Source organism: Mesorhizobium sp. dw_380 (genome assembly GCF_018588885.1).
Taxonomy (GTDB): Bacteria; Pseudomonadota; Alphaproteobacteria; order Rhizobiales; family Rhizobiaceae; genus Mesorhizobium.
This window is the reverse complement of sequence record NZ_JAFFIW010000002.1, coordinates 1-113,309: the sequence shown is the minus strand read 5'-3', so window position 1 is coordinate 113,309 and position 113,309 is coordinate 1. Positions and strand designations below refer to the sequence as shown.

The 113,309-nt window shown below is 63.9% G+C and carries 104 protein-coding genes, 2 other RNA genes and 1 pseudogene (1 of these 107 running past the window's edge); 67 read left to right on the top strand and 40 right to left on the bottom strand.

Going from position 1 to position 113,309, the window contains the following annotated elements:
• Positions 1-144 carry the 3' end of a beta-ketoacyl-ACP synthase III gene (locus JT360_RS02210; protein WP_214469849.1) on the top strand. It extends 978 nt beyond the left edge of the window, so 144 of the gene's 1,122 nt are visible here — the last part of the coding sequence; the start codon falls outside the window, past its left edge; it ends in the stop codon at positions 142-144.
• A 4-nt stretch (positions 145-148) separates the two neighbouring features.
• Here JT360_RS02210 and JT360_RS02205 read toward each other — a convergent pair whose 3' ends face one another.
• From JT360_RS02205 to JT360_RS02195, 3 genes are all read right to left on the bottom strand, one after another.
• Complete coding sequence (locus JT360_RS02205; RefSeq protein WP_214470104.1) at positions 149-715, bottom strand: methyltransferase family protein; 567 nt, start codon at positions 713-715, stop codon at positions 149-151.
• A gap of 106 nt (positions 716-821) precedes the next feature.
• Entirely contained in the window at positions 822-1,238 is a 417-nt protein-coding gene (locus JT360_RS02200; RefSeq protein ID WP_214470103.1) for a VOC family protein, read from the bottom strand.
• A 56-nt stretch (positions 1,239-1,294) separates the two neighbouring features.
• On the bottom strand, positions 1,295-1,657 hold the full coding sequence (locus JT360_RS02195; protein ID WP_250888570.1) for a hypothetical protein: 363 nt from the start codon (positions 1,655-1,657) through the stop codon (positions 1,295-1,297).
• A 126-nt stretch (positions 1,658-1,783) separates the two neighbouring features.
• Here JT360_RS02195 and JT360_RS02190 point away from each other — a divergent pair, with 126 nt between their 5' ends.
• Both JT360_RS02190 and JT360_RS02185 read left to right on the top strand, forming a co-directional pair.
• Positions 1,784-2,425 (top strand): TetR/AcrR family transcriptional regulator, encoded by a 642-nt coding sequence (locus JT360_RS02190; RefSeq protein ID WP_214469848.1) that lies wholly within the window; start codon positions 1,784-1,786, stop codon positions 2,423-2,425.
• Between the two features lie 4 nt (positions 2,426-2,429).
• A complete protein-coding gene (locus JT360_RS02185; protein WP_214469847.1) occupies positions 2,430-3,047 on the top strand; it encodes an MOSC domain-containing protein in 618 nt (205 codons plus the stop codon).
• A gap of 49 nt (positions 3,048-3,096) precedes the next feature.
• On the opposite strand, the gene JT360_RS02180 is transcribed toward JT360_RS02185, so the two are convergent.
• The 4 genes from JT360_RS02180 to tsaA all read right to left on the bottom strand — a co-directional run bounded on the left by JT360_RS02180 (position 3,097) and on the right by tsaA (position 6,013).
• Positions 3,097-3,939, bottom strand: a complete 843-nt coding sequence (locus JT360_RS02180) for an SDR family oxidoreductase (protein ID WP_214469846.1) — start codon at positions 3,937-3,939, stop codon at positions 3,097-3,099.
• Between the two features lie 132 nt (positions 3,940-4,071).
• Positions 4,072-5,034 (bottom strand): D-amino acid aminotransferase, encoded by a 963-nt coding sequence (locus JT360_RS02175; protein WP_214469845.1) that lies wholly within the window; start codon positions 5,032-5,034, stop codon positions 4,072-4,074.
• Positions 5,035-5,162: 128 nt separating this feature from the next.
• Positions 5,163-5,477 (bottom strand): DUF2293 domain-containing protein, encoded by a 315-nt coding sequence (locus JT360_RS02170; RefSeq protein WP_214469844.1) that lies wholly within the window; start codon positions 5,475-5,477, stop codon positions 5,163-5,165.
• Positions 5,474-6,013 (bottom strand): tRNA (N6-threonylcarbamoyladenosine(37)-N6)-methyltransferase TrmO, encoded by a 540-nt coding sequence (gene tsaA, locus JT360_RS02165; protein ID WP_214469843.1) that lies wholly within the window; start codon positions 6,011-6,013, stop codon positions 5,474-5,476. Before tsaA ends, JT360_RS02170 begins: the two co-directional genes overlap by 4 nt.
• Before the next feature lie 197 nt (positions 6,014-6,210).
• On the opposite strand from tsaA, the gene JT360_RS02160 reads away from it, so the two are divergent.
• Positions 6,211-7,233, top strand: coding sequence for an ArsR/SmtB family transcription factor (locus JT360_RS02160; protein WP_214469842.1), 1,023 nt, complete (start codon positions 6,211-6,213; stop codon positions 7,231-7,233).
• Positions 7,233-8,150 carry a methylenetetrahydrofolate reductase [NAD(P)H] gene (gene metF / locus JT360_RS02155; protein WP_214469841.1) on the top strand — a complete coding sequence of 306 codons (918 nt, stop codon included), beginning with the start codon at positions 7,233-7,235 and terminating at the stop codon, positions 8,148-8,150. The genes JT360_RS02160 and metF overlap by 1 nt, the downstream gene beginning before the upstream one ends.
• 384 nt (positions 8,151-8,534) lie before the next feature.
• Here metF and JT360_RS02150 read toward each other — a convergent pair whose 3' ends face one another.
• Positions 8,535-9,539 carry a DMT family transporter gene (locus JT360_RS02150; protein WP_250888569.1) on the bottom strand — a complete coding sequence of 335 codons (1,005 nt, stop codon included), beginning with the start codon at positions 9,537-9,539 and terminating at the stop codon, positions 8,535-8,537.
• Between the two features lie 216 nt (positions 9,540-9,755).
• Between JT360_RS02150 and JT360_RS02145 the strand changes: the two genes are divergently transcribed.
• The gene (locus JT360_RS02145; RefSeq protein ID WP_214469840.1) at positions 9,756-10,976 is read left to right on the top strand and encodes an alanine racemase; all 1,221 of its coding nucleotides are present in this window, start codon (positions 9,756-9,758) and stop codon (positions 10,974-10,976) included.
• On the opposite strand, the gene JT360_RS02140 is transcribed toward JT360_RS02145, so the two are convergent.
• Positions 10,973-11,704 (bottom strand): SDR family oxidoreductase, encoded by a 732-nt coding sequence (locus JT360_RS02140; RefSeq protein ID WP_214469839.1) that lies wholly within the window; start codon positions 11,702-11,704, stop codon positions 10,973-10,975. The genes JT360_RS02145 and JT360_RS02140 overlap by 4 nt on opposite strands.
• Positions 11,705-11,831: 127 nt before the next feature.
• Here JT360_RS02140 and JT360_RS02135 point away from each other — a divergent pair, with 127 nt between their 5' ends.
• The gene (locus tag JT360_RS02135; protein ID WP_214469838.1) at positions 11,832-12,737 is read left to right on the top strand and encodes a LysR family transcriptional regulator; all 906 of its coding nucleotides are present in this window, start codon (positions 11,832-11,834) and stop codon (positions 12,735-12,737) included.
• Positions 12,738-12,850: 113 nt separating this feature from the next.
• Here the strand turns inward: JT360_RS02135 and JT360_RS02130 are convergent, their stop codons facing one another.
• Positions 12,851-14,032 carry a lytic murein transglycosylase gene (locus JT360_RS02130; protein WP_214469837.1) on the bottom strand — a complete coding sequence of 394 codons (1,182 nt, stop codon included), beginning with the start codon at positions 14,030-14,032 and terminating at the stop codon, positions 12,851-12,853.
• Positions 14,033-14,452: 420 nt separating this feature from the next.
• On the bottom strand, positions 14,453-15,253 hold the full coding sequence (locus tag JT360_RS02125; protein WP_214469836.1) for a glycoside hydrolase family 25 protein: 801 nt from the start codon (positions 15,251-15,253) through the stop codon (positions 14,453-14,455).
• 279 nt (positions 15,254-15,532) lie between these two features.
• Here JT360_RS02125 and JT360_RS02120 point away from each other — a divergent pair, with 279 nt between their 5' ends.
• Positions 15,533-16,912: a serine hydrolase domain-containing protein gene (locus JT360_RS02120; protein WP_214469835.1), complete on the top strand. Its 1,380-nt coding sequence runs from the start codon at positions 15,533-15,535 to the stop codon at positions 16,910-16,912.
• A gap of 58 nt (positions 16,913-16,970) precedes the next feature.
• Here JT360_RS02120 and JT360_RS02115 read toward each other — a convergent pair whose 3' ends face one another.
• The 3 genes from JT360_RS02115 to JT360_RS02105 form a co-directional block, all read right to left on the bottom strand.
• On the bottom strand, positions 16,971-17,693 hold the full coding sequence (locus JT360_RS02115) for a class I SAM-dependent methyltransferase (RefSeq protein ID WP_214469834.1): 723 nt from the start codon (positions 17,691-17,693) through the stop codon (positions 16,971-16,973).
• The gene (locus tag JT360_RS02110) at positions 17,690-18,988 is read right to left on the bottom strand and encodes a BtaA family protein (RefSeq protein ID WP_214469833.1); all 1,299 of its coding nucleotides are present in this window, start codon (positions 18,986-18,988) and stop codon (positions 17,690-17,692) included. The genes JT360_RS02115 and JT360_RS02110 overlap by 4 nt, the downstream gene beginning before the upstream one ends.
• Before the next feature lie 158 nt (positions 18,989-19,146).
• Complete coding sequence (locus JT360_RS02105; RefSeq protein WP_214469832.1) at positions 19,147-23,019, bottom strand: hydantoinase B/oxoprolinase family protein; 3,873 nt, start codon at positions 23,017-23,019, stop codon at positions 19,147-19,149.
• A gap of 181 nt (positions 23,020-23,200) precedes the next feature.
• Here JT360_RS02105 and JT360_RS02100 point away from each other — a divergent pair, with 181 nt between their 5' ends.
• The 6 genes from JT360_RS02100 (at position 23,201) to JT360_RS02075 (ending at position 26,907) form a co-directional block, all read left to right on the top strand.
• The gene (locus tag JT360_RS02100) at positions 23,201-23,413 is read left to right on the top strand and encodes a hypothetical protein (protein WP_214469831.1); all 213 of its coding nucleotides are present in this window, start codon (positions 23,201-23,203) and stop codon (positions 23,411-23,413) included.
• Between the two features lie 162 nt (positions 23,414-23,575).
• Entirely contained in the window at positions 23,576-24,295 is a 720-nt protein-coding gene (locus JT360_RS02095) for a J domain-containing protein (protein ID WP_214469830.1), read from the top strand.
• Positions 24,292-25,047: a peptidoglycan recognition protein family protein gene (locus JT360_RS02090; RefSeq protein ID WP_214469829.1), complete on the top strand. Its 756-nt coding sequence runs from the start codon at positions 24,292-24,294 to the stop codon at positions 25,045-25,047. The genes JT360_RS02095 and JT360_RS02090 overlap by 4 nt, the downstream gene beginning before the upstream one ends.
• A gap of 212 nt (positions 25,048-25,259) precedes the next feature.
• A complete protein-coding gene (locus tag JT360_RS02085) occupies positions 25,260-25,979 on the top strand; it encodes a lytic transglycosylase domain-containing protein (RefSeq protein ID WP_214469828.1) in 720 nt (239 codons plus the stop codon).
• Between the two features lie 65 nt (positions 25,980-26,044).
• Positions 26,045-26,454, top strand: an RNA gene (gene rnpB / locus JT360_RS02080) — RNase P RNA component class A.
• A 168-nt stretch (positions 26,455-26,622) separates the two neighbouring features.
• Complete coding sequence (locus JT360_RS02075; protein WP_250888568.1) at positions 26,623-26,907, top strand: type II toxin-antitoxin system ParD family antitoxin; 285 nt, start codon at positions 26,623-26,625, stop codon at positions 26,905-26,907.
• A gap of 36 nt (positions 26,908-26,943) precedes the next feature.
• On the opposite strand, the gene JT360_RS02070 is transcribed toward JT360_RS02075, so the two are convergent.
• A complete protein-coding gene (locus JT360_RS02070; RefSeq protein WP_214469827.1) occupies positions 26,944-28,059 on the bottom strand; it encodes a cystathionine gamma-lyase in 1,116 nt (371 codons plus the stop codon).
• A gap of 410 nt (positions 28,060-28,469) precedes the next feature.
• On the opposite strand from JT360_RS02070, the gene mraZ reads away from it, so the two are divergent.
• The 21 genes from mraZ to JT360_RS01965 all read left to right on the top strand — a co-directional run bounded on the left by mraZ (position 28,470) and on the right by JT360_RS01965 (position 54,854).
• The gene (gene mraZ / locus JT360_RS02065; protein ID WP_214469826.1) at positions 28,470-28,928 is read left to right on the top strand and encodes a division/cell wall cluster transcriptional repressor MraZ; all 459 of its coding nucleotides are present in this window, start codon (positions 28,470-28,472) and stop codon (positions 28,926-28,928) included.
• A complete protein-coding gene (gene rsmH, locus JT360_RS02060; RefSeq protein ID WP_214469825.1) occupies positions 28,925-29,941 on the top strand; it encodes a 16S rRNA (cytosine(1402)-N(4))-methyltransferase RsmH in 1,017 nt (338 codons plus the stop codon). Before mraZ ends, rsmH begins: the two co-directional genes overlap by 4 nt.
• 4 nt (positions 29,942-29,945) lie before the next feature.
• Positions 29,946-30,341: a cell division protein FtsL gene (ftsL, locus tag JT360_RS02055; protein WP_214469824.1), complete on the top strand. Its 396-nt coding sequence runs from the start codon at positions 29,946-29,948 to the stop codon at positions 30,339-30,341.
• Positions 30,338-32,047: a peptidoglycan D,D-transpeptidase FtsI family protein gene (locus JT360_RS02050; RefSeq protein WP_214469823.1), complete on the top strand. Its 1,710-nt coding sequence runs from the start codon at positions 30,338-30,340 to the stop codon at positions 32,045-32,047. The genes ftsL and JT360_RS02050 overlap by 4 nt, the downstream gene beginning before the upstream one ends.
• A 54-nt stretch (positions 32,048-32,101) precedes the next feature.
• A complete protein-coding gene (locus JT360_RS02045; RefSeq protein WP_214469822.1) occupies positions 32,102-33,556 on the top strand; it encodes a UDP-N-acetylmuramoyl-L-alanyl-D-glutamate--2,6-diaminopimelate ligase in 1,455 nt (484 codons plus the stop codon).
• A complete protein-coding gene (locus tag JT360_RS02040; protein ID WP_214469821.1) occupies positions 33,553-35,028 on the top strand; it encodes a UDP-N-acetylmuramoylalanyl-D-glutamyl-2,6-diaminopimelate--D-alanyl-D-alanine ligase in 1,476 nt (491 codons plus the stop codon). Before JT360_RS02045 ends, JT360_RS02040 begins: the two co-directional genes overlap by 4 nt.
• Before the next feature lie 22 nt (positions 35,029-35,050).
• Positions 35,051-36,133 carry a phospho-N-acetylmuramoyl-pentapeptide-transferase gene (gene mraY, locus JT360_RS02035; protein WP_214469820.1) on the top strand — a complete coding sequence of 361 codons (1,083 nt, stop codon included), beginning with the start codon at positions 35,051-35,053 and terminating at the stop codon, positions 36,131-36,133.
• 8 nt (positions 36,134-36,141) lie between these two features.
• On the top strand, positions 36,142-37,542 hold the full coding sequence (gene murD, locus JT360_RS02030) for a UDP-N-acetylmuramoyl-L-alanine--D-glutamate ligase (protein ID WP_214469819.1): 1,401 nt from the start codon (positions 36,142-36,144) through the stop codon (positions 37,540-37,542).
• Positions 37,542-38,693, top strand: a complete 1,152-nt coding sequence (gene ftsW, locus JT360_RS02025) for a putative lipid II flippase FtsW (protein ID WP_214469818.1) — start codon at positions 37,542-37,544, stop codon at positions 38,691-38,693. Before murD ends, ftsW begins: the two co-directional genes overlap by 1 nt.
• A gap of 1 nt (position 38,694) precedes the next feature.
• Entirely contained in the window at positions 38,695-39,822 is a 1,128-nt protein-coding gene (murG, locus tag JT360_RS02020) for an undecaprenyldiphospho-muramoylpentapeptide beta-N-acetylglucosaminyltransferase (RefSeq protein WP_214469817.1), read from the top strand.
• Positions 39,819-41,219 carry a UDP-N-acetylmuramate--L-alanine ligase gene (gene murC, locus JT360_RS02015; RefSeq protein ID WP_214469816.1) on the top strand — a complete coding sequence of 467 codons (1,401 nt, stop codon included), beginning with the start codon at positions 39,819-39,821 and terminating at the stop codon, positions 41,217-41,219. Before murG ends, murC begins: the two co-directional genes overlap by 4 nt.
• Positions 41,216-42,181, top strand: coding sequence for a UDP-N-acetylmuramate dehydrogenase (murB, locus tag JT360_RS02010; protein WP_214469815.1), 966 nt, complete (start codon positions 41,216-41,218; stop codon positions 42,179-42,181). Before murC ends, murB begins: the two co-directional genes overlap by 4 nt.
• 444 nt (positions 42,182-42,625) lie before the next feature.
• Positions 42,626-43,552 (top strand): D-alanine--D-alanine ligase, encoded by a 927-nt coding sequence (locus JT360_RS02005; protein WP_214469814.1) that lies wholly within the window; start codon positions 42,626-42,628, stop codon positions 43,550-43,552.
• Positions 43,540-44,481, top strand: a complete 942-nt coding sequence (locus JT360_RS02000) for a cell division protein FtsQ/DivIB (protein WP_214469813.1) — start codon at positions 43,540-43,542, stop codon at positions 44,479-44,481. The genes JT360_RS02005 and JT360_RS02000 overlap by 13 nt, the downstream gene beginning before the upstream one ends.
• On the top strand, positions 44,478-45,785 hold the full coding sequence (ftsA, locus tag JT360_RS01995) for a cell division protein FtsA (RefSeq protein WP_214469812.1): 1,308 nt from the start codon (positions 44,478-44,480) through the stop codon (positions 45,783-45,785). The genes JT360_RS02000 and ftsA overlap by 4 nt, the downstream gene beginning before the upstream one ends.
• A 66-nt stretch (positions 45,786-45,851) precedes the next feature.
• On the top strand, positions 45,852-47,534 hold the full coding sequence (gene ftsZ, locus JT360_RS01990; RefSeq protein WP_214469811.1) for a cell division protein FtsZ: 1,683 nt from the start codon (positions 45,852-45,854) through the stop codon (positions 47,532-47,534).
• A 279-nt stretch (positions 47,535-47,813) separates the two neighbouring features.
• Complete coding sequence (gene lpxC / locus JT360_RS01985) at positions 47,814-48,764, top strand: UDP-3-O-acyl-N-acetylglucosamine deacetylase (RefSeq protein WP_214469810.1); 951 nt, start codon at positions 47,814-47,816, stop codon at positions 48,762-48,764.
• Between the two features lie 263 nt (positions 48,765-49,027).
• A complete protein-coding gene (locus tag JT360_RS01980) occupies positions 49,028-49,897 on the top strand; it encodes an outer membrane protein assembly factor BamD (RefSeq protein WP_214469809.1) in 870 nt (289 codons plus the stop codon).
• A gap of 216 nt (positions 49,898-50,113) precedes the next feature.
• Positions 50,114-51,787, top strand: coding sequence for a DNA repair protein RecN (recN, locus tag JT360_RS01975; RefSeq protein ID WP_214469808.1), 1,674 nt, complete (start codon positions 50,114-50,116; stop codon positions 51,785-51,787).
• Positions 51,788-51,960: 173 nt separating this feature from the next.
• Positions 51,961-54,165 (top strand): NAD-dependent DNA ligase LigA, encoded by a 2,205-nt coding sequence (ligA, locus tag JT360_RS01970; RefSeq protein WP_214469807.1) that lies wholly within the window; start codon positions 51,961-51,963, stop codon positions 54,163-54,165.
• Positions 54,165-54,854: a DUF2461 domain-containing protein gene (locus JT360_RS01965; RefSeq protein ID WP_214470102.1), complete on the top strand. Its 690-nt coding sequence runs from the start codon at positions 54,165-54,167 to the stop codon at positions 54,852-54,854. The genes ligA and JT360_RS01965 overlap by 1 nt, the downstream gene beginning before the upstream one ends.
• Positions 54,855-54,988: 134 nt before the next feature.
• Here JT360_RS01965 and JT360_RS01960 read toward each other — a convergent pair whose 3' ends face one another.
• Positions 54,989-55,747 carry an SDR family NAD(P)-dependent oxidoreductase gene (locus tag JT360_RS01960; protein WP_214469806.1) on the bottom strand — a complete coding sequence of 253 codons (759 nt, stop codon included), beginning with the start codon at positions 55,745-55,747 and terminating at the stop codon, positions 54,989-54,991.
• A 122-nt stretch (positions 55,748-55,869) separates the two neighbouring features.
• Between JT360_RS01960 and JT360_RS01955 the strand changes: the two genes are divergently transcribed.
• Together JT360_RS01955 and JT360_RS01950 are read left to right on the top strand one after the other, a co-directional pair.
• Positions 55,870-56,598, top strand: a complete 729-nt coding sequence (locus JT360_RS01955) for an AzlC family ABC transporter permease (protein WP_214469805.1) — start codon at positions 55,870-55,872, stop codon at positions 56,596-56,598.
• Positions 56,595-56,891, top strand: coding sequence for an AzlD family protein (locus JT360_RS01950; RefSeq protein ID WP_214469804.1), 297 nt, complete (start codon positions 56,595-56,597; stop codon positions 56,889-56,891). Before JT360_RS01955 ends, JT360_RS01950 begins: the two co-directional genes overlap by 4 nt.
• Positions 56,892-57,115: 224 nt before the next feature.
• Here JT360_RS01950 and JT360_RS01945 read toward each other — a convergent pair whose 3' ends face one another.
• The 3 genes from JT360_RS01945 to JT360_RS01935 form a co-directional block, all read right to left on the bottom strand.
• The gene (locus JT360_RS01945; RefSeq protein ID WP_214469803.1) at positions 57,116-58,960 is read right to left on the bottom strand and encodes an aminopeptidase P family protein; all 1,845 of its coding nucleotides are present in this window, start codon (positions 58,958-58,960) and stop codon (positions 57,116-57,118) included.
• Positions 58,961-59,099: 139 nt separating this feature from the next.
• Entirely contained in the window at positions 59,100-59,972 is an 873-nt protein-coding gene (locus JT360_RS01940; RefSeq protein ID WP_214469802.1) for a 50S ribosomal protein L11 methyltransferase, read from the bottom strand.
• Positions 59,973-60,039: 67 nt separating this feature from the next.
• Complete coding sequence (locus tag JT360_RS01935) at positions 60,040-60,618, bottom strand: SCO family protein (protein WP_214469801.1); 579 nt, start codon at positions 60,616-60,618, stop codon at positions 60,040-60,042.
• A 189-nt stretch (positions 60,619-60,807) separates the two neighbouring features.
• Here JT360_RS01935 and JT360_RS01930 point away from each other — a divergent pair, with 189 nt between their 5' ends.
• From JT360_RS01930 to JT360_RS01920, 3 genes are all read left to right on the top strand, one after another.
• Positions 60,808-61,326, top strand: coding sequence for a CreA family protein (locus tag JT360_RS01930; protein ID WP_214469800.1), 519 nt, complete (start codon positions 60,808-60,810; stop codon positions 61,324-61,326).
• 82 nt (positions 61,327-61,408) lie between these two features.
• A complete protein-coding gene (locus JT360_RS01925; protein WP_214469799.1) occupies positions 61,409-62,050 on the top strand; it encodes a transferase hexapeptide repeat family protein in 642 nt (213 codons plus the stop codon).
• 269 nt (positions 62,051-62,319) lie between these two features.
• On the top strand, positions 62,320-62,745 hold the full coding sequence (locus JT360_RS01920; protein ID WP_214469798.1) for a low affinity iron permease family protein: 426 nt from the start codon (positions 62,320-62,322) through the stop codon (positions 62,743-62,745).
• Positions 62,746-62,748: 3 nt separating this feature from the next.
• Here JT360_RS01920 and JT360_RS01915 read toward each other — a convergent pair whose 3' ends face one another.
• On the bottom strand, positions 62,749-63,615 hold the full coding sequence (locus JT360_RS01915; RefSeq protein WP_214469797.1) for an SDR family NAD(P)-dependent oxidoreductase: 867 nt from the start codon (positions 63,613-63,615) through the stop codon (positions 62,749-62,751).
• A 272-nt stretch (positions 63,616-63,887) separates the two neighbouring features.
• On the opposite strand from JT360_RS01915, the gene JT360_RS01910 reads away from it, so the two are divergent.
• Complete coding sequence (locus tag JT360_RS01910) at positions 63,888-64,169, top strand: hypothetical protein (protein WP_214469796.1); 282 nt, start codon at positions 63,888-63,890, stop codon at positions 64,167-64,169.
• 60 nt (positions 64,170-64,229) lie between these two features.
• On the opposite strand, the gene JT360_RS01905 is transcribed toward JT360_RS01910, so the two are convergent.
• Complete coding sequence (locus tag JT360_RS01905; protein WP_214469795.1) at positions 64,230-64,805, bottom strand: TMEM175 family protein; 576 nt, start codon at positions 64,803-64,805, stop codon at positions 64,230-64,232.
• A gap of 241 nt (positions 64,806-65,046) precedes the next feature.
• Here JT360_RS01905 and JT360_RS01900 point away from each other — a divergent pair, with 241 nt between their 5' ends.
• On the top strand, positions 65,047-65,430 hold the full coding sequence (locus JT360_RS01900; protein ID WP_214469794.1) for an SH3 domain-containing protein: 384 nt from the start codon (positions 65,047-65,049) through the stop codon (positions 65,428-65,430).
• Positions 65,431-65,606: 176 nt separating this feature from the next.
• Positions 65,607-66,815 carry an MFS transporter gene (locus tag JT360_RS01895; protein ID WP_214469793.1) on the top strand — a complete coding sequence of 403 codons (1,209 nt, stop codon included), beginning with the start codon at positions 65,607-65,609 and terminating at the stop codon, positions 66,813-66,815.
• A gap of 26 nt (positions 66,816-66,841) precedes the next feature.
• Here the strand turns inward: JT360_RS01895 and JT360_RS01890 are convergent, their stop codons facing one another.
• Both JT360_RS01890 and JT360_RS01885 read right to left on the bottom strand, forming a co-directional pair.
• Positions 66,842-68,314: an MATE family efflux transporter gene (locus JT360_RS01890; RefSeq protein WP_214470101.1), complete on the bottom strand. Its 1,473-nt coding sequence runs from the start codon at positions 68,312-68,314 to the stop codon at positions 66,842-66,844.
• A gap of 166 nt (positions 68,315-68,480) precedes the next feature.
• Complete coding sequence (locus tag JT360_RS01885) at positions 68,481-69,947, bottom strand: esterase-like activity of phytase family protein (protein ID WP_214469792.1); 1,467 nt, start codon at positions 69,945-69,947, stop codon at positions 68,481-68,483.
• Positions 69,948-70,250: 303 nt separating this feature from the next.
• On the opposite strand from JT360_RS01885, the gene JT360_RS01880 reads away from it, so the two are divergent.
• The 4 genes from JT360_RS01880 (at position 70,251) to JT360_RS01865 (ending at position 75,443) form a co-directional block, all read left to right on the top strand.
• Positions 70,251-72,662 carry a GcvT family protein gene (locus JT360_RS01880; RefSeq protein ID WP_214469791.1) on the top strand — a complete coding sequence of 804 codons (2,412 nt, stop codon included), beginning with the start codon at positions 70,251-70,253 and terminating at the stop codon, positions 72,660-72,662.
• A 12-nt stretch (positions 72,663-72,674) separates the two neighbouring features.
• Positions 72,675-74,228, top strand: a complete 1,554-nt coding sequence (locus tag JT360_RS01875; RefSeq protein ID WP_214469790.1) for a trimethylamine methyltransferase family protein — start codon at positions 72,675-72,677, stop codon at positions 74,226-74,228.
• Between the two features lie 90 nt (positions 74,229-74,318).
• Entirely contained in the window at positions 74,319-75,074 is a 756-nt protein-coding gene (locus tag JT360_RS01870; RefSeq protein WP_214469789.1) for a bestrophin-like domain, read from the top strand.
• A 54-nt stretch (positions 75,075-75,128) separates the two neighbouring features.
• A complete protein-coding gene (locus tag JT360_RS01865; protein ID WP_214469788.1) occupies positions 75,129-75,443 on the top strand; it encodes a ferritin family protein in 315 nt (104 codons plus the stop codon).
• 18 nt (positions 75,444-75,461) lie between these two features.
• Here the strand turns inward: JT360_RS01865 and JT360_RS01860 are convergent, their stop codons facing one another.
• Positions 75,462-76,487, bottom strand: coding sequence for a LacI family DNA-binding transcriptional regulator (locus JT360_RS01860; protein WP_214469787.1), 1,026 nt, complete (start codon positions 76,485-76,487; stop codon positions 75,462-75,464).
• A 296-nt stretch (positions 76,488-76,783) separates the two neighbouring features.
• Here JT360_RS01860 and JT360_RS01855 point away from each other — a divergent pair, with 296 nt between their 5' ends.
• The 5 genes from JT360_RS01855 (at position 76,784) to JT360_RS01835 (ending at position 81,765) form a co-directional block, all read left to right on the top strand.
• Complete coding sequence (locus tag JT360_RS01855; RefSeq protein WP_214469786.1) at positions 76,784-77,815, top strand: Gfo/Idh/MocA family protein; 1,032 nt, start codon at positions 76,784-76,786, stop codon at positions 77,813-77,815.
• A complete protein-coding gene (locus tag JT360_RS01850; RefSeq protein ID WP_214469785.1) occupies positions 77,815-78,720 on the top strand; it encodes a sugar phosphate isomerase/epimerase family protein in 906 nt (301 codons plus the stop codon). Before JT360_RS01855 ends, JT360_RS01850 begins: the two co-directional genes overlap by 1 nt.
• 111 nt (positions 78,721-78,831) lie before the next feature.
• Positions 78,832-79,839, top strand: a complete 1,008-nt coding sequence (locus JT360_RS01845; RefSeq protein ID WP_214469784.1) for a substrate-binding domain-containing protein — start codon at positions 78,832-78,834, stop codon at positions 79,837-79,839.
• 82 nt (positions 79,840-79,921) lie between these two features.
• The gene (locus tag JT360_RS01840; RefSeq protein WP_214469783.1) at positions 79,922-80,719 is read left to right on the top strand and encodes an ATP-binding cassette domain-containing protein; all 798 of its coding nucleotides are present in this window, start codon (positions 79,922-79,924) and stop codon (positions 80,717-80,719) included.
• Positions 80,716-81,765, top strand: coding sequence for an ABC transporter permease (locus JT360_RS01835; protein WP_214469782.1), 1,050 nt, complete (start codon positions 80,716-80,718; stop codon positions 81,763-81,765). The genes JT360_RS01840 and JT360_RS01835 overlap by 4 nt, the downstream gene beginning before the upstream one ends.
• 9 nt (positions 81,766-81,774) lie before the next feature.
• On the opposite strand, the gene JT360_RS01830 is transcribed toward JT360_RS01835, so the two are convergent.
• The gene (locus JT360_RS01830) at positions 81,775-84,447 is read right to left on the bottom strand and encodes an ATP-dependent helicase (RefSeq protein WP_214469781.1); all 2,673 of its coding nucleotides are present in this window, start codon (positions 84,445-84,447) and stop codon (positions 81,775-81,777) included.
• A 257-nt stretch (positions 84,448-84,704) separates the two neighbouring features.
• Between JT360_RS01830 and JT360_RS01825 the strand changes: the two genes are divergently transcribed.
• Positions 84,705-87,020 carry a glucose/quinate/shikimate family membrane-bound PQQ-dependent dehydrogenase gene (locus JT360_RS01825; protein ID WP_284731524.1) on the top strand — a complete coding sequence of 772 codons (2,316 nt, stop codon included), beginning with the start codon at positions 84,705-84,707 and terminating at the stop codon, positions 87,018-87,020.
• A 306-nt stretch (positions 87,021-87,326) separates the two neighbouring features.
• Here the strand turns inward: JT360_RS01825 and JT360_RS01820 are convergent, their stop codons facing one another.
• Together JT360_RS01820 and JT360_RS01815 are read right to left on the bottom strand one after the other, a co-directional pair.
• Positions 87,327-87,764, bottom strand: coding sequence for a hypothetical protein (locus tag JT360_RS01820; RefSeq protein ID WP_214469779.1), 438 nt, complete (start codon positions 87,762-87,764; stop codon positions 87,327-87,329).
• Positions 87,765-87,768: 4 nt separating this feature from the next.
• Positions 87,769-88,035 (bottom strand): hypothetical protein, encoded by a 267-nt coding sequence (locus JT360_RS01815; RefSeq protein ID WP_214470115.1) that lies wholly within the window; start codon positions 88,033-88,035, stop codon positions 87,769-87,771.
• A gap of 166 nt (positions 88,036-88,201) precedes the next feature.
• On the opposite strand from JT360_RS01815, the gene JT360_RS01810 reads away from it, so the two are divergent.
• Positions 88,202-89,050 (top strand): dienelactone hydrolase family protein, encoded by an 849-nt coding sequence (locus JT360_RS01810; protein ID WP_214470100.1) that lies wholly within the window; start codon positions 88,202-88,204, stop codon positions 89,048-89,050.
• Between the two features lie 11 nt (positions 89,051-89,061).
• On the opposite strand, the gene JT360_RS01805 is transcribed toward JT360_RS01810, so the two are convergent.
• The gene (locus tag JT360_RS01805) at positions 89,062-89,964 is read right to left on the bottom strand and encodes an EamA family transporter (protein WP_214469778.1); all 903 of its coding nucleotides are present in this window, start codon (positions 89,962-89,964) and stop codon (positions 89,062-89,064) included.
• Between the two features lie 90 nt (positions 89,965-90,054).
• Between JT360_RS01805 and JT360_RS01800 the strand changes: the two genes are divergently transcribed.
• Positions 90,055-90,534, top strand: coding sequence for an Lrp/AsnC family transcriptional regulator (locus JT360_RS01800; protein WP_214469777.1), 480 nt, complete (start codon positions 90,055-90,057; stop codon positions 90,532-90,534).
• Positions 90,535-90,797: 263 nt separating this feature from the next.
• Here the strand turns inward: JT360_RS01800 and JT360_RS01795 are convergent, their stop codons facing one another.
• Positions 90,798-90,995 (bottom strand): hypothetical protein, encoded by a 198-nt coding sequence (locus JT360_RS01795; protein ID WP_015317249.1) that lies wholly within the window; start codon positions 90,993-90,995, stop codon positions 90,798-90,800.
• Positions 90,996-91,243: 248 nt separating this feature from the next.
• Positions 91,244-91,723, bottom strand: a complete 480-nt coding sequence (locus tag JT360_RS01790) for a thioesterase family protein (RefSeq protein WP_214469776.1) — start codon at positions 91,721-91,723, stop codon at positions 91,244-91,246.
• Positions 91,724-91,825: 102 nt separating this feature from the next.
• On the opposite strand from JT360_RS01790, the gene JT360_RS01785 reads away from it, so the two are divergent.
• From JT360_RS01785 to JT360_RS01775, 3 genes are all read left to right on the top strand, one after another.
• Positions 91,826-93,241: an FAD-binding oxidoreductase gene (locus tag JT360_RS01785; protein ID WP_214469775.1), complete on the top strand. Its 1,416-nt coding sequence runs from the start codon at positions 91,826-91,828 to the stop codon at positions 93,239-93,241.
• 826 nt (positions 93,242-94,067) lie between these two features.
• Positions 94,068-94,589 carry a hypothetical protein gene (locus tag JT360_RS01780; RefSeq protein ID WP_214469774.1) on the top strand — a complete coding sequence of 174 codons (522 nt, stop codon included), beginning with the start codon at positions 94,068-94,070 and terminating at the stop codon, positions 94,587-94,589.
• A gap of 271 nt (positions 94,590-94,860) precedes the next feature.
• A complete protein-coding gene (locus tag JT360_RS01775; RefSeq protein WP_352126982.1) occupies positions 94,861-95,298 on the top strand; it encodes a YybH family protein in 438 nt (145 codons plus the stop codon).
• A 190-nt stretch (positions 95,299-95,488) separates the two neighbouring features.
• On the opposite strand, the pseudogene JT360_RS01770 reads toward JT360_RS01775, so the two are convergent.
• Positions 95,489-96,474: pseudogene (locus JT360_RS01770) on the bottom strand (Dyp-type peroxidase).
• Between the two features lie 132 nt (positions 96,475-96,606).
• Here JT360_RS01770 and JT360_RS01765 point away from each other — a divergent pair.
• Positions 96,607-100,581 carry an AsmA family protein gene (locus JT360_RS01765; protein WP_214469773.1) on the top strand — a complete coding sequence of 1,325 codons (3,975 nt, stop codon included), beginning with the start codon at positions 96,607-96,609 and terminating at the stop codon, positions 100,579-100,581.
• A 93-nt stretch (positions 100,582-100,674) separates the two neighbouring features.
• On the opposite strand, the gene JT360_RS01760 is transcribed toward JT360_RS01765, so the two are convergent.
• From JT360_RS01760 to JT360_RS01750, 3 genes are all read right to left on the bottom strand, one after another.
• Positions 100,675-101,562: a sigma-70 family RNA polymerase sigma factor gene (locus tag JT360_RS01760; protein WP_214469772.1), complete on the bottom strand. Its 888-nt coding sequence runs from the start codon at positions 101,560-101,562 to the stop codon at positions 100,675-100,677.
• A gap of 21 nt (positions 101,563-101,583) precedes the next feature.
• A complete protein-coding gene (locus tag JT360_RS01755) occupies positions 101,584-101,889 on the bottom strand; it encodes a hypothetical protein (RefSeq protein WP_214469771.1) in 306 nt (101 codons plus the stop codon).
• A gap of 114 nt (positions 101,890-102,003) precedes the next feature.
• Positions 102,004-102,435, bottom strand: coding sequence for a MarR family winged helix-turn-helix transcriptional regulator (locus JT360_RS01750; RefSeq protein ID WP_214469770.1), 432 nt, complete (start codon positions 102,433-102,435; stop codon positions 102,004-102,006).
• 156 nt (positions 102,436-102,591) lie between these two features.
• Between JT360_RS01750 and JT360_RS01745 the strand changes: the two genes are divergently transcribed.
• On the top strand, positions 102,592-104,394 hold the full coding sequence (locus JT360_RS01745) for a chloride channel protein (protein WP_214469769.1): 1,803 nt from the start codon (positions 102,592-102,594) through the stop codon (positions 104,392-104,394).
• On the opposite strand, the gene JT360_RS01740 is transcribed toward JT360_RS01745, so the two are convergent.
• From JT360_RS01740 to JT360_RS01725, 4 genes are all read right to left on the bottom strand, one after another.
• Complete coding sequence (locus tag JT360_RS01740; RefSeq protein WP_214469768.1) at positions 104,391-104,615, bottom strand: ribbon-helix-helix domain-containing protein; 225 nt, start codon at positions 104,613-104,615, stop codon at positions 104,391-104,393. The genes JT360_RS01745 and JT360_RS01740 overlap by 4 nt on opposite strands.
• A 10-nt stretch (positions 104,616-104,625) precedes the next feature.
• Positions 104,626-104,823: a DUF4169 family protein gene (locus tag JT360_RS01735; protein ID WP_214469767.1), complete on the bottom strand. Its 198-nt coding sequence runs from the start codon at positions 104,821-104,823 to the stop codon at positions 104,626-104,628.
• A 16-nt stretch (positions 104,824-104,839) separates the two neighbouring features.
• Positions 104,840-105,379: an SspB family protein gene (locus JT360_RS01730; RefSeq protein WP_214469766.1), complete on the bottom strand. Its 540-nt coding sequence runs from the start codon at positions 105,377-105,379 to the stop codon at positions 104,840-104,842.
• 143 nt (positions 105,380-105,522) lie between these two features.
• Positions 105,523-106,212 (bottom strand): TetR/AcrR family transcriptional regulator, encoded by a 690-nt coding sequence (locus JT360_RS01725; RefSeq protein ID WP_214469765.1) that lies wholly within the window; start codon positions 106,210-106,212, stop codon positions 105,523-105,525.
• 190 nt (positions 106,213-106,402) lie between these two features.
• On the opposite strand from JT360_RS01725, the gene JT360_RS01720 reads away from it, so the two are divergent.
• Positions 106,403-107,608, top strand: coding sequence for a multidrug effflux MFS transporter (locus JT360_RS01720; RefSeq protein ID WP_214469764.1), 1,206 nt, complete (start codon positions 106,403-106,405; stop codon positions 107,606-107,608).
• A gap of 210 nt (positions 107,609-107,818) precedes the next feature.
• Here JT360_RS01720 and ssrA read toward each other — a convergent pair.
• Positions 107,819-108,179: a transfer-messenger RNA gene (gene ssrA, locus JT360_RS01715) on the bottom strand.
• A gap of 166 nt (positions 108,180-108,345) precedes the next feature.
• On the opposite strand from ssrA, the gene JT360_RS01710 reads away from it, so the two are divergent.
• Positions 108,346-108,657, top strand: coding sequence for a DUF2853 family protein (locus tag JT360_RS01710; RefSeq protein ID WP_214469763.1), 312 nt, complete (start codon positions 108,346-108,348; stop codon positions 108,655-108,657).
• A 353-nt stretch (positions 108,658-109,010) separates the two neighbouring features.
• Entirely contained in the window at positions 109,011-109,805 is a 795-nt protein-coding gene (locus JT360_RS01705; protein WP_214470098.1) for a thymidylate synthase, read from the top strand.
• 10 nt (positions 109,806-109,815) lie between these two features.
• Here the strand turns inward: JT360_RS01705 and JT360_RS01700 are convergent, their stop codons facing one another.
• Positions 109,816-110,025 (bottom strand): TOBE domain-containing protein, encoded by a 210-nt coding sequence (locus JT360_RS01700; protein ID WP_214469762.1) that lies wholly within the window; start codon positions 110,023-110,025, stop codon positions 109,816-109,818.
• Positions 110,026-110,182: 157 nt separating this feature from the next.
• Between JT360_RS01700 and modA the strand changes: the two genes are divergently transcribed.
• The 4 genes from modA to JT360_RS01680 all read left to right on the top strand — a co-directional run bounded on the left by modA (position 110,183) and on the right by JT360_RS01680 (position 113,268).
• The gene (modA, locus tag JT360_RS01695) at positions 110,183-110,977 is read left to right on the top strand and encodes a molybdate ABC transporter substrate-binding protein (RefSeq protein WP_214469761.1); all 795 of its coding nucleotides are present in this window, start codon (positions 110,183-110,185) and stop codon (positions 110,975-110,977) included.
• Positions 110,978-111,002: 25 nt separating this feature from the next.
• Positions 111,003-111,707, top strand: a complete 705-nt coding sequence (modB, locus tag JT360_RS01690) for a molybdate ABC transporter permease subunit (RefSeq protein WP_214469760.1) — start codon at positions 111,003-111,005, stop codon at positions 111,705-111,707.
• Positions 111,704-112,816, top strand: a complete 1,113-nt coding sequence (gene modC, locus JT360_RS01685) for a molybdenum ABC transporter ATP-binding protein (RefSeq protein WP_214469759.1) — start codon at positions 111,704-111,706, stop codon at positions 112,814-112,816. The genes modB and modC overlap by 4 nt, the downstream gene beginning before the upstream one ends.
• Positions 112,817-112,926: 110 nt before the next feature.
• Entirely contained in the window at positions 112,927-113,268 is a 342-nt protein-coding gene (locus JT360_RS01680; protein ID WP_214469758.1) for a winged helix-turn-helix domain-containing protein, read from the top strand.
• The last annotated feature ends 41 nt before the right edge of the window (positions 113,269-113,309 follow it).

The following is a 113,309-nucleotide window of genomic DNA, read 5'->3' as shown; positions in this document are numbered from 1 at the left end:
GAGCGGCTGGGCAATACGGCTGGTGCCGGCGCCATCGTCGCGCTGTCGGAGAACCATGCCGACATGAAACCCGGTGATTTCGGCCTGATCTGTGCGTTTGGCGCGGGGTATTCGATAGGCGGCGCGCTGATCAGGATGCTGTGAGACGTCAGGCTGGCGCGAAGGGCACCAGCATCGGCACTCGCCTGGCGTAATCGTCATAGGCGGTGCCGAGTTCGCTGCGCAGGAAACGTTCCTCGAGCTTTGCCTTCATGACGATGCCGATGGTGAGCAGGACCGCGCCGACGACGCCCCAGACGGTGCCTTTCGCCGCCATCGTAGCCAGGATTCCCAAGAGCAGCCATGTGTAGATCGGGTGCCGAACGAGGCCATAAGGGCCGGTGTCGACGACGCGGTGTTCGGCCTTGGCGGTGACCGTTCCCGACCACAGCCGGCCAAGATGCAGCCGCGCCCACCATGAGAAGGCGAGGCCGATAGCGATCAGCGAGACGCAGATCCAGACCACGGTAAGGTCGGGAAACCACAGGCGAAAGCGGCCGACATAGTTATGCGCCGGAATGAACAGCAGGATGGTGCCGGGCACCAGCACCGCACGGTAGGGTGCCTCCGCCTGAAAGCCGGCGCGCTTCCGTGCCGGGTCGGCCCAGAACGCCGCCGCGCCCCACGACACCGCCCAGATCAGCCAAAGCAGCACGATTGCCGTACCGGGGCGCATCACGAACCTCTGCCAACTTCGTCTGGGCGATACCATGAAGCCGGCTCGGCGCGGCAGCAATGCGGCGCCGGTTCGATTTTCCGGTAAGAAGATCGTGATCCTCGCCTCATTCACTTGGACAGCTGAACATCCACTGCACGCCAAAGGCGTCGACCAGCATGCCGAAGAAGGTTCCCCAATATTGCCTTGCCAGGGGCACGGTGATCCGGCCGCCCGCCGCCATGCGGACGAAAAGCTCATGCATGGTGGCCAGGTCGTCGAATTCCAGCATCATGGCGGAGCCTTTCATCGGCTCCGCATCGTCATTGTCGGAGGCATGGAACAGCACGCCTGGACCGTCGAAGCGCGCATGCAGGATTTTTCCGCGCATGGCTTCGGTTCGCACCGGCATGTTGTTGTCGCCCCAGCGCAGCAGGATCGTTCCCCTGCCAAGGCCGCACTGTTCGTAAAAGGCCAATGCCGGCTCGCAGCTGGTGGTGAAGAACAGCGAAGGGGAGAGCCGCTTCCTACCGCTCCTCGCCAGGTCAGTGCGCGGCGGCGGTGGCAGCGGCGATGAGCGCGTCGCCGGTATATTGGCTGTCACCAATGCCCCAGCCGCCGTCGGGCGCGTTGACGATGTTGATCCAGGTGTTCTCGGCCTTCCGGCACGCAGAGTTCGGCGACAATCCGGGCTGCAGTGGTGATGAAGGCCTTGCGGGATTCGACCGAACCAAGCCCGATATTGGGCAGTTTCAACTCCACCATAACGACGGGCCGGTTGGTGCCGCCGGCATAGATGTTGCGCGGCGGCAGGACATGGACCGTGCCGCCGACGATTGCCGTGAAGAACGAGTTGCCGGTGGCGCCGGAGGCTTCGATGAGGGCGGCGCTGAGGCGCGGCAGGATTTCGCGCTCGCCGGCCGGAGTCAGTACGCCTTCCGGGGCGGTCACGGTGATTGGCATTTCGGCTCTCCTTGGTCCTCGGGATCGCATGGCCCAGCCGGAAGATTGTCGTCCGGCTTGCCATGTTTCGTATCAATTGTTACGTTATGCGAAACGAGGAAGTCAACAGGTTTCGTATCGATCACTATGGAAGATTTGGAAAAGCCGCGCGGCGGCCGGCCGCGTGCATTCGATCCCGACCGGGCGCTGGACGCGGCAATGCATCTGTTCTGGGAACATGGCTATGAGGCGACGTCGCTCGCCATGCTGCGCGAGGCGATGGGGCTGACGCCGCCGCAGATCTACAATGCCTTCACCGACAAGGAGACTTTGTTCCGCAAGGCGCTGACGCGCTACCATGAGACGGAGATCGGCTTTGCGCTGGAGGCGCTGAGTGCGCCGGTGTCGACGCGGGAGGCGGTCCGGCGGTTGCTGCTCGGGGCGGCGGAGGCGTATTCCAGGCCCGGCAAGCCGGGTGGATGCCTTTTCGTCAGCGGCGCCCTGGCTGCCTCGCCGCAGGCGCAAGCCATTGCGGATGAACTCAAGGCCTACCGCAAGGCGAGTGAGGCGGCGATCGCGGAGCGGCTGGCCAAGGGGAGAGCGGTGGGCGACCTGCCGGAAGGCCTCTCCGTCGAAGGCCTGGCCAAATATATTGCAGGCGTCATGAACGGCATGTCGATCCAGGCGCGGGATGGCGCATCGGTCGAAGAGTTGCGCATTTTGGCCCAAACCGCTCTTGCGGCCTTGCCGGCCGAGGGGCAAAACCAGGACGCGTCATCCAAGGACTGAAGCCATGCTGGATCTCTTCCCCGAGGCCGAGAAGCCAGTCGACATCATCCCGGCAAAGAAGCTTTCCGCCCGCGCCGCAGCACTCTATGTCGCGCCGGCGGATCACTTCCAGACGCGTCCGGTGGAGGAATTGCGGCTCGGCTTCGACGGCATTTCAGGCGATTTCCATGCCGGATCGACGCGCCGCTCTGGCGGCCACGAACCCTGGTATCCGCGCGGCACCGAAATGCGCAACGAACGGCAGCTGTCGATCGTTGCAGTGGATGAGCTGGCCGTCGTCGCCGAACGGATGGGCCTTGCCGAGATCAAGCCGGAATGGATCGGCGCCAATCTGGTGATCGAAGGCGTGCCGCATCTGTCGATGCTGCCGGCCGGCACGCTGCTGTTCTTCAAGGGCGGCGTCACTCTCAAGGTCGACGCACAGAATGGACCGTGCCGCATTGCCGGGCGGTCGATCGCCGAACATGCCGGGATGGCCGATATCGAAGCCGGCGCGCTGTTGTTCCCGAAAGTGGCGAAACGCCTGCGTGGCGTGGTCGCCTGGGTGGAAAAGCCGGGAACGATCAAAGCCGGCGAAGAGATCTCGGCGCGGGTGCCGGAGCAGTGGATCTACCCCGCCTAAGTCAGGAACGGTGTGGCTGCGCCGCCTTGGCCGCGCAGCCGGACCTTGTCTAGGCAGCCTTGCGGTTCTTCTTCGCGCCTTGCGCCATGACGGAAACGTGGTCCCACTTCTCCCAGGTAGCGATCCGGTTGGCGTATTCCTGGCGGATCATCGGCAGGCCGCCATCGCCGAAGAACACACGCAGCGGCGGCTCGGCGGCGTCGACGACGGCCAGCATGGCCGGCCCGGTCGCCTCGGGATCACCGGCCACGGCGCGGCCGCGGCGCTCGGCCATGGCGGCGCGAGCGGGGGTATAGGCATCCATCGGCTTCGACACCTTGGCCGACGGACCAGCCCAGTCGGTGGAGAAACCGCCCGGCTCGACCAGCGTGACATGGATGCCGAATTCCGCGACTTCGAGGCTGAACGACTGGCTGAAGGCTTCCAGCGCCCATTTCGACGCGTGATAGAGGCCGAGCAAGGCAAAGGCGTTGACGCCGCCGATCGACGAGATCTGGATGATGTGGCCGGACCGCTGCGCCCGCATGATCGGCAGTGCGGCCTGCGTGACCCAGAGCGCGCCGAACACATTGGTTTCGATCTGGTCGCGGGCTTCCTGCTCGCTGACTTCCTCGATGGCGCCGAAATGGCCGTAGCCGGCATTGTTGATGACGACGTCCAGCCGGCCAAAGCGCTTATGTGCCTCGGCGACAGCGGCATCGACGGCTTTCTTGTCGGTGACGTCGAGCTTTATCGCGGCGATGCTGTCGCCATACTTCTCGACCAGATCGGCGAGCGTGCCGGTGTCGCGGGCGGTCGCGGCAACGCGGTCGCCACGCGCCAAGGCGGCCTCGGCCCAGACACGGCCAAAGCCTTTCGACGATCCGGTGATGAACCAAACCTTGTTTGTCATGATGTAGAATCCTTGCCCCTGCGGGCGCAATTTTCGGATGAAAGCGGAGGCTTCTCCGCTTTCGGGCATATACGGCCTGTCACGTGATTTTCCAGAGGCGAGGAGAATTTTTTTGAACAGGACGCCCTTTGATCAGGGGTAGGTCACCACGCTCGACCACGCCGGGTCGTCGTGCTTTTGCCAATAGAGTGTCATCAGTCGGCTGGTGATCGGCCCGACCTTGCCGTCGGCGATCGCCGCGCCATCAATCTCGGTCACCGGCATGATGCCACCGGCGGTCGAGGTGATGAAGACCTCGTCTGCCGCCTTGAGCGCGGCGACGCTGACATCGATCGCCGTCGCGGTGAGCCCTTCCTCGCCACAGAGATCGAAAACGGTGCGCCTTGTGATGCCGGGCAGGACGCCGATGGCCGGGGTCGACAGTTTGCCACCCTTGACGCAGAAGACGTTAAAGCCGGGGCCCTCGGCGACATTGCCGTTGAAGTCGAGAATGAGCGCGGTCTCGGCGCCACGGTCATAGGCGTCGTAGAGGCCGCGCACCAGGTCGAGCCAGTGGTAGTTCTTGATCGCCGGGTCGATCGAGGCCGGCGGAATGCGCACCTTGTCGCTGATCGCCACGCGCAGGCCGCGCCGCAACTGCTCGGGATTGGCGACCGAGCCGAACGGCACCGCGAAGGCCATGAAACGGTTGATGGCCTGGCGCGGATCGCGGCTGAAGGCCGGCGAGGTGCCGCGCGTGCACAGCATTTCGACATAGGCGGCACGATGGCCCGACAGCGCGACGCAATTGTGCAGGATCTCGGCCACGCCATCCCTGTCGAAGGGGATCGTCATGCGCAGCTTTTCCAGCCCGCCGAAGAAGCGGTCGAGATGCAAATCGAGGCGGAAGAAGCGGCCGTTCCAGACATGCACCGTGTCATAGGTGGCGTCGGAATGCAGGAACCCCCAGTCCAGGACCGACACCTTGGCTTGCGACATCGGCAGGTACTGGCCGTCGAGGAAAGCGACGCCCTCGGGATAGGAATGCGGGTCGACATGGCGGTCGCTGACCGTCGGCAGCGGCTTTGAATCCTGTTTGGCCGTCGTCTGGTCCATCGGGGCCTCCTCTCGCGCAACGCGGACCGGCAGGCTATCGGCGCCGAGGAGAAGGCATAGAGCCACCCGCCCGGCGCTGTTTGTCCTTCAGGACGATCCGGCCGCGCTGACGCGGCAATAGCGGCGTCTCATTCCTCTTCGTCGTCGGTGTCGAGCAGCCGTGTCGCGCGCCAGCGGGTGAGCACGATGTTGGTCTGCTCGATGACGAAGAAGCGCGCCGAGTCGCGGTCATAGCCCTCGGCGAGCAGTTTTTCGTAGTCGGTGTGCGTATGACGGATGTGGGCAATGATCGCCAGCCACACCGCGATCGTCGGCGGCAAGGTCTTCATATGCACCGAGCCGGCTTCTGTGCGGATCTTTTCCATGTCGGCATAGGGCGCCAGCGGCAGAAGTGCTGTCAGCGCCTTGGCGATGGCGCGGCGGCGGCCGGTCGGCGCCGTCATTGCCGGATCCGATTGGGCCCCTCGCGCCCCTCGACGGTCGCTTCGGCTATGGCGTCGGTCGAGGCGAAGTAAGGCTTGATGTCGATGACCGGCGTGCCGTCGAGCACGTCGATGGCATCGAGATCGATACGTCCTGTGCCGATGTCGAGCGCGACGAGCCTGGCGACATGCAGGCCGACCGGATTGGGCCGGGCAGGGGAGCGCAGGCCGAATACGCCTTTTGCGTCAGCGGCATGGCGGGGTTTCTGCACAATCAGATTCCGCGGCGCATGATGCAGCCAGGACAGGATGACGACGTGGCTGGCGCGCTCCAGGCCTTGCAAGCCGCGGCGGTAGGGCGCATCGATGATCAGCACCGCCGGCTGTCCCGTCTCGCGGGCAGCGCGCATATTCTTCGGGCAAGACTCCCGCGTCGTCCATGGCGAGGCGATGCGGCCGATGAAGACGACGCCGGCGTCCGGCGGCATCATTGCCGGATCGTTTTCCAGCCTCTGCTCGCCTTCGCGTGCCTCGAACATCTCACGAGGTACCGTCATTCTGCCCTTCTCTGTGTCGGTGCATGTCATTGTCCCAAAACCGCTACACGTTTTTGAGCGCCATGCACCGGGAAATCATGCATGCGGCATTTTCTTGTCCGGAAGCGACATAGCGCTTGCAAGGCTTCGAAAATCGACATAAACATATGTTTATATCTTTTTCAAAGTGAATTGCGCTGAAAAAAGAGAATACGCTGATGCATGTCTCGCTCGATACCATGGTTGATACGCTGAAGGCGGCGGCCGAATCCAGCCGCCTGCGCATATTGGCGCTGTTGTCGCGCGGCGACCTCACCGTTTCGGATCTTACCGAAATTCTCGGCCAGTCGCAGCCGCGGGTCTCGCGGCACCTGAAGCTGCTGCTCGAGGCCGGGCTGATCGGCCGCTACCAGGAAGGGTCATGGGCCTTTTTCCGCCTGTCGGATGCCGATTCGGCGCGCGATTTCGTCATGGGTCTGGTTTCCAGCATTCGCGGTGCCGATCCGCAGGTCGAGCGCGACCTCGAGCGGCTGGCGTCGGTCAAACGCAAGCGGCAGGACCGCGCGGCAGAGTATTTTTCCGTCAATGCGGCGAGCTGGGACCATATCCGTTCGCTGCATGTGCCGGACCGCGCGGTCGAGGCCGCGATGCTGAAGCTGGTCGGCAAGCGGCCATTCCAGTCGATGCTTGATCTGGGCACCGGCACCGGACGGCTCCTGGAGATCTTCTCACCGCTCTACCGGCGCGGCGTCGGCATCGACATGTCGCGCGAGATGCTGACCGTGGCGCGCGCCAATCTCGACAGGGCCGGCGTTTCGAATGCGCAGGTGCGGCAGGGCGATATCTTTTCGCCGCCGGTCGAGCGCGATGCGTTCGATCTCGTGACCATCCACCAGGTGCTGCACTATCTCGACGATCCGGCTCGCGCCATCCACGAAGCGGCGCGGCTTTTGCGCCCGGCAGGCCGGCTGGTCATCGTCGATTTTGCCCCGCACACGCTGGAATTCCTGCGTGACGAGCATGCGCATATGCGGCTCGGCTTTTCCGACCGGCAGATCGGCGAGTGGTTTGCCGAGGCCGGCCTTGACCTCGAGGATGCCCAGGAGTTCGAACCGCGCGGCGGCAACGAGGCCAGGCTCACGGTCAAACTCTGGCTTGGCCGCGACCGGCGCCTGCTGATCGCCGATCCTGCCAATGACAGCCAGCAGACCAAAGTGAACTCGATAGGGGAAATCGCCTGATGAACCAGTTCCGCTTTTCCCGCCGCCCCGACATTGGCGACAAGGTCAGGGTTTCCTTCGAATTCTTCCCGCCCAAAAACGACGAGATGGAGGCGAGGCTGTGGGACACTGTCACGCGGCTCGAGCCATTGAAGCCGAAATTCGTCTCGGTGACCTATGGCGCCGGCGGCTCGACGCGTGAGCGCACGGCGCGCACCGTCGGCCGCATCCTGAAGGAGACCAGCCTGACGCCGGCGGCGCACATGACCTGCGTCGATGCTGCCCGCCATCAGGTCGATGCCGTGATCCAGGAATTCGCCGAGTTGGGCGTGAAGCGCTTCGTCGCCCTGCGCGGCGATCCGGCCGCCGGAGTGGGAACCGCCTACCGTCCGCATGCGGACGGCTACGCCAACGGCGCCGAACTGGTTGGCGCGATGAGGGATGCCGGCGACTTCGACATTTCGGTTTCGGCCTATCCCGAGAAGCATCCGGAAAGCCCCGATTTCGCCACCGATATCGACATGCTGAAGCGCAAGGTCGACAATGGCGCGACACGGGCGATCACCCAGTTCTTCTTCGACAACGATCTCTACGAGCGCTATGTCGAGCGCGCGCGCCGCGCCGGCATCTACATCCCGATCGTTCCCGGCATCCTGCCGGTACATAACTTCACCCAGGTCGCCAATTTCTCGGCGCGCTGCGGCGCGCTGGTGCCGGCATGGCTGGCCGAGCGTTTCGAGGGCCTGCAGAACGATCCGCAGACGCATGCGCTGGTGGCGTCGGCGGTGGCCGCCGAGCAGGTTCTCGACCTGGTCGAACGCGGGGTGGGCGACTTTCACTTCTACACCATGAACCGGGCCGATCTGGTTTTCGCCGTCTGCCACATGATCGGCATCCGCTCGCATGAAGCGGAGGCGGCCGGTTCTGCTGCTGCGTAAGCCTCAGTCAGACAAGCAAAAGGCCGGGTAAAAACCCGGCCTTTCGAATTGGTTTGGACTATTTGGTGCTGGTCTCCCCCGGCTTGGCGGGTTCAGGGAAGGACGCCCATAATGAGGGCGCCGATGAAAGCAAACGCAGCACAAATCATCAATGCGTTGATTGGCCTCGTAAGTCCCATGACATAGCCTCCTCTTAAAGAGCTATGACCGAGAGTCTAGGTTCATTTGTGCCACAGGCAAGCGGAAAATGTGCTGCATTGCGACGTGATTGTGGGATTTGCGACCTCGGTGTTGCCGTTAACCGTTGAAACTCCTCGCCAAAACCCGCTTCGGACCTGTGAATAAAATATGGCGGCAACGTGTCGTCGGCGTGTCATGGCAGCGCTACCGCGACGCGAAAGTCGAATTCGACTTTCCCGTCGATGCGGAATTCAGTGAAGTGGTTGAAGCGCGCTTTGCGCACGCGGCGCTCCAACGCCGGGCAAGCAGCCGCCCGTCGATGGTGATCAATCCAAGTGCGATCAGCACCACACCGCCGATCTCGAACAGTTCGAGCCGTTCGCCAAGGAACAGAAAACCGAGCAGCATGGCGCTGGCCGGGACGATCAGCGTGACCAGCGAGGCATTGGTGGCGCCGGCCGAGGCGACGAGATTGAAATAGAGGATGTAGGCAAAGGCGGTGGACAGCAGCGCCAGCGCAAAGACGGCTGCCCATACCGGCGGCGAGGCTGAGAACAGGCCGGCCGGGCCATAGGTGAAAAGCACGATCGGGACCATGATGATGGTCGAGGCGGTCAACTGTCCAGTGGCGAGAACCGCCGAGGGCACGCCCTTGAAACGGCGGGCCACCATCAGCGCCACGCCATAGGATAGCGAAGCGCCGATCAGCGCGAATTTGGCCCAGACCGGCCCGCCAAGCCCGGCAAGCAGGCCGGGGCCGATCATCACCGCCGTGCCGGCAACGCCGAGGGCTACGCCGGCCAGTTTGTTCCAGGAGAGCTTTTCGTCCGATGTCAGCGCGTTGGCGAGGATCAGCGTCCAGAACGGTGTGGTGGCGTTCAGCACCGAAGCGACGCCGGCGCCAAGCTCGGTCTGGCCTGCGAAGATCAGCGAAAACGGCACGACGTTGTTGGTGAAGGCCAGCACGAAGAACAGGCCGGCGTGGGGCAGGGCAAGGCGGAGGGAGGGGCCGCGCAGGCCGAGATAGAGCTGCAGAGCGATTGCCGCGATGGCGACGCGAAACAGCACCAGCACCAGCGGGTGAAGCTCCGCCACGGCAATGCGGGCGAAGAAGAACGAGCCGCCCCAGATCGCGCCGAGCAGCAGAAGCTGTCCCCAGTCGGTGAGCGTCATCGGTCCGCGCGGTATTGATGTCGCTGATATTGCCATGCGGATCGTCCCCCCGATGACGGCCGAAATGGCGGCCAGACTGACAGTCGTCAGGCAGAAGCCATATCGGGTTCGCTGGCAAGGGCCACCCGAAACCTGATCGATGGCCTCCCGACAAAGGCTATTGCCGTTCCGTCAGGTGCACGAGACACAGAATTGTTTTCAACAGCCGCTAGCTTGGATTAATTGTGCGCAGGCCAGGTCGAGGATTCGTCAATGCAGCGATTCGAGAATGCGCACGAGGCGGCTCTGGCGCTTCGCCCGGACGATCCGGTCTATTGCTTCCGCCCGCAGGTGCTGAAGGCCGATGCCAGGCAGTTCATGGGCATGTTCCCCGGCAAGACCGCCTATGCGGTCAAGACCAATGGCGAGCAGATCGTGCTGAAGACACTGGTCGAGGCCGGCGTCACCGCCTTCGACGTTGCTTCGCCGGGCGAATTCGCTGCCGTGCGCGCCGTGTCGCCCGATGCCGAGATGCTCTACATGCACCCGGTCAAGGCGCAATCGGACATCAAGCTGGCGCTGGAGAAATACGGCATCCGCGTCATCTCGCTCGACCATGAGGACGAGATCACCAAGCTGACGCGCGTGGTGCGGGCGCTCGATATCGATCCGGGTGCGATCAGCGTGTTCGTGCGCATCCAGACGAAAGGATCGGCCGCCTACGAACTGTCGAAGAAGTTCGGCGCCGGGCCGGCCTATGCCGTCGAACTCGCCGAGCGGCTGAACCGCACCGGCTACAAGGTCGGGCTTTGCTTCCATGTCGGCAGCCAGATCGAGGATCCCGACACCTATGAGCGGGCGCTGGCCTCGGCCGACTGGGTGCGCAACCGGCTGACCTTCGATATTGCCGGGCTCGACGTCGGCGGCGGCTTTCCGGCCGAATACGGCCATGATCCCAACCGCAAGCAGATCGAGATGCCGTCGCTCGGCCAGATCATGTCGCGGCTTTCCGGCGACCTGAAAGAGTACCAGTTCGACCAGATCCCATTGGTGGCCGAGCCGGGCAGGGTGATCGTGGCGCGCTGCCTGTCGCTGATCGTGCGGGTGCTGCTGCGCAAGGGCAAGCGGCTCTACATCAATGACGGCATCTGGGCGTCGCTGTCGGATTCCTGGACCGGCAAGATCACGCTGCCGGCGCGCTTCATTCCGGATCCCGCGATCCGCTCGCGCAATGGCGAGGAAAAGAACATCGTGCCGTTCAAGGTCTGCGGGGCGACCTGCGATTCCGTCGACATCCTGTCCAGGCCGTTCTGGCTGCCGGAAACGGTCGACACCGGCGACTGGATCGAGATCGGCCATATCGGCGCCTATTCGCTGTCGCTGAGAACCCGCTTCAACGGCTTCTATCCCGATACCTTCGTCGAGGTGGCGACGCCCTTCGACGAGGGCGATGCGCCGCAGGGGTTTGCCAGTTTGGAGACGATGGCGGATTAGGCCACCCCGCCGCCGGCCTGGATATTCCCGCCGGTCAGCCAGCGCGCTTCGTCGCTGGCCAGGAAGACCGCGACATCGGCGACGTCGCGCGGCGCACCGATCCTGCCGAACGGCGACATGTCGGCTGCCACGGTCCGATCCCGCTCGGGAAGCAGGTCCGTGTCGGTGAAGCCCGGCGACAGCGCATTCACTGTGATGCCGCGCGGCCCGAGTTCGCGCGACAGCACGCGGACGAATTGTTCGACGGCGCCCTTGCTGCCGAGATAGAGCGCCGTCTGCGTGAAGAACATCTTCGTGCCGCCGGTGGAGACCGCGATGATGCGGCCGCCATCGCGCACGCGGCGTGCTGCTTCCTGAAGCGTGAAGAAGGTGCCCTTGGCATTGGTGCCGAAGACATGATCGAAATCAGCTTCGGTTGCTTCGGTCAGCGGTTTGATGACGGCGACGCCGACATTGGCGACGACGATGTCGATTGCGCCCAGCTCACTCTCGGCCTCGTCAAACAGGCGGCGGATATCCAAAACGCTGGACATGTCGGCCCGGACGGCGATCGCCTTTCCTCCCTTGCCGGCGATGGCTGCGACCACCTCATCAGCGGCTTTCTGGTTGCCGACATAGTTGACGACGACGGCCGCGCCCTTGGCCGCGAGCCCTTCGGCGATGGCCCGGCCGATGCCGCGCGAACTGCCGGTGACGAGTGCGGTTTTGCCTTGCAAGGACCTGGACATGAAAAGTCTCCTTCAACCATTTCGGACCGGCGTCGATTTGACCGGACCGATGGTCAAGAAATAGCGACATGCAACTGATCAGATAATGGCCTATTATCTGATTGGCTTGTTAACTCAGAGATACACAATGCGTGGGTCCGAATTCACCGAGCTCAAGGCGTTCGCGGCAATCGTGGAGGAGCGTAGTTTCGTCCGCGCCGCCGCTCGGCTGCGCGTGTCGCCGCCGGCGCTCAGCCAGTCGATCCGGCAATTGGAGGCCCGCATCGGCGTCAGGTTGCTGAACCGCACGACGCGAAGTGTCTCACCCACCGCTGCCGGTGATGCGCTGTTTGCGCGCCTTGCGGTTGCTTTCGATGAACTGGAGGGCGCTGTGGCCGACGTTCATGCCGCGCGTGACCGGCCGGCGGGTTCGCTGCGCATCAACGTGCCGCGCGTCGCCGCGATGCGGTTCATCGCGCCGATCCTTGGCGACTTCCAGCGCGCCTATCCCGATATCGCGCTGACCGTCATCGTCGACGACACGTTGGCCGACATTGTCGGGGGACGGTTCGATGCCGGAATCCGGCTGGGCGAACGGCTGGAGAAGGACATGGTGGCGGTGAAACTGAGCGAGGATTTGCAGATGGCCGCGGTGGCCGCTCTCGCCTATCTAGAAAACCGGGCCATACCTCGTCATCCGCAAGAGTTGCACCAGCACCAATGCATCAAATTCCAGTGGCCCGGCGGCGGCAACCTCTATCGATGGGAGTTCGCGCGCGGCAAACGGGCCCTGGAAATCGCCGTCGAGGGCAGCCTGACCGTCAATGACACCGAACTGATGCTCCATGCGGCGCTGGATGGAGCGGGCATCGCTTACATGTTCGACTATCAGGTTCGACCCTGGATCGAGAGGGGCAAGCTGGTCCGTTTTCTGGAATCCTGGTCACCCAGCTTTCCCGGCTTCTATCTATACCACCCAAGCACGCGGCACGTGCCGCCAGCCTTGCGGGCGTTCATCGATTTCGTGCGGGCGAGGGGGATGAGGGAGTTGTGAGTAGTGAGTAGTGAGTAGTGAATAGTGAATATTGAATATTGAATATTGAATAGTGAATAGTGAATAGTGAATAGTAGAGGAACTTCCCTACTCCCTACTCCCTACTCCCTCCTTCACAACTTCCCCAACAGCTCCGGTGTCGGCCAGCCATCCACCGGCAGGCCGAGCCGCATCTGTTCCTTGCGGATCGCTTCGCGGGTGTTGGTTCCCAGGATGCCGTCGACCGTGCCGACATCATAGCCCCTGGCCTCGAGCTTGGTCTGCAGCGCCTTCAATTGTTCGTTGTCGAGGCCTGGTTCGGGATTGCGCGGATCAAGCGGCGGCGCGCCGGCTAGCCGTGCGGCAAGGTTGGCCGCTGTCAGCGCATAGGTGAAGGACTGGTTCCATTCGAGATAGACATCGAAATTGTCGTAGGTGAGGAATGCCGGCCCCTTGCGGCCCATGGGCAGCGCGAGGCCGGCCTTGAGGCCCTTGTCGACCAGCGGCGAGCCGTCGGGATTGGTGACGCCCCACTGCGCCCACTGCGTCAGCGGCAATTTGTTGGTGCGCCCGGTCTGGTCCCAGGGCATCTCGTCGGGCACGCGGACTTCCTGGATCCAGGGCTCGTCGCGCTTCCAGCCGCGCGACAGCACCTTGTTGGCCGTCGTCATGATGACGTCGGGCACGCTGTTGCGGAGGTCGATCTTGCCGTCGCCGTCGCCATCGACACCGCGGGCAAGATAATCCGAAGGCAGGATCTGTGTCTGGCCGATTTCTCCGGCCCAGGCGCCCTTGATGTCGGCCGGCAGTACGCCGTGGTCGATCAGCTCCAGAAGCGGCACGAGCTGCTGGCGGAAGAGCTGCGGGCGGCGGCAATCGTGGGAAAGCGTCACCAGCGCGCTCAGCGTGTGGAAATCGCCCTGCACGGCGCCGAAGTCGGTTTCCAGTGCCCAGAAGGCGGTGATGACAGGCGCCTGGACGCCGAACTGCTGGTCGGCGCGGGCAAAGACGTCGGCGTATTTCTTCAGGTTTGCCGCACCCTGCTTAAGCCGGTAGGCCGAGATCATGCGGTTGGAGAATTCGATGAAGGTCTGGGTGAAAACGCCTTGAGCGCGGTCGCGCGCCAGTGCCCTCTCGTCAAAAGCGGCATCCTCCAGCGCGTCGAGGCCGACGGCACCGACGCCGGCCGCCTTGGCTTCCGCCGCAACGCTCTGCTTCCAGGTCTCGAAGTCGCCGCCGCATTCCTGCGCCACCGCCGGCAAGGCCGTGGCGCACAGGGTCAGCGCAGCCGCGAGGACTTTGGAACGCAGTCGCATCAGCTTCCTTTCGACATTCGGATCCAGGCGACCTGGCGCATTCATCCGGGCGCGCGTCGCCTGGGAATACCGGCGGTTGCACTCTTTTTGCCGCCGGCTTTGTCGAAAAGCAGGCGGCAGCCCCGGTGTCAACGGTTCTTCTGCAGCAGCCATTTATTCCCTGCGGCTCCGCTGCCGTTGAACCGGTGTCAACGGGTGTTCTGCAGGAGCAACTCGGTCCAGGGCTTCGCTGCCGTTGAACCGGTGTCAACGGGTGTTCTGCAGGAGCAACTCGGTCCAGGGCTTCGCCGCCGTTGAAACGGTTTCAACGGGTGTTCTGCAAGAGCAACTCGGTCCAGGGCTTCGCCGCCGTTGAAACGGTTTCAACGGGTGTTCTGCAAGAGCAACTCGGTCCAGGCTTCGCTGCCGTTGAAACTGATATCAACGGGTGTTCTGCCGCAGCCACTTATTCCAGGCAGTCTCGCTGCCGTTGAAGACGTTGATGTCGGACTTGCCCGTCATGCCGGGGACGATGCCGGTTCCGGTGTACTGCCAGAACGCGAAGGGATGGCTGCCATACTTTTCGCGGGGGTGGCCGGCAACGGAACGCAGCCAGTAGGGGTAGCCGCGGAAGGTCGACAGCTCGTTGTCGTCGAAGAAGTCGACCGAGGTGTAGATGATCGGCTTCTTGCCATAATGCCGCTCGACGATCTCGAGGAAAATGGTCATCTCCGCGCGCACCGTGGCGGCGTCCGGCCGCAGCCTGCAGGTCGGCGAATTCGGGTTCCACTCCATGTCGAGTACCGGCGGCATCGCCGAGCGGTCGACGGGAACATTCTGGATGAACCAGCGCGCCTGCTGGGCGGCGGGGGTACAGAAATAGAAGAAATGATAGGCGGCGCGCGGAACGCCAGCGGCTTTCGTGCGTGCCCAATGCTCGCTGAAATAGTCATCGAAGCGATCGCCGCCCTCTGTGGCTTTGATGAAGGCGAAGGAAATGCCGCTCGCCTTGGCCGCCGGCCAGTCGACCGAGGTCTGGTACTTGGACACGTCGGTGCCGTGAACGGCATAGTTCCATGGCGCGCCGCTGTCCCATTCATGCGGCTTGGAATCGCCGAAGCGCGGCGCGCGCACAGCCACCATCGGACTGCTGGAGGCCGACGGCGACAGCGGCGACAGATCGTCCACGGTCGAGCAGGCGCCAAGCAGCGTCAGCATGAAAAGAGCCGCAAGACGGCGCATCACAACTCCCGAGCCGGAATCAGCCGGTCGCTGATGGGTCTGTGCACCGATGGCCGGAATGGCCCCCTCCGAGCGTCGCCCCACAGCATCGCCCAGTATCCTCACTTTCGTCCATGTCGTTGTCGCAAAATCGCTGCGCACCTTGGACGACATGCATCCCTGTGATCGCCGATCATAGTTGATAATCCGTTGATGGCGCTCGACAAGAGCTACGATTTTGCCGAAGCAATGGCGGCAAATCGATGACATAAGGGCGGGCGAGAGCCCGGGAGGCAACACATGCGGATCGGTGTCAAGATCGTCAAATGGCTGCTTGGCCTGGCCGTTCTGGCAGTCGCCGCCCTGTTTGCCTGGCTCTATGTCGCGCCGCCCGAATTGATCCGCGTTGGCTCGGGCTATTCGGCCAAGATCGTCTGTTCCAATGTCTTCATCGCCGGGCGCGACCCCTATGAAGTGCTTGCGGTCGACGTGCAGGCTCCCGGACACCCGCTGCTGCGGCTGATGCGTATTTCGGTCGACAAGAACCGGGGAACGGTGTCTGCGGGCCTGCTCGGTTTCCTCGGCAAGAGCGTCGCCGTCGCCCGCGACGGGCTGGGTTGCGCTTCGGTGCCCGACGGCGATGTCGGCAAGGCGCGGCGCACGACGGTCCATGCGCAACCCGCTGCGACCAGTCAGGATACGCTGTGGCCCGAAGGCGAACGGGTGGATGCATCGCAGGATCCGGTGGTTGCAAAGCTGCTGGACGATGCGGCGCTGATCGGCTCCGGCATGCGCGCGATCGTCGTGGTCAAGAACGGTCGCATCGTCGCCGAACGCTACGGCGACGGTTTTTCGGCCAAGACGCCGCTGCTCGGCTGGTCGATGACCAAGACGGTGAACGCCGCCATCGTCGGCACGCTGATCAAGGACGGCAAGATGGCGGCCGACAACAAAGGCCTGTTCGCGCCGTGGAAGAAGGACGACCGCGCCGCGATCAGCCTTGCCGACATGATGTCGATGTCGAGCGGGCTGGAGTTCAACGAGTATTATGGCGACGTCGCCGACGTCACGCGCATGCTCTATCTCGAGCCAGACATGGCGGGCTTTGCCCAGTCAAAGCCGCTGACCGGTGAAGCCGGCAAGGTGTTTTCCTATTCGAGCGGGACGGCGGTGATGCTGTCGCGTCTGTGGCAGGACGCGATCGGCGACAAGGCCAAGGCGCTGACATGGCCGCGCACGGCGCTGTTCGAGCCGCTCGGCATGCACAGCGCCGTGCTCGAAACCGACGAACAGGGCACTTTTGTCGGCTCGTCCTATCTCTACGCCACCGCGCATGACTGGGCCCGCTTCGGCCAGTTCCTGCTGCAAGGCGGCGTCTGGAACGGCAACCAGATCCTGCCGGCCGGCTTCGTCGACTGGATGCGGGAGCCGGCATCCGCCTCGAAAGTCTACGGCATGGGCCAAGTGTGGATCGAGGCACCGGGCGACGAAGAAAAGCCAGGCGCCGGCGTCGCCGCCGGCCTGCCCAAGGACACCTACTGGATGGAAGGGCATGATGGGCAGACCGTCGCCGTCATTCCGTCCGAGCAATTGGTGATTGTGCGGCTGGGACTGACCCCGGCCAAGCTCGGTTATCGGCCGCAGACGATGGTGGGGGCGCTGGTGAAGGCGTTGCATTAGCTCCCTTTACCCTCCCCTTGATGGGGAGGGTCGGCGCGTAGCGCCGGGGTGGGGTGCCTTAGCGCTTCACCCCCACCCGCGCCTTCGGCGCGACCTCCCCCATCAAGGGGGAGGTGAGGTTGAGCGGCCCGATCACCGCCAGCCACGCATAACCGCGATAAAGCGTGCGGCAACGGAAGGTTGCGCCGGTTCTCCGAGATTCGGATTCCAGAACCTCGCGCAACGTTTCACGCGGCGCGACGTGAAATTTTCTGAGCCAGCCGCGCAGCAAGGTCCGGAACCAGCCCGGCAGGCCCTCCTGCTGGCCGAAATCGACGACATGCAGCGAACCGCCGGGGGCCAAGGCCGCCAGGGCAGCCGACACCGTCTTCTCCCAGCCGGGGATCATCGACAGCGAGTAGGACACGAAGATGCGGTCGAACCGTTCGATGCCGTAAAGGGCGGCGGCATCGAAATCGGTGGCGTCGCCTCTTGCCAGCACAACACGGCTGGACAGGCCTTCGCGGCCGATCGCCGTGCCTGCCGTCTCTAGCATCTCGGCCGAGATGTCGAGCCCGAAGAAGCGGGCGTCGGGGTAGTGGCGGGCGGCGAGGATGATGTTGCGTCCGGTGCCGCAGCCAAGTTCAAGCACGCTGCCGCCTGCCGGCACATCGAGATCTGATATCAGCCGGTCGCGGCCGAGCAGATAGTATTTGCGCGTCAGATCGTAGATGTGGCGCTGCCAGCGGTAGACGCCGTCCATCAGTTCGGCATGGCTGGCCGGCAGTTCGGTCGTGCTCATGCCGCGCGCTTCACATAGAGGTGGAAGCCGCCATAGATGGCGGAACGGTCGCGGGCCGAGAAGTCGCGCGACGCTTCGGTTTGATAGTCCCATTGGTCGAGCAGCGAGGTCGAGACGCGGCCCGGGAGCAGGCTGGGTTCCGCGGCGGTGCGGAAGATGACGCGGGAGCCGGCGGAGGCCGTGCGGGTGATTTCCGACCACAGCGCATTGAGCTGGTCGTCGGTCATCCAGTCCTGCGCGTCGAGCAGGACGAAACGGTCGACGCTGCCGGCATCCTTGCCGGCCAGGAACTCGATCAGATTGGCGTGGTGGATGGCGACTCGGTCGATATTGCCGCGGATGGTGTCGTAGTTCTGCTTTTCCAGATAGGCGGGCAGGGCGGCCTCGCCGGGTTCGGGATAGCGGCGGGCAAAGGCTTGCCAGGCGAAATAATTGTTCTGCAATGGAAAATCGCAGGCGAGCTTTTCCAGCCGGGCCTTCAGCACGCTGGCCATGGTGCCGTCGCCGGAGGTGATCAGGGAATCATACTGCGCCGGCGGAATGCCGAGACCGAACAGCGAGGCCTTGCGCGAGGTCGCCCATTTCAGAAGCTTCTTGTCGAAGGCGGGGGCCAGTTCCTCATCGAAGAAGCGGCGCTGTTCGCCGATGTCGCGGGCCTGCATAATGCCGGCGGGATCGACGCCGAAGAATTTCGCCGTGCGGTGGCCCATGGCGATGAACAGGCCGAGCAGGCCGGTCTGGTAGAAATTGCGGTCGAAAACACCGATGCGCCTGACACCGCGCCAATTGCGGCGCTCCCAATAGTGGCGACTGACCGGATCGAGATGCGGTGCGATGAACCGGTCATAGGCTTGCGAATTGTGGCTGGTGTCGGCTGCGCCGAAGAAGCGGAACAGGTCGCCTTGCGAGGGCAGGCGGCGCACCGCTTCCAGCTTCATGCGGTTCAGCGCGATGTGGGCGGCGTTGAGATCGACCGCGTCGATCCGGGCCGGAGAGCGGGTCAGGTAAGCCAGGATGTTGCAGCCGCCTGAGGCGATTGTGACGATGCGGTGGCCGGCGCCGAGCTGCATGGCGTCCATGTCGACATCGGGGTCTTCCCAGATCTGCGGATAGACGAGGCCGGAAAACAGGAAGGCGAACAGCCGCTCGGAGATGCCGGCTTTCGAAAGCGCGCGGTTCTGGTAGACGGCCTTTCCAACTTCCTTGCCGCGGCGAAAAACCAGATCTGCGGAGACGTCCGTCATGGCAAGGTGATTCCCCATTTGCTTTGCGGCAAGCGGGTAACCCAGGGTCATGACAGGCCGGTGACAGTCGGAAGCATCGATAATTCTACTGCGGCGGCCATCTGACGCGGCTTTCTGCGCTTCCGGTGCTCACGGACTTAATGTCCGCTCCGCTCCGGTACTCGAAAGCCACGTCACCTGACTCGCCGCAGCGAATTCTCGAAGCCTCCTCAGGCGCGGCCAAACCCGCCCGGCGTCGGCGTCGTCAGGATGACGGCTTCGCCGGCGTCGAGAACGGTCTGGTCGCAGGCTTTCAGCACGTCGATGACGCCATCCTTGCGGCGAACCTTGGTGGAGCCGACCTCGCCGTCGCCGCCGCCGTCGAGACCTTGCGGCGGGCGGTTGCGGTGCGAGGACAGGATCGCGCACTCCATCTTTTCCAGGAAGCGGATAGTGCGTTTGGTGCCGTCGCCGGCATTCCATTTGCCCTTGCCGCCGGATCCCTGGCGGATGTGGAAATCCTCGAGCACCACCGGGAAGCGCAGTTCCAGCACTTCCGGATCGGTGAGGCGCGAATTGGTCATGTGGGTATGGACGCCTGAGGTGCCGGCAAAGCCGCGGCCGGAATTCATCCGCCCGGCCGGCGAGCCGGAACAGATCGTCTCGTAGTACTGATACTTCTTGTTGCCGAAGGTCAGGTTGTTCATCGTTCCCTGCGCATTGGCCATGCCGCCCATGGCACCGAACAGCGCATTGGTGACGTGCTGCGAGGTCTCGACATTGCCGGCGACGACGGCGGCAGGGTAGGCCGGCTTCAGCATACAGCCATCAGGGATGACGATGTTGATCGGGCGCAGGCATCCGGCATTCATCGGGATCATGTCCTCGACCATGACCCGGAAGGCGTAGAGGACCGCGGCACGGGCAACGGGCTCCGGTGCGTTGAAATTGTTCTTCATGACAGGCGACGTGCCGGTGAAGTCGACCGTCGCTTCGCGCTTCTGTCGGTCGACCGATATCTTCACCTTGATGACCTGGCCGGTATCGGTCGGATATTCATAGGCCGATGTGTCCGGCAGCCGCTCCAGCACGCGCCGCACGCTTTCGGCGGCATTGTCCTGGACGTGGCCCATATAGGCCTCGACGACATCGAGGCCGAAATGCGCGACCATCTTGCGCAACTCGGCGACGCCTTTCTCGTTGGCGGCTATCTGTGCCTTGAGGTCGGCGATGTTCTGATGCGGATTGCGGGCGGGGTAACGGTGGTCTGTTAGCAGCGTCTCAAGCTCCTTCTCGCGGAAGCGGCCACGGTCGACGATACGGAAATTGTCGAACAGCACGCCTTCCTCGTCGACGGTGGTGGCGAGCGGCGTCATCGAGCCGGGCGCGGTGCCGCCGATATCGGCGTGATGGCCGCGCGAGGCAACGTAGAACAGGATTTCCTCCCCCCTCGAGGGGGAGGTGCCGCCGAAGGCGGCGGAGGGGGTCGCCAAGGCAGTGCTCGACGTTCTTGCGGTGCCTTCTGAGAGGACCCCACCCGGCCGCTGCGCGGCCACCCTCCCCTCAAGGGGGAGGGAAAACACCGGCGTCACCACGGTGATATCTGGCAGATGCGTGCCGCCATTGTAAGGGGCGTTCAAGGCAAAGACGTCGCCGGGGTGGATGTCGCCTGAGTTCAGCCGGATGATGGTTTCGACCGAGCGGTCCATGGAGCCCAGATGCACCGGCATGTGCGGCGCGTTGGCGACCAGCGCCCCGGTGTGGTCGAAGACGGCACAGGAAAAATCCAGCCTTTCCTTGATGTTGACGGAGTAGGCGGTGTTCTGCAGCGTCACGCCCATCTGCTCGGCAATGGACATGAAAAGGTTGTTGAAGACCTCCAGCATCACGGGATCGGCTTCGGTGCCAAGGGCGGCGGCGCGCGCTTTCCTTTCCGTGCGGCGGATCCCGACGTGATTGAGGCTGGTGATTTCGGCACGCCAGCCCGGTTCGACGACGATGGTCTGGTTCGGCTCGATGATCAGGGCAGGGCCAGCCACCAGATGGGACGGGCGCAGGTCTTCGCGACGGTAGACACCGGCCTCATGCCACTGGCCTTCCGTGTAGATACGCCGGGTTTGTGAGGCGCCTGATTTGACGCTCGCAGGTCCGGCAGGCGCGTAGGCTTCGGCGCTGTTCTCGCTGATTTCGGTGCCTTCGACGCCGACCGTCTCGACGATCATCGGCTTGTCGTCATAGACGAAACCGAACTGCGCCTTGTGGGCGATCTCGAAATCGCGCTTTGCCTGGAAAATCGAGTCGGTTTCGAAATTGACCGGCAGGGTCGTGTCGGTGCCGTCATAGCGAATGTGCAGCACGGGCCTGGCGGCAACCGCATCCTCGGCGATGCCTTGCGCCGCAAGCTCGGCGATGACGGCTTTTCTCAAGCTGGCAATGAGGCTGCCGATCTCCGTTCGGGACTCTTCGGCAAGCGGCTTGAGCAATGCCTGCTGGCGCGACGCAAAGACCGAGGCCAGGCCGATGCCATAGGCCGAAAGCAGCCCGGAGAAGGGGTGGATCAGCACAGCTTCCATACCGAGCGCGTCGGCGACCAGGCATGCGTGCTGGCCGCCGGCGCCGCCGAAGCAATTCAAGAGATATTCGGTGACATCGTAGCCGCGTTGCACTGAAATCTTCTTGATGGCGTTGGCCATGTTTTCGACGGCGATGGTGACGAAGCCCTCTGCAACCGCTTCCGGCGAGCGACCGTCGCCGATTTCGGCGGCCAGTGCCGCGAATTTTGCACGCACGGTCTCGACATCGAGCGGCTGGTCCTGGCCAGACCCAAAAATCGCCGGGAAGAAATCGGGCTGCAGCTTGCCAAGCATGACGTTGGCGTCGGTGACGGCCAGCGGGCCGCCGCGCCGGTAGGCGGCGGGACCGGGATTGGCGCCGGCGGAGTCCGGGCCGGCGCGAAAACGGCCGGCCTCGTAATGCAGGATCGAACCGCCGCCGGCGGCGACGGTGTGGATGCGCATCATCGGGGCGCGGACCCGCACGCCGGCGACTTCGGTGTCGAAGGCCCGCTCATACTCGCCATCATAATGGGCGACGTCGGTCGAGGTGCCGCCCATGTCGAAGCCGATGACTTTCTCGAAACCGGCGAGCTTCGCCGTCTCGACCATGCCGACGACGCCGCCAGCGGGCCCCGACAGCAGCGCATCCTTGCCCTGGAACATGTCGGCGGCGGTGAGCCCGCCTGAGGACATCATGAACATGAGGTGGGGGCTTTCCCTCCCCCTCGAGGGGAGGGTGGCGGCAAAGCCGCCGGGTGGGGTCGGATCGACCGGTCTCGACGTTCTGGCGGTGCCTTCTGAGATGACCCCCTCTGACCGCTTCGCGGCCATCTCCCCCTCAAGGGGGGAGAGGACGCCGAGCTCCTGCCCAACCCTTTGCACATAGCGCGACAGGATCGGCGACAGATAGGCGTCGACCACGGTGGTGTCGCCGCGGCCGACCAGCTTGATCAGCGGCGAGACCTCGTGGCTGACCGAAACCTGGCTGAAGCCCAGCTTGCGGCAGACCTTCGCCACCGCCTTTTCATGATCGGGATATTTCCAGGCATGCATGAAGACGATTGCCACGGCGTCGATGCCGTCGGCTTTCGCCTGCTCGATCGCCGGCCGGCAAGCGGCAATGTCGAGCAACCTTTCGACACAGCCATCGGCAAGCACACGCTCGTCGACCTCGATGACGCGCTCATAGAGCTGTTCGGGAAGGATGATCTCCTTGGCGAAAATATCGGGCCGCGCCTGGTAGGCGATCCTGAGCGCATCGCGGAAACCCTTGGTGATAAGCAAAAGCACGCGGTCGCCCTTGCGCTCCAGCAGCGCGTTGGTGGCGACCGTGGTGCCCATCTTGATGTCGCCGATCAGACCGGAAGGGATCGCGGCGCCGGCTTCAAGGCCGAGAAGGTCTCGAATGCCCTGGATGGCGGCATCGGCATAGGCCTCGGGGTTTTCCGAAAGGAGCTTGCGCGGATGCAGCTCGCCCTGCGGGTCACGGCCGATGACATCGGTGAAGGTGCCGCCGCGATCGATCCAGAAATCCCATTTCGCGGTCATGGCGGCTGTCTCCGGTATTTTTTCGTTTCCAGATCCGTTGTTAATGCGCCAAGGCACCGGCAGCAACGCATCCCGTTGATGTTACATGCGGAAACGCAACGTTACGAAACTCATGGCCGCGTGATGCATTTCCCCTGCGACCGTTCACCGCAATGTGAGCGTGTGTTGAAGGAGAGATGTCATGAAAAAGCTCATTCTGGCTTCCGTGTCCGCCCTTGCCCTGCTGGGCGTCGCGGCCTGCAGCAATAACGGCACGGGCACGGACAACACCACCACGCAGAGCACAAATCCGCCGCCCGCTGAGCAGCCGATGAAGCCTGCGGCCCCGACCAACAATTCGACCAAGCCGGCCGAGCCGGCTCCGGCAACGCCTCCTGCTGCGCCCGCGAAGTAGTTTGAAGCAGTAAGTGCCTTGGGAGGAAAGGGCCGGCGTCTCGCCGGCCTTTTCTTTTGATCCATGTCGTTCTTCCAATCCGAGGTCACTTTTGGGCGACATGCATGGACAGCGGCCGTTATTGGCTTGATAGCGGGGACCGGTTCGCTTTAAGAAGCGGCCATGTCGATTTGGGACCGCCTCGGCGACTTCATCACACGGGTATCGTCTTCAACGACGTCGGGCGTTGCCGACGTAGTCGAGGCTGTGCGTACGGTGTTCTCCGGTGATGCCGATTTACGCCGCCGCGTAGCCTTCTCGGTGGCGATGATCGCGCTGTCGGCCAAGATGGCCAAGGCCGACGGCATCGTCACCCAGGATGAGGTGCGCGCCTTCCAGGAAATATTCGAAGTGCCGTCGAAGCAGACGCGCAATGTGGCGCGGCTGTTCGATCTCGCCCAGAAGGATGTGGCCGGGTTCGAGACCTATGCCGAGCGAATGGCGCAGCTGTGCGGCTCCGGGCATTCCAACTGCGTGATGCTGGAAGACATACTCGACGGTCTGTTCCACATCGCCAAGGCTGACGGGCTGGTGCATGAGCGCGAGGGCATTTTCCTGCATCGTATTGCCGAGATTTTCCGCATCGACGAGACGCATTACCAAAGCATCCTGGCACGGCACGTGAATCTCGGGGCCGGTGACCCCTATCTCGTGCTCGGTATCGAGCGCGGCAAGCCGTTCGAGGAAGTCAGGAAGCGTTACCGAAAGCTGGTTTCCGACAACCATCCCGACCGGCTGATCGCGCGCGGCCTGCCACAGGAATTCATCAAGATCGCGACGACCAGGGTCGCGGCGATCAATGCCGCCTATGAGATGATCGAGCGGGGCCTGCGGCACGCATGAGCGGCTTCCTGCCCGACGAGTCGAGCGCCGAGGTCAGGGTATCGCCGAATTTCGGGCCAAGGCGCGACACGCTGAAACCCGACATGATCGTGCTGCACTATACCGGCATGGCCACAGCAGCCGGGGCGGAGGCTTGGCTGTGCGATCCAGCGAGCGAAGTCTCATCGCACTATCTCGTGCATGAGAATGGCCATATCGTGCAGATGGTCAGGGAAAGCGACCGCGCCTGGCACGCCGGCAAAAGTTCCTGGTTCGGACGCACCGACATCAACTCCTGCTCGATCGGCATCGAGGTCGTCAATCCAGGGCATTCGTTGGGCTATACCGGGTTTCCCCGGCGCCAGATCGATGCGGTGATCGGCCTCTGCAAAGGGATTGCCCAACGACATGCGATCCCCGCCAAGCGGGTGCTGGCGCATTCGGACGTGGCACCGGGGCGCAAGATCGATCCAGGCGAAAAGTTCCCGTGGGCAAAGCTGTTCGAGGCCGGCGTCGGTCATCTCGTGCCGGCCGCTCCCGTCAGGCGCGGAGGCGCGCTGAAGCCGGGCGACGGCGGTGCCGATGTCGAGGCGCTGCAGTCGATGCTGTCGCTCTATGGCTATGGTGTCGAGATATCGGGCATTTTCGACCATCAGACGCGGATTGTCGTCGAGGCCTTCCAACGGCATTTCCGGCCGCGCCTTATCGATGGGCTGGCCGACGGCTCGACGATGCGAACGCTGCAAAGATTGCTTGCCGCCGCGAGCCGGTGACCTCAGGTCAAGGCACTGCCCAAGTAATCTTCTTGCATTGTCAGGTTACAAACTGTCACTCAAAGTGACTTGCCCCGCCTTCATTGACGCCAATTCGGCCTTCAAAGGGCAATTCGTACAGTTTGTCGGATCTTCAACCCCCCGAATGTTCCGACATTAATCAAGCAGTACCGCGCGAAAATCTTCGCGCGGTCCCAACAGAACAGGATCACATGCAGAAATTGACCGTTGTAACGGCAGCTCTTGCTGCCGGCGTAATGACTTTTGCCTTCAGTGCGGCTGACGCCGCGCCGTTCAGCCCACGGGCCGATCAGGGGTTCGTCACGGTAACCGCCAAGAGCAAGGCCATTTCGACCAAAAGCAGCAGGAGTGTGAAGGCGACGGCGAAGCAGGCTTCCGCGAAGGTGGAAAAGGCAAGCTGGACCAAGGCGAAGAAATCCGCTGGCAAAAGGCAGGCGAAGCGCGGCCGCAAAACCATCGACATGGGGACAACGGCATCGATCGGTCTCGGGAATGTTGCCGCGTCGACGACTACGGTGGCAAGCGACGGCCAATATTCAGCGATCGTCGCCCGCTATGCGGCGAGTTACGGCGTCCCGGCTTCACTGGCTCATGCGGTCATCAAGATCGAGAGCAATTATCGGCCGAACATGGTCGGCGGCGCCGGCGAGATCGGCCTGATGCAGATCAAGCCGGCGACGGCACGGATGATGGGCTACAATGGCTCGGCCAAGGGCCTGTTCGATCCCGACACCAACATCAAATACGGCATGAAGTATCTTGCCATGGCACGAGATCTCGGCGGCGGCACCACCTGCGGCACGATCCTGAAGTACAATGCCGGCCATGGCGCGACGCGGATGAACCCGGTGTCGGCTGCCTATTGCAGCAAGGTCAAGGTGCAGATGGCGGCGGTCGGGGCGCCTGCGTGAGAAGAGCTGCCCGCAACCGGCTTTTTCGATTGCGTTTTCTCGGCTGAACCCCTTTATACGCCTTGCCAGCTGGCTGGGCGGCCGCACTCGCAAACGCCGAAAGGTCGCGAGTGAGGAAAGTCCGGGCTCCATGGAGACACGGTGCCGGTTAATGACCGGCGGGGGCGACCCCAGGGAAAGTGCCACAGAAAGCAAACCGCCACGATCCGGCTTGCCGGATTCGGGGCAAGGGTGAAAGGGTGGGGTAAGAGCCCACCGCGCGACTGGCAACAGGAGCGGCACGGTAAACCCCACCGGGAGCAAGACCGAATAGGGGCGGTGCGAGGGGAAACCCTCGAGGGCTGTTTCCGGCTCACCGCCCGGGTAGGTTGCGTGAGGCGCATGGCAACATGCGCCCAAGATGAATGGCCGCCACGTTCTCGTCCCGCAAGGGGCGAGGGCCATACAGAACCCGGCTTACAGGCCAGCTGGCAGTTTTCCGCGATAGAAAGATCCTTTGAGATCAGCAGGTTGCGCCCTCGGGCGCGCCTGCCGATTCAAGCATTGTCCGGCCGTCCGCCGGTCAAGCCGGGAACTGGCCGCGGCTTGAAGATGGTGCGATTAAATCGTACCTTTGGTTCGAGAACCACGTCGGGAGCCTATCATGGGACAAGTCGACAAACGCAGCATCACACTGTCGCCGGAACTGGCGCAAGCGGTGGACGATGTGGTTGCCGCCGGCGAATATGCCTCTGCTAGCGAGGTCATCCGCGACGCGCTCAGGCAATGGAAGGACCGCCGCGACCTGCTCGGCTATACCGTCGAGGAATTGCGGAAGCTGGTACAGGAGGGGATCGACAGCGGGCCTGCTCAAGAGGGACCCCCGATTATCGAACGAGCGCGCGCGAGATATCTCCAAATGGCAGAGGCAAAAGGCTCTAAGAAGTGAAATGCCGCCTGCTTCCGCAAGCAGCGGTTGATCCAGTCAGCCGGTAATCCGGTCCAGCGATGCCTCGATCGCCTTCCAGAGTTCTTCCACTGGCTCACAGCCGACCGAGAGGCGCACAAAACCGGGCGCAACCGCATCGCCGCGCTTCAGGCGCCGCTCGGCCGAGGTGTGAACGCCGCCGAACGAGGTCGCCGCCTGCATCAGTTGGCAATTGTTGATGAAATCCTCGGCCTTGTCTTCCGACGCGAGCTCGAACGAGATGAGGAAGCCGAAGCGCTCCATCTGGGCGCGCGCAAGGTTGTGCGACGGGTCGCCTTCCAATCCGGGAAAGCGCAGACCGCTGACCGCCTTATGGCCCTGCAGCCGCCGCGCGATCACTTCCGCCGAAGAACACATGCGGTCGAAGCGCACGTCGAGCGTTTCCAGACCGCGATGCACCAGCCACGCTTCGAACGGTCCGGGGATGCTGCCGGATGTCTCGCGCCAGTCGGTCACGGCGACGATGATGTCCGCATTGCGGCTGGCGACATGGCCAAAGAGCACGTCGGAATGGCCATTGGGTGCCTTGGTGTCGGCAGCAACGACGATGTCGGCGCCGTGGTCGAGCGGGCGCTGGCCGAAGGGCGTCATCGTCGTGTTGTCGATCGCAAGCAGCGCGCCCGCTTTGTGAACCGCAGATGCGACTGCCGCTATGTCGCAGATATCCAGCCCAGGATTGGCGGGGGTTTCGACGAAGGCGAGACGATACCGTTCGAAGCCGCCATCAAGGAAGGACGAGGTCGGCCGGACATCGTAAGCGATGCCTAGCGGCTTCAGGAAGCGCTCGGCCAGTGCCCTTGTCGTGTGATAGCCGTCCGAAGGCAGCAGGATACGGTCACCGGTCTTGAGCATGGCGAAAAATACCGCCGAGATCGCAGCCATTCCGGAAGGAAAAGCCACGCAAGGTGCATCTTCCAGGTGGGCCAGCATATGCTCCACGGCATCCCAGGTCGGATTGCTGAACCGGCCGTACTGATCGTAGCCGGTGGCGTCTCCGGGCGCGTGGTAGATGGCGGCCATGGTCAGCGGCAGAGGGATCGGGTCGCCCTTGGCGAGCCCGCTGTTGCGTAGATGGGGAAGCGCTGCAGCGCGTCTGTTCGCCGATTCAGGCATCGATTTTCAAACCTTTGTGGTGACCTGGCGCATTTACCGAGACGCTATGCCCGGCAGCGCGCCCCAGCAAGCGGCGTCCGGTTGGGCCAAGCGGCTCTAAACGCTTCGTTAGGCTTAATAGACCATAAAGATGAGACGTGCCGTAACGGCTGCTCTCATCGGTCGCGGTGCGCGTGTTTGTGAATCCCATTCCCGTTGACGCCCATAGTGCCCCATGGTATCCCATTCCGACATCAAAGCCTTCGTTCCGCGTCAGGGTCAAGCGTACGCCAATCGGGCAGCCGCGGCGGCTGCGCGTTTGCCGCTTTTTGCCCGCGTGGACGAGCTGGATGCGGGGCAGGGAACGCGCTGCGGCGGCGCGTGCGACATAATGAAGAGGGGTGCGGCGGCGCAAGCGGCTGTAAGATGTGATGGACCGGTTTCTGTCGAACACGGTGAGCAGGATCGATGCGAAGGGGCGGGTATCCGTTCCTGCGCATTTCCGTGCCGTCGTGCAGAAGCGCGGCTATTCGGAACTCTACGCGCTGCGCTGCCTGGACCTGCCGGCGATGGATGTCGGCGGGCTCGATCTTCTCGATCGTTACGAGCAGCGCATCGCACAGGAAGACCCGTTCCTGCTGACAGCGGACGACATGTCGTTCTTCTGCCATGGCGATGGAACGTTCCTGAAACTCGACCAGGACGGCCGCATCACGATGAGCGATTTCATTCGCGAACATACCGGAATTTCGACGGAGGCGGCCTTTGTCGGCCGCGGCAATTTCTTTCAGATCTGGGAGCCGGAACGGCTTGCCGCCTACGGGGCGCAGGCGCGGACCAGGCTTTTGCAGCTTCGGCAGGGGACGAAGCTTGGGGAGCGACCGGAATGACGGCGGGCCACGGCGATGATATCCACGCCGTTGGCGGATCGGCCCGCCACATTCCGGTCCTCCTTGGCGAAGTGCTCGAGGCGCTGGCACCGGCGGAGGGCGACGTCATCATCGACGGCACGTTTGGCGCCGGCGGCTACACCAAGGCCATTCTGGCGACAGGCGCGTCTGTCGTCGCCATCGATCGTGATCCCGACGCCATCGCGGCCGGGCGTGACCTCGAGGCGCAATCGGGCGGCCGGCTGAGGCTGGTGCATGCGCCGTTCTCGACGCTGGACGAGCATGTCGAAAGCGCAGACGGGGTGGTGCTCGACATCGGCGTCTCCTCGATGCAGCTCGACCAGGCCGAGCGCGGCTTTTCGTTCCGCAACGACGGGCCGCTCGACATGCGCATGGCGCAGGCGGGCTTGAGCGCCGCCGATGTCGTCAACAGCTTCAAGCCCGGCGACCTTGCCCGCATTTTCGGCTTTCTCGGCGAGGAGCGTCACGCCGGCCGCATCGCCCGCATGATCGAGGCGCGTCGCGAAAAGCGGCCATTCGAGCGCACGCTGGAACTGGCCGATGCCATCGAGACGCATATCGGCCGCGCGCCGAAGGATAAGATCCACCCAGCCACCCGCGTCTTCCAGGCGCTGCGCATCTTCGTCAATGACGAGCTTGGCGAGTTGGCCAAGGCCTTGTTCGCGGCCGAACGCGCATTGAAGCCCGGCGGCCGGCTCGCCGTGGTGACGTTCCATTCGCTGGAAGACCGCATCGTCAAGCGCTTCATCGCCGACCGTGCCGACGCCATGACAGGGTCTCGCCACATGCCCGAGGCGCAGGCGCGCACGGCGACCTTCCGCAAGATTGGCGGCGGCGTGACACCAGGCGACGCCGAGATATCGGCCAATCCGCGCGCCCGCTCCGCCAGGCTGCGCGCGGCGATCCGCACCGAAGCGCCGGCGCGTGCCGGCGACTTTTCGATTTTCGGCCTTCCAAAGCTTCCGGGTATCGACCGGCCGGGGGAGAGGTAAGCACGTGTTCCGTACTAGCGACATTGTCCTGATCGCCGTCATGGTTTCGGCGGCGGCCCTGACCTACAAGACCAAGCGCGAGGCCGAGGACCAGTTGGCGGCGGTGCAGAAGATCCATACCCAGATACGTTACGAGGAGGAGACGATCGACCTGCTGAAGGCCGACTGGAGCCTGCTCACCCAGCCGTCGCGGCTGCAGAAGCTCGCCGAACTCTATAAGTCGCAGCTCGCACTCGAGCCGGTCAGCGGGCGCCAGATCGTGGGCTTGAGCGATCTGCCGGCCAAGGCTCTGGACATTCAGGACATCCTGAACGGACGCCAGGGCGGCATGGCCGACAATTCCGACAAAGCACCCTCGGACGGCAAGGATCCCGTCGTGACCGGAGGCATCGCCCAATGATCGGCAAACTGCTGAAGCGCCGCGCCGGAACCGGTGAAGACGGATCCATCGTCGTCGAGGGCGCCCGCAAGGCGACAGGCGGCAAGGGTAAGGCGCGCATCGTGATGACGATGGCGGTGTTCTTCGGCATCTTCTCGACCATTTCGGGGCGGCTGGTCTATCTCGGCTTCCAGACGCCTGACCTGTCGGGCGGCCCGCAGAGCCGCGTGACCGCTTCGCGGCCCGACATTGTCGACCGCAATGGCGAAGTGCTGGCGACCGACATCAAGACAGCGTCGCTGTTCGCAGAGCCGCGCCGCATCGTCGATGCCGACGAGGCGATCGAGAAACTGTCGACCGTGCTGCCCGAGATCGATTACGAGCAGACCTACCATAAGCTCAAGAGCGGCGCCGGCTTCGTCTGGCTGCAGCGGCAGCTGACGCCGAAGCAGCAGGCCGACATCATGCAACTCGGCATTCCCGGTTTCGGCTTTCGTACGGAGAAGCGGCGTTTCTATCCGAGCGGCGAAACCTCATCCTACGTTGTCGGCCTGACCAACATCGACAACCAGGGCATCTCCGGCATGGAGAAATATATCGACGAGCAGGGCCTGAGCGACCTGCAGGCGTCGGGCCTGGCGGTGGCCAAGGATCTCCAGCCGGTGAAGCTTTCGATCGATCTGCGCGTCCAGCATGTGGTGCGCGACGAGATCGCCGCCGGCCTGGAGCGCTATCGCGCCATTGGCGCTGGAGCCGTTGTGCTCAACGTCAAGACCGGCGAAGTGGTGGCCATGGCCTCGGTGCCCGATTTTGACCCGAACAATCCTTACAATGCACAGGAAAAGGATCGGCTGAACCGGATGTCGGCCGGGCTCTATGAGATGGGCTCGACCTTCAAGAGCTTCACCTCGGCCATGGCGCTCGATTCCGGCAAGGCGACGATGGCGAGCCGCTTCGACGCTTCGCATCCGATCCGGGTCGGCCATCAGGCCATTCACGATTTCCACGGCAAGAACCGTGTGCTGTCGTTGCCGGAGGTGTTCCTCTATTCGTCCAACATCGGGTCGGCCAGGGAGGCCGAGCTGGTCGGCATCGAGGGGCATCGCGAATTCCTGCATCGCCTTGGCATTTTGGAAAGGATGCAAACCGAACTGCCGGAAGTCGCCCGCCCGACTGAACCGAAGGTCTGGAAACAGGTCAATTCATTCACCATCGCCTTCGGCCATGGCGTGTCGACGACGCCGCTGCAAGCGGCTGTCGGCTGCGCGGCGCTGATGAATGGCGGCTACCTGATGAACCCCACCTTCCTGATCCGCACACAGGCGGAAGCGATGGCGGCGGCCAAAAAAGTGGTCAGCGAAAAAACGGTCGAAGGCATGCGCTACCTCTATACGCTCAATGCTGAAAAGGGCTCGGCCAGAAACGCCAGAGTCCCCGGCTACCGCGTCGGCGGCAAGACCGGAACGGCCGAGAAGGTCATCAACGGCCGTTACTCGAAGGAATTGAATTTCAACACCTTTGTCGCTGCCTTCCCGATGGACGATCCGCAATATCTCGTGTTCACGATCGCCGACGCCCCGCACCCCGAAAAGCCTGGCATGACAGACGTCGCGGCCTCGAATGCGGGGGTCATGGCCGGCAATATAATCAGGCGTTCCGCGGCCATGCTTGGCGTGAAGCCAGATTTCAGCCATGAAAATGGTGCAACGCTGGTTTCCTATCAGTGATTCTTGGGGCGCGCCGGCAACTGCGCGCTATTTTGTTGCGGTGAACGGGACTCGATGAAGCTCAAAGATCTAGCCGGTATCCTGCCAGTCGAAGGAACAGCTTCCGCCGATCTGGAGGTTACCGGTATCTCGTCGGATTCCCGCCAGGTAAAACCCGGCGTCGTCTTCTTCGCGCTTGCCGGAACCAAGGCCGACGGCGCGACCTATGCCGCCGACGCGGCCAAGCGTGGCGCCGCCGCGATCGTTGCGGGCAAAGGGAGCGCCCTTACCGGTTTGCCGGTTCCCGTGCTGACGGTCGATGATCCGCGCCTGGCGCTGGCACTCAGTGCGTCCAGCTATTTCGGCAGGCAGCCGCGGACCATGGTCGCGGTGACCGGCACCAGCGGCAAGACCTCGGTCGCCGCCTTCACCAGGCAGATCTGGGAGCAGGCGGGATATGCCGCGGCCTCCATTGGCACCACCGGCGTGGTGGCGCCGGGCCGCAACGAATATGGTTCGCTGACGACGCCCGATCCGGTCGCCTTGCACCAATTGCTCAGGGAATTGGCCGATGCCGGTGTCACCCATGCCTCGATGGAGGCCTCCAGTCACGGGCTCGACCAGCGCCGCCTCGATGGCGTCAAGCTCGCCGCCGGCGGCTTCACCAATCTTGGCCGCGACCACATGGACTACCATCCAACGGTCGAGAATTATCATCGCGCCAAATTGCGCCTGTTCGACGCGCTGCTGCCGAAAGGCGCGCCGGCGGTCATTTTCGCCGACGATCCGTGGTCGGCGCCGACGGTCCAGGCGGCTCGGGCCGCTGGGCTTGAGGTGTTGACGGTTGGCCGTCATGGCGATTTCCTCAGGCTGAAGCGCGTCGAGCACGAGCGCCATCGCCAGCGCGCCGAGGTCGAGGCCGACGGAGTGCTTTATGAAGTCGACCTGCCGCTGGCCGGCGATTTCCAGATATCCAACGCGCTGGTCTCGGCGGGGCTTGCCATTTCCACGGGAACACCCATCGCCAAAGCCTTGATGGCGTTGGAGAAACTCAGGGGTGCGCCGGGGCGGCTGGATCTCGTCGGCACCACCGCCAATGGCGCGCCGGTCTATGTCGATTATGCCCACAAGCCTGACGCACTGGAAAACGTGCTGGCGTCGGTGAGGCCGTTCACGACGGGCCGCGTCATCGTCGTGTTCGGCTGTGGCGGTGATCGCGATCGGGGAAAAAGGCCGATCATGGGCGAGATCGCGACCCGGCTTGCCGACGTCGTCATCGTCACCGACGACAATCCGCGTTCCGAAGTGCCCGAAACCATTCGCGCCGCTATTATGGCCGCGGCACCCGGCGCCATCGAATTCGGCGACCGGCGCAAGGCGATCCACGAGGCTGTCGCCATGCTTCACGCCGGCGACACGCTGATCGTGGCCGGCAAGGGCCACGAGGAAGGCCAGACGATCGGCTCCGAGACGCTGCATTTCTCTGATCATGAGGAAGTCCGCGCCGCGCTGCGGGAGCGTGCCGCATGAGTTTGCTGTGGACCTCCGAGGCGCTGGTTGCCGCCATGGATGGGCGGCCGCTCGGGCCGATGCCGGAAGGCATATCGGGCATTTCCATCGACAGCCGCAGCCTGCAGCCCGGCGATGCCTTCTTCGCCATCAAGGGCGAGGCGATGGACGGCCATGACTTCGCCACCGCTGCCATCAAGGCCGGCGCCGGCGTGCTGGTGGTGGCGGAAAGCAAGCTGCCGTCGCTCGGCCGGCTGACGGCGCCGATCGTCGTCGTCGAGGACGTTCTGGCCGCACTGGAAAAGCTCGGTGTCGCGGCCCGCGCCCGCTCGCAGGCCAAGATCATCGCGGTGACCGGCTCGGCCGGCAAGACCACCACCAAGGAAGCGCTCCGCCACGTGTTGTCGGCGGTCGGCAAGGTGCACGCCTCGGCGCAGTCGTTCAACAACCATTGGGGCGTGCCGCTGACGCTGGCGCGCATGCCCGTGGATTGCGATTATGCCGTGTTCGAGATCGGCATGAACCATCCCGACGAAATCCGGCCGCTGGTCAAAATGGTGCGGCCGCATGTAGCCATCGTCACCATGATCGCGGCAGCGCATCTGGGCTTTTTCCGCAACCTCGACGAGATCGCCAAGGCCAAGGCCGAGATTTTCGAGGGACTGGAGCCCGATGGCGCGGCCATCCTCAACCGCGACGACGCGCGCTTCAAGCTGCTGGACAAGATGGCGCATGCCGCCGGCATCGAGCATGTCTACGGCTTCGGCGAGAATGCGCGCTCGACCTTCAAACTGGTCAAGTGCGAACTCCATGCCGACCATTCCGACATTGCCGCCAGGATCGGCGGTCATGATATGATCGCACGCATCGGCGCGCCTGGCCGGCACATGGTGCAAAACGTGCTGGCGGTGCTGGGCGCGGCGCATCTGGTCGGCGCCGATCTCGACAAGGTGGCGCTCGCGCTGGCCGATCTCTCGGCCGAGCGCGGCCGCGGAAAACGCCATGTGCTGCGGCATCCCGGTGGCTCGACTTCGAGCCACTCCGGTGGCTCGACTTCGAGCGGCGGCCCGATCACGCTGATCGACGAGAGCTACAACGCCAATCCGGCTTCGATGAGTGCCGCCATGGCGCTGCTCAACGCGACGCCGGTGACGGGCGAGGGCCGCCGCATCGCCGTGTTAGGGGACATGCTGGAGCTTGGCGAACATTCGGCCAAGCTGCATGCGGCCCTGGCCGGTCTCATCGTCGGCAGCGGGACGCACACCGTCTTTCTCGGCGGCCCGGAAATGCGGGCACTGGCGGAAGCCTTGCCGGACGACATCAAGACGGAATACCGCGCCGGCGTCGAGGAACTGAAGCCGGTGCTGCTTGCCGCGCTGAGGCCGGGCGACGTGGTGATGATCAAATCGTCGAAGGGCATCGGTTTTGCAAAACTGGTCGATGCGCTGCTGGGCAAATACCCGGCTGAAACGACAACCAGAAAACTGACCTAGGTCAAGTCGGGGACGAAAGCGCATGTTTACACTGCTGGTCGATTTCGCGGACAAGATCTCGGTCTTCAATGTCTTCCGCTATATCACGTTCCGCACCGGCGGGGCGCTGATCACATCGGCGCTGATCGTCTTCATCTTTGGGCCGACCATCATCAATTCGCTCAGGCTGCGGCAGGGCAAGGGCCAGCCGATCCGCGCCGATGGCCCGCAAACGCATTTCAAGAAGGCCGGCACGCCGACCATGGGCGGGCTGATGATCCTGTCCGGCATCATCGGCTCGTCGCTTCTGTGGGCCAATTTGTCGAGCATCTATGTCTGGGTGGTGCTTCTGGTGACGCTGGGCTTCGGCTCGATCGGCTTCTATGACGACTGTCTGAAGGTGACCAAGCAGTCGCATCTGGGCTTTTCCGGCAAGGCGCGGCTGGGCCTTGAATTCATCATCGCCGGCATCGCCGCATGGGTGATCATGCATAATGGCCAGGCGCCGTTCTCGTCGTCGCTGACATTCCCCTTCGCCAAGGAATTCATCGTCAATCTCGGCTGGTTCTTCATTCCGTTCTCCTGCTTCGTCATCGTCGGCGCAGGCAATGCGGTGAACCTGACCGACGGCCTCGACGGGCTGGCGATCGTGCCGATCATGATCGCGGCGGCCTCCTTCGGCGTCATCGCCTATCTCTCCGGCAATGCGGTATTCGCCGAATATCTGCAGATCCATTTCGTGCCCGGCACCGGCGAACTGGCGGTTGTGCTGGGCGCCGTCATCGGCGCCGGTCTCGGCTTCCTCTGGTTCAACGCGCCGCCGGCAGCGATTTTCATGGGCGACACCGGATCGCTGGCCATGGGCGGGCTGATCGGCACGGTCGCGGTCGCCACCAAGCACGAGATCGTGCTGGTCATCGTCGGCGGCCTGTTTGTCGTGGAAATCCTGTCGGTCATCATCCAGGTCGGCTACTTCAAGATGACCGGCAAGCGCGTGTTCCTGATGGCGCCGATCCACCACCATTTCGAAAAGCTCGGCTGGACCGAGAGCCAGGTGGTGATCCGCTTCTGGATCATCGCCGTCATCCTGGCGCTGGTCGGCCTCTCCACCCTCAAGCTCAGATAGGAACCTCCTTGATCCCCGCCGCATCCTTCGCAGGCAAGCACGTTTCGCTCTTCGGGCTCGGTGGCTCGGGGATCGCGACGGCGCGCGCGCTGATTGAGGGCGGTGCGCAGGTGCTGGCCTGGGACGACAATCCCGAGAGCGTCGCCAAGGCGGCCGCCACCGGCATCGCAACCGCCGACCTGCGTGGCGCCGACTGGGCGAAGTTCTCGGCCTTTGTGATGTCGCCGGGCGTGCCGCTGACGCATCCCAAGCCGCACTGGACGGTGGAATTGGCACGCGGCGCCGGTGTCGAGATCATCGGCGACATCGAACTTTTCTGCCGCGAACGGACGCTCAGCGCGCCGGAAGCACCTTTCATCGCCATCACCGGCACCAACGGCAAGTCGACGACGACGGCGCTCACGGCGCATATCCTGAAGTCCTCCGGCCGCGACACCCAGATGGGCGGCAATATCGGCCGCGCGGTGATGACGCTCGATCCGCCGAAGCCCGATCGCCACTATGTCGTCGAGTGCTCGTCCTACCAGATCGACCTTGCGCCTTCGATCAACCCGACGGCCGGCATCCTGCTCAATCTGACGCCGGACCATCTCGACCGTCACGGCACCATGCAGCACTACGCCTCGATCAAGGAGCGGCTGGTGGCGGGCAGCGAGACGGCGATCATCGGCATCGACGATTCCTGGTGCGCGCAGATCGCCGAGCGGCTGGAGCGGGCAGGGCGGCAGGTCATCCGCATTTCCAAGCGGCTGCCGCTGACCGACGGCTTTTTCGCCGACGGCACCAATCTGATGGAAGCCGTGCACGGCCGCTACAGCCGGGTCGCCTTCCTCGAAGGCATCGGCTCGTTGCGCGGCCAGCACAACGCGCAAAACGCGCTTGCCGCGGTCGCCGCTTGCCTGAGGGTCGGGCTCGACCTCGGCGAAATCCAGTCCGGCCTGGAAAGCTTCCCCGGTCTCGCGCATCGCATGGAGCAGGTCGGCCGCAAGGACCACGTGCTTTATATAAACGATTCCAAGGCGACCAATGCCGACGCGGCGGCACCGGCGCTGTCGAGCTTCAACCGCATCTACTGGATCGCCGGCGGCCTGCCCAAGGAAGGCGGCATCGAACCGTTGCGCGGTTTCTTCCCGCGCGTCGCCAAGGCCTATCTGATCGGCGAGGCGGCACCGGCCTTTTCGGCGACGCTGGGCGAGGCGGTGCCCTACGAGATATCGGGCACGCTGGCCGCCGCGGTCGAGCACGCCGCCCATGATGCGGCCAAGGACGACAGCGGCGAGGTGGTGGTGCTGTTGTCGCCGGCCTGCGCCAGTTTCGACCAGTTCAAGAATTTCGAAGTTCGCGGCGAAGCCTTCAGGCAAGCTGCGAGCGCTATAGATGGCGTCAAACCCATCGGAGGGGCACGATAATGCAGAGCCGTCTCGATAAAAGTCCTGTGGCAACCTGGTGGTGGACGATCGATCGCTGGTTCCTGGCGGCGTTCCTGTCGCTGATGGGGCTCGGCATCGTGCTGTCCTTCGCCGCCAGCCCGGCGGTGGCCGAACGCATCGGCCTCGACAGCTTCCACTTCGCCACAAGGCAAATCATCTTCACCGTGCCGGCGCTCGGCGTGATGCTGGCCGTGTCCTTCCTCGATTCCAGACAGATCCGGCGCATGGCGCTGATCATGCTGTGCCTGATGCTGGTGCTGATGGTGGCGGTGCTCTACATCGGCGTCGAGGTGAAGGGCGCGCGCCGTTGGGTGTCACTCGCCGGCCTGTCGATCCAGCCGTCGGAATTCCTCAAGCCGGCCTTCGTCATCATGTGCGCCTGGCTGTTCGCCGAGCACAAGCGCCAGCCCGATATTCCCGGCAATCTGTTCGCAATGCTGCTCCTGGTGCTGGTCGTGTCGCTGCTGGTGGCGCAGCCGGACCTCGGCCAGACCATGCTGACCACCGGCACGTGGGGCATCATGTTCTTCATGGCGGGGCTGCCCTGGTTGTGGATCATCGTGCTGGGTGCTGCCGGCGTCGGCGGCGTCTTTGCCGCCTATACGGTGTTTCCGCACGTTGCCCTGCGCATCGACAAGTTCCTCACCGGTGAGGGCGACACGTTCCAGGTCGACATGGGACGCGATGCGCTGATCAATGGCGGCTGGTTCGGCGTCGGGCCGGGCGAGGGCACTGTCAAGCGCGTCATTCCCGACAGCCATGCCGACTTCGTCTTTTCGGTCGCGGGCGAGGAATTCGGGCTGATCATGTGCTTCTTCATCATGTCGATCTTCGCCTTCATCGTGCTGCGCGGCCTCAACACGGCGCTCAAGGAACATGACGATTTCACCCGCTATGCGGTCGGCGGTCTCGTCACCGTGTTCGGCCTTCAGGCCGTCATCAACATGTGCGTCAACCTGCAGCTGGTGCCGGCCAAAGGCATGACGCTGCCTTTCATCTCCTATGGCGGCTCCTCGCAGATCGCTATCGCCATCTCGATGGGCATGGTGCTGGCGCTGACGCGCAAGCGGCCCGAAAAGCGCAAGCAGATGGGCTTTGCCATGCCGCAGCGCGCCATGCCGGCGGAGTGACATGGCGAGAGGCGTCATCCTTCTCGCTGCGGGCGGAACCGGCGGACATCTGTTCCCGGCCGAAGCACTGGCGCATGAGCTGATCGAGCGCGGCTGGACGGTGCATCTGGCGACCGACGACCGCGCCGAGCGGTTTGCCGCCCGTTTCCCGGCCGCTGCCGTCCATCCGATCCAGTCGGCCACGATGGGCTCGAAGAACCCCTTTGCCGTGGCTGGCGCCTTCTGGAAAATCTGGCGCGGCGTGCGGCAGGCTTCCGCCATCATCGCCAGGATCAAGCCGGATGCCGTCGTCGGCTTTGGCGGCTACCCGACGCTGCCGCCGCTCTATGCAGCGACGCGGCGCAAGGTGCCCACTCTGATCCATGAGCAGAACGCGGTGATGGGGCGCGCCAACCGGGCGCTGGCCGGCCGTGTCGATGCCATTGCCGGCGGCTTCCTGCCGCAGGATACGAGTGCTGCCGGCGCCAAGACGGTGACGACAGGCAATCCGGTCCGGCCGGCGGTGCTGGAAGCGGCCAAGACGCCTTACCTGCCATCGACCGGCGAACAGCCGTTCCGCCTGCTGGTGTTCGGCGGCAGCCAGGGTGCGCAGTTCTTTTCCGATGTCGTGCCAGGCGCCGTCGCGCTGCTTTCCGATGCGCAGCGCAAGCGCCTGGTGATCACGCAGCAGGCCCGCGCGGATGACGTGGCGCGGGTCAAGGCGGCCTATGCCGCCCTTGGCGTCGCCGTCGAAGTCTCGCCCTTCTTCACCGACATGGCGGCGCGCATGGCGTCGGCGCATCTGGTGCTCTCGCGGTCCGGCGCCTCGACCGTCTCGGAGATCGCCGTCATCGGACGGCCGGCGCTGCTGGTGCCCTATCCCTATGCGCTCGACCACGACCAGGCGGCGAACGCAGCGGCTCTCGCTGCTGCCGGCGGCGGCGAAGTGCTTCCGCAATCATCGCTGTCGCCGGAGCGCATCGCATCCCTCCTCGGCGGCCTGATGGAGGCCCCCGAACGGCTGGCGGCCATGGCGGCGGGCGCGAAATCGGCGGGCAGGCCTGACGCGGCACGGTTGCTCGCCGATCTCACAGAGGCTATTGCGTCCCAAAAAACCGTTTCGGATTTCAGGAAGGGCACGCACCCATGAAGATGCCGCAGACCATCGGCCTTGTGCATTTCATCGGCATTGGCGGCATCGGCATGAGCGGCATTGCCGAGGTGCTGCACAATCTCGGCTACAAGGTGCAAGGGTCCGACCAGGCCGACAGCGCCAATGTGCAGCGGCTGCGCGACAAGGGCATCGAATGCTTCGTCGGCCACAAGGCCGAAAACCTCGGCGATGCCGAGGTCATCGTCGTCTCGACGGCGATCAAGAAATCCAATCCGGAGCTGAAGGCGGCGCGTGAAAAGCTGCTGCCGATCGTGCGCCGCGCCGAGATGCTGGCCGAACTGATGCGCTTCCGCCAGGCGGTGGCGATCGGCGGCACGCACGGCAAGACGACGACGACCTCGATGGTGGCGACGCTGCTCGAAGCCGGCGGGCTTGACCCGACCGTCATCAATGGCGGCATCATCAACGCCTATGGCACCAATGCCCGCATGGGCGATGGCGAATGGATGGTGGTCGAAGCCGACGAGAGCGACGGCACCTTCCTCAAGCTGCCGGCCGACATCGCTGTCGTCACCAACATCGATCCCGAGCATCTCGACCATTATGGCAGCTTCGACAATGTGCGCGAGGCGTTCCGCCAGTTCGTCGAGAACGTGCCGTTCTACGGTTTTGGCGTGATGTGCACCGATCACCCGGAAGTGCAGGCGCTGGTCGGCCGCATCGAGGACCGCCGCGTCATCACCTATGGCGAGAACGCGCAGGCCGATGTGCGCTTCACCAACCATCGCATGGCAGGTGCGACTTCCGAGTTCGACGTCGTGATCCGCGATCGCAAGACCGGCAGCCAGACGACGATATCGGACCTGCGCCTGCCGATGCCCGGGCATCACAACGTCTCCAACGCGACCGCCGCGATCGCCGTCGCGCACGAACTCGGCCTGTCTGCCGAGGCGATCAAGAAGGGCCTGTCGTCCTTCGCCGGCGTCAAGCGCCGCTTCACCCATACCGGCTCGTGGAACGGCGTCGATGTATACGACGACTATGGTCACCATCCTGTCGAGATATCGGCGGTGCTGAAGGCGGCGCGCAGCGCCACCAAGGGCCGCGTCATCGCCATTGCCCAGCCGCATCGCTTCACCCGGCTGCACGATCTGTTCAACGAGTTCTCGGCCTGCTTCAACGACGCCGATACGGTGATGGTCGCCCCGGTCTATGCGGCCGGGGAAGAGCCGATCGAAGGCGTGACCTCGGACGCGCTGGTGTCGCGCATCCGCGCCGGTGGCCATCGCGATGCCCGCTACATCGAGGGGCCGGCGGCGATCGCGCCTGTTATTCGCGGTCTCGCCAAGCCAGGCGACTTCGTCGTCTTCCTCGGCGCCGGCAACATCACCCAATGGGCCTATGCGCTGCCCAAGGAGCTTGCCGCTTCATGATGCACGGCCAGGCCCTGATCGACAGACTTGGCAACCGGCTTGCCGGCCTGCGCGGCCGTATCACGCCGAATGCCGAGATGGACAAGATCACCTGGTTCCGCGCCGGTGGCCTGGCCGAAGCACTGTTCCAGCCGGCGGACGAGGAAGACCTTGCCGCGTTCCTCAAGGCGGTTCCAGAGGAAATTCCGCTGACCATCGTCGGCGTCGGCTCGAATCTTCTGGTCCGCGACGGCGGCATTCCGGGCTTCGTGGTCAGGCTTTCGGCCAAGGGCTTTGGCGAGGCCGAGCTTGTTTCGCCGATCAGGATCAAGGCCGGCGCGGCGATGCCTGACAAGCGCGTGGCGGCGGTGGCGCTCGAGGCCGGCATTGGCGGTTTCCACTTCTACCACGGCATTCCAGGCGCCGTTGGCGGGGCGCTCAGGATGAACGCCGGCGCCAATGGCGTCGAGACACGCGAGCGCGTCGTCGAGGTGCGTGCGCTCGACCGCAAGGGCAATGTCCAGACGTTGAGCAAAGCCGACATGGGCTATGCCTATCGCCATTCGGCGGCACCGACCGGGCTGATCTTCACCTCGGCCGTGTTCGAAGGCTTTGCCGAGGACAAGGCGGTGATCAAGGCGGCGATGGATGCGGTGCAGAATCACCGCGAGACCGTGCAGCCGATCCGCGAAAAGACAGGCGGCTCCACGTTCAAGAATCCGGAAGGCACGTCGGCCTGGAAGGAGATCGACAGAGCGGGCTGCCGCGGCCTGATGATCGGCGGTGCGCAGATGTCGCCCATGCACTGCAACTTCATGATCAACACCGGCACGGCGACCGGCTACGACCTTGAATATCTCGGCGAGACGGTGCGCGCGCGTGTGCTCGAACATTCGGGCATCCGTCTGCACTGGGAGATCAAGCGCATCGGCAATTTCCGCTCCGGACATGCCGTGCAGGAGTTTCTCGGCCAACTGCTTTAGGTGTGCTGGTATTCAGGTGATGCCGGCCTGCAAACGACGGCCTTCTCCGCTTCCGGTGCTCACGGACCCGAATGTCCGCTCCGCTCCGGTTCTCGAAGCCCATCGTTTTCGACTCGGCCTGACCTGAATCTCAGCACACCTTGGCTGATCTCGAGGTTCATGTGATGCATGAACTTCAGCACGTTCCCAAAATGCACAAGACCGTTGCTCAGGGGACTCAGTGACACGGTTTTCGCATCCATTTTCTCAGAAAGTGAATCTCTCGGAATCATAAGCACTTGCCAGTGAATCAACTCTCTGATTCTCTGCTCCAAAGCGTTTCCTGATTTGAGTCGTTCGACGCGTTTCAGCGTTTTCCGTCTGGGGGGCAACCTGCCGGGAGACTCGGACTCAATGTTGCGGAAATCTTGGTTTTTGGTCCGCCGTGAGAGGGGATGACGGGGAATGAAAAGCAAGCATGTGGCCGTCCTGCTGGGAGGTTTTTCGTCCGAGCGGCCCGTGTCCCTGTCCTCCGGAAAGGCATGTGCCGATGCTCTGGAGAAGGAAGGCTACCAGGTCACCCGCGTCGATGTCGGGCGCGATGTCGGCTCGGTGCTTGCCGAACTCAAGCCTGATGTCGCCTTCAATGCGCTGCATGGGCCGTTCGGCGAGGATGGTACGATCCAGGGCATCCTCGAATATCTCGGCATTCCCTACACTCATTCCGGCGTGCTCGCCTCGGCGCTGGCCATGAACAAGGAGCAGGCCAAGCGGGTTGCCAAATCGGTCGGCATGCCTGTTGCCGAATCGAAGGTCACCAGCCGCTTCGCCATCAAGGACAAGCATCCGATGAAACCGCCCTATGTGGTCAAGCCGGTCAGTGAGGGCTCGAGCTTCGGCGTCGTCATCGTCAGCGAGGGGCAGTCGCATCCGCCGCAGGTCATCGGTTCGTCCGAGTGGAAATACGGCGATACCGTCATGGTCGAGCGCTACATCCACGGCCGGGAGCTGACCTGCGCGGTGATGGGCGATGTGGCGCTCGGCGTCTGCGAGATCATCCCGACCGGGCATTCCTTCTACGACTATGATTCAAAATATGTCGCCGGGGGATCAAAGCACGAATGCCCCGCAAAAGTTTCACCGAATATTTACCAAAAAATACAAACACTGGCGCTCAAGGCTCACCAAGTGATCGGCTGTCGGGGCGTTTCCCGGTCGGACTTCCGTTATGACGATCGTCACTCCGAAAATGGCGAGGTTGTATGGCTCGAGGTCAATACCCAGCCGGGCATGACGCCGACGTCGTTGGTGCCTGAAATCGCCGCCCATGCCGGGCACTCGTTTGGCGATCTGTTGAGTTGGATGGTGGAGGACGCTTCGTGTCTGCGTTGAAATGTGGACAAGGCAAGGGGAACGGGGCGGCTGTGCCGTCGCTGTTCGGCCTGCCGTTGTCATCAGGCCATTTCGTCCTGCCGCGCGTGCTTCGACGCCCGGTGCGCATCCTTGCGCGCCTGGGCGATGGCGAATTCGAAGCGCCGCGCTTCTCCGCCGCTATGATGTCCGCCGTGCTGCTCGCCTCGAGCGGCGCCTATGGTGCCTATCTCGGCGGCCATGCCGACGGCATCGTCCAGAGCATCACCGCCCGCACAGGCTTCGCCGTCGATCAGGTCAAGGTGGTAGGCAACCATCAGACCTCGGAAATCGACATTCTCGACAGGCTCGAACTCGACGGCTGGACGTCGCTGATCGGCTTCGACGCGGAGGCCGCGCGCGAGCGCATCTCGGGCCTGCCGTGGATCGAGGTCGCGGCGGTGCGCAAGGTCTATCCGCACACGCTGGAGGTGCGCGTCGAGGAGCGCGAGGCTTTCGCGCTCTGGCAGCAGGGCAATGATCTCTCGGTCATCGAGAGGGATGGCGCCGTCATCGCGCCGTTCTCGGGCGGCAAGCAGGTGCTGCTGCCGCTTCTGATCGGTACCGGCGCGCCGGCCAAAGCGCCGGACTTCCTGGCCAAGATCGAAAAATATCCCGACCTCGCCAGCCGGATCAAAGGCTACATCCGTGTCGGCGAGCGGCGCTGGGACCTGAAGCTGGACAATGGCATCACCATCAAGCTGCCCGAGGATGACGAGGATCAGGCGCTCGCCGAACTGGTCAAGATGGACCACGACAAAGGACTTTTGTCGCGCGACATCGCCGCTGTCGACATGCGCCTGACCGACCGGCTGGTCGTGCAGCTGACGCCTGAAGCTGCAACGCAGCGCGAGGCCGCGCTCAACGAGAAGCCGAAAACCCTCAAGCGCAAGCCGGAGACGAAGATATGAGCTGGCTTGGCGGTTCTGGCGATGCCTCGTCGCGCCGTTCCGGCACCCTGACGGTGCTGGATGTCGGCTCGAACAAGGTCTGCTGCATGGTGGCCAAGCTCAAGCCGAATGATGACGGCAAGCTCTTGCGCGGCCGTTCGCACCGGATCCAGGTCATCGGCATCGGCCACCAGAAATCGCAAGGCGTGAAGTCGGGTGTGGTCATCGATCTCGATCGCGCCGAGCACGCCATCCGGCTGTCCGTCGATGCCGCCGAGCGCATGGCGGGGCTGACGGTCGATTCGCTCATCGTCAACATGACCGCCGGCCGTCTGAAGAGCGAAAGCTTCTCGGCGACCATCAATCTTGGCGGCCATGAGGCCGACGAGGCCGATATCAAGCGCGTGCTCGGTGCCGGCGCCAAGCAGGCGCTGAAGGCGGAGCGCGAGGTGATCCATTCGATGCCCGTCGGATTTTCGCTGGATGCCGAGCGTGGCGTGCGCGATCCGCGCGGCATGGTCGGCGATGCGCTTGGCGTCGACATGCATGTGCTGACAGGGGACGCGGCCCCGATGCGCAATTTGGAGCTCTCGATCAACCGCTCGCATCTGTCGGTCGAGCGCATGGTGGCAACACCCTATGCCAGCGGGCTGGCGGCACTGGTCGATGACGAGCTGGAGCTTGGCGCGGCCTGCATCGACATGGGCGGCGGCACGACGACCATTTCGGTGTTTTCCGAAGGCAGGTTCGTCCATGGCGATGCCATCGCCATTGGTGGCAACCATGTTACGCTTGACATGGCCAAGGGGCTTTCGACTTCGCTCGACGCCGCCGAGCGGCTCAAGGTGATGCATGGCTCGGCGCTGCCGGGCAGTGCCGACGACCGCGACCTGGTCTCGATCCAGCCGATCGGCGACGATGGCGATGTGCCGCTGCAGATCCCGCGTTCGGTGATGACGCGCATCGTGCGCGCCCGCATCGACGAGACGCTCGAACTCCTGCGCGACCGGCTGAACAAGTCCGGTTACGGCAATGCGGTCGGCAAGCGCGTCGTGCTCACCGGCGGCGCCAGCCAGCTGGCCGGCCTGCCGGAGGCGGCGCGCCGCATCCTGGGGCGCAATGTGCGCATCGGCCGCCCGCTTGGCGTGGCGGGCCTGCCCGAAGCGGCCAAGGGGCCGGCTTTTTCGGCTGCGGTCGGGCTTCTGATCTATCCGCAGATGGCGAGTTTCGAGAGCCATCCGGCGAAAGGCATTTCCGGTCTCAGGATGACCGGAACGGGCGGAAAACTGCATCGCATGAGTCAGTGGTTGAGAGACAGTTTCTAATTGACGGGGACAGCCCCATAGGCGGCCGCGGCGGCGAAGCGGCGTGAAAGGCAAAGGACGGAGACAATGACCATCAATCTGCAGAAGCCGGACATCACCGAGCTTAAGCCACGCATCACCGTGTTCGGTGTCGGCGGCGGCGGCGGCAATGCCGTCAACAACATGATCACCGCCGGTCTGCGCGGTGTCGAGTTCGTTGTCGCCAACACCGACGCGCAGGCGTTGACCATGTCGAAGGCCGACCGGCTGATCCAGCTCGGCGCGCATGTCACCGAAGGCCTCGGCGCCGGCTCGCAGCCTGAAGTCGGCCGCGCGGCGGCGGAAGAGTGCATCGACGAGATCATCGATCACCTGTCCAACACCCATATGTGCTTCGTCACCGCCGGCATGGGCGGTGGCACCGGCACCGGTGCGGCTCCGGTCGTGGCGCGGGCCGCCCGCGAAAGGGGCATCCTCACCGTCGGCGTCGTCACCAAGCCGTTCCACTTCGAAGGCCAGCGCCGCATGAAGACGGCCGACCTCGGCATCGAGGAACTGCAGAAATGCGTCGATACCCTGATCGTCATCCCCAACCAGAACCTGTTCCGGCTGGCCAATGACAAGACCACCTTCGCCGACGCCTTCGCCATGGCCGACCAGGTGCTCTATTCCGGTGTTGCCTGCATCACCGACCTGATGGTCAAGGAAGGCCTGATCAACCTCGACTTCGCCGACGTGCGTTCGGTGATGCGCGAGATGGGCAAGGCGATGATGGGAACCGGCGAAGCTTCGGGCGAGGGTCGCGCGATGGCCGCCGCCGAGGCCGCGATCGCCAACCCGCTGCTCGACGAGACCTCGATGAGAGGCGCCAAGGGCCTGCTGATCTCGATCACCGGCGGCCGCGACCTCACCCTGTTCGAAGTCGACGAAGCGGCGACCCGCATCCGCGAGGAAGTCGACCAGGACGCCAACATCATCCTGGGCGCCACTTTCGACGAGGAACTCGAAGGCGTCATCCGGGTCTCGGTGGTTGCCACCGGCATCGACAAGTCGGCGGCTGAAATCGCCGCCGCGCCGATCTCGATCCGTGCCGCACCGCAAAAGCCAGCCGTCCGTCCGGCCGTGGCTGCCGTGGAAAGCCGCCCGGCACCGGTCCAGCAGCCCGCTTATGAGCCGCGCGCCGCGGACCCTGTCGCCGAAGCCATTCGGCTTGCCGAGGCAAACGCCGCCGCCATGGCGCAGGCGCGTCCGGCTCCTGTCCCCCATGCGGACGATTTCCGCCCGCAGAGCAAGATCTTCCAGGCGCCGCCGCAGCAGCCGATGCCGCAGCCGGTCGTCCAGCAGATGATGCAGCCGGCTCCGCAGCCGCGCGAAATGCTGCGCGAGGTCCAGCAGCCGGTGGCGATGGCGCCGCAGCGGATGCCGCGCGTCGAGGACTTTCCGCCGGTGGTGAAGGCCGAGGTGGATGCCAAGAGCCGTCCGGCCGACCATGAGAACAACAGCGGGCCGATGGGCTTGCTGAAGCGCCTGACCAACGGCCTGACCCGCCGCGAAGAGGAACCCGCTCGGCTGCAGCCGGCGCAGCCGCGCGAGCCCAAGCTGCGCCAGGCGGCTCCCGAAGTGCGCCGTCTCGCCAGCCAGGACGCCCAGCTTTACGCGCCACGCCGCGGCCAGCTGGATGACCAGGGCCGCCTGACGCCGCAGACCAGGGCGACTCAGGACGACGATCAGCTGGAGATTCCGGCGTTCCTGCGCCGCCAGGCCAACTGAGCGGTTAACGGACTGTAACACTTGTTAACAGGCAGGCAAGGAATTGCTTGCCTGTTAACGTTTTAAAGGCTGTAAAATCAAACACTTATGATGCCGTACATGTTCCAGTTCGCGGTTACAAAGAGTAAGAAACCGTGATTTGGAGTCTCCCTGCCGGGACATTATCTTCGCTGCCTACCATAGTCGGTCTGCCGGGATTTCGGGGAAGTGGCCCTGCCTGCCGATTTAACAAGAGCCGCGCCCTCGGGCTGGAGAAGCGGTCCTAGGCATTTCGGGCTTATGGGGATTGTCTTGCACGACTACCAGACGACAGTGAAGACGCGCGCGTCGCTTACAGGCACGGGCGTCCACAGCGGCAAAGAAGTTTCCATCAGTTTCCTGCCCGCGGATGCCGATACCGGTATCATGTTCCAGCTGGTCAATGGGGAAGGGCAGGGCCGCGAGTTCCGTGCCCTGTTTTCCGAGATCGGCGCCACTGACCTTTGCACCATGCTTGGCGATCCCTCGGGCGAGCACATCGCCACCGTCGAGCACATCATGGCCGCGCTGTTCGGGCTCGGCATCGACAATGTCATGATCGAGATCGACGGCCACGAGGTTCCCATCCTCGACGGCAGCGCCATGGCCTTCGTGGAAGCCATCGACCAGGCCGGCATCGAGAAGTTGCCAGTCAAGCGGCGCTACATCAGGGTCGTCAAGCCGGTCCGCATCGAGAACGGCGCTTCCTGGGCGGAGTTCAGGCCCTATGACGGCACCCGCTTCGAGATCGAGATCGATTTCGAAAGCCCGGCGATCGGCCGTCAGCTCTTCGCCTCCGACATCAACGCCGACATTTTCCGCCGTGACATCGCGCGGGCCCGCACCTTCGGCTTCATGAAGGATGTCGAGCGGCTGTGGGCAGCTGGCTATGCGCTGGGATCCTCGCTCGAAAATTCGCTTGTCATCGGTGACGACAACCGCGTCATCAATATGGGCGGCCTGCGCTATCCCAACGAATTCGTGCGCCACAAGACGCTCGACGCCATGGGTGACCTGGCGCTGGCCGGAGCCCGCTTCATCGGCTGTTTCCGCTCCTATCGTGGCGGCCACAGGCTGAATGCCGCCGCGCTGCGGCGCCTGCTGTCGGACCGCACGGCCTTCGAGATCGTCGAGACGACGCGCCGCGAGCGTGGTCGCGCGGCGGAGATGAGCGCCGTCAATGCGCCGCTCTACGCACCTTGGATGATCTGAGCTCCGCAATATTTTTCGACCTTTGGCGGGATGCCGGGTGTTGCAGGAATGCACCACCCGTCGGGGAAATCGCAGGGATGTTCCAGCGCCGCCTCGCCGCCACAAAAATGTGCGATTGCCCGGAGATAGCGTTGCCGGGCAAGGCGGTTATGGTTTATGGCTGCTGCCGTCGATTAGTGCATGTCGCTCAAAAGTGGGGACCAGTTTTGGGACAACAGCATGCAAGAGGCACTAAAATAACGCCGAAAGGGCGCAATCCAATCATGTTCTTCAAGCGAGCCGGTCAATCGAAGGCGCCCCAGCGGTCTGTTCTCCTGGTGCTTTCGGTGGTTGTTCCATCGCTCTTTCTGTCGGCCTGCATGTCGTCGGAGAAAGACATCGACCTTTCGACCTATGTCGACCAGACCGAGCCGGCCGACGTTCTCTACAACCAGGGCCTCGCCAATTTGAATGCCGGACGCCTGGACGAGGCGAGCAAGAAGTTCGACGCCGTCGACCGCCAGCATCCCTATTCGGAATGGGCCCGTAAATCGATGGTGATGGGCGCGTTCGCCGACTACCGGAAGGGCAGCTACGACGATGCGATTTCGTCGGCCAAGCGCTATCTGGCGCTTTATCCGTCCACCGATGACGCGCCCTATGCGCAATACATCATCGGCCTGAGCTACTACCGCCAGATCAAGGACGTGACGCAGGATCAGAAGGAAGCGCGCCAGACCGTGCAGACGATGCAGGATCTCGTCACGCGCTGGCCGACGTCGGAATATGTCGACGACGCCAAGGAGAAGATCCGCTTCGCCAACGACCAGCTCGCCGGCAAGGAAATGCAGATCGGCCGCTATTATCTGGAGCGCCGCGAATACATCGCCGCCGTCAAGCGTTTCCGCAACGTGGTGGAGAATTATTCCAACACCCGCCATGTCGAGGAAGCGCTCGCCCGCCTCACCGAAAGCTATTACGCGATGGGGCTGACCTCGGAAGCCCAGACGGCCGCCGCGGTGCTCGGCACCAACTATCCCGACAGCTCGTGGTACAAGGATTCCTACAAGCTCCTGCAGAGCAACGGGCTGGCACCGCGCGAGAATGCCGGATCGTGGATATCCAAGGCGGGGAAGCTGATCACCGGCGCCTGATCCCAAAGCGCGTCGCAGCGACGCGCTTTTTCGGATTGATCCGATGCTGAAACAAAAAGATAGTGCGGCGCTGCGACTCCAACCGGTCGCGTGCCGCTCCACAGCGGTTCAGTGATTTGATTGACTCGTTGAACCGTCCCAACTTTTTGTTCTACGCAATTCCCGTGGGAAAACCGCTACGCACTTTTCCTGGAATTGCTTGAGGTCCGGGTTCTGATGCTTTCCAGACTGTCGATCCGCGATATCGTCCTGATCGAGAAGCTGGATATCGATTTCCAGCCGGGCCTTTCCGTGCTGACCGGCGAAACCGGCGCCGGCAAATCCATCCTGCTCGATGCCCTGTCGCTGGCGCTCGGCGCGCGCGGCGACGCCTCGCTGGTGCGCCATGGCGCTGCACAAGGCCAGGTCATTGCCGTGTTCGATGTGCCGCGCAATCATCCGGTGCGCGCGCTGCTCGTCGAAAACGCCATCGAGGATGACGGCGACATCATCCTGCGCCGCGTGCAGACGGCGGACGGCCGCACCCGCGTGTTCGTCAACGACCAGCCATCCAGCGTGACCCTGATGCGCGATGTCGGCCGCGCGCTGGTCGAGATACACGGCCAGCACGATGAGCGCGCCCTGGTCGATCCCGGTGCGCACCGCGACGTGCTCGACGCTTTCGGTGGTCATCTCGGCGCCGTTCGCTCGACCGGTGAGGCATGGCGGCACTGGCGCGCCTGCGAGCAGGAGCTTACGCGCCACCGCGCCAAGGTGGCTGCCGCCGCACGCGAAGCCGACTATCTGCGCGCCGCGGTCGCGGAACTGACCAAGCTCGATCCGCAGCCCGGCGAGGAAACGGAACTTGCCGAACTGCGCGCCCATATGATGCGCGCCGAGAAGATCGCGTCCGAAATCCATGACGCGCAGGATGTGCTGTCCGGCCCGTCCTCGCCCTTGCCGCAACTGGCCAGTCTGCTGAGGCGCCTGCAACGCAAGGCGACGGAGGCGCCTGGCCTGCTCGAGGACGTGGTCAAGTCGCTGGACGAAGCCATGCTGTCGCTCGACGCGGCGCAATCGGGTGTCGAGGCGGCGCTTCGCGCCACGGAATATGACCCGCAGCGGCTGGAAAAGGCAGAGGAGCGGCTGTTTTCGCTGCGTGCGGCGTCGCGCAAGCACAGCGTCGCCGTCGATGATCTGGCGCAATTGCGCGACACGATGGTTGCCGATCTTGCCGATCTCGATGCCGGCGAGGAACGCCTGCACGGGCTGGAAAAGCAGGCCGCCGCCGCACGCGAAGCCTATGACATCGCCGCCGCGCAGCTTTCCTCGCTTCGCCACGCGGCCGCCGTCGGCCTGACCAAGGCGGTGATGGCCGAACTGCCGGCGCTGAAGCTCGAACGCGCGGCCTTCATCGTCGAGATGGAAAGCGAGGCCGAGACCCGCATGGAAGAGGGCATCGACCAGATCGAGTTCTGGGTGCGCACCAACCCCGGCACGCGGCCCGGGCCGATGATGAAGGTGGCGTCCGGCGGCGAGCTGTCGCGCTTCCTCCTGGCGCTGAAGGTGGCGCTGGCCGACCGAGGCTCGGCGCCGACGCTGGTCTTCGACGAAATCGACACCGGCGTGGGTGGCGCTGTCGCCGACGCCATAGGCCAAAGGCTGGCGCGGCTGTCGAAGCGCGTCCAGGTGCTGTCGGTCACCCATGCGCCGCAGGTGGCGGCGCGGGCGGCGACGCATTTCCTGATCTCCAAATCGGGCAGCACCGACCGCGTGGCGACAGGCATTGCCGAGATGGACAGGACGGCGCGGCAGGAGGAGATTGCGCGCATGCTGGCCGGCGCCACGATCACCGACGAGGCACGCGCGGCGGCCGAACGGTTGTTGCGTGAGAATACCACGGCGGCATAAGAACAGCGGGCGCCATGGGCCGAGTCAGGATATGGCTCATCCTGCCGTTCAGGAATGATTTTCCCAAAGTCCTGATCTATCTCTTTGTTGGAGCATGATCTTTTCCGAAAACCGGTTCCCACTTTTCGGGATCATGCTCTATTGTGACGCGCCACCGTTCGGGGGAGAAAAGCATGGCCGAAAAGTCAGTCGATTCACTCAGCGAAAGCGAGGCTGAAGCCGAACTCCAGCGGCTGGCGCAAGAGATCGCCGAGCACGACCGGCGCTACCACACCGAGGACGCGCCTGTTATCACGGACGCGGACTATGACGCGCTACGGCGCCGCAACCTTGCCATCGAGGAGCGCTTTCCCGGCCTGGTGCGCGAGGATTCACCGACGCGCAGGGTTGGTGCGCCACCGGCGGAAGGTTTTGCCAAGGTGCGTCACGCCGTGCCGATGCTCAGCCTAGCCAAGGCCTATACCGATGAGGATGTCACCGATTTCATCGAGCGCGGACGGCGGTTCTTCGATCGCGACAAGGACCTCGACATCGCCTTCACCGCAGAACCGAAGATCGACGGGCTGTCGGCTTCGCTGCGCTACGAGAACGGCGTGTTCGTGCAGGGCGCGACACGCGGCGACGGTGCTGTGGGCGAGGACATCACGGCAAACCTCAGGACCATCGCCGATATTCCCGCGAAGCTGAAAGGTTCGGGCTGGCCGAAAATCATCGAGATCCGTGGCGAGGTCTACATGACTTATGCCGAATTCGAGGCGCTGAAGCAGCGCTCGGCCGCGGCCGGCGGCCAGGATTACGTCAATCCGCGCAACACGGCTGCCGGCTCGCTGCGCCAGAAGGATCCGTCCGTAACCGCCAGCCGCAATCTCAAATTTTTTGCCTATGCCTGGGGCTATACGACGGCAGACCCGGCGCCGACCCAGTACGAATCCGTGCAGAAATTCGCCGATTGGGGTTTCAAGATCAGCCCGCTGATGGTGCGGGCGAAGTCCGTCGAGGAACTGGTCGCGCATTATCACCGGATTGAAGAGCAGCGCTCGTCGCTGGGCTACGACATTGACGGTGTCGTCTACAAGGTCGACCAGCTGGAGTTGCAGCGCCGCTGGGGTTTCGTCACCGGCGAGCCGCGCTGGGCGGTCGCCCACAAGTTCCCGGCCGAACAGGCGATGACGACGGTTGAGAGGATCGACATCCAGGTCGGCCGCACCGGCACGCTGGCGCCGGTCGCGCGGCTGGCGCCGGTGACCGTCGGCGGCGTCGTGGTCGAGAACGTCACGCTGCACAATGAGGATTACATCAAGGGTTTCGACAGCAACGGCCTGCCGATCCGCGACGGTATCGACGTGCGCATCGGCGACACGGTGGTGATCCAGAGGGCAGGCGATGTCATTCCGCAGATCGTCAGCGTCGTCATCGACAAGCGTCCGGCTGATGCCGTGCCTTACGAATTCCCGCACACCTGTCCGATCTGCGGCTCGCCGGCGACGCGCGAGATCAACGAGAAGACCGGCAAGGAGGATTCGCGCCGGCGCTGTACCGGCGAACTGATCTGCCCGGCGCAGGCCGTGGAAGGACTGCGCCATTTCGTATCGCGCGGTGCTCTCGATATAGAAGGCCTTGGCGCGGAAAACATCGACACCTTCTTCAATGCGGGATTGATCAAGACAGCCGCCGATATCTTCACGCTCAGGGATCGCCGTTCGGCCGTCACCAAGGCTCTGGCCGAACGACGCGAGGAGCAGGCCAGACAGCGCGAACAAGCGTCCGGCAAGACGCGCAAGAATGTGCGCAGCGTCGAGGACCGCAACTATGAAGGCCTGGACAAGCTGTTCGCGGCCATAGACGCGCGCCGCGAGCCGGAACTCGATCGCTTCATCTTCGCGCTCGGCATCCGCCATATCGGCGAGACGACGGCGGCCGTGCTGGCCCGCACCTTCTCGACCATCGAGGAACTGATCCGCGTCGGCAAGGAGACGGCCGCGGCGGAGGATCCGCACACCGTCTTCCCATCGATCAACGGCATTGGCGACACGGTGATCGATGCGCTGCGCGATTTCTTCGGCAATGAGCGCAATGACGACGTGCTCGAGAAGCTGCTCGATCAGGTCAAGCCGAAGCCGTATATCGTCACGGTCTCGGCCGATAGCGAGGTCGCCGGCAAGACCATCGTCTTCACCGGCTCGCTGGAAAAGATGACGCGCTCGGAAGCCAAGGCGATGGCCGAGCGTCTCGGTGCCAAGGTTGCCGGCTCGGTTTCGGCCAAGACCGACCTGCTGGTGGCCGGACCCGGCGCCGGCTCGAAGCTCAAGCTTGCCGGTGAACTCGGCGTCGAAGTCATCGACGAGGACACTTGGCTGCAGCGGGTCGGCAAGGCGTGATGGAGAGTGCGTTCAAAGGGTTGGGCCCAAAGGCCATTCCGTTCCTGAAGGCGCTGGATTTCCACCAGAGCCGGGAGTGGTTCCAGGAGAACCGCGACCTCTTCGAAAGCGAATTGCGCGATCCGCTGGGCGATCTCGTCGACACGCTTACGCAGCGTTTTGCAGAGGCCGGCCTCGGCCTGCGTGGCGATCGCAGGAAGTCGCTGTTCCGCATCAACCGCGACGTTCGCTTCGCCAAGGATAAGCGCCCCTACAACCGGCACCTCTCGGCAATCCTGTCGCCTGACGGTACGAAGATGGAGCAGGGCGTGTTCTACGTTCACATCGGGCTGGAGGGATGCTTTGCCGGCGTTGCCTGGTGGCAGCCGGAGGCGGCGCTGCTGCTGGCGATGCGCCGTTCCATCGAGACATGGCCCGAGAGGTTTCGCGCCATGGTGAAGGCGCTGAACAAGAACGGCCTCGACCTCGATGCCGAAGGCGGCATGAAACGCACGCCGCGCGGCTTCGAGCATGTCACCGACAAAGACCTCGTCGCGGCCATTCGCAACCGGCATTTCGTCGTTCGCCACGTGATCGATCCGGCTGGCATCCACGGGCCGGAACTGGTCGAGGAACTCGTCGACTTCACCTTGCGCGCCAAGCCGCTGCTCGATTGGGGCAGGGCGATCGAGGGCAAGTCGTTGGACTAGGCGCCCCTCTATCTCTTTGTTTCGACGCAATTCCCTGGGCAAAGCGCTACGCGCTTTTGCCGGGAAAACCGTTTCACACTTTTCCTGGAATTGCTCTAGCTGCTGGCGCTCCCAAGCAGCACGACAGGCGCGGGCTACATGCGCATCAACAGCCCGCCGTCGACGGCGAGTTCAATTCCGGTGATGTAACTCGCAGCGTCGGAGAGCAGGAAGAGCGCGGCATTCGCCATGTCCTGCGGTGTGCCAATCCGTCCGAGCGGCGTGTAATCGGCAACGGCAGCGCGCTTCTCTTCGGTATCCCAACGGGCCTGCAATGGGGTGAGTGCCATGCCGGGGCAGATCGCGTTCGAACGGATGCCCTCGCCGGCAAGCTGCATAGCGAGGGACTTTGAAAGCGCGCAGACGCCGGCCTTGGATGCCTGGTAGGCGTCCTGCGGTTTCGGATCGCCCCGGTACCATTGGATCGTCGAGAAATGCACCATCGCCCCACCGCGTCCACCTGAGCGCATATGCGGAACGACCGACCGTGCCGTGTGAACGAAGGATTTCAGATTGATGTTGAAAACCTGGTCCCAGACATCGAGATCCATTTCCAGTGCCGACCTGTCGCGGCCGAACCAGAGCACGCCGGCGACATTGGCGAGATAGTCGATGCCGCCGCGCTCACGGCCCGCCGCATTCACGACCTGCTCGACAAAGGCAGCGTTGGTCAGATCGCCCTGAGCAAAGGTGAGCCTGTCTTTGAATTTGGACAGCGAGACCGGGGCGGGCTTGACGTCGATGGCGGTAACCGACGCGCCGGCTTCGAGCAGCGCAAGCGCGATCGCCTCGCCCATGCCGCCGCCAGCGCCGGCGACGACCGCGTGCCTGCCGGTGAAATCATAAACGATCATCCGCAACCTCTCCGTGCTTCGCGCGCCCCAAGACTTCAGTTTCGCTGATTGTTGGCTCAAACGAATTCGTCTGACTTTCCAACCGCTCGCTCCTACATATCAGCGCAATTTGGGAATGGGATATGTCAGCAGAGACCTTGACGGAAAATTCTTTGGCCAGCGACTTCTGGCAAGGCGTGCGGCTCTCCATGCCTGTCGTGGTGGCGTCGGCGCCGTTCGCGGTGCTGTTCGGGGCGCTTGCCGTCGACAATGGCTTCTCGGTCCTTGAAGCCTTCCTGATGAGCGCGCTGGTCTATGGCGGCGCCAGCCAGATGGTCGGCATCCAGCTGTTCGGCCAGCATGTCGCGCCGTGGCTGATCGTGCTGTCGATCTTCGCCGTCAATTTCCGCCACGTTCTCTACTCCGCCGGCATCGGCCGGCGCATCGCGCACTGGCCTGTCGTCAGCCAAGCGCTCGGCTATTTCATCCTTACCGATCCGCAATTCGCGGTGGCCGAGGCGCGGGCGCAATCGGGACAGACGGTCGGCTTCGCCTGGTATCTAGGGCTGGGCCTGCCAGTCTATGTGTTCTGGGTGGTCGAAAGCGCACTCGGCGCGCTCTTCGGCAAGCTCATTCCCGACACGCATGCGCTGGGCATCGATTTCCTGCTGCCGATCTATTTCCTCGGCCTCGTGATGGGCTTCCGCAAACGGCCGCTATGGCTGCCAGTGGTCATTGCCAGTGCTTGTGCCTCGATCATCGCCTACAAGACGGTCGGCTCGCCCTGGCACGTCTCGATCGGCGCCATCGCCGGCGTGCTGCTCGCCGTCATCCTGCCGCCGCACCATAGCGGCGTGGAGACAAGGCGATGAGCACGACATTCTGGATCATCATCGCCGGCGCGATCGCCACCTATTTGACGCGCATCGGCGGGCATCTGGTCATCTCCCGCTTCGAGAACATCCATCCACGCGTAGAGGCCGGCCTCAACGCGGTGCCCGCGGCGGTGCTGACGACACTGGTGGCGCCTGAACTGTTGAATGCCGGGCCGGCGGAATGGGCAGCGCTGGTTGTCACGGCGGTGGCTTCGCTGCGCGGCGGGCTGATGTCGATGTTTTTGGCGGGAGCGGCGGTTCTGATTTTGGCGCGGCAGTCTGTAGGGTAGAGTTCGAGGCGCTATCGTTTCGAACGTCCGCGCTGCCCCTCATCTGCCTGCCGGCATCTTCTCAGTGACGGGGAGAAGGGACTGGCCGCAACGCTGGCGCTCTTACTTGCAACGTTGAAAATTGGCGAAACCATTGGTGGCGGCATCCTTCTCCCCGTCACTATACGGGGAGAAGTGCCCGGCAGGGCGATGAGGGGCAGCGCCGACCTTTGAAGGCTCGTACCTCAAATCTTCGCGTCGTGCGGCAGCGGCGCGGTGGCCTTTTCCAGCCATGCCAGCGTCTCGCCGTCGAGCATCGGGCCGATCTCGGCCAGCACTCGGGCATGATAGGTGTCGAGCCAGTGCAGTTCCTCGCGCGTCAGCAGATCGGACCGCACAAGCCTGAGGTCGATCGGCGCCAGCGTCAGTGTCTCGAAGCCATGCATGGCGATGTCGCCGCCCTCGATTTGTTCGGCCGGCGTCACCAGGATGAGGTTCTCGATGCGGATGCCGTAGGAGCCTTCCTTGTAATAGCCCGGCTCGTTGGACAGCATCATGCCTTCGAGCAGCTTTTCGGTGCCGGTGCGGGCGATGCGCTGCGGGCCTTCATGCACGGCCAGGTAGGAGCCGACGCCGTGGCCGGTGCCATGGGCGAAGTCGCAGCCATGTTTCCACAGCGCCATGCGGGCGACGGCGTCGATTTCGGAGCCACGCGTGCCGGCGGGGAAGCGCAGCGTCGAAATGCCGATCATGCCTTTCAGCACCAGCGTGAAGCGCTCGCGCATCTCCTCGGTCGGCTGGCCGATCGGCACGGTGCGGGTGATGTCGGTGGTGCCGTCCTGATACTGCGCGCCGGAATCGAGCAGGAACAGTTCGCCGGCCTTGAGCTTGCGGCTGGTGGCGCGTGACACCCGGTAATGCATGATGGCGCCGTTCGGGCCGGCGCCGGAAATGGTGTCGAACGACACGTCGCGCAGCGGCATCTGGGTTTCCTCGCCAGTCTGCCGTCGCGTGTCTTCCAGCCTGGTGACGACCGCGATCTCATCGAGCGAGCCGGGTTTTTGGCGCTCCAGCCAGCACAAGAGCTTCGCCACCGCCGCGCCGTCACGCCGATGCGCGGCGCGCGATCCGTTGATCTCGGCCTGGTTCTTGGTGGCGCGCGGGATGCGGGCCGGGTCGGGCGCGGCAATCACGGTGCCGCCATTGTCCTCGACCAGCATGCGCAGCCGATCGGCGGCCAGCACCGGGTCGAGAGCGATCTTCGCGCCGCCCTTGGCAAGCGCCACGATCGCCGCTTCGAATTCGCCGGGCTCATGCAGGTCGGCAAGCTGGGTGAGATAGGCCGCGACCTGGCGCGAGAATTTGCGCTTGTCCATGAAAAGCTGGTGCGATCCATCGGCGGCGAGGATGGCGAAGCCGAGCGCCAGCGGCGTGTGCGGCACGTCGCCACCACGGATGTTGAAGGCCCAGGCGATGGAAGAGGGGTCGGTCAACACCGCGTGGGTGGCGCCGTCCTTGCCGATTGCTGTTGCCAGCCGCGCCAGCTTGTCCTTGGCGAGCTCGCCGGCAAAGCCGATCGGGTGCAGCTCGACGGGAGCCACCGGTGCCGCGGGCTGATCCTTCCAGATGATGTCGATCGGGTTCTTGGCCAGTGGCACCAGCACGGCGCCGGTCTTGTCGGCCGAGGCCTGCAGCGCCTTGACCTCACCGATCGTGTGCAGCCAGGGATCAAAGCCCAGCCGCGCGCCCTTGCCGATATTATCCTTGAGCCAGACGGCGGGCGGGTTGTCGACCAGACTTTCGATCGAAAATATGTCGAGATCGACCTCACTCCGCACCTGCAGAGTATAGCGCCCATCGACAAAGATGAAGGCGCGGTCGCGCAGCACGATGGCGACGCCGGCCGAGCCGCTGAAGCCGGTCAGCCATTTCAGCCGTGCCGAACGATCGGCGACATATTCGCCCTGATGCTCGTCCGCTCGCGGCACGATAAAGCCATCGAGGCCATTGGCGGCCAGCCACTGGCGCAGCAGCGCCACGCGCGGCTTGCCGACCGTCGGGTCGCCCGCGGAATCGAAGGTCTGGAACATGATGGGCCTCCTGATACTGGCGTGACCGTAGCCTATGGGCCCGGAAATCGGAATCGATTTCAGGTCGGCGCAAACTGCTACAGCGTCGCTTGGCTGACAACCGAGTGAGCTTGGTCCAGCGGCCGAACGAAGTGCCTGCTCAGTGCTTGAGGTGGATGGTCACCCAGCCCTCGCGGTGCAACGTGCTGATGTGGCGGAAGTTCTGGCCGATATAGGCCGAGACGACGGCGTCGCGCTGGCGATCGAGAATGCCTGACAGCACGATCGAGCCGCCCAGCGCGATATGGCCGGCCATTTGCGGCGCCAGCCGCATCAGCGGCCGCGCCAATATGTTGGCGACGATCAGATCGAAGGGTGCACGTTTGCCGAAGATCGGGTGGTGAAAGCCCGGCGCGGTCACTGTTTCGATGAGTGTCTTGACGCGGTTGAGCCGCGCATTGGCGGCGGCGACCTTGACCGCCACCGGATCGATGTCGGTGGCCAGCACCGGAATATGCGCCAGCTTGGCCACTGCAATCGCCAGCACGGCGCTGCCGGTGCCGAGGTCGAGCGCATTGCGCGGGTGCTCGCGCCGCACGACCTTCTCCAGCATTTCCAGGCAGCCGGAGGTGGTGCCGTGATGGCCGGTGCCGAAGGCAAGGCCGGCCTCGATCTCGATGGCGAGTTCGCCGCTGCGGCGCTTGCCTCGGTCATGCGCGCCATGGACAAAGAAACGGCCGGCGCGCACCGGCTTCAAGCCTTCCAGCGAGCGCGCCACCCAGTCGATGTCGGGCAGTGCCTCGCGCTCGACCGGCTTCGCCAGAGCGATGCTGGCGAGAATGTCCTTCATCCGTGCCTCGACCGCGTCGACGTCGCCATCGGCATAGAGCGAGACCTCGTGGATGTCCTGGTCCTCGTCGACTTCCAGCACGGCGATCGGCAGGCCTTCATCCTCGAAAGCCATCTCGAGCGCCGCGAAGATGCGCTCGGCCTCGATCTTTCCGGTGGTGAAATGCAGCCTGGTCTGGGTCATGGAGTTAAGTTTCCACCTTGAGCTTGATCTGGTCCGAAAACCGGTTTCCACTTTTCGGGATCAAGCTCTAGCCCTTGGCCGCCAGGCGCTTCAGCTTCTCAACGGCGGTCTCTGCGCTTTCGCCATAGGCGATCGTGCCGGCAAAGTCGCCCTTGCCGTTGAGCAGCAGCACCGAGGCGGTGTGGTCCATCGTGTAGTCACCGTCGCCGGTGTCGACCTTCTTCCAGTAGATGCCGAACGACTTGGCCATGGCATGAACCTTGTCCGGATCGCCGGTAATGCCGGTGATGCGGTCGGAGAAATTGCTGACATAGGCGTTCATCACCGGCGGCGTATCACGCTCCGGATCGACCGAGACGAAATAGGCATGCAAGTTCTTGCCGTCGTCGCCGAGCGTCTTCAGCCAGCCGGAGAGTTCGAACAAGGTCGTCGGGCAGACTTCGGGGCAGTGGGTGAAGCCGAAGAAGACGACACTGGGCTGCCCGCGGAACGCGGCCTCGGTGATCGGTGCGCCTTTCTGGTCGACCAGGGTGAAGGGCGCGCCGAACGGTTCGCCGCCATAATGGCCGCGATACCAGTCGAAGGTCAGCCAGCCGATGCCGGCCGCCATCAGGACGAGAATACCGACCAGGATAGAACGCATCATCAGAAAGGTCCGTCTGCAGAAATCATCGCGCCGGCTCAACGCCGCGCCGGTGCGACAGTCTTAGCGGTTCGGCCCCGCGCAGGCAAAGTGCCGCGTTGCCGCAACCACGGTGGTGTCGACATATCCGCTTGCAAAGCCGTGCGGTCCGCCCCACCTGAGACCGGCAACTCGAACCGCAGGAGGCTCCCCTTGCTCGAACTGGTTGGGCTCGAACTGATTGGGCGAAAATTGGTTGGCGGCGCGTTGGCCGCATGCGTCCTGCTTGGCGCCGGTAGCGCCGTCGCCGAGGAAGTCGGCAAGGTCGGCGTCGACTGGGTCGGCAATGACATCATCGTCGAAGCGATCAAGGATCCTAAGGTTGAGGGTGTGACCTGCCATGTTTCCTATTTCGACCGCAGCATCATCGATCGCCTGCACAAGGGCAACTGGTTCGAGGACCCCTCCGATTCATCCATCTCCTGCCGTCAGACCGGCCCGATCACCATCGGCGACATCGACACGAGCGAGGGCGGCGAAGAGGTTTTCAAGCAAGGCATCAGCCTGATCTGGAAGAAGCAGGTGGTGAACCGTATCTACGACAAGGCCAACGAGACGTTGATCTACCTTTCGCACTCGCGTCAGGTGCAGAACGGCTCGGCCAAAATGTCGGTCACAACGGTGCCGCTCTACGGCCAGAACGTCGTGTGGAGCAAGGGCAAGCCGAAATAGGCGCGGTCTGACCTTTCAGGAACTGGTCTGACGGACGATTGTCCCGCTTGCGGGACCAATCGCTCGGGGGTAAAGCCGCCGAATGGACCGTTCCGAAAACCTCGTCCTCAAAGATCCAGAACCGCGCATCCATCCGACCGCGGACCTGAAGGCATGCAAGCTTGGCCGCTACGCTTCGATCGGCGAGCGGGTGGTGTTGCGCGAGGTGAGCGTCGGCGACTTCTCCTATTTCGAGCGCCATGCCGAGGCGATCTATACGACGATCGGCAAATTCTGCTCGATCGCGGCCAACAGCCGCATCAATGCGCTGGAACATCCGATCGACCGGCTGACCCAGCACAAGGTCAGCTATCGGCCGAACGAGTATTTTCGCTGGCTGGGTGTCGATGCGGCGTTCCGCGAGCGGCGGCGGGCGAAAGCGGTGACCATTGGCCATGATGTCTGGATCGGCCACGGCGCGGTGATCATGCCAGGCGTCACGATCGGCAATGGCGCGGTCATCGGCGCCAATGCGGTGGTGACGCGGGACGTGCCATCCTACACGATCGCCGCCGGGGTGCCAGCGAAGCCGCTCCGGCCACGCTTTGCTCCTGAAATAGCCGCACGGATCGAAGCTCTCGCCTGGTGGGATTGGCCGGTCGAGAAAATCGCCAGGGCGGTTCCCGACATCCAGGCAATGCCGATCGAGGCCTTCCTCGATCGCTGGGAAGACGACGAGGCTTGAGACCGCCGGTCGTCTTCGGTCCGCGGTTTCCGGACTGAAACCCCTTCCGCCATGCGGGGGTGGCGCGGCGGAAGGGGCCGGAGGTAAACCGCTTTGAAGCGGGCGGAACAGGCACTTTTGCCTGCACGGTTACCCTCGCATTAAACTGATAAAGTGTGTCTTTCGTCTCATGCGCGCAGTGCGTGTATTCGATTGTATTTGTTGCCGGCGGGAACCTGAAACGGCCGCCGATGGTTTCTCATCGCGGCAGCCATGACGGATTTCGACAGATGGAAAAGCTTTTCACCAAGATCGCCAACTGGGTCGCCCACGTGACCGGCCTGCCGCTGACATTTGCCGTCTGCGGCCTGATCATCATCGTCTGGGCGGCAAGCGGACCATTCTTCGGTTTCTCGGACACCTGGCAATTGGTGATCAACACCGGCACCACCATCATCACCTTCCTGATGGTGTTTCTCATCCAGAACACCCAGAACCGCGACGGTGCGGCGATCCAGACGAAGCTCGACGAACTGATCCGGGTGAGCCGTGCCCACAACCACTTCATCGGCATCGAGCACCTGACGGAGTCCGAGGTCGAGGAAATCCGCGCCAAATGCGAACGGGCCGCCCGACGGCATGACAACAAGATCGCCGCCATGGCCGCAAAGAAAGCCTTGTCGCAAAAGCGAACTCCGAAAAAGCACGCGGCTTGAAAATCAGTCTTTCATGAAAGCCGCGAAAGCATCCTTGTGGTTCGGGTGCCAGCGCGACAGAGCAGGGCGGTTCTCGATAATGTCGCCGATCGCCCATGCCATGCGCTTTTCGTCCAGCGGCCGTGCTACTTCGTTGTCCGGGCACAAGATGTAGAAGTCGCCCCTGACCAGGGATTCCAACATGAAATCAACGACCTGCTCGCCAGTCCAGGCGCCGGCCGGTTTTTCCGTCGCACCCTCGGTGAGGCCGGTATAGGTGAAGCCGGGGATGAGCAGATGCGCTGACAGGCGAGCGCCGGGTTCGTTGCGCAGCGCATGCGCCAGGCCTTCGGTGAACGTCTTCACGCCGGCCTTGGAGACGTTGTAGGCAAGGTTGCCGGGCGGCGTGGTGATGCCTTGCTTGGAGCCGGTGTTGACGATCAGGCCCGGCCTGGCCGACGCCAGCATGCGCGGCGCGAAGGCTTCGACGCCATGTACGACACCCCAGAAATTGATGTTGAGCAGCCGTTTCCAGGCATCGCGGTTTTCCCAGGGTTTTCCCGGATTGTCGCCGACGCCGGCATTGTTCATCAGCAGCGAGACCTCGCCGAAAGCGCCGAATGCCCGGTCAGCGAGACGATCGACCTCATCGGCCTTCGAAACATCTGATGCAACGGCCAGCACGGCATCGCTGCCGGCAATGGCCGACACGGTGCGGGAAGCATCATCAAGGCGTGTCCCGCCAATGTCGGCGAGCACGATCCTCATGCCCATCAGCGCAAGCCGTTTTGCGGCTGCCAGGCCAATGCCGCTGGCAGCGCCGGTGATGACGGCGGTGTTGCCGGGACCAAGGGCGGGCAGGGCGGTCTGAATCTCTGTGTCGGGGATCATCGGCGATGGTTTCCTTCTTGCGATGGCGCAGAACTTAGCGCCGCAACAAGCTTGCGCAAGCCTCTGTCGGCCCGCTGCGCCCGAAGACCCACTCCACACATCCAAGGCGTTGTTTTCACGCCTGTCCTTGTCTCGAAACCGCGGCGGGCGCCAGGGTGAGATGGATTGGTTCGGGTTGACCAGGCCGGTCGAGGCTGCGCATGCTGCCCCGGCAAAAGGAGACTTTGCCGGGGCAAAAGGAGACTTTTGCCGGGGCAAATGGAGATTTTCGATTGACGGACTGGGTCGCAATTCTGAAGGAGCAGACCGCCATCGGCGACCAGATGGGGCGCGAGGTGTCGCAGATGCTGGCCAACCCCGACATCAGCGAAGCCCAGGTGAAAACACTGTTCTCGGCGCTGGAAAAACAGGCCGAGTTCGTCGAGAAACTGCGTATGGCACTGGAGAAATTCGGCCATGATTTCTCGATCATCAAGGCGGCTGAGCGGCTGGAGGAGCGCTATGCCGACCTGGCCGCCTCGGTGGCGGAAAAGCTGAAAGCGATGCGCAAGTAGCAATTCCAGGAAAGCGCGTAGCGGCTTTCCCTCAGGATTGGGCGAACGACTAGACCGCAGCTATTTTTCGATCATCCGCGAAAAACGCGTATCGGGCACCAGCCAGACCAAGGCAATGGCAACATAGAGCGCCACACCAATCCACCGGCTGAGGAAGGTGAGCGCGATGGCCGCAATGTAGACGGCGAGCGAGAGCCTTCCTTTGCGATCCCTGCCGATTGCCTTGGCGAAGGCGGTATCCGGCCCGTGCAGCCGACGCAGCGCGAGGACGAGGAAGCTGTAAGCCGTCGCGCACAGAACGAGGTCTAGCCCATAGACGGCGACTGGGACCGTGGCAAAATGGTTCTCGCCCATGAAAGCGGTCGTTACCGGCATCAACGACAGCCAGAACAGGAGATGCAGGTTGGCCCACAGCACGGCGCCGTCGACGCGCTGCACGGTGTGGAACATGTTGTGCAGATTGTTCCAGTAGAGGCCGACATTGATGAACGACAGCACGTAACAGAAGAAGATCGGCCACAACGGTGCCAGGGCGGAAAAATCCTCGCCATGCGGCACTTTCAGTTCCAGCACCATGATGGTGATGATGATGGCCACCACACCGTCGGTGAACGCCTCGACCCTGCCTTTGCCCATGATTCCAGCCTTTTTGCCCGCAAACGAATTGTCGAAAGAAAGTAAATTGTTAGCTTATGTTGCCGGGCCGATAAACGGCACCTGGGAAATTCCTCAACTACGTCAGGGGAAACTCCGGCACCGGAGCCGCTGAATTGATGATCGGCATTGGCCGCTTGTTGACTTTTCCTGCTGCTTTCTCTTCCTTTGATGCAACCCCTGGTCGAACCAGTCGAGCGGCCGGGATCGAATGGAGGGACTGATGAGATTTCGATTTCTGCTTGCGATAGCGACCATTCTGGCCGCGGTCCTCGGGACATCCGCAGCGGCCTTTGCCTACAGCGCCCACACCACGACCAGCCTCAATGTCCGCACCGGGCCCGGCGCGGGATACGCCAAGGTCGGGACGCTGCCGGCCGGTTTCAGGGTTGACGTGACCGGCTGTGAGCCGGGCTGGTGCAGGATCCATGGCGGCGGTGTCAGCGGCTGGGCAAGTTCCGGCTATCTGTCGCGGGCCCATGTCGTTCGCCCGCCGCATCGGCCGCCGCACTGGCACCACAGGCCGCATCGCCCTCCGCACCACCGCCCGCCGCACAGACCGCGCCCCGGCAAGTGCAAGATCGCGCCCGGTTTTCCCTGCAAATAATTGGTTGCTGGATGTCGTGATGGCTCGAGGGAGTGCCCGATCCGAGCCCGTTCACCGAGGCCTCCCGTTCAGGCCTGGGCCCACCGTGGTGTCAGGAGCCTGCCAGCCGGCCGGAACGTCGGGGGATGAGAACGCGTTAGGGTCGCTATCCCCGAAGCCGGTAGCGAGGTTTGGCCATGACCTTTCGTGATTTGGCGCATACGCAAGAACAGGCTCGCGGCGACGCCCTTGCCATTCCGACTGTCGCCGCGTTGATCGCCGTGCTGTTTGCCGGCAGCACAGCGCTGACGCCGCTCTATGTCATCTACAAGCAGCAATTCGGCTTTTCGCAGATCACGCTGACGCTGGTCTACGCGGTCTATGTCGTGGGCAATCTCGGCGCCTTGCTGGTGTTCGGCGGCGCGTCCGATGTTGTCGGGCGCCGGCCCGCGGCCCTGGCCGCCATGGTCGTCGCCATCGTCAGCGCGTTTGTCTTCCTGTTCGCCGAAAATGTCCTCTCGCTCGACATAGCCCGCATCCTGAGCGGGCTCGGCATCGGTGTCGGCGCTGGGACCGGGACGGCGTGGATCGCCGAACTCCTCCCCGATGCCGACAAGTCGCGCGCCAGCGTCATCACAACCAGCACCAATTTCCTCGGCCTCGGGTTGGGTGCGCTTGTCTCAGGACTGCTGGCTCAGTATGAGCCCTGGCCGTTGCGGCTGGTCTTCATCGTCTATCTGGCGGCACTCGTGGTGGTGGCCATCCTGATCTGGCGCACGCGCGAAACCGTGTCGAAGCCGGGCAGCCTCAATCAGATTTCCATGCGGCCGCGGCTTTCCGTGCCGGAGGATATCCGGGCGCGCTTCGTTGCGCCGGCGGTGACCGGTTTTGGCGCCATGGCGTTGGTCGGCTTCTACGCAGCGCTGGCGCCGAGCATCCTGGCGCAGCAACTGCATGAGACGAACCACGCCGTCGCCGGCGCGTTGTTCTTCGAACTGGCGATCGTTGCGGCGATCAGCATCGTGGCGCTGATGCGCCTGCAAAGCAGCAAGGCCATGCTGGCGGCGCTGGCCTTGATGATCCCAAGCGTCCTGCTGGTGGTGGCGGCGCAGGTGCTGGCCTCGATGGCACTGATGGTCGCAGCGACGGCGTGCTGTGGCGTTGCGGCAGCGCTCGGTTACCGTGGTGGCCTGCAGGTGGTGAACGAGATCGCGCCGCGGGATCGCCGCGCCGAAGTGGTGTCCAGCTTCTTCATCTGTTGCTTTGTCGGCAACGCCTTGCCTGTCATCGGTATCGGCATCGTATCGACCTATGCCAGCCCCGTCGCCGCGAGCCTCGCATTCGCCGGCATGATCGTCGTGTTTGCGCTGGTGGCGCTTGCCTTTGGACTGAAATACAGGCGTTGAAGCCAAGAACCGATCGGGCAGGGACTTCAGCCATTCGGCGTCTCAGGTGAAAGATGCGCGCGCTGGCGCGGCACGCCGAGCCCGGTGTCCGGAGGCTCGCCGGCGGCGAGCCTGTTCTCGATCATATGCATGGTGCGCCAGCGGCCGAAGCGGTAGTAGGCAGCGGCCAGAACCAGCGAGGTGATCGAGCCCGCCGGAAAGCTCCACCATAGCGCTTCCACGCCGAGCACGCCGCGCATGAAATAGGCAAAGCCGGTGCGCACGACCAGCACCGAGATCACCAGGATGATCAGCGGCGGCATCACGGCACCGGTGGCGCGCACGGTGGCGAACAGCACGATGGTGATGCCGAACAGGACGAACGACCAGGATGCCACGGTGTTGATGTGGGCGGCGATGTCGATCGCCGCGCTGTCGCTGCTCAGGAACAGGCTGAGGATCGAACGGTCGAAAAGCCACAGCAGCGCGACCAGGGCGCCGGTCAGGACGAGGTTGAAGCCGACGCCGGAGGCGGCGACGCGGCCGATCCGGTCCCAGCGGCCGGCACCGACATTCTGCGCCGCCATCGAGGAGACCGCGGCGCCGATGGCGAGCGCCGGCATCTGGATGTAGGTCCACAGCTGCGCGGCGATGCCATAGGCGGCGGCGACCTGCGAGCCATAGGAATTGACGATGCCCATCACCGTCAGGGCCGCCGCCGAGATGACGATCATCTGCAGGCCCATCGGCACGCCCTTGAAGACGACGATGCGCAGCAAAGCGGGATCGGGCCGCAGCAGCGCGAGGTTGGCGCCGGCCAGCCGCAACGGATGCTTGCGCGCATAGAGCACGACGAGGATGGCGATGACACTCACCGTCTGGCCGATCAGCGTCGAGGTCGCCGATCCGGCGATGCCGAGTTGCGGGAAGGGCCCGATGCCACGGATCAGCAGCGGGTTGAGCACGACATCGAGGACAACCGCCAGCGCCATGAAGATGAAAGGCGTGCGTGAATCGCCCGCACCGCGCAGCACGGTCATGACGAAGGACAGAAGGTTCATCATCGGCACGGCGACGAAGATGATGCGCAAATAGGAACGCGCCAGCGGCAAGGCGTCGGCCGGTGTGCCGAGCGTGTTGAGGATGGCGTCGACCCAGATCCAGCCACAGACCGCGAAGATCACCGAGACGAGGAAAAAGAAAGTGGCGCTGGTGCCGACGATGCGGCGCGCCTCGGGCAGGTCGCGGGCGCCGACTGACTGCGCCACCAGGATCGTGGCCGCCATGCCGATGCCGAACACGGTGCCGAGGATCAGGAACAGCACGAGGTTGGCGTTGGAGGTGGCGGTCAGCGCCGATTCCCCAAGGAAACGGCCAACCCAGACAGCATTGATCGAACCGTTGAGCGACTGCAGCACGTTCGAGCCGAGCACCGGCAGGGCGAACAGCAGCAGCGTGCGCGGGATCGGCCCGCTGGTCAGGTCGCCGGTGCGCCGACGTGCCGGCATTTTCTCGTCCATGGCGGGGAACTCGGCAAAGCTGATTTGGATCCGGTCCATGATGATATCGCAGGCCGGATCGAGATGCACCCCTGCGCGGGCGAACCGTGGCCGAGGTGCTGGTCCTTCGATCGTGCCAGCCACGGCGAGGGCGGACGCGCCCGGCGCGTCCGCCCTCGCCGTGTCGCTACTTCTTGCCGAGCCCTGGAAGCGTGACCTGATAGACCAGGAACATGGTGTCGACATCGGCGCCGTCGTCGGCCCTGTAGGGCGCGCCGACCTGAAAACCGTCCTGAGCGAGGAAGTCGTTGTCGTTGGCGACGAACAGGAAATAGTCGTCGGGCAGCTTCGGATCCAGCACACTCGCCAGCGACATCGCTTCCCATTTCTCGGAGAGGTTGTTGTGGTCGTTCGGCGCGCCATTGTGCAGGCCGAAGCGGTTGAGCTGGGCATTGTCGTTGATGTCGATGAACGGGGTCAGCTTGGCCGGCGTCACGGACGGGTCGAGCACACCCTTGGGGGCGACCGGCTTGTCCTTGTCGAAATCCGTGCCGGCGATGTCGGTTGCGGCGGAGACATCGACGATGTTGATCTCGCGGTAGAGCGAGGTGTCGCCCTTCACGCCCTGGCCGTTGCCGCTGTCGCGCGCCAGCATCAGGAATGATTTGTCAGACAGCGCCACGATCTCGCTTTGGGCGGCGACCTTGGTCTTGCCCTTGGCATCCTTGAACACCGGCAGCGGCACGACATATTCATGCGCCAGCTTCAGATGGGCGAGGTCGGAGGCGTCATAGACCAGCGCACGGGTGTTCTGCCGGGTCGAAGCGGAATCGCCGCCATCCTGCCTGGCCGCCGACTGCAGCACGGCGATCAGGAACTTGCCGTCCGGCGTCATCGCCATGCCTTCGAGGCCCTGGTTGTTCTGGCGGCCGGTCTCGGGATCTTTCGGGTCGGGCTCGGCAGCGCCTGGGCCGGGATTGTCCGAAGAGAAATTCGGCGTGCCCTTGCGCATCGGCACGAGGGCTGCCGGCGGCTGGGTCGCCGACAGCAGGCGGCCTTGCGCGGAGAACCGGTAGATATTGGGGCCATATTCGTCGGAGATGAACATCGAGCGGTCGGGCAGCCGCACGATCGCCTCGTTGTCGAGGGCGAGCTTGCCATTGCTGGCGGCAGGCAGCATCGGCATGTCGCCGGCGGCCGCGCGTACATCCGACAGCGGATCGAGGCCGGTGGCATCAGCGCCCTTGTCGTCGGTGAGCAGCATGGTGTCGGCAAGCGTCGCCTTGACCTCCGTCTCCGCCTGCGCGGCGGCGCCTGGTGCCGCCGGGGTAAACTCGATGCCGATCGTGTTGAGGCGCGGCCGGTAATCGGTGGTGCCGGCGACGTTATAGCCGCGATCGGGCAGCAGCCAGAGAGAACCCTTGTAGCCGGCCGCGTCACGCGTCCAGCCGGATGTGTCGATCGCCATGCCGGAGCCCGAGCCAAACGTCTCGCCGAACTTGTCGCGCTGAGCGGCCGGGATGCGGCCGACGCCGATCAGGCCCTTGTTGACGAAGCCGCCGACGGTCGCGGTGCTGTCGGCGAGCGCCGGCGTCAAGGCGGTGAACAAGGCCAGCGCGACGCCGAGCGACGCGGTTCGGTGCAGGTGTTTCATGGATGATCCTCTTGTGACGGATGTGCCGGGGCGGCCGAAGGACGAAAAGCTGAAAGAGGCGGCACATCGATGATGCCGCGCGCCGCCCCGAAAATCGGTCTAAGGCGCGAACATGATGCTTGCGTGACAGTGCGAACATGCCTGTCCGCCGGTATGTTCGCAGGCCGATAAAACACGCGCTCGGGCGAAAGAATTGATTGTCCACCGCGCATCGGCTCGGCCCGGCGAGCTGCATCGGTCATCCACTGGACACTTATGTCTAGTACATATATGATGCGGTTTCTGACAGATCGGGAGGAAGCCTTGAAGTCGCACTATCGCGCAGTGGTTATCGGGGGTGGCGTGGTCGGCGCCTCGGTGCTTTACCATCTGACGCGGTTCGGCTGGTCTGAAGTAGCGCTGATCGAACGCGCCGAACTGACGGCGGGTTCGACCTGGCATGCGGCGGCGGGGTTCCATGCCCTCAATGCCGACCCCAATGTGGCGGCGCTGCAGGATTACACCATCAATCTCTATCGTGAGATCGAGGCTGAATCCGGCCGGGATATCGGCCTGCACATGACCGGCGGCGTCAACATCGCCAGCGATCCCCAGCGCTGGGAATGGCTGAAATCGGCATGGGCGGTGTTCCAGTCGGTCGGTATCGAGACCGCCCGGCTGGTGAGTCCACAAGAGATCAAGGAACTCTGCCCGATCGTCGATGTCACCGGCGTGCTCGGCGGCCTGCACGATTCCAACGAAGGCCATCTCGACCCTTACGGCACCACGCATGCCTATGCCGGTGCCGCGAAGAAGCGCGGCGCCGACGTCATCCTGCGCAACCGTGTCGTCGAGCTGAAGTCGCGCGCCGATGGCCATTGGGACGTCGTCACCGAGCAGGGCACCATCGTCGCCGAGCATGTCGTCAACGCCGGCGGCTTGTGGGCAAAGCAGCTCGGCCGCATGGCCGGCGTCGACCTGCCGGTAACGCCGATGGAGCATCATTATTTCATCACCGAGGACATTCCGGAGATCGCGGCACTCAACCGGGAGATCGGCATCGCCGTCGATCTCGACGGCTTTTCCTACCTACGGCAAGAGCGCAAGGGCGTGCTGCTCGGTGTCTACGAGCAGAACCCGAAGCACTGGAACATGGACGGCGCGCCATGGGACTACGGCATCGAGCTGATCCCGGAAGACATCGACCGCATCAGCCCGGAACTCGCCAAGGCGCATGAACGCTTTCCGTGCCTGGCGACGGCCGGCATCCGAAAATGGGTCAACGGCGCTTTCACTTTCACCCCCGACGGCAATCCGATCGTCGGACCGGTGCGCGGCTTGAAAAACTATTGGGTCGCCTGCGGCGTCATGGCCGGCTTCAGCCAGGGCGGCGGCGTCGGCAAATCGCTGGCCGAATGGATGATTTTCGGCGAGCCGCAGGCCGACATCTTCGGCATGGACATTGCCCGCTACGGTGCCTTCGCCGCCAACCGGGAATATCTCAAGCAGACGACGCGGCAATTCTATTCACGCCGTTTCGTCATGACCTTTCCCAATGAGCGGCTGCCGGCCGGCCGGCCTTTGAAACGCCCCGGCGCCTATGACGGCATGAGCGCGGCGGGCTGCGAATGGACAGCATCGTGGGGGCTGGAAATCCCGGCCTATTTCGCACCGATGGGTTTTCGCGAAAACACCACGCTCAAGCGCTCCAATGCCTTCGATATCGTCGGCGACGAGGCGCTGCAGGCACGGCGTGCCGCCGGCCTCGTCGATATCTCGGCCTATTCGCGCTACGCGGTGTCCGGCCCGGGCGCCGAGGCATGGCTCGACCGGCTGCTTGCCTGCAAGCTGCCGAAAGCCGGACAGGCGCGGCTGGCGCCCATGCTCGGCCCAGACGGGCGGCTGAAGGGCGATCTCACTGTCATCAACTGGGGCGACGGCGACCATTGGCTGATGGGCTCCTACTATCTCAGGGAATTCCACATGCGCTGGTTCGAGAGCCAGGCGGCGCAGGGCGTCGCGGTGTCAGACATTTCCGACGCGATGACCGGCTTCCTGCTGACCGGGCCGAATGCGCGCAAGATACTGGAGCGCACCACGCATCAGGATGTGTCGGCCGCGGCGCTGCCGTTCATGGCCTGCGGTGCGTTCGACATCGGCATGGTGCGCGCGCGGGTGGCGCGCCTCTCCATCGCCGGCGAGCTGGGCTTCGAGATCAGTTGCCCCGTGACCATGCACGCCACGCTGCGCGAGACGCTGCTTGCCGCCGGTGAGGATCTCGGCCTGGCCGAGATCGGCCACTACGCGCTCAATGCGCTCCGGCTGGAGAAGAGCTTCGGCATCTGGTCGCGCGAATTCACGCAGGGCTATACGCCCCGCCGGGCCGGCCTCGACCGTTTCATCGCCTTCGACAAGGGCGATTTCGTCGGCCGCGAAGCGGCACTGAGGGAGCGTCAGGCGGGCGCCTCGCAACGGATCGTGACGCTGGAGATCGATGCGCTCGATGCAGACGCCAGCGGGTTCGAGCCGGTCTGGCGCGACGGCCGGCGCATTGGTTTCGTCACGTCAGGCGGATTTGGCTACACGATCGGCAAGAGCGTCGCGCTGGCGTTGATTGACGACGATTTTGCCGAGGAGGGGACAGCGCTTTCCGTGCACATTGTCGGCGTCGAGCGGCCGGCGCGCGTCATCGCGGCTTCGCCTTACGACCCCGAAGGCAAGGCGATGCGGCAATGAGGAGGATTTCCGATGGTCGATGATGCGGCACGTGATGCCAGGCGCGAGCGCAGGCGCGGACGCGCGGGCGAGGCCGGCAGCGAAAGCAGCCGCCGGCCCAATTACCGGTCGCTGAAGAACCCGTTCCTGCCGCAGCCGGTCTTTTCGGACGATCAGGTCGCCTCGATCCACGACACGGCGCTGCGCGTGCTGGAAGAACTCGGCATCAAGGTGCTGCTGCCGCAGGCACGCGAGTATCTCGCCCGCGCCGGCGCGCTGGTCGACCCAGGCACCGACATGGTGCGCATCGGCCGCGACATGGTGGCGGCGGCGCTGGCCTCGGCGCCGAGGTCGATCCATGCCCGTGGTGGCGATCCTTCCCGCGATCTGATGCTGGAACTCGGGTCAATGGCGTTTCTTGCCGGAAGCGGAGCGCCCAACGTCACCGATCTTGAGCGCGGCCGGCGGCCCGGCACGTTCACCGCCTTCGAGGAGTTCATCAAGCTGGTGCAGCATTTCGACGTGCTGCATATGCTCGGTCCTTGCGTCGAGCCGCAGGATGTCGACAACCGGTTTCGCCACTATGCCGTCAATCGTGCGCAGCTGACGTTGTCCGACAAGTTTCCCTTCGTGTTCGCGCGCGGCACGCCGCAAGTCGAGGACGGTTTCGAGATGCTGCGGCTGGCGCGCGGCCTGTCGGAGGAGGCGTTCCGCTCGAACGCCTGGTGCTACACCGTCATCAACACCAACTCGCCGCGTCAGCTCGACATACCCATGGCGCAAGGCATCATCGATTTCGCCAAGGCGGGGCAGGTCTCGATCATCACGCCGTTCTGCCTGGCGGGCGCCATGGCGCCGATCACCGTGGCCGGCGCGCTGACGCTGCAGCATGCCGAAGCGCTGGCCGGGCTGACGCTGGCGCAGATCGTGCGGCCCGGCGCGCCGGTCGTCTACGGCTCCTTCTCCTCCAATGTCGATATGAAATCCGGAGCGCCGGCCTTCGGCACGCCCGAACATGTCAAGGCAACGCTGGGTGCCGGCCAGCTTGCGCGCTTCATCGGCCTGCCGTGGCGGTCCGGCGGCGGCAGCGCGGCCAACATCTCGGATGCGCAGGCCGCGCATGAGACGCAGTTCGCATTGTGGGGCTCGGTTCTGGCCGGCGCCACGGTCTGCATTCATGCCGCCGGCTGGCTGGAAGGCGGCTTGAGCGTTTCCCTGGAGAAACTGGTCACCGACGTCGAGGCGTTGCAGACGGTCGCGGAACTGTGCGCAGCAACGCCCGGCGACGACGAGTCCATCGGCTTCGAGGCGATCGCCGAGGTGCAGCCCGGCGGGCATTTCTTTTCGGCCGGCCATACGATGGCGCGCTACCGCACTGCCTTTTACGAACCGCTGGTGGCTGACTGGTCGAATTTCGGCAACTGGACGCAAGGCGGATCAAAGACCGCGAGCGAACGCGCCACCGGCATCTGGCGGCGCATCCTCGCCGATTTCGAAGCTCCGGCGACGGCTGCCACCACGGCCGGCGTGCTCGACGAGTTCATCGCGCGGCGCACCGAGGAAGGCGGGGCGCCGCCTGTGTCGTGAGACACGAGAAACGGCTGGAAACGCAACTTACGCTATGCGATCGGTGCCTTGCCATTGGCAATTGGCGCACACCGTGCAGAAATGCGCGGCATGCGCGAAGCATTCATCGCAACGGTGATCTTCCTGTGCCTGGCGGCCTCGGCATTCGCCAGTATGGCGATCTGGCCGAAATTGCCGGTCAAACATCGTGACGACGACACCAATACCGTGGTTCGGCACGCCGCCAATCTGTTCGGGGTCATGACCTCGCTGATGCTCGGACTGATGATCAACTCGGCCAAGAACACGTTCGAATCGATCGATCACAATGTGCACGCCTATGCGACGGAGCTGATCCTCCTCGACAGGACATTGCGACTATATGGCCCGGAAACCGACGCAGTGCGCCAGCCCCTGGTCGCCTATGCACAGAGGGTGGTGGCCACCTCGTCACAAAACAGCGAGACGACTATCGTCGCCAACCAGCTGTCCGAACGTCTGCTGACGGAGATCGGCTTGCGGCTGAATGCGCTGACGCCGCCCGACGCTGTACGTGGTTCCCTTTTGCAGGATGGACGCCAGCGCCTGCAGAAAGTGCTGGAACTGCGCTGGATCCTAGTCGAGCAGTCGGAGGGCGCTATCCCCTGGCCGCTGATCGCGATGCTGGTTACGTGGCTGGCGCTGATCTTTGCCAGTTTCGGGTTCAGGGCGCCCAGGAATGCGATCACTGCCGGAACCTTCATGGTGTCGGCCGCACTGATCGCCGGGGCGATCTACCTGATCCTCGACATGGATGTGGCATTCTCCGGACCGATCCAGATTTCGTCGGCGCCGCTGGAGCGGGCGTTGGCGGAATTGCAGCGATGATGCGGAACCGGCGGCGCTCCGTGGCATTCATGGGAATGGCTCACGGAGGACGACATGGGTTTCGACCAGTATCACGAACCGCCGGAAGAATTGTCGCAGGAGGTGCGGACCTTTGCCCGCATGATCACCTCGCTGATCGAGGAGGCGGAAGCGATCTCCTGGTATGAACAGCGCATGTCGGTGGAGAAGGACGCGCAAGCCCGCGCCATCATGAAGAACGCGCAAGGCGAGGAGTTCAAGCATTTCGGCATGGACCTGGAATTCCTGCTGCGCCAGAAAGAGGACTGGCGGGCGGAACTGAGGGAAATCCTGTTCACGACGGGTGACATCGTGAAGGCAGGCGAGAGGGGCGAGAAGGAGGTGGACTGAGCACCTTCTTCGCTTCCATCAATCGCTGTCGCGTGCGATCAGCTCCAGCGGCCATACCTCGCGGATGATGCGCGGGCCTTCCGGCCCGGCGAAGGCGGGAAGCGATGCCAACAGCATTTCGGCCAGCCGCCGGCCCATCGGCTCCAGCGCCGGGCGGAAGGCGGTCAGCGCCGGGGAAAAATAGCGGCAGAGCGGTGTGTCGACGATGACGGTCACCGCCATGTCCTGGCCGGGCTTGATGCCCATCTCGGCCAGCGCCTTGCAACCGCCGAGCGCCATGGCGTCATTGTTGTAGATGATGGCGGTGGGCCGGTCTTTTGCCAACATCACGCGCGGCGTCACCTGGTAGCCGCCGGCCTCGTTGATGAAGCCATCGGCGATCAGCGCGGGATCGACCTCGATACCGTGCCGCCGCAGTGCCTTGCGGTAGCCGGCGAGGAATAGGTGGCCGAAATTGAGGTCGAGCGATGGGCGGATGGCGGCGATGCGGCGATGGCCGCGTGCCACCAGCCGGTCGACCGCATCGGCGCCGGCTTTTTCGAAGTCGAGATCGAGCGAGGGGTAGGCCTTGCCGCCGGTGCGGCTGCGGCCGAGCGTGGCGAAGGGGAAGCCTGTCTCGGTCAGGTAGTCGATGCGCTCGTCCTCGCGCCGTGTCCAGGCCAGCACCACCGCGTCCGCGCGTCGCGTTTCGACCACACGGCGCAGGCGCTCCTGCTGATAGTCGCCCGGCGCGCCCATCACCACGGTCAGGTCAAGGCCGCTTTCGGCGAGCCTGCCCTGCAGTCCGATCAGGAACGGGATGAAGAAGGGTTCGCCATATTGCTGGTCGCCCGGATGCGGCTGCAGCATGAAGGCGATCGAATGGGTGGCGCCTTGCCGCAGACTCCGGCCGGACTGGTTCGGGGAATAGTTCAGCTTCTTGGCGGCATCGAGCACGCGCTGGCGCGTGTCGGCATTGACGTCAGCGCGGCCGTTCAGGGCCCGCGACACGGTGCCGATCGAAATGTTCAGGTGACGGGCAAGGTCATGAATGCTGGACGCCAACGGATAGTCTCCCCCTGCCTTGGTCGAAGCAATCCCAGGAAAAGTGCGAAGCGGTTTTCCGCTCGGAACTGCGTCAAAACAAAGAGTTAGAGCAGTTCGCCGTTTCTTGAAACGCTGAACTGCTCTAGCACCGGCTGCCGCTCAGGCCAAGGCTTCGGGCCAATTTTTGAGAAGCAGCCGATTGACATTCTACGCTATCGGGTGTGTTCTCGTAAACGTTTACGGAAAAACGTTTACGGTGATGCCGTGGATGCCGTGACATTCGGCCTGGAGGGGCCGGACGGGAGGAATGCCGGATGATGAATGTCGTCCTCGTCGGCTGTGGAGCGATGAGCAAGCAGTGGCTCGATGCCGCGAGGCAGGTCGACGGGCTCGCCATTGTCGGCCTTGTCGACCTCGACGCCGAACGGGCGAAGGCGAGGGCGGGCGAATACGAGCTCACCAGCGCCGTCATCGGCACCAGCCTCGACGCGGTGCTCGACCAGACCAGGCCTGACGCGGTGTTCGATGTCGTTGTCCCCGCCGCCCGGCGCGATGTCGCTTTTGCCGCCTTTGCGCATAATTGCCATCTCTTGACCGAGAAGCCGCTGGCCGACAGTCCCGAGAACGCCCGCGCCATCATCGAGGCAGCCAAACAGGCAGGACGAGTTCACGCCGTCATCCAGAACCGCCGCTACGTCGCCAATGTCAGGCGCATCCGGCGGTTTCTCGAGTCGGGCACCATCGGCAATCCGACCAGCATCCATGCCGACTTCTTCGTCGGGCCGCATTTCGGCGGCTTTCGCGAGGAGATGGCGCATGTGCTGCTGCTCGACATGGCGATCCACACTTTCGATGCCGCCCGCTACATGGCCGGTGGCGAGCCGGCCAGCGTCTATTGCCAGGAATGGGAGCCGGCCAATTCCTGGTACCGGCAGGGATCATCGGCCAGCGCCGTGTTCGATCTCGGCGGCGGCAAGGTCTTCACCTATGCCGGCTCCTGGTGCGCCGACGGCTTCCGCACCAGTTGGGAAGGCAGTTGGCGCGTCGTCGCCGAGCGCGGCAGCCTTATTTGGGATGGCCACGATGCGCTAAAGGCAGAGGTTGTGGTGCCGGGCCGCGATGGCCTGTTCGACAGAACCGAGGTGATCGAGGTGCCGCCGCTCGACGCGTCGGACCGCGTTGGCGGCCATCTCGGCATTATCAGGGATTTCATGCACGCCATCGAGACCGGCACCGAGCCGGAGACGCACGGCGCCGACAACATCAAGAGCCTGGCCATGGTTTTCGGCGCGATCGATAGCGCCGAGACCGGACGCCGCGTGACGATTGCAAGGGAAGTACCGTGATGCCAAACCCGCTTCTCGACATCCGGATCGGCACCATGGTGCGGGCCAATCTCGACGACCCGGCGGCTTACATCAAGCAGATCCTGCCGCTCGGTTTCGAGAGCATCCAGCCCTTCTTCTGGCAGACGCTGGGCGGCAAGGACCTGCCGCGGCTGGCCGGCCAGATCCGCGAGGCGATCGGCGATGCCGATGTCACCGTGTCGTCGCTCGGCGTGTTCGGCAATCCGCTGGAGAGCGGCGATGTCGATCGCGGCGTGCTCAAGGCCTGGGAAACGGTGATCGACAACGCACATCTGTTCGGCGCTTCGACGGTCAGCGGCTTCACCGGACGCATTCGTGGCAAGCCGTTGCCCGACAGCCTGCCACGCTTCCGCGAAGTGTGGGGCCCGCTGGCCAAACGCGCCGCCGACAAGGGCGTGCGCATCGCGTTCGAGAATTGCGCCATGGACGGGAACTGGGCTGCCGGCGACTGGAACATCGCCCACAATCCGGACGCCTGGGAGCTGATGTTCAACGAATTGCCCGACGACAATCTGGGCCTGGAATGGGAACCCTGCCATCAGCTCGTCTATCTGATCGACCCGATCCCGCAAATCCGCAAATGGGCGTCGCGCATCTTCCATGTCCATGGCAAGGACGCGACGGTGCGCTGGGATGTCATCCGCGAGCATGGCGTGTTCGGCCGGCTCCCGTTCGTGCAGATGCGCACGCCTGGCTTCGGAGACAGCGACTGGGCGCGCGTGATCAGCGAATTGCGGTTGGCCGGATACAAGGGCGCCATCGACATCGAGGGCTGGCACGACCCGGTCTATCGCGGCGATCTCGAAATCACCGGCCAGGCGCGGGCCCTGGACTATTTGAAGCAATGCCGGGGAGGCGCAAGCTATCTGCCAAATCCGGCGTGAGGCCAATTTGATGTGAGGATCGGCCGGCGGGAGGAGCCGGCCGTAGTGGGACTGCCGAAGCAATCGTCCGAAGCCCTCGGCTGGCGAGGGAAAACAAAGGGAGGAACGTGCATGAGCATCGCCAAGAGAACAACACTTCTGCGCACGACCGTCGTGGCGGCCACCACGGCCATCGCCGCCGCCATCTCGACACTGCCGGCCCAGGCGCTCGACGCGCAATGGTGCAAGGACGTCCACATCCGCTTCTTCGTCGGTGGCGCCGAGGGCGACGCCTTCGGCACCATCGTCTATAATGGCGCCAAGCAGGCGGCGGCCGATCTCGGCCCGAAGGTCGACTACATCTTCTCGGGCTGGGACGTCGAAAAGATGGTGCAGCAATTGCGCGAGGCGGTTGCGGTCAAGCCCGGCGGCATCGCCATGATGGGCCATCCCGGCGACGCGGCGATCATGCCGCTGGCCGAACAGGCGCACAAGGACGGCATCAAGATGATGTACCAGAACGTACCGGTGCCAACGGTGACGGCGGCGTTCGGCGGCGGCTATGTCGGCGCCCAGCAGGAACAGCAGGGACGCGCGCTTGGCGCCGAGGCGTTCAAGCTGGCCGGGCTGAAAGCCGGCGACAAGGCGATCATGATCGGCCCGTTCGAGAATGAGAGTCGCGGCGCACGCGAGCGTGGGACGGTCGCCGCCCTGAAAGAGGCCGGCATCGATGTCGTTCAAATCAATTCCGCAACCGAGTGGGCGGCCGATCCGAATCTGGCGATCCCGGTGATCACCGCGGCACTCCTCAACAATCCCGGCGTCAAGGCGGTCGGCTATCCCGGCGGACAGATGCTCGGCAATGTGCCGACCTATATGCAGGCCGCTGGCCGGAAGCCGGGCGACATCTTCAATTTCGGCTTCGACACCAGCCCGCAGATCGTCGAGGCCTTCAAGGGCGGCTGGGTGCAGCTGACCGCCGACCAGCAGCCATTCATGCAAGGTTATCTGCCGATCCTCAGCCTCTGCCAGCAAGTGGTGCTGGGCCTGGCGCCGATGAATGTCGACACCGGCGCCGGCTTCGTCACGCCGCAGAATTATGAGATCGTCTCCGAGTTGGCCAAGCAGGCGCTGCGCTGATCTCCCAAGCCGTCGGCCGGGTTTAGCCCGGCCGGCGGGGCCGCTGGCGACAAGGCCGGCACGAAAATCAAGCGAGGATACGATGGCCGAACGCATCATCGAACTGCGCGATATCAAGAAATCCTACGGCCAGGTCTATGCGCTGGGCGGCGTCAATCTCAGCGTCGACCGCGGCGAGGTGGTCGGCCTGATCGGCGACAATGGTGCCGGCAAGTCGACGCTGATCAAGATCCTGTCCGGCGTCGTCAGGCCGACCAGCGGCGACATACTGGTGCGCGGCAAGCCGGTGACCGGATGGAGTGCGGCGCGCTCGCGCGACGCCGGTATCGAGACGGTGTTCCAGGACCGCGCACTGGCCGTGCAGCAGACCATCGTGCGCAACATCTTCATGGGCCGTGAGCTCACGGGCTTTATGGGCTTTCTGAAGGTCGAAAAGGAAATCCAGGAAGCAAGCCGGCTGATGCGCGAGATCGGCTTCACCTCGAAAGTGTTCACGCCGCACTCGATCGTCGGCCAGCTTTCGGGCGGCGAACGCCAGGGCGTGGCGATCGCGCGCGCCATCTACAAGCAGGCCGAGCTGATCATCCTCGACGAGCCGACGACGGCGCTGTCGCTGACCGAAACCGCCAAGGTCTTCCATTTCGTGCGCCAGGTGCGGGCGAGCGGACGGTCGATCCTGTTCATCGGCCACAACATCCACCATGTCTTCGACATCGCCGACCGCTTCGTGGTTCTCGACCGCGGCAAGGTGGCGCTGACCACCGACCGCAGCGAGGTCAAGTCGGCCGAGGATCTCATCAACTTCATGGAAGACGTGGCGCATCCGGGCGGACTGCCCGGACTGCACGATGGCGGCGAAACGGAGCAGAGAGCGCGATGAGCAAGGCCATGGAACCCGATCTGCAAAGCCCTTTCAGCGGTTCAAGCGGCGATACCGTCGGCAAGGAATGGAGGCATCCGTCCGACCACTGGCTGCGCGGCTTCGTCCTCGACAACCGCGCCTCGCTCGGCACGCTCGGCGTGTTCATCGTCATGATGGCGGTGTTCATGATCGCCAACCCGACCGTGTTCACCACCTGGTATCTCTACAGTTCCGTGCTGACGACGCTCCCCGTTGCGCTGTTTGTCGTGGTGCCGCTGGTCTTTGTCGTCACCTGCGGCGAGATCGACCTGTCGTTTCCGGCAACGATGGGTTTTGCTTCCTGGGTCTTCGCCCTGGTAGTGCAGGCCGGCTACGATCCGTTCCTCGGCATTGCCGCGGCTGTCATCACCGGCATGTTGCTCGGCTTCCTCGTCGGTTCCCTGGTCGTTTATGGCGGGCTGTCGTCGCTGATCGCCACGCTCGGCATGAATTTCCTGCTGCGCGGCCTGATCCAGATCATCAACGAAGGCAAGTCGATGGCGCTGACCGGCCTTGCCAACAGCCCGGCCTACAAGATCTTCTCCAGCCAGATCCTGGGCATTCCGGTGCAGATCTTCTGGGCCATCGCCTTCGTCGTGCTATCGGCGATGCTCTATAACAGGCACCGCTTCGGCGCACAGGTGAAGGTGGTCGGCGACAATCCCGACAGCGCCCAGCAGATGGGCATCGACGTCAAGCGCGTGCGGGTGAAAGTGTTCGTCTTCGTCGGCATCGGAGCCGCGATCGCCGGCACGTTTTCGGTGATGATCAACTTCACCTGGTGGCCGACGGCCGGCGACGGCTATCTCCTGCCGGTGCTGGCCTCGGTGTTCGTCGGCGGCACGCCGACCTGGGGCGGCATCGGCACGGTCGTTGGCGGTGCGATCGGCGCGGTCACCGTGTCGTTCATCCAGACGGGCGTGGTGGCGGCGGGCCTGAGCGGCTTCTACGTCCAGTTCTTCAACGGCCTGATCATCATCCTGTCGCTGCTCGGCCATAAGTGGAACCAGGCAAGGTATCGGTAAGGGGGCGGCTCACACCGCCGCGACGAACCCGTCCAGCACGCGTTTCTGGCCGGCCTTGTCGAAGTCGATGGTCAGCTTGTTGCCTTCGATGGCCGAGATGTTGCCGTTGCCGAATTTCTGGTGGAAGACGCGGTCGCCGACGTTGAAGGGTGAGGGCTTGTCGGCGACGGATTTGGCGACCAATTCGCCGTCGATGGTGCGGCCCTTGACCGAGGTGCGGCCGGCGCCGTAACCGCTGTCGGTTTCGCCATAGCCGATGCGCTCGACCTGGTGGCCGGAGCGCGTGCCCCAGTTGCGATCGGTCGCCTCGGTGCGGTTCTGCTGCGCGCGCTGCCAGCCCGGCGTCGCGTAGGTGTTGGAGAAAGCGCCGGATTTTTCGGTGTTGGCGCCGACATTGTCGAAGCGCGACGCGCCATAAGGGTTCTGTCTTCCTGCCCCCTGGCCACCACGGCCGGAGGCGAATGAGCCGCCGCCATAGGAATTGCCATAGCCGCCGTAGCTGTTGCCGCTTTCGGCGACTTCGACATGGGCTTCCGGCAGTTCCTCGAGAAAGCGCGACGGGATGGTCGATTGCCAGAGGCCGTGGATGCGGCGGTTGGAGACGAACCACAGGTGCAGGTTCTTCTTGGCGCGGGTCAGGCCGACATAGGCGAGGCGGCGCTCTTCCTCCAGCCCGGAACGGCCGCCTTCGTCCAGCGCGCGCTGGTGCGGAAACAGGCCTTCCTCCCAGCCGGGGAGGAAGACCGTCTCGAATTCTAGGCCCTTGGCCGAATGCAGCGTCATGATGTTGACGGCGTCGAGTTCGGCATTCTGCTCGGCATCCATGACCAGCGCCACGTGTTCGAGGAACGAGCGCAGCGATTCGTACTCCTCCATGGAGCGGATCAGCTCCTTCAGGTTTTCCAGCCGGCCGGGGGCCTCGACCGAGCGGTCGTTCTTCCACATGTCGGTGTAGCCGCTCTCCTCGAGAATGGTCTCGGCGAGTTCGGTGTGCGGCGTGGTTTCCAGCGCCTTCTGCCAGCGTTCGAAATTGGCCGCGACTTCGCGCAGTGCGGCGCGCGGCTTCGGCTTCAGCTCGTCGCTTTCGGCGAGTTTGGCGGCGGCTTCCAGCATCGGCGCACGAAGCGCGCGCGCCGTGTCGTGGATCTGGCGGATGGTGGTTTCGCCCAGGCCGCGCTTCGGCACATTGACGATGCGCTCGAAGGCGAGGTCGTCGGCGCCTTGCGCGACGACGCGGAAGAAGGCGAGCGCATCGCGGATTTCCATGCGCTCGTAGAAACGCGGGCCGCCGATGACGCGGTAGTTGAGGCCGAGGGTGACGAAGCGATCCTCGAATTCGCGCATCTGGAAGGACGCGCGAACAAGAATTGCCATGTCGTTGAGGTTATGCTTCTGGCGCTGGTAGGCCTCGATGGTCTCGCCGACGGCGCGGGCTTCCTCCTCGGAATCCCAAGCGGCGTGGACATGCACCTTTTTGTCCTCGGGCTCATTGCGGTCGGTGAACAGCGTCTTGCCGAAGCGGCCCTCATTGTGGGCGATGAGATGCGAGGCGGCGCCAAGGATATGCGCGGTCGAGCGATAGTTGCGCTCCAGCCTTATGATGGTGGCGCCGGGAAAATCCTTGTCGAAGCGCAGGATGTTGTCGACCTCGGCGCCGCGCCAGCCATAGATCGACTGGTCATCGTCGCCGACGCAGCAAATGTTGACTCTGTTTTCGCTCACGGGCTGTTCCGCGCCTGCCGGCGCGGGCCCTCCGCGGGGGCCTCGCAACAGCTCGGACGCCCGGTCGGGCTTGCGGCCTTCGGCCGATCGTAGATCCGTCGGGGTCGAAGGGCGGCCCGCATCAGGCCGCTGTGCCAAGAGCCGCAGCCACATGTATTGCGCGGTGTTGGTGTCCTGGTATTCGTCGACGAGGATGTATTTGAAGCGCTTGTGGTACTCTTTCAGCACATCCGGATTGGCGCGGAAGATGCGGATCGGGTGGCACAGAAGATCGCCGAAGTCGCAGGCGTTCAGCGTCTGCAGTCGCCCCTGATAGGCCTTGTAGAGTTCGCGGCCCTTGCCGTTGGCGAAGCTGCGTGCGTCGCCCTCGGGGATTTCGGCGGGGCCGAGGCCCTTGTTCTTCCAGCCGTCGATCATCTGGGCGAACTGCTTGGCCGGCCAGCGCTTGTCGTCCAGGCCCTCGGCCTGGATCAGTTGCTTGATCAGGCGCACGACGTCATCGGTGTCGAGGATGGTGAAGTCGGATCTCAAGCCGGCAAGCTCGGCGTGACGGCGCAGCAGCTTCACTCCGATCGAGTGGAAGGTGCCGAGCCAGGGCATGCCTTCGACATTGCCTTCGCCGATCAGGATGGCGATGCGCTGCTTCATCTCGCGCGCGGCCTTGTTGGTGAAGGTGACGGCGAGGATCTCCGAGGGCCAAGCCTTGTGGGTGGCGAGGATGTGGGCGATGCGGGTGGTCAAGACGCGCGTCTTGCCGGTGCCGGCGCCGGCCAGCACCAGGACAGGGCCTTCGGTGGTCTCCACCGCCAGCCGCTGTTCCGGGTTCAGGCCCCTGAGATAGTCCGGCGCGTTGTTTTGGCCGCTGCGGGCAGCCATGGCGCGCGCGGCAATGCCCGACGGGGCCGTGGGCCGCGCATTGGGTTCATCGAAAAAGGGCATGTCTTCGGAAAAGCCGGACATCGCCCCCGAATGTAGTGATTCGGTGGGGAAAGACCAGAACTGTCTACGTTTTGTTCCGGTAAAGTGGCTGATTTGGCTGCCCGATGCTCGCACTGCTGTCGACGTGATCAGCAATTGCGGTGGAACAAACATCACTGCCTGCGCTTATGGCGCGTGCTTGACAGGCGGGATCGTCAGGGGAAAGTTGTGTTCCGGGTAGCAACGCAATGCCGGGTTGCCCCTGGCCGCGCGAGCGCAGCAGTCGAAGGAGTATCATCTTGGCTGTCACCATCACCTCCCTCGTCCTGTTCCTCATCGGCCTGGCGGTCGGCGCGGGGGGTATCTGGTTGGCCTCGCTCGGCGGCAGCTGGTATTACATCATCGTCGGTTTGGCCTTCCTGATCACCGCCTGGCTGCTCTACCGGCGCCGCTCCACGGCACTGTGGCTCTACGCGGCGATCGTGCTCGGCACCCTGGCCTGGGCGGTCTGGGAAATCGGCTTCGACTGGTGGGAACTCGGCCCGCGCGGCGGCATCATCGTGCTGATGGCGCTGTGGCTTTTGACGCCGTGGGCGAGGCGGGGCCTCGCCGGGCCAGACGCGCGCGCGCCGCTCATCCTGGCCGTGCTGGCATCGCTGGCGGTGGCCGGCTATTCGATGACGACGGACCCGAAAGACATCGCCGGCGCGCTCGACACCGACAAGGTGATCCCCAACGCCAATCTCGGCGGCGATGTACCGGCGGGCGAATGGCACTTCTACGGCCGCACGCAATTCGGCCAGCGCTATTCGCCGCTCGACCAGATCACGCCGGACAATGTCGCCAATCTGCAGCCCGCCTGGACCTACCGGACCGGCGACGTGAAGGGGCCGGATGACGTCGGCGAGACCACCTATCAGGTGACGCCGCTTAAGATCGGCGACACGCTCTACATCTGCACGCCGCACAATTTTGCCATCGCCATCGATGCGGCGACCGGCAAGGAGAAATGGCGCTACGATCCCAAGATCAAGCTCGACAAGGACCGCCAGCACCAGACCTGCCGCGGCGTGTCCTATTATGCCGATGCGTCCGGCGCCGCCGGCCAGCCCTGCGCAAGTCGCGTCTACCTGCCGACCTCCGACGCGCGCCTGATAGCGCTCGATGCCGCCAACGGCCAGGTCTGCCCCGCCTTCGCCGAGGGCGGCACGCTCAACCTGCTGACCAACATGCCGTATCCGAAGTCGGGCTATTATTACTCGACCTCGGCGCCGCTGATCGCGGGCGGCAAGATCATCGTTGGCGGCGCGGTCAACGACAATTATTCGACGCAGGAGCCGTCCGGCGTCATCCGCGCCTATGATGCGAGCACCGGCAAATTGCTGTGGAACTGGGATTCCGGCAATCCGGACCAGACGACGCCGCTTGCGCCCGGCCAGAGCTACACCGCCAACTCGCCCAACATGTGGTCGACGCCGAGCGCCGACGAGAAGCTTGGCCTGCTCTATGTGCCGCTCGGCAACCAGACGCCGGACCAGCTCGGCATGGGCCGCAGCGCCAATGTCGAGAAATTCTCCTCCTCGATCACCGCGCTCGAACTCAACACCGGGCAGTTGAAATGGGTGCGGCAGACCGTGCATCACGATTTGTGGGACATGGATGTGCCGGCACAGCCGACCCTGATCGACATCACCAAGGCCGACGGCACCGTGGTGCCGGCGCTGGTCGGGCCGACCAAGCAGGGCGACCTCTATGTGCTCGACCGGCGCAGCGGCGAACCGGTGATCGCGGTCAAGGAAGTGCCGGCGCCCGGCGGCGCCATCGAAGGCGACCGCACATCGCCGACCCAGCCGGTATCGGATCTCTCCTTTAGCCCGAAGCCGCTGACCGACGCCGACATGTGGGGCCTCACCATGTTCGACCAGCTGGCGTGCCGGATTTCCTTCCACCGGCTGCGCTACGAGGGCCGCTATACGCCGCCCTCGCTGCAGGGATCGCTGGTCTATCCCGGCAATTTCGGCACCTTCAACTGGGGCGGCGTGGCGGTCGACCCGGTGCGGCAGGTGATGTTCGGCATGCCGACCTATCTGGCCTTCACATCCACACTTATCCCGCGTGCGGACGTGCCGCCGCCGGGTGATGCCAAGGGCAGCGAGCAGGGGTTGAACCGCAATGAGGGCGCCCCTTATGCGGTGGTGATGGGACCGTTCCTGTCGCCGCTCGGCATTCCCTGCCAGGCGCCGCCCTGGGGTTATGTCGCCGGCGTCGATCTCAGGACCGGCGCGATCGCCTACAAGCACCGCAACGGCACCGTCTACGACATGACGCCGCTGCCGCTGCCGCTGAAGGTCGGGGTGCCCGGCATTGGCGGGCCGATGATCACCGCCGGCGGCGTCGCCTTCCTGGGTGCCGCGGTCGACGACTATCTGCGCGCCTATGACCTCACGTCAGGCAAGCAGCTCTGGCGGGCGCGGCTGCCGGCCGGCGGACAATCGACACCGATGACCTATACCGTCGCCGACGGCCGCCAGTTCGTGGTCATCGTCGCCGGCGGCCACGGCTCGGTCGGCACCAAGCCGGGGGATTATGTGATGGCCTACGCGCTGCCGAAGTAGGGGCAGGCGTTCTGCTGGATGAGTGGCCTGGCAGATACGCGATTCCGCGAACGTCGGCGCCGCCCCTCATCTGCCTGCCGGCATCTTCTCCCCGTATAGTGACGGGGAGAAGGAGCTGGTATCGCCGGTTTCGCCAATCACTAACGTTGCCAGAATGGCGCCGATGTTGCGGCTAGCCCCTTCTCCCCGTCACTATACGGGGAGAAGTGCCCGGCAGGGCGATGAGGGGCAGCACCGACCGTGATCACTATAGCGTCGCAATGTCGGGCAGCATTCCGCCTTCGACCGGCCAGTCGGCGCCGCCGTCTAGCCAAGCCCCAAATGGCTCTTCAGGCTGGGCACCGAGCCGAGCACCTGGTTGGTCAAATCGGGGCCGGCGGCGGCTTCGGCCTGCTGGACCAGCGTTTCGCCGGCCTTCTGGATCTGCGCCATGTCGAGGCCGGATGCCTTGAGCGCGGCGAGGCCGTTGACCAGCGCGCCCGCCTTTTCGCCGAGAACGCCGCCAAGTGCGCCCTGCAGCGACGACAGGAAGCCGCCACCACCGCCGGCAGGAGCGGCGGCCATGACGTCATATTTCTGCGCCAGCGCATCGGCGCCCGGAATCTTGGCGAAGAAGGATGTAGCACTGGTGCCTTCCGCCTCGTGCTCGAGCACCGAGAAAATGGTGCCGACGACCTTTTCCGTCGTGGCCTGATCGAGGCCGGCCTTTTGCGAGACGGTGCTCACAATGTTCTGTATGTCCATGACTTCACCTCAACCTTGGATTTTTGTGTTTTGCCGGATGGCGCTGGCTGGGAACCTTGACCATGGATTTCAGGCTCACTGCGACAATAGCCGCTCGCAGCGCCAGAATAGCGGCCATGGCTGTCACGAAGGCGGTTGCCAGGATCGGTGAGGGCATGGTCATCAGCGTCGCTCCTTCAGGGCCGAGGCCGCACCATACCATGGCGCGGCCGATCAGCCAGTTTCCCCCACTATCTTGGCAGAGCCAGCAAGATTTGTCGCCGATGACCAAAATGTGATCATTGCCGCCGGCTCGCCGCACCGAACACCGTGCCGTGACTGGACGATGCGAGGCTCGCTCCTATCTTGCGAACGGCCAACGACGCCAAGGCGAGACATCGAGGAGTGCGCCCGTGACGAAATCCGCCACAGCCGACAAACCAATCATCACGCAGGCGATGATCGACGCCTATGACGAATACACGCATCTGACGCTCGACCGCCGCCGGTTCATGGAACAGCTGACAAGGCTCGCCGGATCGGGCGCGGCGGCGGCCGCGATCGCGCCGATGCTTGCCGCCAATTCTGCACAGGCGGCGATCGTCGCTGAAAACGATGCCCGGGTGAAAGGCGAGGACATCACCTATCCCGGCAGCGGCGGCGAGATGAAGGGCTATCTGGTCAAGCCGGCAAACCAGGCCGGCAAGCTCGGCACCGTCATCGTCATCCATGAAAACAGAGGGCTCAACCCGCATATACGCGATGTTGCCCGGCGCGTAGCGCTTGAGGGGTTCGCGGCGCTCGCGCCGGATTTCTTGTCGCCGCTTGGCGGCACGCCCGATGACGAGGACAAGGCGCGCGACATGTTCACCAAGCTGGACCCGGCGCAGACCGTCGCCGACGGCGTGGCGAGCGTCGCTTTCCTCAAGGCCGACAAGGACGGCGACGGCAAGGTCGGCGCCATCGGCTTCTGCTGGGGTGGCGGCACGGCCAACATGCTGGCCGTCAACGCGCCCGATCTCGCCGCCAGCGTCGCCTATTACGGCATGCAGCCGAAGGCCGCCGATGTGTCGAAGATCAAGGCCGCATTGCTGCTGCACTATGCCGGGCTGGACGAGCGCACCAATGCCGGCATCGACGCCTTCAAGAAGGAGCTCGATGCCGCCCATGTCGAATACACGGCCTATGTCTATGAAGGCGCCAACCATGCCTTCAACAACGATACGTCGGCGGCCCGTTACGACAAGAAGGCGGCCGACCTCGCCTGGGGCAGGACGATCGCTTTCCTGAAGCAGAAACTGGCATAGGACGGCGGTGCCTAATCCGTGCTCGCCGGCCTGTGGAAGGCGACGCCGGCGACCACAAGCGCGACGCCGAGGCAATCGCGGAAACCAGGAATCTGGCGCAGCACGATGATGCCGATCAGCGTTGCCGTGACCGGCAGCAGCGACAGCATCAATGCGAAGCTCGATCGCGGCAGCCGGGACATTGCGAGTTGGTCGCAGATGTAGGGAATGACCGAGGAGCAGATGCCGACGCCGATGGCGGCGATGAGCAGCGGCGGCGAGAAAAAGGCGGGCAGCGCGCCGGTGAATCCGATCGGAAACACGACGATGAAGGCGACCGCCATGGCGGCACCCAGGCCCGCAATACCGGTGCCGGCGCCGGCACGGGCGACACGGTGGCCGAGCACGATATAGCCGACAAAGAGGGCGCCGTTGAGGAAGGCCCAGAACAGCCCGACGGGATCATCAGACCACTTGACGTCGATCAGCAGCATTGTGCCGGTGACGGCTACGGCAAGGGCAGCCAGGTTGCGAGCACTCCTGAGGCCGACCAGCGCGACGCCAATCGTGCCGACGAATTCGATCGCCGCCACCAGCGAGATCGGCAAGCGGTCGAGCGCCAGATAGAACGAGCAGTTCATCACCGCCAGGCAGCCGCCGAAGGCCAGCAACAGCAGTCGCGTTGGAGGATCGGCGCGGGCGAAGCTTCGCCAGGGACGCGTCAACGGCGCGAAGATCAGCGCCGCGGTGGCAATGCGCAGCCATGCCATGCCGAGCACGCCGACATGCGGGAACAGCAGCACCGCGAAGGCCGGACCGAGATAGTGGAAGACGGCGCTGACGCCGAACCAGACATGCGGCGGCAGTCTTGTCGCCAGCTTGCCGAGGGCAGGGCCGGCAAGGACAGCCGCTGGAGCTTGCGCTTGATCGTCCATCGGATCAGTATCGCAGGCGATTTTCCCGATTTATATCGATGGCGATCGGGCTGCTGGGGTCGTCTTCTTCATGAAAGCAAGGAGTTTTCCGTGAAACGCCTTCGAACAGAAAATGTCGATCTCGACGCAGCTGATATGAAGATCCTGCGCCTGCTGGAAAACGACGCGCGCACCAGCACGGCGGAGCTGGCGCGTTCGGTCGGCCTGTCGGCGCCGAGTGTCGCCGAGCGCATCAAGCGGCTGCAGGAGAACGGCGTCATCGAAGCCTATAGCGTCAGGATCAACCCGGCGGCGCTCGGCCTGAAGCTGTCGGCGTGGCTGCGCATCCGGCCGGTGCCGGGTCAATTGTCCGTGGTGGCCGACATCATTCGCGAGCTGCCGGAGATCGCGCAATGCGACCGGGTGACCGGCGAGGACTGTTTCATCGCGCTGGCGCATGTCGGCTCGGTGGCGGAGCTAGAACGGGTGATCGACCGCATCATCCCGTATGCGATGACCAACACGGCTATTATCCAGTCATCGCCGGTGGTGGCGCGCTCGCCGCTGGCGGCGGTGAAGCGATCGCCGTAGACCGGGGCGCAATTCGAGACGCTTGTTGATGGGTTGCGCGGCCCCTCATCTGCCTGCCGGCATCTTCTCCCCGTATAGTGACGGGGAGAAGGGGCTGGCCGTAATGTCGGCGCTTGTTCTGCAATGCTGGTGATTGGCGAAGCTGTCGGTGACAGCGTCCTTCTCCCCGTCACTATACGGGGAGAAGTGCCCGGCAGGGCGATGAGGGGCAGCACAAACCTATCAGAAAATAGTGGCCGAGATGGCAGGCCCACCCGCCGACGCTATGCATGCCCCCGCTTGAGGCGGGCGCGCTTCAAAATGCTGCGCCAGCGGATCATGTCGAACGGGATCGGTTCGTTGTTGTTGGCGATGTGGAAGATCTCGTTGTCGACGTTCTTGAGCGAACGCCAGAAATCATAGTCTGATATGCGCGGATCGGCGGCCAGCCTGTCCACCTCGACCTTGATGTCGGTTTTCATGCACGTCCCTCGAACCGGCTTCGCCCCGCCGCCCGTATCGCAACTCGATGCGGATCGTTTTCGACCGCTCCGCTGAGTCGTTCAACGGCTCAAATGGCTTGTTCCCGTTAAAAACTCGGTAAGGTTAACGCGGGGCCGATACTGCTTCAAGAACCGGCGCCAGCCGATTTGCAGCTTCTTCGATTTTGAGCTGCCGGTGTGGCTTTGATGCCCAATTCGCTCGTCGCGGTGACAGTGTTGGCTTCGCCCTATTTGCGCTTGATGCCGATCGAGCGGCCGGCGCGCTCCGGCACCGGCAGCACCGCATGCGCGGCGCGCATGGCTTCGACCTTGGCCAGCACATCGGCGGGGAAGGGCGCGACCTTCGGGCCCGACATGTCGACATGCAGCGACAGCGTCTCGGACGTGGCGGCGAGCCAGCCATCGACATGGCGGATTTCCTGATAGGCCCTGAGCCGCTTCTCGTCATGGTCGATGAGCTGGAAGGAGACCTCGACCTTGTGGTCCAGATGCAGCTCCTGCACGTAGCAGACATGGACTTCGGCGGTGTAGATGGTGAGCCGCCGCTCCTTCACGTAATCCAGCCCCATGCCCATTGCCTCGAAGGCCTTGTCGGAGCAGCGGTCGAACAGCACGTTGTAATAGGCCATATTGAGATGGCCGTTGTAGTCGATCCAGCCCTTCTCGATGTCCATGGGCTTGGAAACGAAGGGGGCGGGGATGGACATCGAAACTTCCTTGTTCTGGTGCTGGACAGAGCGTGGCGGGTAAGACTACGCATCCATAATCGCATAACAAGCATCCACGCTGGTCCATTCGCGGAGGAAATCATGGCTCTGAGCGACCTCAATCCGGTCGAACGCAATGAGGAGGGCATCGCGGCGGTGCTCGGCATCCTCAAGCAGCGGCTCGGCGAGCGCTTCCAGACCGGCCAGGCTATCCGCTCGCAGCACGCGCACACCACCACCTATATCCCGACGCAGGCGCCGGATGGGGTCGCCTTTCCGGAGACGACGGCCGAGGTGCAGGAGATCGTCCGCGCCTGTGCCGCGCATCGCGTGCCGGTGATCGCCTTCGGCGTCGGTTCCTCGCTGGAGGGCCACACCAATGCGCCGGGCGGCGGCATCTCGGTCGACACGTCACGCATGAACCGCATTCTTTCGGTCAATCCGCAGGACCTCGACTGCACGGTAGAGCCGGGTGTCACTCGCGAAGACCTCAACCGGCATCTGCGCGACACCGGCCTGTTCTTTCCGATCGATCCCGGCGCCAACGCCTCGCTTGGCGGCATGGCGGCGACGCGGGCGTCGGGCACCAATGCCGTGCGCTACGGCACGATGCGCGAGAACGTGCTGTCGCTGACGGCGGTCATGGCCGACGGCGAGACGGTGACGACCGGCAAGCGGGCGAAGAAGAGTTCGGCCGGTTATGATCTGACGCGGCTGCTGGTCGGCTCGGAAGGCACGCTCGGCATCATCACCTCGCTGACCTTGAAGCTGCAGGGCATTCCGCAGGCGATCTCGGGCGGTGTGTGTCCGTTCCCGAGCGTCGAGGCCGCCTGCAACGCCGTCATCGCGACGATCCAGATGGGTATTCCGGTGGCGCGCATCGAACTGGTCAATGCGTTGCAGATGCGGGCGATGAAGACTTATTCCAAGCTCGACTATCCCGAGAGCCCCTGCCTGTTCGTCGAGTTCCACGGCAGCGATGCCGGCGTTGCCGAGCAGGCCGAAACTTTCGGCATGATCGCGGAGGAGAATGGCGGCGGGCCGTTCCTGTGGACCAGCGTCGCCGAGGAGCGCACAAAACTGTGGAAGGCCAGGCACGACGCCTACTGGTCGTCGCTGACATTGCGGCCGGGCGCCAAGGGCCTGTCGACCGATGTCTGCGTGCCGATCTCGCGCTTTGCCGAATGCGTCATGGAAACCGAGGCCGACATCGCCGAAATGGGGCTGATCGCGCCGATCGTCGGCCATGCCGGCGACGGCAATTTCCACGTGCTGGTGCTGATGGATGTCAACGATCCGCAGGAGATCGCGCTGTCGGAGAAATTCGTCGCGCGGCTCAACATGCGGGCGATTGCCATGGACGGCACCTGCACCGGCGAGCATGGCATCGGCCAGGGCAAGATCGGCTTCCTGCGCAGCGAACTCGGCCACGGCGTCGATATCATGCGCACGATCAAGCAGGCGCTCGACCCGCAAAACATCATGAACCCGGGCAAAATCCTGCCGGCTGTGGGGTAGGGAGCATCCCAACCGCAGCCAGGAGCTGGCGCGAGGCCGGCATCATAGCGGCTATGCCATCGGCTTCATGGACGATCCAGCGAAGCGGCTTGCGCAAGCTTTGGGATATCACGGACATCGTCGCGCTGATCGAAGCAAAGGAAGCTGAGAAGCCGATCACGCACGGGCGATACAAAAGGTGGCCGCTCGACGGCCGCCCGAAAGAAGGAAGGGGGCGGGGAAGACCGCCCCCTTGCGCGCTTACTTACTGTTGCCCGGCCCTGTCGAGGTTGTAGTCGTATCGCAATTGTTGCAGTCGGTGTTTCCCTGTTTGATCTGACCACCCGGTCCCGTCGTCGTGGTAGTGGTTGTCGTCTGGCCATTGTTGTCAGGGTTGGCGTTAATGTTTGTATTTCCGCCATTTCCCTGCCCAGTTGTCGTCGTTGTCGTAGAACCATTGGGTCCCGCAAGCACAGGCGCGGACCCCGCGAGGGCAAGCGCCATCACCATCGTAACCGTAAGAAGGGTTTTCATCTATTCCTCCACTGAGCGTGCTAAAAATGCCGCATCTTTGGAGAGGCACGGTCTGTGTGCCAGACCAAGCTATTAATTAGTCATGGCTAATATTAAAAAGCAATTCAAATCGGCGTTTTTGGCGTTCTGACCGGCTGGAAAATCTGAGCGTCCACACCACCTCCAGCTGCGGGTTGACCTCGGTTGCGCCCTCAGATTTCAAACTGACCCACTACCCAAAAATAGCTCGTCTTGACCGCGCCGCCATTCGGGTCGAGACTCGCTGGAGCAGCGGAGCCTGAACAGACAGGCGTTGCCAGCGGAGGAGGATGATATGGCGATTTCACGCAAGGAGGAAGCGCGCGCGCTGAGCGCCGATGAAAAGGATTTGGTGGAAAAATCGCACCATCCGGCGGTGCAGGAGCTTTCCGACGCGGACCTTGGCGGCCTGGCCAAGCTGTTGCGGGAGCGGCGCGACAAGGCACAGACCGAAGCGCATCGTCGCCGGCGCGAAATACGCGGCAAGGGCGCGGCGAAGGGCGCTACGCCCTCGAAGGCCGATGGCGGTTCGCAGCTGAAGCTCGCGGTGCTGGCCATGGCCATGCGGCGCCTGAATGGCGAGACGGAGCGCCGCCGGCAATTGGCGGCTCGCGTTTCACTGGTCGGGAATGCACGCAAGGCGCTGGCCATGAAGCAAGGTGTGTCGGCGGACGGTCCCGCGCTCAATTCGCGGACGGCTCACAAGGGCATGCGGGCCGTGGCCAACGAGCGGGCGCCGAAGCTGGTCCGGCCGGCGGAACTCGGCCGGCAGCGCAAGGCGGGCAAGGTGGCGCAAGCGAAGCGCGACGCACGCTGAGGAGATGGCGCGCTGAAGCTCTTCAGCGCGTGACCTAGTGGTGAAAGCCTGACGCTCGGTACCCGACGCGTCGGCAGCTCATGGTGGAGAGCGGCCATTTACCGGGCCGTCTCAAAACGCTGTCGCGAAACTTGTCTCGCCCCGTGCTATACTGGCAAGCCAACCTGCATTTCGCCGTAGTTAGGGAAGCCTTACCCGCTGCGGACACACAAAGTGTTGACCTGAGGGAGTCGCCGGTCCGGATCAGAAATAAAACGACAGGGAGGATGACGTGTTCCTCGACGCCAATGACTTCGATCAAGCAGTTGAAAAATACCACCTGGCTCTGGATGAGTTCATGAAAGGAAACCCTGCCCCTGCGAAGCAGCTCTATTCCCAACGAGACGATGTAACACTGGGCAATCCCTTTGGCCCTTTCGTGCATGGATGGAAGCAGGTCGTTGAGACGATGGAGCGAGCGGCATCGAATTACAGGGACGGCGACGCTACCGGCTTCGAGAACATAGCCAAGTGTGTGACGTCTGAGCTGGCATACCTCGTCGAAGTGGAGCGGCTCAGGTCCAAGGTTGGCGGTCGGAGCGATGTCACGCCTCTGGCGTTGCGCGTGACGAGCGTCTTTCGCCGCGAAGATGGTCTCTGGAAGATTGTGCATCGTCATGCCGATCCGATAACGACGGCTCAGCCGGCCGATTCGGTACTCCGAACATAGACGCGGTTGTGGTTTGGAGAAGCGGTTCGAGCTCGCAAAACTTTGCTGCGGCAGCGTGGCTATTCTCAAGTCCGTCCTCTGCTAAGGGTCGGCCCGCGGGGTCGGCCCGCGTCAACGGCTCGCGGCATCGGACGGCCGCTCTGGGTCGGACCTGCCGGTCATCGCGGGTACCAAGCACCAGGCTTTCACACTAGCGCGCTGCCGCAGGCTTTTGCTGCGCGACCTCGACAAGGGCCTGCAGCATGGAACGTGTCGGGGCGAGAAACGTCGTGCCGGTGTGCGGCGTGGAGACATCGAGCAGCCGGTCGTAAGCGCCCGGCGGGTCGCCGACATACATGCGCTGCAGCATCTTTTCGGTGACCCAAAGGTACCTGCTGTAACCGATGAGTAGGTTCCGAACTCGTTCTGCCCGGGCCTTCCGAACGGCATGTTGTCGCGCAAGATGTCGTATTCGTTGCCGTCGGCATCCTCGATGGTGGCCAGCGATTTGTGCGATTTGCGCGGCGCGTCGTCATCGTCGATCTCGATGTTGTCGATCTTGGTGCGGCCGATGATCGCCTCCTGCTCGGGCGTCGGGATGCGTGCCCATGCCTGCAGGTCGTGCAGGTATTTCTGGACGACGACATAGCTGCCGCCGGCAAAATCGGCATCCTCGTCGCCGACCAGCGCCGAGGCGGGCAGGTCGAGACCCGTCGGGTTGGCGGTACCGTCGACGAAGCCGAGCAGGTCGCGGGCATCGAAATAGCGAAAGCCCGTGACTTCGTCGACGACGGTCACAGCAGGACCAAGCCGGTCGAGCAGGATGCGCTCGAACTCGAAGCACATGTCGGGCCGCTCGGCCCGGATGTGGAAGAGAAGGTCGCCCGGTGTCGAGGGCGCCGAATGGACAGCGCCCTTGATCGGCGCGAGCGGTTTCAGTTCCAGCGGCCGCCGGCCGGGGCTGAGGCGATCCCAGAGATCGCGGCCGATGCCTGCGATGCAGGACAGGCGGCCGCCGAGGTCGCGGAACCCGACATTCTTGACCAGGTCGTCAAGGTCGCCGAGCACGGAACAAATCCTGGCCAGGGCCGGTGGGTCGCCGGCGACGGTGACGACAAGAAAAATCGCCGACTGCGAAAGCGGGGCATCGACGCTCTGCGCATCGATCGGCACGCGGTCCCAGTTCTTGCCCGACATCCAGGAATCTCCGATTTTCCGGGATTTGTTTCAGATCGTCCGACATGACGCAATACGGGATGAATTGCCTCTTTATCGACACGCGGATGCGGGTAGAGTGCGGCAGAATTTCAATCAACCTGTTCGGAGCTGATGCTCGCACGCCTGTTCGTGATCTTTGGTGGCTTGTTCGTGCTGGTGCTGTGCGCGGCGCTGGTGGTGCCTTATTTTGTCGACTGGACCGGTTACCGCGCCGATTTCGAGCGCGAGGCAAGCGCCATCCTCGGCCGCAAGGTGACCGTGCAGGGCGAGGCCACGGCAAGGCTGTTGCCGTTCCCCTCGGTGACCTTCTCCAACGTCGCCGTAGCCGGCGGTCCAAACGGCCAGCCGTCCATGACCGTCGAGACGTTCTCGATGGATGCCGAACTGGCGCCCTTCCTGCGCGGCGAGGTGCTGATCTTCGACATGCGGCTGGTGCGGCCGAAAGCGACAATCGACATTGCCAGGGATGGAACCGTCGACTGGGCCATGCGCCCGTCGTCGCCCTTCAACCCCGGCCAGATCTCGATCGAGAAGCTGACGGTGACGGAAGGGCAGGTCGAACTGCGCCATGCCGCGGGTGGCCGCAGCCATCTCATGTCCGAGATCAACTCCACCATCTCGGCCAAGTCGCTGGCCGGCCCGTGGCGCATGGACGGCACGTTGCGGCTGGACGGTTTGCGCACCACGGTCGCGGCAACGACCGGCAAGGCCGAACCCTCCGGGCAGATGCGGCTTCGGCTGAAGGCCGATCCCTATGCCTACCCGCTTGCCATCGAGACCGACGGCAACGCCGGCATCGTCAACGGTGCGGCCGTCTATTCCGGCCAGTTCAAGATTGCTGCCGCCGACAAGAATGGCGCCGACAAGGACAGTGCCGAGCTGCGCGGCAACGATGGCGAGACGGTGAAGGTCAGCGCCGGCAAGCCGGATCCCGGCTTCCGGCTGAACGGAAAGTTTTCGCTCGACCACCAGAAGCTCGGCGTCGACGAATTCCGTTTCGAGACCGGCCCGCTGGATAATCCCTACACCGCCGACGGCAAGGCTTCGGTCGATCTCGGCCAGAAGCCGAGTTTCGCCATCGAGGCCAATGGCGCGCAGGTGCAGTTCGACGAGGCGGTGGGCGCGCAGGCCGGCGCCGGCCTGACACTGGATCAGCGCATCGCCGGGCTCGAGCAGGCTCTGATAGGGCTGCCGAAGCCGACCATCCCCGGCACCGTCGAGGTCAAGCTGCCGGCAGTGGTGGCCGGCGATACGACGGTCCGTGACGTTCATCTTTCCGCAGAACCGGTTCAGGGTGGCTGGTCGGTGAAATCGCTTGCCGCGACCTTGCCCGGCCGCACCACGCTGGAAGCCAATGGCATGCTGAGCCTCGAGGACCATTTCGGCTTCAGCGGTTCGCTGCTGCTGGCCGTGGCACAGCCTTCCGGCTTTGCCGCCTGGCTGTCGAAGGATGTCGACGAGGCGATCCGCCGTCTGCCGGCCGCCGGCTTCAAGGCCAAGGTCGATCTCTCGGAAAAACGCCAGGCCTTTAGCGACCTCGAACTGATCCTCGGCAAGGCGAAGTTTTCCGGACGCATCGATTCCAGCCAGCCCGACGACGCCAGGCCCTCGGTGCTGATGCGGCTCGAGGGCGGCGAACTCGATGTCGACGGGCTGGCGGCCTTCGCCTCGATCTTCGTCAGCGACAAGGGCACCAACCGCTTCGCCGACCGCGATCTCGATTTCCAGATCAAGGCCGGGCCGGTCAGCGCCGGCGGCTTGACCGCCGACACAGTCGACACGGCGCTGAGGTTGCGTGAGGGCTTGCTCGAAATCGACCGGCTGTCGGTGGGTGGGCTGGCCGGCGCCTCGATCAGCGCCACGGGCCGGATCAAGGATTTTCCGGCGAGCCCGACCGGCAAGCTGGACGCATCGGTTGTCGCCGTCGATCTGAAGCCGCTGATCGACGTTGCCGCGCAGCATTACCCCTACAGCGCTATTCTGAAAGGGCTCGCGAGCCGTGCGGCCGCCTATCCCGACCTGTTCCAGGATGCCCGCGTCGACCTCGTGGCGAGTGCCGCCGACAATGGCGATGGCACAACGGGCCTGGCGGTGAGCGGACAGGGCAAGGCCGGCGGCTCCGCCTTTTCCGCTTCGCTGTCGGGAAGGGGAGCGCCGGACAAGCTGCTTGAAGCGCCGGTGACACTGACCTTCAACGCCAAGAATCCCGACGCCACCGCTCTCTTGGCGCTTTACGGCCTGCCGGCGCTGCCGCTCGGCATGCTGGGTGAGGCAAGCACGGACATTCAGGCCAAGGGCACGTTCGGCGGTGGCCTGGCGACGAATTTCAGCCTCGCCGGCAACGACTTCAAGGCCGGCTTCGAAGGGACGATCGCCGATACGCCACAGGGGCCCACCGCCAAGGGCAAGATCAACCTCGATGCCGCCGACATCGAACCCTGGCTGATGACGACTGGTATCGGTTTGCCGGGCATGGGGGCGGGCATGTCGACGTCGCTCTCGGCACAAGGGGACTATGGCAACGGCCTGCTGGTGCTCGACAATGTCAACGGCGCCATCAACGAGGCGGCGGTGTCCGGCGACGTCAATGTCGATGTCAAGGACGGCGTGCCGCATCTGGCCGGCGCGCTGGCGCTCGATGAGCTCGACCTCGATCCGATGGCGGTGGCGCTGTTCGGCGATTCGGCTTTCCTTGCTGGGGCCGACAAGAGTGGGAGCGACAAGAACGCGACCGACAGGGGCGGCGTCTGGCCGGCAGCGCCCTTCAGCCAGAAATCCAGCCTCCCGTTCACCGCCGATCTCGACCTGAGGACGTCGGCGCTGGCAGCAGGACCGTTCGCCACCGCCTACGACGCGGGCTTGTCGCTGAAACTCGACCAGGAAGGCATCCGCGTTTCGGACCTCAAGGCCAAATTCCTCGGCGGGGCGCTGACCGGGCTGTTCGAGCTGAAGAACAATGACGGCACCGGGCTTTTCACCGGCCAGATGAAGCTGGCGGGCGCGGATCTGACAAATGTGCTGCCGGACGCCGGCATCAGCGGCGTCAGCGATGTCTCGATGGCGCTGTCGACGAGCGGCAAGTCGGTCGATGCGATGGTCGCCGCTCTGTCCGGCTCCGGTACGGCGGCGTTGGAGGGCTTGCAGGTCGCCGGTGTCAATCCCGATGCGTTCAGCGCGTTGCTGGCCAAGGCGGATGCGATCGGGCGCGATATCGACGCGGCCAAGACCGCCGCCTTTGCGCCTGATATCGCCGCCGATGGCAGCTTTGCCGCCGGGAATGCCGACGTCGCTTTCACGATTGCCGGCGGTACGCTGCGGGCGCCGCCGATCAGCCTTGAAAACCCGGCGGCGACCTTGTCCGCCGACATCACGGCCGATCTCAGCGCCAGCACGGTTTCCGCCGAGGGAGCGATCACCTACCGGCCCGGCGACGAGGCGCTGGTCGGCTCCGAGCCCGTCATGAATTTCACCGCCGAGGGCCCGTTCGGCGCCGTGAAACGGCAATTCGACAGCGAGCCGCTGGCGCAGTTCCTGACCCAGCGGGCGCTGGAAAAGGAGCAGCAGCGCGTCGAGGCGATGCAGGCGGCCCTGCTGGAGAAGCAACGGCTGCGGCGTGAGGTGCGCTATTACGCGGCACTTCAGGACGCGCGCGACAAGGCCGCCGAGGAACTTCGTCAGCAGGAGGAGGCCGCGCGGCTGAAAGCGGAGGCGGACGCCAAGGCGAAAGCGGAGGCTGACGCCCAGGCCCAGGCTGAAGCGGATGCCAAGGCGAAGGCCGACGCGGAAGCGAAAGCCAAGGCCGATGCCGAAGCCAAGGCAAAGGCGGATGCCGATGCGAAGGCCGCGGCAGAGCAGCAGGCAGCGGACAAGGCGGCCAAGACCCAGGCGGAGCAGGAGCGCCAGAAGGCGGAAGAGGCGACGCGCATCGCCTCGCAGGAAAAGGCAAGGCTCGAGGCCGAACGCAAAGCCGCCGAACAGGCGCCGAAGCCAGATCCGGCGCCACCGCCGCCGGCCAACGACAATCCGCCGGCCAAGCCAAAGGCCAATCCGTTCACGATCGACAATCTGTTGAAATCGTTGGAGTAGGGCAGTAGGGCAGCAGGGCAGTAGGGCAGTAGGGCAGTAGGGCAGTAGGGCAGTAGGGCAGTAGGGCAGTAGGTCTTCCCGTCCGGAATCGTCTCAAAGAACCAATAGTTCGGCGCTGTCGGCGGCGTAGCGGGCGTGGCGAAAATCACGGATGGCGGCAAGCCTGCCGTCCTGCCAGGACAACAGGATGAAATAGGTCGGGCGCGCCGTCGGGTCGTTGGGATCACGGACGAGGATTGCCGGCCTGTCTTCGACAAAGCCGGGCACGAGGCGCCAATCCTGCACGCGGGAATAGTTGCCGAAATAGGTGCCCACTTCCTTGCGGCCGTTGAGTCTTGTCCTGGCCACCAGTTCCAACCGTACCTCTTCGGCCAGCATGTCACGCACCGCGTCGAAATCGCGGGCGTTGAAGCGATCGATGTAAGCATTGAGCAGCAGACGCTCTCCGGCGCTCAGTCTCGGAACAGGGCGGTCGTCCGGTTCGTCCGCAAGCTCGCGCAGCCGACCGCGGCCGCGATGCAGCGCCGCCTTGATGGCCGGGATGCTGGTTTCGAGCGTGGCGCTGATCTCCTGCAGGGAGTAGCCCAGGACGTCCATCATGATGACGCTGCTGCGCTGCGCGACGGGAAGGCGCATGAAGGTGTGCAGCCCGGCAGCCGCGGCCTGACGATCGATGGTGGGGTTCACCAGGTCGACGATCATGTCCGGATCCTCATCGGAATAGACCTTTTCACGGGCGCGGCGGCGCAGGAAATCGAGCGCCGTATTGTGGGCGATGCGAAACAGCCAGCCTTCCGGGTTGGCGATCGGTCCGGCATCTGGCAAAGCTCCGACCGCCTTGGCCAGCGCCTCCTGCAGCACATCCTCGCCGTCGATGACCGAGCCTGTCATACGGGCGCAGTAACGGTGCAGCTTGGGGCGCAATTCCCCAAACAGGCGTTCGAAAAGCTCGTGATGCTCGCCGGGAATGGGAATGTTCATGAGCCTCTGCGATGTCCTCGGCTACTCATCCAGCATCCGGTAGCTGCCCACAACTGTCATCTCGTCGCGCTGCGGACGTTCGCTGCAACGATCCCTGATGCCGCTTTGAAATGCCTCGAATGCGGCCAGTCCGGTGATGATGTCGGAATGCGCATCGGTTTCCGTCTCGACCAAATGGACGAATGTCCCATCGCCGGATCGCAATGTCATGTAGCGAACGCCGTCCGGCGATTTGTCGCGCAGCTCCTGGAAAACGGCCTTGACCAACCGCTCGTTCTCATCGGCCCGTTCCGGTTTCGTCTTGTAGCGTATCAGATGGCGTTTCATCTCTGGCCTTCCTCTGCCTGCGCCCCTTGAAGCTCTCATCGGCTAGACGTTGCGAAGAGAGCAAAGGATGCGGGCGCCGTGAAAATATGTCACCACGCGCAAGATGCCGAGGTGTCACTCGCGGTCGAGCAGGCGCCGCAGCATGGGCTCGATGCGGGAGAGTTCGTCGAGATGCGCCGCCGACAGCTCGGCTAGCGAATCGTCGGCGCGCTCGGTCAGCCGCAGCAGCACACGGCGATGGTCGTCCTTGTCCTGGTCCCGTACGACCAGCCCCGCCTCGCCGAGGCGGTTGACGAGTTCGACTGCGCTGTGATGGCGGATGCGCAGGCGTTCCGCCAGGTCGCCGATCGTTACCGGTCCGGCGCCTGGAAACCCCTTGATCGCGAGCAGCGCCTGGTGTTGGCGCGGCGTCAGCCCGGCGTCTTCCGCCTGGATCTGGCTGAATTCGAGGAAGCGGCGGATCAGGTAGCGAAACTCCGACAGCCGCTGGTAGTCGGCCGGTTTGATGGCGGGGCGAGGCTTCCTGGGTTGCGTCATGTCTGACATGTGTTCGTTTTCGGGCGAAAGCTCAAATGGATTTCGAGCAAATTCGGCTTGAACAGATATATCGTGTTACGATACATAGCCAGCCGACAATCCGGCTGGCCCTTTCGACCGTGCCGCACGTCCGAGATTCGGCCCGGTGCCAGGAAGCAAAACATCATGAAGACCCATCAACCCAATCCCGATCATCTCAGGGATTTTACAACCGACGCCAGAGTGCTGCTGGTTGCCGCCATAGCCGTCGTGGTCGCCACGGCGGGTCTGTTTGCCGGCATCGCGCTGTTGAAGCTGATCCGGCTTGCCACCAACATTGCCTATTTCGGCCAGTTCTCGCTCGCCGAGCTGAAGCTGCAGGACACGTCGCTTGGGCTTGCCGCTGTCGTCGTTCCGGTGATCGGCGCGCTGATCATCGGTCTGATGGCTCGATACGGCAGCGAGAAGATCCGCGGTCATGGCATTCCCGAGGCCATCGAGGCGATCCTGCTCGGGCGCTCGAAGCTCGACGCCAAGGTGGCGATCCTGAAGCCGCTGTCTTCGGCGATCTCGATCGGCTCCGGCGGTCCCTTCGGCGCCGAAGGTCCGATCATCATGACCGGCGGCGCGATCGGTTCGCTGATCGCGCAGATGCTGCCGGTCAGCGACAACGAACGCAAGACGCTGCTGGTGGCAGGGGCCGCGGCCGGCATGACCACCGTCTTCGGCACGCCGATCGCCGCCATCATGCTGGCGGTCGAACTGCTGCTCTTCGAATGGACGCCGCGCAGCTTCATTCCGGTGGCAGTCGCGGCTGTTATCGCCGAGGTCGAGCGCACCCTGCTGCATCTGCCCGGGCCGATCTTCCCGTTCCAGGGCGGCATGGCCGTGTCGTTCGCCGGGCTTGGCGGCTGGGTGCTGGTCGGCATCTGCGCCGGCCTGCTGTCGGGGCTTTTGACGCAGATGGTCTATGCCTGCGAGGACGGCTTCCAGAAGCTGCCCATCCACTGGATGTGGTGGCCGATGCTTGGCGGCCTGGTGGTCGGCATAGGCGGGTTGATCGAGCCGCGGGCGCTCGGTGTCGGCTATGACAACATTTCAGACATGCTGAACGGCCATACGCTCGCTACTGCGGCGCTGATCCTGCTGGTGATCAAGGCCATCATCTGGTCGGTGGCGCTTGGTTCGGGAACATCGGGAGGCGTGCTGGCACCGCTCCTGATCATGGGCGGCGCGATGGGGGCGGTGCTCGCCGGTTTCCTGCCGGCGGCAGATCCGGGCCTCTGGGCACTGCTGGCGATGGCCGCCACGATGGGCGGCACGATGCGGGCGCCGCTGACGGCGACCTTCTTCGCCGTCGAGTTGACCGGCAACACGCATGTGCTGGTGCCGCTGATCGCGGCTTGTGCCGCGGCGCACGCCGTCACCGTGCTTCTGATGAAGCGCTCGATCCTGACCGAGAAGATCGCCAGAAGGGGACATCATCTGGTTCGCGAATATCGCGTCGATCCCTTCGCGCTGACCAGGGTGCGCGAGGTGATGACGTCGCAGGTCGAGAGCGTGCCGGCGACGATGACGCTGCATGGCGCGGCGGCCTTCCTGACCGCGCCGGAGACGCGGCATCCGAGCTTCCCGGTAGTCGATGAGAACAGGCAGGTGCTCGGCCTGATCGATCCGCCGGCGATCCTGCGCTGGAGACGCACCGGCAAGCACAGGACGACGACGCTCGGAGACTTGCTTGCCGGAAGCAAGATGACGCTCGCCTATCCCGACGAGTATCTGGAAGGCCTGTCGGACAAGCTGTTGATGGCCAATGTGTCGCATTTGCCTGTCGTTGCCCGCGAAAACCAGCAACTGGTCGGTTATGTCGGCTGGAAGGATATGATGCGCGTGCGCTCGAGGAAGCAGGCCGAGGAGCGCGATCGCTCGACCTTGCTTGGCTTCGGCACCAGGCGCGGGAAAAAGACGGACGCGGTCGAGAGCCTTTAGCTGCTCGTCTCGCGCTTCGCCCATTCCAGGACATGAAGCCTTAGCGCCGAGGACAGGTTGGTGTCGCGAGGCCGCGTCTCGTCGACTTCGGCGACAAGAGCGGCGAGCGTCAGCTTTCTGGCCGCCGCGATGGCGACGAGATCCTCATAGAAGGGCTTTTCGAGGGAATAGCTGGTGCGGTGGCCGCGAATGGTCACCGAGCGTTTTTCGACCGCGTTCACGCCGACACGCTCATTGGTCGTCTTCAGCGCCCGATGGTTCGCGGCGGTGCCCCGCGACAAATGTCTCGGCCTTGTCGGCGGTGACGCGGTCGCGTTGCTTCTCTGCATTGGTGCGGCCGTGCAGGGCCCGGTTCTGTTCAGCGATGCGCACCTTCTCGGCCCGTGCCTTCTGCTTGCGGGCCAGGCGGAGATTGACGATGTCGGCCATGGTGCGAACCGCCGGCCTATTTCTTGCGGAAAGCGTCGAGCGAGACCACTTCGGCGCCCTTGGCGCCGGCGTCGGTCGCGGCGGGCTTCTTCTCCGGCTCGGCGGCCGGGGCTTTCTTGTCCGCCTTCGGCTTTTTCTCGGAGACGATGGTCAGCGGCTCGGCTGTTGGCGTTGCCGGTTCCTCGTCGGGCTGAGCATCGGTCTTGACGTCGAACTCAAGTTCGAAATTGACCGAGGGATCATAGAAGCCGCGCACGGCCGAGAACGGGATCTCGAGTTTCTCCGGCACGTCGGAGAAGGACAGGCCGACCTCGAAGCCGGTGTCGGTCACCTTCAGGTCCCAATACTGGAACTGGATGACGATGGTCATCTGCTCGGGATAGCGCTCGCGCAGCCGCGACGACACGCGCACGCCCGGCGCGCCGGTCAGGAAGGTGATGAAGAAATGATGGTTGCCGGGGAGGCCGGTGCGCGCGACTTCGGCCAGAACCTTGCGCATGACGCCGCGCAACGCCTCCTGGGCCAGAATGTCGTAGCGGATGTGGTCGTCGGCCATGTGGTGGTCGGGTTCCGTTGAATCGTCCGCATAGCTGTAATCAAGCTTGAGCGCGGCGTAAACCGCATATAGACCGCCGCCGCGTCGAAGCGAGGACTATTGCCAACGATTTGATCGGCGAAGCTGCCTCGCAGGCACGATCATCAGGCGTGGGCTAGCGCGGCCTGCTTTTTCACATTGGCTGGGGAAGGGCGCCTGCCGAAGGCGCGCAGGAAGGTGCGCACGCCATTTGTCGCCGACTGCACCACCTCGTCCTCGCACGGCGTGCCGCCGAGCATGAAGGTCGTCTGCAGTTCGGCATTGACGAGGCCGAGGAACTGGCGCGCCGCCACGTCGGGGTCGTCGATCGTGAGATAGCCGCCATAGGCGAGGCGGGCGAAGCGGGCAGCGATTGCCGGCCATGTCCTGCCCGGCCCATGTTCGCGCCACTCGGCAAACAATTCGGGATAGCGCTCGCCTTCGGTCTGGATCAGCTTGCGCAGGAATTTTCCGTCGCGGTTGCAGATGCAGTTCTGGTTCAGGCGCACGGCAAAGCCGATCAGGTCGGCCTCGAGATCTCCCGGCTGGTCAGGAAAGGTGGCGATGGTGGCGAAGATACCGGCATTGCAGCGCTCCGTGAGGTCGCGCACTACGGCCATGAAGAGCTTTTCCTTGTCTCCATGGTGGTTGTAGACGGTCTGGCGCGAAACGCCGGCCTCGGCGGCGATCAGATCGATATTGGCGCCGGCGAAGCCCTCCCGGCAGAACACACCGGCGGCGGCGTCGACGATCGACAGGCGCTTGGCCTCATGGCCGCGTGGCGGGAAAATGTCAGGAGAAACGCTCGGTCTCATGAAAAACTATATAGAGGTGATTGACGATTTAGACAAGAGTGTCTAAATTTGTGGACACGATACAAAGAGGTTTCGCTCCGGAAGAGACGAAGAGAATTCGCTCTTGGCGAGTCGGAATCTCATGGGATGGAACGTCCTGGGGTTAGACGTCGCCCGGCGGCGGCAACCAGATTCGAAAGAAGCCAATATCATGAGTCCCAAATTCCTCCGCATCGCGGTCGTGCTCGGCCTGTTGTCGGCCATCGGCCCGTTCGCGATCGACATGTATCTTCCCGCCTTGCCGTCGATCGGCGAGGATCTGCACGCCGGTACGGCCGCCGTGCAGATGAGCCTGCTGATCTTCTTCCTTTCGATGGGCTTCGGCCAGATCGTCGTCGGGCCGATCTCCGACATGGTCGGCCGCAAACTGCCGCTCTATGGCGGGCTTGCGCTGTTCATGGTCGGCGGAATCGGTTCGGCAATGAGCCCGACCATCGAATGGCTGATTGCCTTCCGCTTCCTGCAGGGCCTTGGCGCCAGTGCCGGCATGGCCGTGCCGCGCGCCATCGTGCGCGACCTGCACACCGGTAATGAGGCCGCCAAGCTGATGTCCTTGCTGATGCTGGTGTTTTCGGTGTCGCCGATCCTGGCGCCGCTGACCGGCAGCCAGATCATCGAGAATTTCGGCTGGCGCGCCGTGTTCTGGACGGTGACCGGTGCGGCAGCCCTCGCCACCATCCTGCTCGCGACCTCGCTCAAGGAGACGCGGCCGGCGGAAGAACGCGTCGGTTCCTCCTTCGGGACCGCGCTTGCCGGCTACCGCTTCCTGATGGGCGACCGCAATTTCCTTGGCCTGGTGGCGATCGCCGGCTTCGGCATTGCGAGCTTCTTCGTTTACCTGTCGAGCTCGTCCTTCATCCTGATCGACCATTACGGGCTGTCGCCTTCGGTCTACAGCGTGTTCTTCTCGATCAATGCGGTGGCCTTCATCGGCATGTCGCAGCTGACGGGACTGCTGGCCGAGCGCTTCGGGCTGCGGCGCGTGGTGCGTGTCGCGGTGACCGGCTACGCGTCGACGATGGTCGTGCTGTTCGCGGTGATGGCGACAGGCGTCGACCGGCTCGACGTGATGGCGGCACTGCTGTTCGTCGGTTACGGCTTCCTCGGCCTGGTCATCCCGACCACTTCTGTGCTGGCCATGGAAGAACATGGCGAGATCGCTGGTACCGCCTCGGCGCTGATGGGCACGCTGCACTTCGCCATTGGCGCGCTCGCCATGGGTGTGGCCGGCGTGTTCTTCGACGGCACGCCGCTGCCGATGGTCGCCGGCATCACGCTCTGTGCCGTGATTTCGTTCACGCTGGCGAAGGTCACGCTCGGCCGCTCGCGCGAGGCGGTCGAGGCACCGGCGGAATAGGCGCTGCTCGCAAGCACATGAAAAGGCCGGGTTTTCCCGGCCTTTTTTATGCGGAATCCTGCTCGCCCAGCACGAAGAATCGATCGGAATCGTTTCGCATTTTTTGCTCATGCGGAAAAAGACGCGCGACGCAGCGGCTTCGCGGCTCGTGCCAAGTCGGGCCGGCAAAAGCCTGCCATTATGCGTGATGCGGATTGAAGGAGGGGGAGAAGTGGAGGTTTCTGTTGCCAGGTACCTCCGAACCCCGCCTAGAAGTGCGAACCCCTAGGGCTTGATTTGAAGCTATCGCACTGCATTAAGCAGCGAGACGTGCTTCCGCATAGTTGTCGTTGGCAACTATAAGTTTAGCCCGATAACGGTGGTACAATGCCGGGCAAAAGTACGATCTTTACACCTTCGTCGATCCTATTTCGCCCCCAGCAAAAACCGCTCTGTCCTCAACAGCGGCTTATGGTGGAGGCGCCGGGTACCGCCCCCGGGTCCGAACGGCTTATTTCATCGCCCATTTATCGCCATAGTCGGTCAAGCCGACAAACCGAATATAGGGGCCGTTCATCGAAAATGAAAGGCCGCAATGGCACTTTGTCCCGTGCCAAAACCGCGCTGCCGAGGGTTGACTTGGGTGCGGTCTCAACCGAAGCTTTGCGCGGTGAGGAGTTACCGACCGAGCGCATAAGTTGCGAAGCGCGCCACAGCCCTCATCGATCGGATCCGTGGCGCCGACGAGGGGAATTTTGATGGCCGACTATCTTGCGGATGTGAAGAAGTATGACGCCGCGGCAAATGCCGATGCGGTCGAGAAGATCGTCAAGCATCTGGGCATTGCGCTGAGAAACCGCGATTCCTCGCTGGTGTCTTGCACCGACCCGAAGGAGTTGGAGCGGGTCAAGGAGAACTGGGTGGTCAAGAAGCTCGGCGTCAGCGACGGAGCGAAAGCCGACGCCGCGATCGAGAAGACCTGCAAGGCGATGGCCGCGGATCACAGCAAGGGTCGAGTGACCTTCTATTATCTGGTGGCCAAGGATCTGGGCAAGCTCGGCTCGCTCTGACGATCGCACCAACTGGCTGACGCGGGGCTGGGCAGTCGGTTCAGGTTGACCTTCACTTCACTAGGCGTCAGCGCGGCCCCTCATCTGGCTGCCGCCATCTTCTCCCCGTGAACGGGGAGAAGGACGCTGTTGCAGGCGATTTCGCCAACCGCCAGCGTTGCAAGCAGGGCGCCGACGTCAAGGCCAGCACCTTTCTCCCCGTCACTATACGGGGAGAAATGCCCGGCAGGGCAATGAGGGGCGGCGCAAGCGCTGGGGGAGAGTGATGGGGCAAGCGATGCTTGCAGCATTTTGAGGTGTTCGGCCGCCCATCGGGCAGCTATATTATCTGTACTCGAATCGAGCCGGAACCGATGCGCCAGTATCTCGACCTCTTGCAGCATGTGCTGGAAAACGGCGCCGATCGCGGCGACCGCACGGGCACCGGGACGCGCTCCGTCTTCGGTTACCAGATGCGTTTCGATCTGGCGCGCGGTTTTCCGGTCACCACCACCAAGAAGCTGCACTTGAAGTCGATCATCCATGAACTCCTGTGGTTCCTGGCCGGCGACACCAACATCAAATATCTGACCGACAACGGCGTTTCCATCTGGGACGAATGGGCCGACGAGAATGGCGACCTCGGCCCGGTCTATGGCAAACAGTGGCGCTCCTGGCCGGACGGCCACGGCGGCTCGATCGACCAGATCGCGAATCTTTTGAAGGAGATACGCCGCAATCCTCAATCGCGGCGGCTGATCGTCTCGGCCTGGAACCCGGCCGAGGTGGAAGCGATGGCGCTGCCACCCTGCCACTGCCTGTTCCAGTTCTACGTGTCCGAGGGCCGGCTTTCCTGCCAGCTTTACCAGCGCTCGGCCGATATCTTCCTCGGCGTGCCGTTCAACATCGCGTCCTACGCGCTGCTGACGCTGATGGTGGCGCAGGTGACCGGGCTGAAGCCGGGCGATTTCGTCCATACGCTCGGCGACGCGCATCTCTACTCCAACCATTTCGAACAGGCGCGCGAACAGTTGCGGCGCACGCCAAGGGCGCTGCCGACGATGTGGATCAACCCGGACGTGAAGGACCTGTTCGCCTTCCGCTTCGAGGATTTCCGGCTGGAAAACTACGTCGCCGATGCGTCGATCAAGGCGCCGATCGCCGTTTGAGCCACAGGCCTCAGTCGACCCCAACCATCACGTCCGAGGCCTTGACCACGGCATAGGCCTGCTTGCCCTTTTCGAGCTTCAGGTCGGCAACGGCCTCGTTGGTGATCGACGCGGTGACGATGGCGCCGCCGCCGATGTCGATCCGGACATGCGAGATGGTGGCGCCTTTGACGATCTCGGTGATCGTTCCCTTGAGGATGTTGCGAGCGCTGATCTTCATTGGGCTCTCCTTTTCGAGGGTTTCGTGTTCGTCCTATCAGAACAATCGGTGCCGCAGAGGCGTTTTCGCAAGATGCCGGCCTTCCCTTGTTATATCCAGGCGGATATATCGGTTGACTTCGAGCCGATCGGATTTTCACAACCAGGGAGAGTTTTCGATGACGCGCAAAGGTTTCGGGTTGAGGGCGATCGCCATTAGCGGTTTTGCGGCGACGCTGATGGCGGCGGTGCCGGCCGCGCACGCGGAAGGCAAGGTCGTGGTGTTTGCGGCGGCCAGCCTGAAGGACGCGCTCGACGCGGTGAACAAGGCCTGCGAGGCCGATGTCGGCGAGGCTGCGACGATCTCCTATGCCGCGAGTTCGGCGCTGGCCAAGCAGATCGAGGGCGGCGCACCGGCCGACGTCTTCATCTCGGCCGACCTCGACTGGATGAAATATCTCTCCGACAAGAAGCTGATCAAGCCCGACACCGAGGTGAAGCTGCTCGGCAACGAGATCGTGCTGGTGGCGCCGAAGGATTCGACTGATAAAGCCAAGATCGAGAAGGGTTTTGACCTCGCCAAGCTGGTCGGCGACGGCAGGCTCGCCATGGGCGACTTCAAGGCGGTGCCCGCCGGCAAGTACGGCAAGGCGGCACTGGAATCGCTCGGCGTCTGGTCTTCGGTCGAAGGCAAGGTGGCGCAGGCCGAGAATGTGCGTGCGGCGCTGAAGCTGGTTTCAACAGGCGAGGCGGCGCTCGGCATCGTCTACGCCACTGATGCTCATGCCGAAAAAGGCGTCAAGGTGGTCGGAACCTTCCCGGAGGATTCGCATCCGCCGATCATCTATCCGGTTGCCCAGACCGCCGATTCGAAGGACAAGGATACGCCGGCCTTCCTGAAGTGCCTGCAGTCCGCCAAGGCCGGCGCGCTCTTCAAGGAGCAGGGCTTCACCGTGCTCTCGCCGAGCAACTGAATTCGAAAGGCCCTGATATCGCACCATGAACTGGCTGCTGGACCTCACTCCCGACGAATGGAATGCGGTCCGGCTGTCGATCAAGGTGGCGACGGTGGCGATGCTTTTCAGCCTGCCACCGGGCATATTGATCGCGCTGCTGCTTGCCCGAGCAAAGTTCTGGGGCAAGACGCTGCTCAACGGGCTGGTGCATCTGCCATTGATCCTGCCGCCTGTGGTGACCGGCTATCTGCTGCTGCTGTCTTTCGGCAAGCGCGGCCCGGCCGGTGTCTTCCTGGCCGAGCATTTCGGCATCGTCTTCTCGTTTCGCTGGACGGGTGCGGCACTTGCCTGCGGCGTCATGGGCTTCCCCCTGATGGTGCGGGCGATCCGGCTATCGATCGAGGCGGTGGACCGCAAAATCGAAGCGGCGGCGGGAACGCTCGGCGCCAACCCGCTGTGGGTGTTTAGCACCATCACGCTGCCGCTGATCCTGCCCGGGCTGATCGCCGGTGCCATCCTGTCCTTCGCCAAGGCGATGGGCGAATTCGGCGCGACGATCACCTTCGTCTCCAACATCCCCAACGAAACGCAGACGCTGCCGTCGGCCATCTACACTTTTACACAGGTGCCGGGCGGCGATGAAGGCGCGCTGCGGCTGACGCTGATCTCGATCGTCATCTCGATGGCGGCACTGGTCGCTTCGGAAGTTCTGGCGCGGCGCGTCGGCCGGCGGATGGACATCGAATGAGCGTTCTTGTCGACATCGGCCACCGGCTTGGCGATTTCGCCATCGACATCCGCTTCGAGAGCGCCGGGCGGCTGACGGCACTGTTCGGCCCGTCGGGGTCGGGCAAGACGACGCTGATCAACATGATCGCGGGGCTGATCCGGCCAGACAAGGGGCGCATCGCGGTCGACGGCCGCGTGCTGGTCGACGCGGATGCCGGCATTTTCGTGCCGAAGCACAGGCGCCGCATCGGCATGGTGTTCCAGGACGCGCGGCTGTTTCCGCATATGAGCGTGGCCAGCAATCTGCGCTATGGCCGCTGGTTCACGCCGGCAGCCGAGCGCTACGCCGATATGGATGCCGTTGTCGACCTGCTCGGCATCGCTCCGCTCCTGGACAGGCGGCCGGCAAAGCTGTCGGGCGGCGAGAGGCAGCGCGTGGCGATCGGCCGGGCGCTGCTGGCCAGCCCCAGATTGCTGCTCATGGACGAGCCGCTGGCCTCGCTTGACGATGCGCGCAAGGCCGAGATCCTGCCCTATATCGAACGGCTGCGCGACGAGACGAAGATCCCGATCGTCTATGTCAGCCATTCGGTCGCCGAGGTGGCGCGGCTGGCGAGCGACGTGGTGATGCTGGCGCAAGGCAAGGTCGTCGCCAGCGGTTCGATCGAGGCCGTCATGCAAAGGCTCGACCTGCTGCCGGCCGAAGAGCGCGGCGAGGGTGGTGCTGTGCTGGACACGAAAGTGCTGCGTCATGACGAGGCTTTCGGCATGACGGTGCTCGGCTCGGCCGCCGGTGAAATTCGTGTGCCGCGACTGGCCGTGGCGGCGGGAGCGCCGGTGCGCATCCGCATCCGTGCCCGCGATGTGATGATCGCCACCGAAGAGCCGACGGGCCTCAGCGCACTCAACATCCTGCCCGGCACGATCGTCGCGATCCGTCCGGGCGGGGGTCCTACGGTCGAGCTTGGCATCGACTGCAACGGCGCAACGGTTCTGGCCCGCATCACCGAGCAGTCGCGGCAAGCACTGAAATTGCGGCTCGGCGGCAAGGTTTTCGCAGTGGTCAAGACGGTGAGCTTCGACCGGGCGAACACCGGGGCCGGTTTGCCGCTCGAGGTCGATGGCTGACAGGTGCGGCGATCACCGCTATATTGATTTGGAATAACGGTATCGCCAACGCAGCTTTGACATCGAGGCAACTTTGATAGCAAGGCCGGGGTGATCGCGGAGGAGTAAAAATGCCGTCGCTGAGCTTGCGGATAAATCTCGATCCCGACGGTCGAATCGGTCCGGGCAAGGTCGAGCTGCTGGAGCAGATCGCCGCCTTCGGTTCGATTTCGGCCGCGGCGCGCGGCATGGAGATGTCCTACAAGCACGCCTGGGACCTGGTCGAGGACATGAACCGGGTGTTCGGCAAGCCGCTGGTGGCGGCGCAGACCGGCGGCCGCAAGGGCGGCGGCGCGCAACTGACTGCGGTCGGCCTGGCGGTGGTCAGCCGCTTCCGCGCCATCGAGCGCGCCGCGGCAGCTGCGGCGGCGACGCATATGGATGCATTACAGGCCGAGATCGACGCTGCGTAGGGCAGTAGGGCAGTAGGGCAGTAGGGCAGTAGGGCAGTAGG

Coding starts and splice junctions, on each gene's coding strand:
- tsaA (WP_214469843.1), bottom strand. CDS start 6,013: ATGACGGTACCTCGTGAGATGTTCGAGGCACGCGAAGGCGAGCAGAGG.
- JT360_RS01890 (WP_214470101.1), bottom strand. CDS start 68,314: ATGGACGAGAAAATGCCGGCACGTCGGCGCACCGGCGACCTGACCAGC.
- modC (WP_214469759.1), top strand. CDS start 111,704: ATGAGCGTTCTTGTCGACATCGGCCACCGGCTTGGCGATTTCGCCATC.
- JT360_RS02150 (WP_250888569.1), bottom strand. CDS start 9,539: ATGGCAATATCAGCGACATCAATACCGCGCGGACCGATGACGCTCACC.
- metF (WP_214469841.1), top strand. CDS start 7,233: ATGAACCAGTTCCGCTTTTCCCGCCGCCCCGACATTGGCGACAAGGTC.
- mraZ (WP_214469826.1), top strand. CDS start 28,470: ATGGACCGGTTTCTGTCGAACACGGTGAGCAGGATCGATGCGAAGGGG.
- JT360_RS01745 (WP_214469769.1), top strand. CDS start 102,592: ATGAAGACCCATCAACCCAATCCCGATCATCTCAGGGATTTTACAACC.
- JT360_RS02100 (WP_214469831.1), top strand. CDS start 23,201: ATGAAAAAGCTCATTCTGGCTTCCGTGTCCGCCCTTGCCCTGCTGGGC.
- ligA (WP_214469807.1), top strand. CDS start 51,961: ATGGCCGAAAAGTCAGTCGATTCACTCAGCGAAAGCGAGGCTGAAGCC.
- JT360_RS02135 (WP_214469838.1), top strand. CDS start 11,832: ATGCGTGGGTCCGAATTCACCGAGCTCAAGGCGTTCGCGGCAATCGTG.
- JT360_RS02040 (WP_214469821.1), top strand. CDS start 33,553: ATGAGTTTGCTGTGGACCTCCGAGGCGCTGGTTGCCGCCATGGATGGG.
- JT360_RS01780 (WP_214469774.1), top strand. CDS start 94,068: ATGGCGATTTCACGCAAGGAGGAAGCGCGCGCGCTGAGCGCCGATGAA.
- JT360_RS01875 (WP_214469790.1), top strand. CDS start 72,675: ATGGTCGATGATGCGGCACGTGATGCCAGGCGCGAGCGCAGGCGCGGA.
- JT360_RS02075 (WP_250888568.1), top strand. CDS start 26,623: ATGGGACAAGTCGACAAACGCAGCATCACACTGTCGCCGGAACTGGCG.
- JT360_RS02190 (WP_214469848.1), top strand. CDS start 1,784: ATGGAAGATTTGGAAAAGCCGCGCGGCGGCCGGCCGCGTGCATTCGAT.
- JT360_RS01795 (WP_015317249.1), bottom strand. CDS start 90,995: ATGAAAACCGACATCAAGGTCGAGGTGGACAGGCTGGCCGCCGATCCG.
- JT360_RS01705 (WP_214470098.1), top strand. CDS start 109,011: ATGCGCCAGTATCTCGACCTCTTGCAGCATGTGCTGGAAAACGGCGCC.
- JT360_RS01855 (WP_214469786.1), top strand. CDS start 76,784: ATGATGAATGTCGTCCTCGTCGGCTGTGGAGCGATGAGCAAGCAGTGG.
- JT360_RS01790 (WP_214469776.1), bottom strand. CDS start 91,723: ATGTCCATCCCCGCCCCCTTCGTTTCCAAGCCCATGGACATCGAGAAG.
- JT360_RS02145 (WP_214469840.1), top strand. CDS start 9,756: ATGCAGCGATTCGAGAATGCGCACGAGGCGGCTCTGGCGCTTCGCCCG.
- JT360_RS01900 (WP_214469794.1), top strand. CDS start 65,047: ATGAGATTTCGATTTCTGCTTGCGATAGCGACCATTCTGGCCGCGGTC.
- JT360_RS02160 (WP_214469842.1), top strand. CDS start 6,211: ATGCATGTCTCGCTCGATACCATGGTTGATACGCTGAAGGCGGCGGCC.
- ftsZ (WP_214469811.1), top strand. CDS start 45,852: ATGACCATCAATCTGCAGAAGCCGGACATCACCGAGCTTAAGCCACGC.
- recN (WP_214469808.1), top strand. CDS start 50,114: ATGCTTTCCAGACTGTCGATCCGCGATATCGTCCTGATCGAGAAGCTG.
- JT360_RS02125 (WP_214469836.1), bottom strand. CDS start 15,253: ATGCGCCGTCTTGCGGCTCTTTTCATGCTGACGCTGCTTGGCGCCTGC.
- JT360_RS01720 (WP_214469764.1), top strand. CDS start 106,403: ATGAGTCCCAAATTCCTCCGCATCGCGGTCGTGCTCGGCCTGTTGTCG.
- JT360_RS01940 (WP_214469802.1), bottom strand. CDS start 59,972: ATGACCCAGACCAGGCTGCATTTCACCACCGGAAAGATCGAGGCCGAG.
- JT360_RS01820 (WP_214469779.1), bottom strand. CDS start 87,764: ATGGACATACAGAACATTGTGAGCACCGTCTCGCAAAAGGCCGGCCTC.
- murB (WP_214469815.1), top strand. CDS start 41,216: ATGATGCACGGCCAGGCCCTGATCGACAGACTTGGCAACCGGCTTGCC.
- modA (WP_214469761.1), top strand. CDS start 110,183: ATGACGCGCAAAGGTTTCGGGTTGAGGGCGATCGCCATTAGCGGTTTT.
- JT360_RS02085 (WP_214469828.1), top strand. CDS start 25,260: ATGCAGAAATTGACCGTTGTAACGGCAGCTCTTGCTGCCGGCGTAATG.
- JT360_RS01810 (WP_214470100.1), top strand. CDS start 88,202: ATGATCGACGCCTATGACGAATACACGCATCTGACGCTCGACCGCCGC.
- murC (WP_214469816.1), top strand. CDS start 39,819: ATGAAGATGCCGCAGACCATCGGCCTTGTGCATTTCATCGGCATTGGC.
- JT360_RS01710 (WP_214469763.1), top strand. CDS start 108,346: ATGGCCGACTATCTTGCGGATGTGAAGAAGTATGACGCCGCGGCAAAT.
- JT360_RS01925 (WP_214469799.1), top strand. CDS start 61,409: ATGGACCGTTCCGAAAACCTCGTCCTCAAAGATCCAGAACCGCGCATC.
- JT360_RS02175 (WP_214469845.1), bottom strand. CDS start 5,034: ATGGACCAGACGACGGCCAAACAGGATTCAAAGCCGCTGCCGACGGTC.
- JT360_RS01965 (WP_214470102.1), top strand. CDS start 54,165: ATGGAGAGTGCGTTCAAAGGGTTGGGCCCAAAGGCCATTCCGTTCCTG.
- JT360_RS02120 (WP_214469835.1), top strand. CDS start 15,533: ATGCGGATCGGTGTCAAGATCGTCAAATGGCTGCTTGGCCTGGCCGTT.
- JT360_RS01935 (WP_214469801.1), bottom strand. CDS start 60,618: ATGATGCGTTCTATCCTGGTCGGTATTCTCGTCCTGATGGCGGCCGGC.
- JT360_RS01730 (WP_214469766.1), bottom strand. CDS start 105,379: ATGGCCGACGACCACATCCGCTACGACATTCTGGCCCAGGAGGCGTTG.
- JT360_RS01835 (WP_214469782.1), top strand. CDS start 80,716: ATGAGCAAGGCCATGGAACCCGATCTGCAAAGCCCTTTCAGCGGTTCA.
- JT360_RS02115 (WP_214469834.1), bottom strand. CDS start 17,693: ATGAGCACGACCGAACTGCCGGCCAGCCATGCCGAACTGATGGACGGC.
- JT360_RS02170 (WP_214469844.1), bottom strand. CDS start 5,477: ATGACGGCGCCGACCGGCCGCCGCCGCGCCATCGCCAAGGCGCTGACA.
- JT360_RS02005 (WP_214469814.1), top strand. CDS start 42,626: ATGAAAAGCAAGCATGTGGCCGTCCTGCTGGGAGGTTTTTCGTCCGAG.
- mraY (WP_214469820.1), top strand. CDS start 35,051: ATGTTTACACTGCTGGTCGATTTCGCGGACAAGATCTCGGTCTTCAAT.
- JT360_RS01750 (WP_214469770.1), bottom strand. CDS start 102,435: ATGTCAGACATGACGCAACCCAGGAAGCCTCGCCCCGCCATCAAACCG.
- JT360_RS01785 (WP_214469775.1), top strand. CDS start 91,826: ATGGCTCTGAGCGACCTCAATCCGGTCGAACGCAATGAGGAGGGCATC.
- JT360_RS01840 (WP_214469783.1), top strand. CDS start 79,922: ATGGCCGAACGCATCATCGAACTGCGCGATATCAAGAAATCCTACGGC.
- JT360_RS01850 (WP_214469785.1), top strand. CDS start 77,815: ATGCCAAACCCGCTTCTCGACATCCGGATCGGCACCATGGTGCGGGCC.
- JT360_RS02105 (WP_214469832.1), bottom strand. CDS start 23,019: ATGACCGCGAAATGGGATTTCTGGATCGATCGCGGCGGCACCTTCACC.
- JT360_RS02185 (WP_214469847.1), top strand. CDS start 2,430: ATGCTGGATCTCTTCCCCGAGGCCGAGAAGCCAGTCGACATCATCCCG.
- JT360_RS01765 (WP_214469773.1), top strand. CDS start 96,607: ATGCTCGCACGCCTGTTCGTGATCTTTGGTGGCTTGTTCGTGCTGGTG.
- JT360_RS01760 (WP_214469772.1), bottom strand. CDS start 101,562: ATGAACATTCCCATTCCCGGCGAGCATCACGAGCTTTTCGAACGCCTG.
- JT360_RS01680 (WP_214469758.1), top strand. CDS start 112,927: ATGCCGTCGCTGAGCTTGCGGATAAATCTCGATCCCGACGGTCGAATC.
- ftsW (WP_214469818.1), top strand. CDS start 37,542: ATGCAGAGCCGTCTCGATAAAAGTCCTGTGGCAACCTGGTGGTGGACG.
- JT360_RS01870 (WP_214469789.1), top strand. CDS start 74,319: ATGCGCGAAGCATTCATCGCAACGGTGATCTTCCTGTGCCTGGCGGCC.
- JT360_RS01845 (WP_214469784.1), top strand. CDS start 78,832: ATGAGCATCGCCAAGAGAACAACACTTCTGCGCACGACCGTCGTGGCG.
- JT360_RS01865 (WP_214469788.1), top strand. CDS start 75,129: ATGGGTTTCGACCAGTATCACGAACCGCCGGAAGAATTGTCGCAGGAG.
- JT360_RS01830 (WP_214469781.1), bottom strand. CDS start 84,447: ATGTCCGGCTTTTCCGAAGACATGCCCTTTTTCGATGAACCCAATGCG.
- JT360_RS02180 (WP_214469846.1), bottom strand. CDS start 3,939: ATGACAAACAAGGTTTGGTTCATCACCGGATCGTCGAAAGGCTTTGGC.
- JT360_RS01945 (WP_214469803.1), bottom strand. CDS start 58,960: ATGTTCCAGACCTTCGATTCCGCGGGCGACCCGACGGTCGGCAAGCCG.
- JT360_RS01895 (WP_214469793.1), top strand. CDS start 65,607: ATGACCTTTCGTGATTTGGCGCATACGCAAGAACAGGCTCGCGGCGAC.
- JT360_RS01755 (WP_214469771.1), bottom strand. CDS start 101,889: ATGAAACGCCATCTGATACGCTACAAGACGAAACCGGAACGGGCCGAT.
- JT360_RS02045 (WP_214469822.1), top strand. CDS start 32,102: ATGAAGCTCAAAGATCTAGCCGGTATCCTGCCAGTCGAAGGAACAGCT.
- JT360_RS02205 (WP_214470104.1), bottom strand. CDS start 715: ATGCGCCCCGGTACGGCAATCGTGCTGCTTTGGCTGATCTGGGCGGTG.
- JT360_RS01725 (WP_214469765.1), bottom strand. CDS start 106,212: ATGAGACCGAGCGTTTCTCCTGACATTTTCCCGCCACGCGGCCATGAG.
- JT360_RS01950 (WP_214469804.1), top strand. CDS start 56,595: ATGAGCACGACATTCTGGATCATCATCGCCGGCGCGATCGCCACCTAT.
- JT360_RS01905 (WP_214469795.1), bottom strand. CDS start 64,805: ATGGGCAAAGGCAGGGTCGAGGCGTTCACCGACGGTGTGGTGGCCATC.
- JT360_RS02090 (WP_214469829.1), top strand. CDS start 24,292: ATGAGCGGCTTCCTGCCCGACGAGTCGAGCGCCGAGGTCAGGGTATCG.
- JT360_RS01980 (WP_214469809.1), top strand. CDS start 49,028: ATGTTCTTCAAGCGAGCCGGTCAATCGAAGGCGCCCCAGCGGTCTGTT.
- JT360_RS02095 (WP_214469830.1), top strand. CDS start 23,576: ATGTCGATTTGGGACCGCCTCGGCGACTTCATCACACGGGTATCGTCT.
- JT360_RS01805 (WP_214469778.1), bottom strand. CDS start 89,964: ATGGACGATCAAGCGCAAGCTCCAGCGGCTGTCCTTGCCGGCCCTGCC.
- JT360_RS01885 (WP_214469792.1), bottom strand. CDS start 69,947: ATGAAACACCTGCACCGAACCGCGTCGCTCGGCGTCGCGCTGGCCTTG.
- JT360_RS01955 (WP_214469805.1), top strand. CDS start 55,870: ATGTCAGCAGAGACCTTGACGGAAAATTCTTTGGCCAGCGACTTCTGG.
- lpxC (WP_214469810.1), top strand. CDS start 47,814: ATGGGGATTGTCTTGCACGACTACCAGACGACAGTGAAGACGCGCGCG.
- JT360_RS01735 (WP_214469767.1), bottom strand. CDS start 104,823: ATGGCCGACATCGTCAATCTCCGCCTGGCCCGCAAGCAGAAGGCACGG.
- ftsA (WP_214469812.1), top strand. CDS start 44,478: ATGAGCTGGCTTGGCGGTTCTGGCGATGCCTCGTCGCGCCGTTCCGGC.
- JT360_RS02070 (WP_214469827.1), bottom strand. CDS start 28,059: ATGCCTGAATCGGCGAACAGACGCGCTGCAGCGCTTCCCCATCTACGC.
- JT360_RS02195 (WP_250888570.1), bottom strand. CDS start 1,657: ATGCCAATCACCGTGACCGCCCCGGAAGGCGTACTGACTCCGGCCGGC.
- JT360_RS02050 (WP_214469823.1), top strand. CDS start 30,338: ATGATCGGCAAACTGCTGAAGCGCCGCGCCGGAACCGGTGAAGACGGA.
- JT360_RS01960 (WP_214469806.1), bottom strand. CDS start 55,747: ATGATCGTTTATGATTTCACCGGCAGGCACGCGGTCGTCGCCGGCGCT.
- JT360_RS02130 (WP_214469837.1), bottom strand. CDS start 14,032: ATGCGACTGCGTTCCAAAGTCCTCGCGGCTGCGCTGACCCTGTGCGCC.
- JT360_RS01915 (WP_214469797.1), bottom strand. CDS start 63,615: ATGATCCCCGACACAGAGATTCAGACCGCCCTGCCCGCCCTTGGTCCC.
- JT360_RS02110 (WP_214469833.1), bottom strand. CDS start 18,988: ATGACCCTGGGTTACCCGCTTGCCGCAAAGCAAATGGGGAATCACCTT.
- modB (WP_214469760.1), top strand. CDS start 111,003: ATGAACTGGCTGCTGGACCTCACTCCCGACGAATGGAATGCGGTCCGG.
- JT360_RS01920 (WP_214469798.1), top strand. CDS start 62,320: ATGGAAAAGCTTTTCACCAAGATCGCCAACTGGGTCGCCCACGTGACC.
- murG (WP_214469817.1), top strand. CDS start 38,695: ATGGCGAGAGGCGTCATCCTTCTCGCTGCGGGCGGAACCGGCGGACAT.
- JT360_RS01700 (WP_214469762.1), bottom strand. CDS start 110,025: ATGAAGATCAGCGCTCGCAACATCCTCAAGGGAACGATCACCGAGATC.
- rsmH (WP_214469825.1), top strand. CDS start 28,925: ATGACGGCGGGCCACGGCGATGATATCCACGCCGTTGGCGGATCGGCC.
- JT360_RS02140 (WP_214469839.1), bottom strand. CDS start 11,704: ATGTCCAGGTCCTTGCAAGGCAAAACCGCACTCGTCACCGGCAGTTCG.